Annotated in this window: 107 protein-coding genes, 2 tRNA genes, 3 pseudogenes, 1 riboswitch and 1 other annotated feature (1 of these 114 running past the window's edge); of the genes and pseudogenes, 44 read left to right on the top strand and 68 right to left on the bottom strand. The window is 72.4% G+C overall.

Annotated elements, in window-relative coordinates:
* From C5508_RS01850 to C5508_RS01830, 5 genes are all read left to right on the top strand, one after another.
* Positions 1–351, top strand: the 3' portion of a protein-coding gene (locus C5508_RS01850; RefSeq protein ID WP_104523014.1) for an acyltransferase domain-containing protein. 852 nt of this gene lie to the left of the window's left edge; 351 of the gene's 1,203 nt are visible here — the last part of the coding sequence; the start codon falls outside the window, past its left edge; the stop codon is at positions 349–351.
* A complete protein-coding gene (locus C5508_RS01845; RefSeq protein WP_198597786.1) occupies positions 348–1,316 on the top strand; it encodes a beta-ketoacyl-ACP synthase III in 969 nt (322 codons plus the stop codon). The genes C5508_RS01850 and C5508_RS01845 overlap by 4 nt, the downstream gene beginning before the upstream one ends.
* A 107-nt stretch (positions 1,317–1,423) precedes the next feature.
* A complete protein-coding gene (locus C5508_RS01840; protein WP_104523012.1) occupies positions 1,424–1,666 on the top strand; it encodes an acyl carrier protein in 243 nt (80 codons plus the stop codon).
* Between the two features lie 136 nt (positions 1,667–1,802).
* Positions 1,803–3,044 carry a beta-ketoacyl-[acyl-carrier-protein] synthase family protein gene (locus C5508_RS01835; RefSeq protein WP_104523010.1) on the top strand — a complete coding sequence of 414 codons (1,242 nt, stop codon included), beginning with the start codon at positions 1,803–1,805 and terminating at the stop codon, positions 3,042–3,044.
* Between the two features lie 42 nt (positions 3,045–3,086).
* Positions 3,087–4,499, top strand: coding sequence for an acyl-CoA carboxylase subunit beta (locus tag C5508_RS01830; protein WP_232796846.1), 1,413 nt, complete (start codon positions 3,087–3,089; stop codon positions 4,497–4,499).
* Between the two features lie 258 nt (positions 4,500–4,757).
* Here the strand turns inward: C5508_RS01830 and C5508_RS01825 are convergent, their stop codons facing one another.
* Together C5508_RS01825 and C5508_RS01820 are read right to left on the bottom strand one after the other, a co-directional pair.
* A complete protein-coding gene (locus C5508_RS01825; protein WP_232796851.1) occupies positions 4,758–5,225 on the bottom strand; it encodes a DUF3145 domain-containing protein in 468 nt (155 codons plus the stop codon).
* A gap of 477 nt (positions 5,226–5,702) precedes the next feature.
* Positions 5,703–6,830 (bottom strand): GGDEF domain-containing protein, encoded by a 1,128-nt coding sequence (locus C5508_RS01820; RefSeq protein WP_104523006.1) that lies wholly within the window; start codon positions 6,828–6,830, stop codon positions 5,703–5,705.
* A gap of 141 nt (positions 6,831–6,971) precedes the next feature.
* On the opposite strand from C5508_RS01820, the gene C5508_RS01815 reads away from it, so the two are divergent.
* A complete protein-coding gene (locus C5508_RS01815; RefSeq protein WP_104523004.1) occupies positions 6,972–7,865 on the top strand; it encodes a maleylpyruvate isomerase N-terminal domain-containing protein in 894 nt (297 codons plus the stop codon).
* A 7-nt stretch (positions 7,866–7,872) separates the two neighbouring features.
* On the opposite strand, the gene C5508_RS01810 is transcribed toward C5508_RS01815, so the two are convergent.
* The gene (locus C5508_RS01810) at positions 7,873–8,553 is read right to left on the bottom strand and encodes a TVP38/TMEM64 family protein (RefSeq protein ID WP_198597785.1); all 681 of its coding nucleotides are present in this window, start codon (positions 8,551–8,553) and stop codon (positions 7,873–7,875) included.
* A 30-nt stretch (positions 8,554–8,583) separates the two neighbouring features.
* Positions 8,584–9,777 (bottom strand): peptidoglycan DD-metalloendopeptidase family protein, encoded by a 1,194-nt coding sequence (locus C5508_RS01805; protein WP_232796845.1) that lies wholly within the window; start codon positions 9,775–9,777, stop codon positions 8,584–8,586.
* Positions 9,778–9,785: 8 nt separating this feature from the next.
* A riboswitch (cyclic di-AMP (ydaO/yuaA leader) is annotated at positions 9,786–9,948 on the bottom strand.
* Between the two features lie 149 nt (positions 9,949–10,097).
* Here C5508_RS01805 and C5508_RS01800 point away from each other — a divergent pair.
* Together C5508_RS01800 and C5508_RS01795 are read left to right on the top strand one after the other, a co-directional pair.
* Positions 10,098–10,171: transfer RNA gene (locus C5508_RS01800), tRNA-Ile, on the top strand.
* Positions 10,172–10,604: 433 nt separating this feature from the next.
* Positions 10,605–10,787, top strand: a complete 183-nt coding sequence (locus tag C5508_RS01795) for a hypothetical protein (RefSeq protein WP_157943914.1) — start codon at positions 10,605–10,607, stop codon at positions 10,785–10,787.
* A gap of 242 nt (positions 10,788–11,029) precedes the next feature.
* On the opposite strand, the gene C5508_RS01790 is transcribed toward C5508_RS01795, so the two are convergent.
* From C5508_RS01790 to C5508_RS01775, 4 genes are read right to left on the bottom strand one after another with little or no spacing between them, the layout of a single operon-like run.
* Positions 11,030–11,488, bottom strand: coding sequence for a hypothetical protein (locus C5508_RS01790; protein WP_157943913.1), 459 nt, complete (start codon positions 11,486–11,488; stop codon positions 11,030–11,032).
* Positions 11,489–11,493: 5 nt separating this feature from the next.
* A complete protein-coding gene (locus tag C5508_RS01785; protein WP_104522996.1) occupies positions 11,494–12,885 on the bottom strand; it encodes an esterase/lipase family protein in 1,392 nt (463 codons plus the stop codon).
* Positions 12,875–13,639, bottom strand: coding sequence for a hypothetical protein (locus tag C5508_RS01780; RefSeq protein ID WP_104522994.1), 765 nt, complete (start codon positions 13,637–13,639; stop codon positions 12,875–12,877). Before C5508_RS01780 ends, C5508_RS01785 begins: the two co-directional genes overlap by 11 nt.
* Complete coding sequence (locus C5508_RS01775; protein ID WP_104522992.1) at positions 13,636–14,058, bottom strand: putative T7SS-secreted protein; 423 nt, start codon at positions 14,056–14,058, stop codon at positions 13,636–13,638. The genes C5508_RS01780 and C5508_RS01775 overlap by 4 nt, the downstream gene beginning before the upstream one ends.
* A gap of 114 nt (positions 14,059–14,172) precedes the next feature.
* Here C5508_RS01775 and C5508_RS01770 point away from each other — a divergent pair, with 114 nt between their 5' ends.
* Both C5508_RS01770 and C5508_RS01765 read left to right on the top strand, forming a co-directional pair.
* The gene (locus C5508_RS01770; RefSeq protein WP_104522990.1) at positions 14,173–14,589 is read left to right on the top strand and encodes a PaaI family thioesterase; all 417 of its coding nucleotides are present in this window, start codon (positions 14,173–14,175) and stop codon (positions 14,587–14,589) included.
* Between the two features lie 55 nt (positions 14,590–14,644).
* The gene (locus C5508_RS01765; RefSeq protein WP_157943911.1) at positions 14,645–15,631 is read left to right on the top strand and encodes an MsnO8 family LLM class oxidoreductase; all 987 of its coding nucleotides are present in this window, start codon (positions 14,645–14,647) and stop codon (positions 15,629–15,631) included.
* 6 nt (positions 15,632–15,637) lie between these two features.
* Here the strand turns inward: C5508_RS01765 and C5508_RS01760 are convergent, their stop codons facing one another.
* Entirely contained in the window at positions 15,638–16,927 is a 1,290-nt protein-coding gene (locus C5508_RS01760; protein WP_104522988.1) for a hydroxyacid-oxoacid transhydrogenase, read from the bottom strand.
* A gap of 131 nt (positions 16,928–17,058) precedes the next feature.
* On the opposite strand from C5508_RS01760, the gene C5508_RS01755 reads away from it, so the two are divergent.
* The 5 genes from C5508_RS01755 (at position 17,059) to C5508_RS19750 (ending at position 21,723) form a co-directional block, all read left to right on the top strand.
* Entirely contained in the window at positions 17,059–18,024 is a 966-nt protein-coding gene (locus C5508_RS01755; protein WP_232796844.1) for a cyclase family protein, read from the top strand.
* 4 nt (positions 18,025–18,028) lie between these two features.
* Positions 18,029–19,675, top strand: coding sequence for an AMP-binding protein (locus C5508_RS01750; protein ID WP_104522984.1), 1,647 nt, complete (start codon positions 18,029–18,031; stop codon positions 19,673–19,675).
* Between the two features lie 121 nt (positions 19,676–19,796).
* A complete protein-coding gene (locus tag C5508_RS01745; RefSeq protein WP_104522982.1) occupies positions 19,797–21,005 on the top strand; it encodes a serine/threonine-protein kinase in 1,209 nt (402 codons plus the stop codon).
* A gap of 43 nt (positions 21,006–21,048) precedes the next feature.
* Positions 21,049–21,552 carry a mycothiol transferase gene (locus C5508_RS01740; protein ID WP_104522980.1) on the top strand — a complete coding sequence of 168 codons (504 nt, stop codon included), beginning with the start codon at positions 21,049–21,051 and terminating at the stop codon, positions 21,550–21,552.
* A 33-nt stretch (positions 21,553–21,585) separates the two neighbouring features.
* Positions 21,586–21,723, top strand: a complete 138-nt coding sequence (locus C5508_RS19750) for a hypothetical protein (protein ID WP_198597784.1) — start codon at positions 21,586–21,588, stop codon at positions 21,721–21,723.
* Between the two features lie 10 nt (positions 21,724–21,733).
* Here C5508_RS19750 and C5508_RS01735 read toward each other — a convergent pair whose 3' ends face one another.
* A complete protein-coding gene (locus C5508_RS01735) occupies positions 21,734–22,765 on the bottom strand; it encodes an ion channel (protein WP_104522978.1) in 1,032 nt (343 codons plus the stop codon).
* A 34-nt stretch (positions 22,766–22,799) separates the two neighbouring features.
* On the bottom strand, positions 22,800–23,939 hold the full coding sequence (locus C5508_RS01730; protein WP_198597783.1) for a glycerate kinase: 1,140 nt from the start codon (positions 23,937–23,939) through the stop codon (positions 22,800–22,802).
* A gap of 27 nt (positions 23,940–23,966) precedes the next feature.
* Here C5508_RS01730 and C5508_RS01725 point away from each other — a divergent pair, with 27 nt between their 5' ends.
* Entirely contained in the window at positions 23,967–25,154 is a 1,188-nt protein-coding gene (locus C5508_RS01725; protein ID WP_104522976.1) for an acyl-CoA dehydrogenase family protein, read from the top strand.
* Positions 25,155–25,199: 45 nt separating this feature from the next.
* Here C5508_RS01725 and C5508_RS01720 read toward each other — a convergent pair whose 3' ends face one another.
* Positions 25,200–25,460 (bottom strand): hypothetical protein, encoded by a 261-nt coding sequence (locus C5508_RS01720; protein WP_104522974.1) that lies wholly within the window; start codon positions 25,458–25,460, stop codon positions 25,200–25,202.
* Between the two features lie 172 nt (positions 25,461–25,632).
* On the opposite strand from C5508_RS01720, the gene C5508_RS01715 reads away from it, so the two are divergent.
* Positions 25,633–25,938 carry a hypothetical protein gene (locus tag C5508_RS01715; protein ID WP_104523048.1) on the top strand — a complete coding sequence of 102 codons (306 nt, stop codon included), beginning with the start codon at positions 25,633–25,635 and terminating at the stop codon, positions 25,936–25,938.
* Positions 25,939–25,967: 29 nt separating this feature from the next.
* Positions 25,968–26,741 (top strand): esterase/lipase family protein, encoded by a 774-nt coding sequence (locus tag C5508_RS01710; protein ID WP_198597782.1) that lies wholly within the window; start codon positions 25,968–25,970, stop codon positions 26,739–26,741.
* A gap of 9 nt (positions 26,742–26,750) precedes the next feature.
* Here the strand turns inward: C5508_RS01710 and C5508_RS01705 are convergent, their stop codons facing one another.
* From C5508_RS01705 to C5508_RS19360, 5 genes are all read right to left on the bottom strand, one after another.
* The gene (locus C5508_RS01705; protein ID WP_104522972.1) at positions 26,751–27,011 is read right to left on the bottom strand and encodes a DUF7660 family protein; all 261 of its coding nucleotides are present in this window, start codon (positions 27,009–27,011) and stop codon (positions 26,751–26,753) included.
* 66 nt (positions 27,012–27,077) lie between these two features.
* Complete coding sequence (locus C5508_RS01700) at positions 27,078–27,854, bottom strand: adenosylcobinamide-GDP ribazoletransferase (RefSeq protein ID WP_198597781.1); 777 nt, start codon at positions 27,852–27,854, stop codon at positions 27,078–27,080.
* The gene (locus C5508_RS01695) at positions 27,851–28,396 is read right to left on the bottom strand and encodes a bifunctional adenosylcobinamide kinase/adenosylcobinamide-phosphate guanylyltransferase (RefSeq protein WP_232796843.1); all 546 of its coding nucleotides are present in this window, start codon (positions 28,394–28,396) and stop codon (positions 27,851–27,853) included. The genes C5508_RS01700 and C5508_RS01695 overlap by 4 nt, the downstream gene beginning before the upstream one ends.
* Positions 28,393–30,093, bottom strand: a complete 1,701-nt coding sequence (gene bluB / locus C5508_RS20445) for a 5,6-dimethylbenzimidazole synthase (RefSeq protein WP_104522970.1) — start codon at positions 30,091–30,093, stop codon at positions 28,393–28,395. Before bluB ends, C5508_RS01695 begins: the two co-directional genes overlap by 4 nt.
* Before the next feature lie 74 nt (positions 30,094–30,167).
* Positions 30,168–30,611 carry a MarR family winged helix-turn-helix transcriptional regulator gene (locus C5508_RS19360; protein WP_157943910.1) on the bottom strand — a complete coding sequence of 148 codons (444 nt, stop codon included), beginning with the start codon at positions 30,609–30,611 and terminating at the stop codon, positions 30,168–30,170.
* A 21-nt stretch (positions 30,612–30,632) separates the two neighbouring features.
* On the opposite strand from C5508_RS19360, the gene C5508_RS01685 reads away from it, so the two are divergent.
* The 3 genes from C5508_RS01685 to C5508_RS01675 all read left to right on the top strand — a co-directional run bounded on the left by C5508_RS01685 (position 30,633) and on the right by C5508_RS01675 (position 34,213).
* Positions 30,633–31,676: an ABC transporter substrate-binding protein gene (locus C5508_RS01685; protein ID WP_157943909.1), complete on the top strand. Its 1,044-nt coding sequence runs from the start codon at positions 30,633–30,635 to the stop codon at positions 31,674–31,676.
* An 84-nt stretch (positions 31,677–31,760) separates the two neighbouring features.
* The gene (locus C5508_RS01680; protein ID WP_104522966.1) at positions 31,761–33,191 is read left to right on the top strand and encodes an APC family permease; all 1,431 of its coding nucleotides are present in this window, start codon (positions 31,761–31,763) and stop codon (positions 33,189–33,191) included.
* Positions 33,188–34,213, top strand: a complete 1,026-nt coding sequence (locus C5508_RS01675; RefSeq protein WP_104522964.1) for an acetamidase/formamidase family protein — start codon at positions 33,188–33,190, stop codon at positions 34,211–34,213. The genes C5508_RS01680 and C5508_RS01675 overlap by 4 nt, the downstream gene beginning before the upstream one ends.
* Before the next feature lie 66 nt (positions 34,214–34,279).
* Here C5508_RS01675 and C5508_RS01670 read toward each other — a convergent pair whose 3' ends face one another.
* Positions 34,280–35,089 (bottom strand): discoidin domain-containing protein, encoded by an 810-nt coding sequence (locus C5508_RS01670; protein ID WP_157943908.1) that lies wholly within the window; start codon positions 35,087–35,089, stop codon positions 34,280–34,282.
* A gap of 247 nt (positions 35,090–35,336) precedes the next feature.
* Between C5508_RS01670 and C5508_RS01665 the strand changes: the two genes are divergently transcribed.
* From C5508_RS01665 to C5508_RS01655, 3 genes are read left to right on the top strand one after another with little or no spacing between them, the layout of a single operon-like run.
* Complete coding sequence (locus C5508_RS01665) at positions 35,337–36,188, top strand: alpha/beta fold hydrolase (RefSeq protein WP_104522960.1); 852 nt, start codon at positions 35,337–35,339, stop codon at positions 36,186–36,188.
* Complete coding sequence (locus C5508_RS01660; RefSeq protein ID WP_104522958.1) at positions 36,178–36,954, top strand: hypothetical protein; 777 nt, start codon at positions 36,178–36,180, stop codon at positions 36,952–36,954. The genes C5508_RS01665 and C5508_RS01660 overlap by 11 nt, the downstream gene beginning before the upstream one ends.
* 27 nt (positions 36,955–36,981) lie before the next feature.
* On the top strand, positions 36,982–37,653 hold the full coding sequence (locus C5508_RS01655; RefSeq protein ID WP_198597780.1) for a haloacid dehalogenase type II: 672 nt from the start codon (positions 36,982–36,984) through the stop codon (positions 37,651–37,653).
* Between the two features lie 9 nt (positions 37,654–37,662).
* Here the strand turns inward: C5508_RS01655 and C5508_RS01650 are convergent, their stop codons facing one another.
* Positions 37,663–38,457, bottom strand: coding sequence for a DUF427 domain-containing protein (locus C5508_RS01650; RefSeq protein ID WP_104522956.1), 795 nt, complete (start codon positions 38,455–38,457; stop codon positions 37,663–37,665).
* 109 nt (positions 38,458–38,566) lie between these two features.
* Here C5508_RS01650 and C5508_RS01645 point away from each other — a divergent pair, with 109 nt between their 5' ends.
* On the top strand, positions 38,567–39,943 hold the full coding sequence (locus tag C5508_RS01645) for an FAD-dependent oxidoreductase (protein ID WP_104522954.1): 1,377 nt from the start codon (positions 38,567–38,569) through the stop codon (positions 39,941–39,943).
* Positions 39,944–39,956: 13 nt separating this feature from the next.
* Here the strand turns inward: C5508_RS01645 and C5508_RS01640 are convergent, their stop codons facing one another.
* Positions 39,957–40,622: a TetR/AcrR family transcriptional regulator gene (locus C5508_RS01640; protein ID WP_104523038.1), complete on the bottom strand. Its 666-nt coding sequence runs from the start codon at positions 40,620–40,622 to the stop codon at positions 39,957–39,959.
* A 170-nt stretch (positions 40,623–40,792) separates the two neighbouring features.
* Here C5508_RS01640 and C5508_RS01635 point away from each other — a divergent pair, with 170 nt between their 5' ends.
* From C5508_RS01635 to C5508_RS01620, 4 genes are all read left to right on the top strand, one after another.
* Positions 40,793–41,599 carry an SDR family NAD(P)-dependent oxidoreductase gene (locus C5508_RS01635; protein ID WP_104522952.1) on the top strand — a complete coding sequence of 269 codons (807 nt, stop codon included), beginning with the start codon at positions 40,793–40,795 and terminating at the stop codon, positions 41,597–41,599.
* Between the two features lie 49 nt (positions 41,600–41,648).
* Positions 41,649–42,725 carry an alkene reductase gene (locus C5508_RS01630; RefSeq protein WP_104522950.1) on the top strand — a complete coding sequence of 359 codons (1,077 nt, stop codon included), beginning with the start codon at positions 41,649–41,651 and terminating at the stop codon, positions 42,723–42,725.
* 807 nt (positions 42,726–43,532) lie between these two features.
* The gene (locus C5508_RS01625) at positions 43,533–43,787 is read left to right on the top strand and encodes a hypothetical protein (protein WP_157943907.1); all 255 of its coding nucleotides are present in this window, start codon (positions 43,533–43,535) and stop codon (positions 43,785–43,787) included.
* Positions 43,788–43,930: 143 nt separating this feature from the next.
* Entirely contained in the window at positions 43,931–44,329 is a 399-nt protein-coding gene (locus C5508_RS01620; RefSeq protein WP_104522946.1) for a hypothetical protein, read from the top strand.
* On the opposite strand, the gene C5508_RS01615 is transcribed toward C5508_RS01620, so the two are convergent.
* On the bottom strand, positions 44,289–45,923 hold the full coding sequence (locus tag C5508_RS01615; RefSeq protein WP_232796842.1) for an MFS transporter: 1,635 nt from the start codon (positions 45,921–45,923) through the stop codon (positions 44,289–44,291). The genes C5508_RS01620 and C5508_RS01615 overlap by 41 nt on opposite strands.
* Before the next feature lie 185 nt (positions 45,924–46,108).
* Complete coding sequence (merA, locus tag C5508_RS01610; protein WP_104522944.1) at positions 46,109–47,476, bottom strand: mercury(II) reductase; 1,368 nt, start codon at positions 47,474–47,476, stop codon at positions 46,109–46,111.
* 86 nt (positions 47,477–47,562) lie between these two features.
* Here merA and C5508_RS01605 point away from each other — a divergent pair, with 86 nt between their 5' ends.
* The gene (locus C5508_RS01605) at positions 47,563–47,988 is read left to right on the top strand and encodes a heavy metal-responsive transcriptional regulator (RefSeq protein WP_104522942.1); all 426 of its coding nucleotides are present in this window, start codon (positions 47,563–47,565) and stop codon (positions 47,986–47,988) included.
* 1,086 nt (positions 47,989–49,074) lie between these two features.
* Here C5508_RS01605 and C5508_RS19245 read toward each other — a convergent pair.
* From C5508_RS19245 to C5508_RS01520, 13 genes and pseudogenes are all read right to left on the bottom strand, one after another.
* Positions 49,075–49,251, bottom strand: a complete 177-nt coding sequence (locus C5508_RS19245) for a hypothetical protein (RefSeq protein ID WP_157943906.1) — start codon at positions 49,249–49,251, stop codon at positions 49,075–49,077.
* 46 nt (positions 49,252–49,297) lie between these two features.
* A complete protein-coding gene (locus C5508_RS01590) occupies positions 49,298–50,494 on the bottom strand; it encodes an MFS transporter (protein WP_232796841.1) in 1,197 nt (398 codons plus the stop codon).
* Positions 50,495–50,705: 211 nt separating this feature from the next.
* Positions 50,706–51,446: a respiratory nitrate reductase subunit gamma gene (gene narI / locus C5508_RS01585; RefSeq protein ID WP_104522934.1), complete on the bottom strand. Its 741-nt coding sequence runs from the start codon at positions 51,444–51,446 to the stop codon at positions 50,706–50,708.
* Positions 51,443–52,141, bottom strand: a complete 699-nt coding sequence (gene narJ / locus C5508_RS01580; RefSeq protein WP_104522932.1) for a nitrate reductase molybdenum cofactor assembly chaperone — start codon at positions 52,139–52,141, stop codon at positions 51,443–51,445. The genes narI and narJ overlap by 4 nt, the downstream gene beginning before the upstream one ends.
* On the bottom strand, positions 52,138–53,865 hold the full coding sequence (narH, locus tag C5508_RS01575) for a nitrate reductase subunit beta (protein ID WP_104522930.1): 1,728 nt from the start codon (positions 53,863–53,865) through the stop codon (positions 52,138–52,140). The genes narJ and narH overlap by 4 nt, the downstream gene beginning before the upstream one ends.
* Positions 53,865–57,503: a nitrate reductase subunit alpha gene (locus tag C5508_RS01570; protein ID WP_198597779.1), complete on the bottom strand. Its 3,639-nt coding sequence runs from the start codon at positions 57,501–57,503 to the stop codon at positions 53,865–53,867. Before C5508_RS01570 ends, narH begins: the two co-directional genes overlap by 1 nt.
* A gap of 1,079 nt (positions 57,504–58,582) precedes the next feature.
* Positions 58,583–59,059, bottom strand: a complete 477-nt coding sequence (locus C5508_RS01555) for a pyridoxamine 5'-phosphate oxidase family protein (RefSeq protein WP_104522926.1) — start codon at positions 59,057–59,059, stop codon at positions 58,583–58,585.
* 210 nt (positions 59,060–59,269) lie between these two features.
* Positions 59,270–59,536, bottom strand: coding sequence for an SHOCT domain-containing protein (locus C5508_RS01550; protein WP_104522924.1), 267 nt, complete (start codon positions 59,534–59,536; stop codon positions 59,270–59,272).
* A 305-nt stretch (positions 59,537–59,841) separates the two neighbouring features.
* Positions 59,842–61,102: pseudogene (locus C5508_RS01545) on the bottom strand (IS3 family transposase).
* Positions 60,684–60,815: a sequence feature (AL1L pseudoknot), on the bottom strand. Its footprint overlaps the pseudogene before it by 132 nt.
* An 880-nt stretch (positions 61,103–61,982) precedes the next feature.
* Positions 61,983–62,306 carry a DUF1003 domain-containing protein gene (locus C5508_RS01535; protein WP_198597778.1) on the bottom strand — a complete coding sequence of 108 codons (324 nt, stop codon included), beginning with the start codon at positions 62,304–62,306 and terminating at the stop codon, positions 61,983–61,985.
* A 168-nt stretch (positions 62,307–62,474) separates the two neighbouring features.
* On the bottom strand, positions 62,475–63,239 hold the full coding sequence (locus C5508_RS01530; RefSeq protein WP_198597777.1) for an ABC transporter permease subunit: 765 nt from the start codon (positions 63,237–63,239) through the stop codon (positions 62,475–62,477).
* A gap of 19 nt (positions 63,240–63,258) precedes the next feature.
* Complete coding sequence (locus C5508_RS01525) at positions 63,259–64,173, bottom strand: ABC transporter ATP-binding protein (protein ID WP_104523036.1); 915 nt, start codon at positions 64,171–64,173, stop codon at positions 63,259–63,261.
* Positions 64,174–64,186: 13 nt separating this feature from the next.
* Positions 64,187–65,179: a universal stress protein gene (locus C5508_RS01520; RefSeq protein ID WP_198597775.1), complete on the bottom strand. Its 993-nt coding sequence runs from the start codon at positions 65,177–65,179 to the stop codon at positions 64,187–64,189.
* A 226-nt stretch (positions 65,180–65,405) separates the two neighbouring features.
* Between C5508_RS01520 and C5508_RS01515 the strand changes: the two genes are divergently transcribed.
* From C5508_RS01515 to C5508_RS01505, 3 genes are read left to right on the top strand one after another with little or no spacing between them, the layout of a single operon-like run.
* Positions 65,406–66,086 (top strand): CBS domain-containing protein, encoded by a 681-nt coding sequence (locus C5508_RS01515; protein WP_198597774.1) that lies wholly within the window; start codon positions 65,406–65,408, stop codon positions 66,084–66,086.
* On the top strand, positions 66,083–66,988 hold the full coding sequence (locus tag C5508_RS01510) for a universal stress protein (protein WP_104522918.1): 906 nt from the start codon (positions 66,083–66,085) through the stop codon (positions 66,986–66,988). The genes C5508_RS01515 and C5508_RS01510 overlap by 4 nt, the downstream gene beginning before the upstream one ends.
* Entirely contained in the window at positions 66,985–67,521 is a 537-nt protein-coding gene (locus tag C5508_RS01505) for a flavodoxin domain-containing protein (protein ID WP_104522916.1), read from the top strand. Before C5508_RS01510 ends, C5508_RS01505 begins: the two co-directional genes overlap by 4 nt.
* 50 nt (positions 67,522–67,571) lie before the next feature.
* Here the strand turns inward: C5508_RS01505 and C5508_RS20575 are convergent, their stop codons facing one another.
* Positions 67,572–67,808, bottom strand: coding sequence for a universal stress protein (locus C5508_RS20575; RefSeq protein ID WP_332872176.1), 237 nt, complete (start codon positions 67,806–67,808; stop codon positions 67,572–67,574).
* Positions 67,809–67,996: 188 nt separating this feature from the next.
* On the opposite strand from C5508_RS20575, the gene C5508_RS01495 reads away from it, so the two are divergent.
* The 3 genes from C5508_RS01495 to C5508_RS01485 all read left to right on the top strand — a co-directional run bounded on the left by C5508_RS01495 (position 67,997) and on the right by C5508_RS01485 (position 70,726).
* Positions 67,997–68,575, top strand: coding sequence for a flavodoxin domain-containing protein (locus tag C5508_RS01495; protein ID WP_104522912.1), 579 nt, complete (start codon positions 67,997–67,999; stop codon positions 68,573–68,575).
* A 114-nt stretch (positions 68,576–68,689) separates the two neighbouring features.
* Entirely contained in the window at positions 68,690–69,742 is a 1,053-nt protein-coding gene (locus C5508_RS01490) for an NAD(P)-dependent alcohol dehydrogenase (RefSeq protein WP_104522910.1), read from the top strand.
* Between the two features lie 117 nt (positions 69,743–69,859).
* Complete coding sequence (locus C5508_RS01485) at positions 69,860–70,726, top strand: alpha/beta fold hydrolase (RefSeq protein WP_104522908.1); 867 nt, start codon at positions 69,860–69,862, stop codon at positions 70,724–70,726.
* A gap of 255 nt (positions 70,727–70,981) precedes the next feature.
* Here the strand turns inward: C5508_RS01485 and C5508_RS01480 are convergent, their stop codons facing one another.
* Positions 70,982–71,488, bottom strand: a complete 507-nt coding sequence (locus tag C5508_RS01480) for a flavodoxin domain-containing protein (RefSeq protein ID WP_198597772.1) — start codon at positions 71,486–71,488, stop codon at positions 70,982–70,984.
* Positions 71,489–72,205: 717 nt separating this feature from the next.
* On the opposite strand from C5508_RS01480, the gene C5508_RS01475 reads away from it, so the two are divergent.
* Positions 72,206–72,436: a PLDc N-terminal domain-containing protein gene (locus tag C5508_RS01475; protein ID WP_104522906.1), complete on the top strand. Its 231-nt coding sequence runs from the start codon at positions 72,206–72,208 to the stop codon at positions 72,434–72,436.
* A gap of 25 nt (positions 72,437–72,461) precedes the next feature.
* On the opposite strand, the gene C5508_RS01470 is transcribed toward C5508_RS01475, so the two are convergent.
* The 3 genes from C5508_RS01470 to C5508_RS01460 form a co-directional block, all read right to left on the bottom strand.
* On the bottom strand, positions 72,462–72,872 hold the full coding sequence (locus C5508_RS01470; RefSeq protein ID WP_104522904.1) for a nitroreductase/quinone reductase family protein: 411 nt from the start codon (positions 72,870–72,872) through the stop codon (positions 72,462–72,464).
* Between the two features lie 154 nt (positions 72,873–73,026).
* A complete protein-coding gene (locus C5508_RS01465; protein ID WP_157943903.1) occupies positions 73,027–74,289 on the bottom strand; it encodes an HAD-IC family P-type ATPase in 1,263 nt (420 codons plus the stop codon).
* Between the two features lie 188 nt (positions 74,290–74,477).
* Positions 74,478–76,007, bottom strand: a complete 1,530-nt coding sequence (locus C5508_RS01460) for a BUD32 family EKC/KEOPS complex subunit (RefSeq protein ID WP_157943901.1) — start codon at positions 76,005–76,007, stop codon at positions 74,478–74,480.
* A 351-nt stretch (positions 76,008–76,358) separates the two neighbouring features.
* Here C5508_RS01460 and C5508_RS01455 point away from each other — a divergent pair, with 351 nt between their 5' ends.
* The 3 genes and pseudogenes from C5508_RS01455 to C5508_RS20570 form a co-directional block, all read left to right on the top strand.
* Positions 76,359–78,794: a phosphatase PAP2 family protein gene (locus C5508_RS01455; RefSeq protein ID WP_104522898.1), complete on the top strand. Its 2,436-nt coding sequence runs from the start codon at positions 76,359–76,361 to the stop codon at positions 78,792–78,794.
* A complete protein-coding gene (locus tag C5508_RS01450) occupies positions 78,791–79,876 on the top strand; it encodes a lysylphosphatidylglycerol synthase transmembrane domain-containing protein (RefSeq protein WP_157943900.1) in 1,086 nt (361 codons plus the stop codon). Before C5508_RS01455 ends, C5508_RS01450 begins: the two co-directional genes overlap by 4 nt.
* A pseudogene (locus tag C5508_RS20570) lies at positions 79,873–80,442 on the top strand (phosphatase PAP2 family protein); the annotation flags it as partial. The gene C5508_RS01450 and the pseudogene C5508_RS20570, both read left to right, overlap by 4 nt.
* Positions 80,443–80,532: 90 nt before the next feature.
* Here the strand turns inward: C5508_RS20570 and C5508_RS01440 are convergent.
* The 3 genes from C5508_RS01440 to C5508_RS01425 form a co-directional block, all read right to left on the bottom strand.
* Positions 80,533–83,091: a cation-translocating P-type ATPase gene (locus C5508_RS01440; protein WP_198597771.1), complete on the bottom strand. Its 2,559-nt coding sequence runs from the start codon at positions 83,089–83,091 to the stop codon at positions 80,533–80,535.
* Positions 83,092–83,712: 621 nt separating this feature from the next.
* Complete coding sequence (locus C5508_RS01430) at positions 83,713–84,681, bottom strand: universal stress protein (RefSeq protein ID WP_157943899.1); 969 nt, start codon at positions 84,679–84,681, stop codon at positions 83,713–83,715.
* Positions 84,682–84,819: 138 nt separating this feature from the next.
* Positions 84,820–86,379 (bottom strand): DUF4389 domain-containing protein, encoded by a 1,560-nt coding sequence (locus C5508_RS01425; RefSeq protein WP_104522888.1) that lies wholly within the window; start codon positions 86,377–86,379, stop codon positions 84,820–84,822.
* Between the two features lie 322 nt (positions 86,380–86,701).
* Here C5508_RS01425 and C5508_RS01420 point away from each other — a divergent pair.
* Both C5508_RS01420 and C5508_RS01415 read left to right on the top strand, forming a co-directional pair.
* Positions 86,702–87,004 (top strand): annotated as a pseudogene (locus tag C5508_RS01420) (DUF305 domain-containing protein); the annotation flags it as partial.
* Positions 87,005–87,333: 329 nt separating this feature from the next.
* Positions 87,334–88,287: a hypothetical protein gene (locus C5508_RS01415; protein WP_157943898.1), complete on the top strand. Its 954-nt coding sequence runs from the start codon at positions 87,334–87,336 to the stop codon at positions 88,285–88,287.
* A 717-nt stretch (positions 88,288–89,004) separates the two neighbouring features.
* Here C5508_RS01415 and C5508_RS01405 read toward each other — a convergent pair.
* Positions 89,005–89,077 (bottom strand) — tRNA-Asn (locus C5508_RS01405).
* A 140-nt stretch (positions 89,078–89,217) separates the two neighbouring features.
* Here C5508_RS01405 and C5508_RS01400 point away from each other — a divergent pair.
* Positions 89,218–89,427, top strand: coding sequence for a hypothetical protein (locus C5508_RS01400; RefSeq protein ID WP_104522882.1), 210 nt, complete (start codon positions 89,218–89,220; stop codon positions 89,425–89,427).
* Between the two features lie 6 nt (positions 89,428–89,433).
* Here the strand turns inward: C5508_RS01400 and C5508_RS01395 are convergent, their stop codons facing one another.
* The 14 genes from C5508_RS01395 to era all read right to left on the bottom strand — a co-directional run bounded on the left by C5508_RS01395 (position 89,434) and on the right by era (position 104,672).
* Positions 89,434–89,988, bottom strand: coding sequence for a hypothetical protein (locus C5508_RS01395; protein ID WP_104522880.1), 555 nt, complete (start codon positions 89,986–89,988; stop codon positions 89,434–89,436).
* On the bottom strand, positions 89,985–91,868 hold the full coding sequence (dnaG, locus tag C5508_RS01390; protein ID WP_104522878.1) for a DNA primase: 1,884 nt from the start codon (positions 91,866–91,868) through the stop codon (positions 89,985–89,987). Before dnaG ends, C5508_RS01395 begins: the two co-directional genes overlap by 4 nt.
* Positions 91,868–92,386, bottom strand: a complete 519-nt coding sequence (locus C5508_RS01385) for a hypothetical protein (RefSeq protein ID WP_104522876.1) — start codon at positions 92,384–92,386, stop codon at positions 91,868–91,870. Before C5508_RS01385 ends, dnaG begins: the two co-directional genes overlap by 1 nt.
* 11 nt (positions 92,387–92,397) lie before the next feature.
* A complete protein-coding gene (locus tag C5508_RS01380; RefSeq protein ID WP_104522874.1) occupies positions 92,398–93,021 on the bottom strand; it encodes a YdcF family protein in 624 nt (207 codons plus the stop codon).
* Positions 93,022–93,084: 63 nt separating this feature from the next.
* Complete coding sequence (gene ppdK / locus C5508_RS01375; protein WP_104522872.1) at positions 93,085–95,778, bottom strand: pyruvate, phosphate dikinase; 2,694 nt, start codon at positions 95,776–95,778, stop codon at positions 93,085–93,087.
* A 171-nt stretch (positions 95,779–95,949) separates the two neighbouring features.
* The gene (locus C5508_RS01370; RefSeq protein WP_104522870.1) at positions 95,950–96,396 is read right to left on the bottom strand and encodes a hypothetical protein; all 447 of its coding nucleotides are present in this window, start codon (positions 96,394–96,396) and stop codon (positions 95,950–95,952) included.
* Entirely contained in the window at positions 96,393–97,553 is a 1,161-nt protein-coding gene (gene dusB, locus C5508_RS01365) for a tRNA dihydrouridine synthase DusB (protein ID WP_104522868.1), read from the bottom strand. The genes C5508_RS01370 and dusB overlap by 4 nt, the downstream gene beginning before the upstream one ends.
* Positions 97,554–97,675: 122 nt before the next feature.
* Positions 97,676–99,127, bottom strand: a complete 1,452-nt coding sequence (locus tag C5508_RS01360) for an aldehyde dehydrogenase (protein WP_104522866.1) — start codon at positions 99,125–99,127, stop codon at positions 97,676–97,678.
* Between the two features lie 553 nt (positions 99,128–99,680).
* A complete protein-coding gene (locus C5508_RS01350) occupies positions 99,681–101,078 on the bottom strand; it encodes a glycine--tRNA ligase (RefSeq protein WP_104522862.1) in 1,398 nt (465 codons plus the stop codon).
* Positions 101,079–101,166: 88 nt separating this feature from the next.
* Positions 101,167–101,727 carry a hypothetical protein gene (locus tag C5508_RS01345; protein WP_104522860.1) on the bottom strand — a complete coding sequence of 187 codons (561 nt, stop codon included), beginning with the start codon at positions 101,725–101,727 and terminating at the stop codon, positions 101,167–101,169.
* Positions 101,728–101,786: 59 nt separating this feature from the next.
* Positions 101,787–102,083, bottom strand: coding sequence for an antibiotic biosynthesis monooxygenase family protein (locus C5508_RS01340; protein WP_104522858.1), 297 nt, complete (start codon positions 102,081–102,083; stop codon positions 101,787–101,789).
* An 82-nt stretch (positions 102,084–102,165) separates the two neighbouring features.
* Entirely contained in the window at positions 102,166–102,930 is a 765-nt protein-coding gene (locus C5508_RS01335) for an isoprenyl transferase (RefSeq protein WP_104522856.1), read from the bottom strand.
* On the bottom strand, positions 102,927–103,754 hold the full coding sequence (gene recO, locus C5508_RS01330) for a DNA repair protein RecO (RefSeq protein ID WP_104522854.1): 828 nt from the start codon (positions 103,752–103,754) through the stop codon (positions 102,927–102,929). Before recO ends, C5508_RS01335 begins: the two co-directional genes overlap by 4 nt.
* A complete protein-coding gene (gene era / locus C5508_RS01325) occupies positions 103,755–104,672 on the bottom strand; it encodes a GTPase Era (protein ID WP_104522852.1) in 918 nt (305 codons plus the stop codon).
* Between the two features lie 70 nt (positions 104,673–104,742).
* Here era and C5508_RS01320 point away from each other — a divergent pair, with 70 nt between their 5' ends.
* Positions 104,743–105,330 (top strand): hypothetical protein, encoded by a 588-nt coding sequence (locus C5508_RS01320; protein ID WP_157943897.1) that lies wholly within the window; start codon positions 104,743–104,745, stop codon positions 105,328–105,330.
* Here the strand turns inward: C5508_RS01320 and C5508_RS01315 are convergent.
* The 10 genes from C5508_RS01315 to C5508_RS01270 all read right to left on the bottom strand — a co-directional run bounded on the left by C5508_RS01315 (position 105,327) and on the right by C5508_RS01270 (position 114,943).
* Entirely contained in the window at positions 105,327–105,659 is a 333-nt protein-coding gene (locus tag C5508_RS01315) for a cytidine deaminase (protein ID WP_104523030.1), read from the bottom strand. The two genes, C5508_RS01320 and C5508_RS01315, sit on opposite strands and share 4 nt — an antisense overlap.
* Before the next feature lie 85 nt (positions 105,660–105,744).
* On the bottom strand, positions 105,745–107,100 hold the full coding sequence (locus C5508_RS01310) for a hemolysin family protein (protein WP_198597770.1): 1,356 nt from the start codon (positions 107,098–107,100) through the stop codon (positions 105,745–105,747).
* Between the two features lie 79 nt (positions 107,101–107,179).
* Positions 107,180–107,683 (bottom strand): rRNA maturation RNase YbeY, encoded by a 504-nt coding sequence (ybeY, locus tag C5508_RS01305; protein WP_104522848.1) that lies wholly within the window; start codon positions 107,681–107,683, stop codon positions 107,180–107,182.
* Between the two features lie 2 nt (positions 107,684–107,685).
* Positions 107,686–108,813, bottom strand: a complete 1,128-nt coding sequence (locus C5508_RS01300) for a PhoH family protein (RefSeq protein WP_232796840.1) — start codon at positions 108,811–108,813, stop codon at positions 107,686–107,688.
* A gap of 93 nt (positions 108,814–108,906) precedes the next feature.
* Positions 108,907–109,719 carry an enoyl-CoA hydratase/isomerase family protein gene (locus C5508_RS01295; RefSeq protein ID WP_104522846.1) on the bottom strand — a complete coding sequence of 271 codons (813 nt, stop codon included), beginning with the start codon at positions 109,717–109,719 and terminating at the stop codon, positions 108,907–108,909.
* Positions 109,720–109,752: 33 nt separating this feature from the next.
* On the bottom strand, positions 109,753–110,112 hold the full coding sequence (locus C5508_RS01290) for a histidine triad nucleotide-binding protein (RefSeq protein WP_232796839.1): 360 nt from the start codon (positions 110,110–110,112) through the stop codon (positions 109,753–109,755).
* Between the two features lie 155 nt (positions 110,113–110,267).
* Entirely contained in the window at positions 110,268–110,990 is a 723-nt protein-coding gene (locus C5508_RS01285; protein WP_104522844.1) for an ABC transporter ATP-binding protein, read from the bottom strand.
* The gene (locus C5508_RS01280; protein WP_104522842.1) at positions 110,987–112,816 is read right to left on the bottom strand and encodes a branched-chain amino acid ABC transporter ATP-binding protein/permease; all 1,830 of its coding nucleotides are present in this window, start codon (positions 112,814–112,816) and stop codon (positions 110,987–110,989) included. Before C5508_RS01280 ends, C5508_RS01285 begins: the two co-directional genes overlap by 4 nt.
* A complete protein-coding gene (locus C5508_RS01275; protein WP_104522840.1) occupies positions 112,816–113,691 on the bottom strand; it encodes a branched-chain amino acid ABC transporter permease in 876 nt (291 codons plus the stop codon). The genes C5508_RS01280 and C5508_RS01275 overlap by 1 nt, the downstream gene beginning before the upstream one ends.
* A gap of 73 nt (positions 113,692–113,764) precedes the next feature.
* Positions 113,765–114,943, bottom strand: coding sequence for an ABC transporter substrate-binding protein (locus C5508_RS01270; RefSeq protein ID WP_104522838.1), 1,179 nt, complete (start codon positions 114,941–114,943; stop codon positions 113,765–113,767).
* Positions 114,944–115,343 lie beyond the last annotated feature (400 nt).

Raw genomic sequence — 115,343 nt, 5'->3', positions numbered from 1 at the left:
AAGCGGGAGTGGAAGGGCGCGGGGATCGAGATCCTCGCGATCAGCAGCCCCGCCGACCTCGACCGCGCCCGCGAGCTCATCGACGCCGAGCGCGGCCGGGCCGAGGCCGAGCACTTCCCCGACTGGCGCATGGTCGTCGCCCCAGCCCGCGGGACGGTGAGCCCGGCCCGGATCGACGAGGGCACGCACCTGCCTGCGGGCACCCCGCTCGGCTGCATCCGCGGTCGGCGGGAGGAGGTCAACGTCTCCGCCGCCTACGACGGCGTGCTCGCCGAGTGGCTGGTGCACGACGGCGACCTCGTCGACGCCGGTGACCCGATCGCCCGGCTCTACCCGGAGGTTTCCGCGTGACCCCCATCAAGCCGTCACAGGGTGCTTCCGGCGCCCGCATCCTGGGCATCGGCGCCTACCGGCCCCGCCGCCGGGTCACCAACGACGAGCTCGCCCAGACGATGGACACCAACGACGAGTGGATCCAGGGCCGCGTCGGCATCGCCGAGCGCCGGTGGGCCGCCGAGGACGAGACCCTCGTCGAGATGGCGGTCGCGGCCGGCGGCAAGGCCATCGCCGCCAGCGGTCTGGCCCCGTCCGAGATCGACATGGTCGTCGTCGCCAGCGCAAGCCTCCGGGTGCCGATCCCCGGCATCGGCCCGCAGGTAGGCCACCGGCTGGGCGTCAACCGCCCCGGCGCCTTCGACCTCAACGCCGGGTGCGCCGGGTTCTGCTACGCCCTCGGCGTGGTCGACAACGCGATCCGCACCGGGGCCGCGCGCAACGCCCTGGTCGTCGGCGTCGAGCGGCTCACCGACGTCACCGACCTCACCGACCGCGGCACCGCCGTCATCTTCGCCGACGGTGCCGGCGCGGCCGTCGTCGGCGCGGCCGACGAGCCGGGCATCGGGCCGGTCGCCTGGGGCAGCGACGGCGACCAGCACACCGCCATCGCCATCCCCGAGGGCCTGCCGCACATGACGATGGCCGGCCAGGCCGTCTACCGCTGGGCCACGACCAAGCTCACCGAGACCCTGCAGGCCGCGATGGACCGGGCCGGCGTGACCGCCGCCGACATCGACGTCTTCGCGCCGCACCAGGCCAACCTGCGGATCATCGAGTCGATGGCCAAGAAGCTCGGCTTCGGCGAGAAGACGGTCATCGCCCGCGACATCGTGCAGTCGGGCAACACCTCGGCCGCCTCGATCCCGCTGGCCCTGTCCGCGCTCATCGAGTCCGGCGAGGCGAAATCCGGCGACCTGGCGCTCGTCCTCGGCTACGGCGCCGGGCTGACCTTCGCCGGCCAGGTGCTGCGCCTCCCGTGACGCCGCTCCGGAGCGCCGCTCCCCCCAGACCCCGGGACACCTGGTCCCGGACGACGACGACGTCCCCGTCCGGGGCCGTCGTCCCATCCGAGAGAGAGGACCCCACGTTGGCCAGCACCCAGGAGATCCAGGCCGGGCTCGGCGAGATCCTGGAGGAGGTGGCCGGCGTGACGCCCGCCGACGCCACTCCGGAGAAGTCGTTCACCGACGACCTCGACGTCGACTCCCTGTCGATGGTCGAGATCGCCACCGCCGTCGAGGACAAGTTCGGCGTCGCCATCCCCGACGACCAGCTGGCGAACATCAAGACCGTCGGCGACGCGATCAGCTTCATCGAGAGCAACCAGTAGCAGCACCCCCTGCCCCCGCGCCCGCACGCCCGGCGCGGGACCTGCAGGGCCCCGGGTCCCGCCGGCCGATCGCCGGCGGGACCCCTGGCCCGACCCGACCCGGTCCACCGGCCGGCGCCCCGCACAAGGAGATCCCATGAGCGCGTCCACCTCCGACGTCGTCGTCACCGGCCTCGGTGCCACCACGCCCCTCGGCGGTGACGTGTCCAGCACCTGGGAGGCCCTGCTCGCGGGGCGTTCGGGCGTCAGCCGGATCACCGACGAGTGGGTCAAGGAGTTCCCGGCCCAGCTCGTCGCCCGCCTGGCCGCCGAGCCGACCGAGCAGATCGACCGGGTCCGCGCCCGGCGGCTGGACCGCAGCCAGCAGGTGGCCGTCGTCGCCGCCGAGCAGGCCTGGGCCGAGTCCGGCGCCGCCGACGCGGGCGTCGATCCCGAGCGGATCGCCGTCGTCTTCGGCACCGGCATCGGCGGCGCGCTCACCCTCCTCGGCCAGGACGACGTCCTCGAGGAGAAGGGCCCCAAGCGGGTCTCCCCCTTCACCATCCCGATGCTCATGCCCAACGGGCCCGCCGCCGCCGTCGGTCTGGCCATCGGCGCCCGGGGCGGCGTGCACGCCCCGGTGAGCGCCTGCGCCTCGGGCGCCGAGGCCATCCGCTGGGGCCTGGACCTGCTGCGCCTCGACCGCGCCGACATCGTGCTGGTCGGTGGCGCCGAGGCCTGCGTGCACCCGCTGCCCATGGCCGGCTTCGCCGCGATGCGCGCCATGTCCACCCGCAACGACGAGCCCGAGCGCGCCTCGCGGCCCTTCGACAAGGGGCGCGACGGCTTCGTCCTCGGCGAGGGCGCCGCCGCGCTGGTCCTGGAGCGAGCCGACTCCGCCGCTGCCCGCGGCGCCCGCGTGCACGCCCGACTGGCCGGCGCCGGCGCAACTGCCGACGGCTACGACCTCGTCGCCCCGCACCCCGAGGGCGAGGGCGCCGGCCGCGCGATCCGCGCCGCGCTGCGCGACGCCGGCCTCACCGCTGCCGACATCGGCCACGTCAACGCGCACGCCACCTCCACGCCGGTGGGCGACACCGCGGAGGCCTCGGCCATCCGCAACTCCCTCGGCGAGCACGTTCTGGTCAGTGCCACCAAGAGCCAGACCGGCCACCTCCTCGGCGCCGCCGGAGCCCTGGAGTCGGTGTTCGCCATCCTCGCGCTCCGCGAGCAGATCGTCCCCGCCACCGCGAACCTCGACGACCCCGACGACGACGCCGCCGTCCAGTCGCTCGACATCGTCCGCGACGAGCCGCGCAAGGCCGACCTGCGCGCGGCGGTCAACGACTCCTTCGGTTTCGGCGGCCACAACATCGCTCTGGTCTTCACCACCCCCTGACGACGGCGTCGCCGCCCAGGCCCCGCTTCCCGAGGAGATGCCGTGACCGCTGCCCCGGCCGCACCGACCCTGACCGCCCCCGACCCGCGGGACCCCGAGGACCGCCTCCAGCGGTTCCTCGACCCTGGCTCGATGCAGCCGCTGGCCGCCCGGGACGCCTCCGGGGTGATGGCGGCCCGCGGCACGGTCGACGGCAGCCCGGTCGTCGCCTTCTGCACCGACGCGACCGTCATGGGCGGGGCGATGGGCGTGGACGGCTGCCGGCACATCGTCGACGCCATCGACGCCGCGCTGCGGGAGCGGGTGCCGTCGGTCGGCATCTGGCACTCCGGTGGCGCGCGGCTGGCCGAGGGCGTCACCGCCCTGCACGCCGTCGGCGAGGTCTTCGCGGCCATGGTCCGGGCGTCCGGGCGGATCCCGCAGATCTCGGTGGTCCTCGGTGCGGCGGCCGGCGGCGCCGCCTACGGACCCGCGCTGACCGACCTGGTGATCATGGGCCCGGCCGGCCGCGTCTTCGTCACCGGTCCCGACGTCGTCCGCTCGGTCACCGGTGAGGTCGTCGACCAGGAGCAGCTCGGTGGCCCCGACACCCATGGCCGGCGCTCCGGCGTCGTGCACGTGGTGACCGACTCCGAGCCCGCCGCGCTGGAGACCGCCCGTCTCGCCGTCGACCTGCTGGCCGCCCAGGGCACGTTCACGCCGGCTGCGGACGAGGCCGACGTCGACCTCGCCGCCCTGCTGCCCGAGCAGCGGCAGCGCGCCTACGACGTCAAGCCGCTGATCTCCTCGGTGCTCGACGGTCCCGGCCTGGAGCTGCACCCGCGGTTCGCGCCCAACGTCGTCACCACGCTGGGCCGGCTGGCCGGACGCACCGTGGGCGTCGTGGCCAACAACCCGCTGCGGCTCGGCGGGTGCCTGGACTCGGCATCGGCGGAGAAGGCGGCGCGGTTCGTGCGGATGTGCGACGCGTTCGGCGTCCCGCTCGTGGTGCTCGTCGACGTGCCGGGCTACCTGCCCGGCGTCGGCCAGGAGTGGGACGGCGTGGTGCGCCGGGGGGCAAAGCTGCTGCACGCGTTCGCCGAGGCGGTCGTCCCGCGGGTGACCCTGGTGACGCGGAAGTCCTACGGTGGCGCCTACATCGCCATGAACGCCCGTTCGCTGGGCGCGACCAAGGTGTTCGCGTGGCCGGGGGCGGAGGTCGCCGTCATGGGCGCGAAGGCCGCGGTGGGCATCCTGCACCGCAAGAAGCTGGCCGCCGCCCCTCCCGGCGAGCGCGAGGCGCTGCACGCGCAGCTGGCCGCGGAGCACGAGCGGATCGCCGGCGGTGTGAACCGCGCTCTCCAGATCGGCGTGGTCGACGAGGTCGTGGAGCCGGCGCAGACCCGGCGTCGGCTCGTGCAGGCGCTCGCAGAGGCGCCGCTGGGCCGCGGGGCGCACGGCAACATCCCGCTGTAGCGGCCGCCGTGGTGATCAGCTGGGCTGATCACCACGGCTCCTGGCTCACGATCGACGGTGAGCCAGGACCACCGATGGTGAGCCAGGACGGGGAAAGGCCGTCCCGGCGCCGCTTCCCCGACGGCGCCCGGACGGCCCGCTCCAGGCTACGACGACCCCCCGGCCAGGCCGGGAGTGTCGTAGCGGACTTGTTACCTGCGGCCCCGCTGCAGGAGCCCGCCGCGAGCGTGCGAGTGGTGGAGGGCAGCGGGTCCTTCTTCAGACGACCTGGTGCAGCCAGGTGACGGGGCTGCCGTCACCGGCGTGCCGGTAGACCTCGAGGTCGGCGTCCCAGGCGGCGCCCAGCAGCTCGTCCACACCGTGCCGGAATGCCTCGATGGAGCCGGCCGTGGCGGCCAGGTGCCGCAGCTGCTGCTCGGAGACGACGAGGTCGCCGTTGGCACTCGTCGGCGCGCGGAACACGCCCTTGCCGGGCACGTACGACATGCGCTCGCCGTCGTTGCCGTGACTGGCTTCCTCGGTCACCTCGAAGCGCAGCATCGGCCACGCCCGCAGGGCAGCCACCAGCTTGGCGCCGGTACCGGGCGAACCCGTCCACGCCACTTCGGCACGGTAGGAACCGTGCGCCGCGGGCTGTTCAGCCCACGACAAGGAGACCGGCGCGCCGACCACGCGCTCAAGCGCCCACTCGACATGCTGGCAGAGCGCCTTCGGGCACGCGTGCACGAAGACGACACCCTGGGTTGACCGTCGCTGCACGGGGCACCTCCATCGACTCGATCGGTCTCGTCTTCCCCTACGGACCCATCGATTCGGTGACTGGCTGTGTTCGGCAGTGGCGGAGCAGGGCTTGCACGACAAGTTTGCACGATGCCCCCCCGATCGCGCCAGCCCGGATGCGACTCGTGGGACGAAAGTGGTCGTTGATCTTCCTCGGAGCCCTTTGCTGCTGGTCAGCGGCGCATACCACGCGTCGTCGCGTCCCGTCTACCCGCAGCCGGGACTTCACAGGCCCCTCCCAGGGTGGCGCGGCGAAGGGATCCCGGAAAGCGCGGGTAAGGGGCATTCGACCATGACAGGTATCACTCTGCGTCACGGTTCGTGGCTGGGGTCGTGGCGGGCACCGCTTCCGACCTGCAGAACTACAAGACTGCCTGGTCACTCACGGTCGCGCCAGGTGCACACCGCGTCCCAGAAGCGGGGTCAGGCGTCGAGCGACCGGGCGCGGTCGCCACCGCTGGTCTTCGCCGAGTACATGGCCACGTCGGCGCGGTGCATCAGGTCCTCGACGTCGTCACCCGGCTCGATCTCTGCCAGCCCCACGCTCGCCGTGACGCCGTAACGGGCGCCCGCGATGGCGACGGCCTCGCGGAGGCGCTCGGCCAGCAGGGCGGCGGGCATGCCGGACGTGAGATCGGCCAGGACCCCGAACTCGTCACCGCCGAGCCGGGCCACGGTGTCGGTCTCCCGCACAGCACCCCCCAGCGCGGCGCCCACGGCGGTGAGCAGCGCGTCGCCGGCCGCGTGGCCCTCGGCGTCGTTGACGGCCTTGAAGCCGTCCAGGTCGACGAGCAGGACGACCGCCTGGTGCCCCCACGCCGCGTCTACGGTGCGGGCGACCCGGTCCAGGAACAGCCGCCGGTTCGGGATGCCGGTGAGCGGATCGGTCGAGGCGAGCATCTCCTGGGTGCGGATCAGCAGCACCTGCCGGTCGTAGGCGGCCCAGGAGTTCGCCGACGCCATGGCGCAGATCAGGGTGAAGACGCCCATGACCGTGAGGAAGAAGCCTCCGGTCGAGGTGATGGTCGGCAGCTCCAGGAAGACCAGGTACATGACGGTCATGACCGAGCCCATCGCCACGACGCCCTGCGGCGAGTAGGCCACGGCGGTGTAGGCCAGCGTGAGGAAGAGCAGCGCGTCCATCGGGCTGGAGGACCCACCGTCGAGGCGGGTGACGACGATGATGACCGCGGCGGTCACCACCGACCAGGCGTAGAACAGCGCCGGGCCGCGCCAGTCGTACATGATCGCGCGCAGCGGCAGCAGCAGGATCGTGGGAGTGACGACCATGACCAGCACGGCGAGCACCACGAGAAGCGGGTCGTGGTGCTTCGGCGCATCGGTGAGGAGCACGTAGCAGGCGACGGCGAACGCGGAGATCTCGGTGACCAGGACGCCGATGCGGACGTGCCGCACCCAGTAGGCGGCCCGGTCGTCGTCGGTGGCCAGCGTGCGGAACAGCCCTGCGCGGGCGGCCCGGAGCGTCGTCCGCAGCAGGCCGGACGGCGTCGCACCGCTCGATCGGCGGTCTCGTACGGGGCGCTGGCTCACGCAGAGTCGATCGGCCCGCGGCGGCGGGTGCTTGATCCCGTGGCTCCTCCCAGGGGGGTGAGACGCGGTTCCCCCCGGGCCGCGGATGTGCGCGGAGCGGATCGATGCCTGGCCGGCGAATCCCTCGGGTAGGGCGCTGACGTGGGACGACACCAGGGAATGGCCGACGCCGGGCGGGACGAGATCTCCCGGAGGGCGCTGGGCGCGTGGGACGGCTTCATCGCGCAGGCGGAGACCCTGGACCTCACCCGGAGCTCGCGGCTGCCCGGCTGGCGCGCGCACGAGATCTGCGTCCACCTCGGTTGCTGGGAGGACCACCAGGCGCTGCGCGACCTGGTCACCTCAGCGCGGACCAGTGGACCTGGCACTCCCCCGGACCCGGACGTGGTCAACGCCCGCGTGACGGCGGCGCACCGCACGGCCTCGCGCGAGGAGGTGCTGGACGCTTTGCGCCGCAACCGCGAGGCGACGGCCCGCTACCTGGCCCAGGAGCCGGTCGAGCTGGACACCGCACCCGCGGTCTCCGTGGTCGGGCGCATCCCGCTGCTCAGCGTCGTCCTGGGGCAGGCCTACGAGCTCGCCGTCCACTGGCTGGACCTGGAGTCCTGCGGTGCCGAGCCGCCGTCGGCGGAGGTGCTCCAGTCGGGGCTCGCGGCCCTCACCGACGTCACCGGTGCCCTGGCGGCCGACACCGGCATCACCGGCCGGGTCACTCTCGCGACGCCGGACGGCGGGTGGGGCTTCACGTCCGACGGCGAGGGATGGCAGGTCCGGCAGGTGCCGGCCGGGACCATCGACGGCCCCGCCGTGGAGGGCGCCGCCGACCTGCTGCTCGAGGCGGCATCGGGCCGGATCAACCCGGTGCCCGCCGTCGCCCGGCGCAAGCTCAAGGTGCACGACGTGGGCGGTCTGCTCCAGCTCGCCCCGATCGTGCAGAAGGTGCCCGGCATCCCGGGTGGTCCGATCCTGCAGCTGGCCGCCCGCACCATGGGCGGCGCCGGCGGCGTGCTCGGTCGCTTCTTCGGTCGCGGCTGAGGGCGGTTCAGCCCCGCAGCAGCGGCCGCTCCCCCGCCCGCCGCGTCCGGCGCCGGAACCACCAGAGGCCGGCACCGAGCAGCACGACGGCGGCGACCACCACCGGTACGACCACCAGCGTCGTCAGGTGCTCGACGACGAACGCGGTCGAGGCGCCCACGCCGACCTGGACGATCGTGCTGGGCACCAGGCCGACCGCGGTGGCGGCGGCGTAGGGGCCCAGGCGAACCCCGCTGAGGCCGGCGCCGTAGCTCACGACGACGAACGGCACGACCGGGATCAGGCGGCCGGCCAGCACCGCGACGAAGCCGCGGTCGCTGAACAGCTCGTCGGCGCGGTGCAGCCGCGGCCCGGCCAGCCGGGACACCGCGGGGCGCCCCAGGGCCCGGCTCAGCCCGAAGGCCACCAGACCGGCCAGCAACCCGCCGACGACGGCCACGGCCAGGCCGGCGCCGAAGCCCAGCACCGCCCCGGCCAGCACCGAGACCAGCGAGCGCGGCACCGGCGCCAGGAGCACGAGGGTCAGGCCGCCGACGAGGAGCGCCCATGCGGCGGGCCCGCCGTCGTCGAGCCAGGTCCGCACCTCGCCCGCGTCGGGCAGGTCGATGACGAACGCCGCGACGACGCCGGCAGCGAGCAGGACACCCAGGACGACAGCCCGCAGCCAGATCCCGCCCCCGTCGCGCACGGGGCCATCCTGCGTCACGGCATCAGTCGATCAGCCGCAGCCGCCTCCGAGGGAGATGCCGCGCAGCTGGAGCCACGGCACCGGGTTGGCGCGGTCGGCGTACAGGCCGCCCCGGTGGACCTCGAAGTGCAGGTGCGGGCCGGTGGACTGCCCGCGGTTGCCGACCTCGGCGATCTGCTGACCCGCGCTCACGACCTGACCGGCGCTCACGAAGTGCTGGTTGACGTGGCCGTAGAGGGTGATGGACCCGTCGGGGTGCTGGACGGCGACGGCCAGGCCGAAGCCGCTGGCCGGACCGGCCTGCAGCACGACGCCCGGCTCCGGCGTGTGGACGGGGGTGCCGATGGGCGCGGCGATGTCGAGCCCGTAGTGCATCGCGCCCCAGCGGCTGCCGTAGCAGGAGGTGACACGGCCGACCGTCGGCGGAACGGCACCACCGGCGGCGGTGAGCGCACCGACGGCGTCCTCTGCGGCCTGCAGCTCCCCCCAGGTCGCCTCGGCGTCCTCGTTGCCGTTCAGCTCCAACAGCCGGATCTCGGCGTTCCGCAGCTCCTGGTCCAGCGCCGCCTTCTCGGCCGACAGCGCATCGAAGTCGGCCTGCGCGGCGGCCAGCTGGGTCTCGACGGCGGCCTGCGTCTCGGCCGCCGCCCGCGCGGCGGCGTCCCGGTCGGCGACGGCGGTGCGCGCCTCCTCGTCGAGGCGGGCCTCGCGGACCTCGTCGCGCTCCAGGGTCTCGAGGACCTCGGCGCGCTGCTCCCCCAGCATGTCGAGGGTCGCCGCCTGCTGCAGCAGCTCGGCCGGCCCGTCGGCGTTGAGGACGATCTGCATGGAGCTGCGGGTCTCGTCGGCTCCCATGAAGGCTTCGCGTCCGATGCTCGCGACGTCGTCCTCGCTGCGCTCCACGGCCTCGCGGACGGCGCCGAGCCGGGCCGCCGTCGCCTCCGCGTGCTGCTGGGCGATGGCCAGCTGGGTCTGAGCCTCGTGGGCGGCGCCGCTGGCGGCCTCCGCCTCGATGGTCATGCGCTGGAGGTTCGCCTCGGCCTCGCGGACCCGGGCCTCGATGGCTGCGACCTGGGTGGCGACGTCCTCCTGCTCGGACCGCGCCGCCCCTGGGGCAGCGGAGGCCGGCGATGCGGCGAGGAGCGATGCGGCGATCAGGGTGGTGGCGACGGCGGAGCGTCGCAGGGTGGGGGCAGGGGCGTGCAGGTGGTGCAGGGTCGCCAAAGCGACGGTCTCCGTTCCTCCATCCGCCTACCGGGTCAGCTGACGGGTTCGGGCTGGAAGATGGCCCTACCTGCCTGCCCGTCGTGGCGCAGGCGGGATTCACCCCAGTGGAACGGTGGGTCCCCGGTCCGCTCGGCCCGGAGGCCGGAGGCGGTTCGGCGGGGTCCGGGCGAGCCCCCGGGTTCGGGGGCGAGGTCGTCCGGACCGCGGGCGACAATACAAGCGATCGGCGCAGACGTCACAAGGTCGTAACGACGCCCAGGTCAGAGTGCCGGGCGGCGGGTGCGGACGGTCATCGACGTCTGGCAGGCTGTCAGCTCGGGGCGGTAGCTCAGCCGGTCAGAGCATGGGACTCATAATCCCTGGGTCGTGGGTTCGAGCCCCACCCGCCCCACCGGTCCCGGCCTGGGGATTCGCTGCGCGCCTTCACGCTTGCCCACGTCCACCCCCAGGTCGGGCATGCCCATGTCGGCTGCAGCCGGCGCAGGGGCTTCGCGTCCGCGGGACTCCAGACCTGGGTGGGGCACGACGGAGTGCGTGCGGCGTGCCAACGACACGTTCCGGTGCTGGCTGAACCACCAGGGCCGGTGGGAGCTCCCCACATGCCCGAGAGCGGCTGGCGGGCGAAGCGTCCCCGACAGCGCCTCTCCCGATGCACCGTCTGCAAGGTGTACCGCGTCTCCGGCTGACCCGGCTGCGGGTCGGACAGAGGGCCGCTTCGGGCTACGGATCGGGCGCCCCGGGTAGAACTGTCGTCGTGACCTCCGCGACACCGCACTGGCAAGCCCGGCCCGTCCAGGGCCGGGCGGAGCCGAAAGGTGACCGCGATGAGCAGGACCGACAAGACCGCCCCCTACCGCATCAAGCAGGCCGAGCACCCTGACCAGTGGTGGCGGCCGGAGCTCCGTTGCACGTGCCCGCTCTGCAAGGAGCCGCAGCGTCAGGCCAGTCGTCGCCGGCGTCGCAGGGAGGAGCGGCAGCTGGCGGACTGGGGTGCCGAGTACGAGTGATCGCACCGCCCGCCGGCTCGGCGGAGCCGGCGGGCTCCCTGCCACATCCAACGTGTAGCCGACTTCCGGGGCTTGCGGCAAGGCCCCGGGGGTGCCGGAGACTGGCTCGGCACGGCCGCCACGGGCCCGGACCAGACGGGACAGCACTTCGGGACGGGCATCGAGGGAGCCGCCGACCGGTACGCCGCGATGACCCGGACGACGCAGCAGCTGGCGGCCTCACCAGCCCCTGTCGCCGCCGGTCAGCCAGGGCGCGGGCCGAACCGGTCTTCGACGGCCGCGCGCTCCGCGTCGTCCAGGAGCCGGACGGCGCGGGACAGCCCCTGCATCGGGTCGCTCGGGTTGATCACCTCGACCTGGATGGTGGTCAGCGGCTCGATGTCGCTGAGCCACACCAGCCGCAGGGCCTCGTCGGCGAGCGCAGCGACGTCCGCGCCCGGCTCGATCGTCACGTCCACGGCGACGGTCGAGGGCACGGTGACGTCGTCGCGGTACAGCACCTCGGCGTCGGCCACGTCGTCGCGGTCGGCCAGCTCCCGCTCGATGTCCGCGCGCGTGCCGGCCGTCGGGTCCTCCGGGGTGCTGCTGGCCGACGGCGTACCTCCGGCGGCACCGGACGTGCAGCCTGCCAGGGCCAGGACGCCGAGGGCGAGGGCGAGGGTGCGGACGCCCCGACGTCGAACGCCTCCACTGCTGGTCACCTGGTTCATCTCCGTCCGATCTCGTACACGTGGGCGACCACCGAGGCTTCTTCACCGGGAGCGACGAGGAAGGCGCCCGCACGCTCCCGGAAGGCGGCGATGGACGGGTCGTCGCTGCGGTCCACCGCCTCGGCACCGTACTGGTACGCGTCACCGATGCCGTGGTTGTGGCCGATGCTGCCGTTCTGCCGCTCGAAGATCACCGTGGTGACGTTCGGGTCGTCGTCGTTCTCGCGGGCGTCGAGGTGCGGCACCAGGTCGTGCGCGTTCTCCAGGGCGAGGACCTGCACGGTGGGCGGAACGTCGGCCCGGGCGATCGGCGACCCCGCGGTGACCACGCTCTGCACGTTGAACTGGAAGGCCGGCGTGCCGGCGTCGTGCGCCGCCTGGGCCGCGACCATGCCGCCCTGGCTGTGGCCGACGAGCATCACCGGGTCGGTCCAGGACGCCCCGGCCCGGCGCAGGGCCTCGGCGATCGCCGCCTGCCGGGTGGTGTCGTCGCCGCCCAGCACCCGGATGTTGGTGCCCAGGTCGTGGGTCTGCGGGTTCAGCGCCCCGGGCGCGTTCCAGTCGGCGGTGCCCGGGATGTCGACGATGTAGGACCGCGACCCGTCGGCGCGGGTGAGCACGCGGACGGAGATCTGGTCGTGGTCCTTGCTGGACCGGTCGGCCCGGCGTTCCAGCGCCGTCATCAGGTCGCGGACGTTGCGCGGCGGGGTGACCGCCGAGATCGCGGCGTCGTCCGGCCGGTCGGTGACGACGGGATCGCCGTCGGGCCACAGCTGCCCGAGCCGGCGGGCCGCGGAACGGACGTCGCCACCGCCCAGGAAGAGGCCGGCCCCCGGAACCACCGTGCTGATGAGCGTGGCGAGGCCGGGCAGGGCACCCGCCACCTCGTCGATCACCCCCGGGTGCTCGGTGATCCAGCGTTCGGGGTCGTCCATCAGCGCGGCGAGCTCGCGGGCCGTGCCGGCAGGGTCCCGCCGCAGCTGGTCCAGGCCGCCCAGCGCCAGCCCGGCCACGGTCAAGGGCAGGAAGAAGCCCCTCGCCCAGCGCAGCCCGTCGGCCAGCTCGGCCATCGCGGCGTCGGCGGCCTCGTAGGCGAGGGCCGCCGCCTCCAACGTCGCCGCCCGGGCGGTGAACCGGACGGCCAGCGCGCTCAGGCCGCCCGGACCGTCGAACGCCTCCAGCAGCGCGGCCTCGAAACGGGCCACTCCCACCGGGTCCAGGACGGCCGAGGCCAGCAGGTCCGGGTCGACCAGCATGCCGTGGCACACCACGCTGGTGCGGGCGAGCATCTCGGCGAGGTCGAGGCTGTTGCCCCCGAGCGCGCGCAGGTCCGCGAGCTCCGCCTCGACGCCGCCGGCGCCGCCGACGACCTGGATCTCATCGCTCATCGGGAGCCTCCAGCAGCGCGGCGACCGTCGGTGCCACCCATGTCCCCAGGTCGGCCGGCTCGACCGGCACCAGATCCACCCTGCGCACCGGGGACCCATCCAGCAGCGGTCGCAGCCCCACCCAGCCGGCGTCGGTGGCCAGCCACGAGACCTGTCCCGCGCCGACTGCCGAGCCGACCTGGCCCAGCACGAGGCAGCTCAGCGAACCGGACGTCCGCCGCTCCAGCTCGCCGACCAAGGCCACGTCGTCCTCGGAGGAGCCCGGCGACGGTCGGTCCTCCAGCAGCGCCAGCGGCACCCGACCCGTGATCGGCGCGCCGTCGCGGGGCTCCAGACCGGCCACCTCCACCGCTCCGGGAACGGCGCGGGCCAGTTCGTCGCCGAGCCGGACGGCGGGAGCCAGGGACAGCTCCACTCCCCCACCGGGCAGCGTCAGCACCCCGACGACCACGCCGGAGCCCAGCGCGAACCAGCCCTGCCGCTCCCCCGCTCTGCCGCGGACGTCCAGCCGGACGGTCAGGAGCGGGCGGCTCAGCACGGCGAGGTCCGCCGCCACGGGGGGCACGCGCTCGGCCGACCCGCCGTCCGGTGCCACCACCACGCGCGCCGCCACCAGGGAGGTAACCGCCGCATCCCGATCGGTGGCGGTCAGCGGAACGGGCGCGAACGCCGGCGGCGGATCGGCGAGCCGATCGGTCACGAGCACCGCCCACTCGCTCGCGGTCAGCGTCAGGCGCCGCGGGGCCGCGCTCACATGAACCCCAGCCGGCCGAGCTGCGAGGAGAGCCCCCGCCACGCGTCGGCTCCGGCCTCGGGGAGGTCGCCGAGGAAGTCGCCGACGTCCTCCAGCACCTCTCCGCCACGGGCGGCCTGCTGGGACAACCACGAGCGCACCGCCTCCTCCGCCCGGGCGATGGCCGCCAGCCGCTCCCGCACCTCGTCGGCGTGGCGGCGCAGCAGGTCCGCGGCCCGCTCCATCGCGTCGGCGGCGGCGTCGACGTCTGCGCAGTCCTCCGCCTGCTGCCGCCGGTAGGCCGACGCAGCATCCGACACCCAGCGGGTGCGCGCCCCTTCGCGCCGGTGTTCGTCGCCTGCCGCGCGCACCTCCCGGGCGCGCTGGGAGAGCTCCGATGCCAGCGCATCGAGGGCGGCCGGTTCGCCGTACAAGCCCACCGCCGCCCCTCCCAGTTCCTGAACCAGGGCGGAGCCTATGGGAGCCGCTCGCGACGGGGAGCCTTCCCGGACACCTGTGGAGGCCCGCACGACCTGTTGATGGATGCTGGCCCGATGCCAGCTGAACCCCTGACCGACGCCCGCGTGCAGTCCGTCCTCGACATTCCGCTGCACCGATTCCTCGGCGTCGAGTTGCGCGACGAGCATGATCCGGCGGCAGGCATCCGGTTCCGAGTGGGGACGTCGTCGGAGAACCCGGCGAGACTGCTGCACGGTGGCGTGGTCTACGCCCTGCTCGACGTCGCCTCGTTCCTGGCCCTGCTGCCGTCGCTGGGACCGGACGAGCACGCGGTGACCCACGACGTCGCCGCCTCCCTGCTCCGCCCGGTCAGCAGCGGCGCCACCGTCGACGTCGTCGCCACGGTGCTCCGCCGCGGCCGGGCCGTGGCGTTCATGCGGGCCGAGGCCACCGTCGACGGCGTGCTGGTGGCCAGCGGTCAGGTGACCAAGTCGGTCGTCCCGCTCCGCTGAGGTCGGCCGGAACGTCGGCCGGAACACCGCGGCCCCGGCACACGCTGGCACTGCCGTGATCGAGACGGCGCGGCTCTCCCTGCTGGACCGCTCGCGGACCCGGGCCGGCGAGCCGGACGACGCGGCGCTCACCGGCACCGTCGCCCGCGCCGTCTCCGCGGAGCGGCTCGGGTTCTCCCGCATCTGGGTCGCCGAGCACCACAGCGTGCCCGGGATCGCCGGCGCGGCCCCCGCCGTCCTGCTGGCCGCCGTCGCGACCCGGACGACGTCCATCCGGCTGGGTTCGGCCGGGGTGATGCTGCCGCACCACCAGCCGCTCGTGGTCGCCGAGCAGTTCGCGACGCTGTCGGCCTTCGCGCCCGGCAGGGTCGACCTCGGGCTGGGCCGGTCGCCCGGATTCACGGCACCGGTGCGGCGTGCGCTGCGGGCGACCGAGCGGGACTTCCCGGCCGACCTCGCCGAACTGCGTGCCTACCTGTCCGGCTCGGCCGCCATCACGCTGCACCCGCAGCCGGCCGGCACCGTTCCGCTGCACGTGCTCGCCACAGGCAGCGGGCTGCAGGTGGCGGCCGGGCTCGGCCTGCCGGTGATCGTCGGCGGCCCGATCCTCGGCGTGGGCGGCGATCCGGAGCCGGGTCTGGCGGCCCTTGCGGGCTACCGGCGCGACTTCCGGCCCTCGGACCAGCAGCCCGAGCCGCGGATCTCGATCAGCCTCGACGTGCTCGTCGCCGACACCGCCGCCGAGGCCGCGGACCTCCTGCTGCCCGAGGCGTGGGCCATGGCCCGCTCCCGGACCGAGGGCGCCTTCCCCGCGCTGGAGCCGGTGGCCGTCGTGCGGGCCGCCCAGCGCACTCCCCGACAGCAGCAGCACCTGGATCAGACCGCTGCGGCGGCGATCGCCGGCACCTCGGCCCAGGTGGAGAGCCGGCTGGCCGAGCTGCTGGAGCGCACCCGCGCCGCCGAACTGGTGGCGAGCAGCAGCACCTTCGACCGCGACGCCCTCGCCGCCTCGGACGCCGCCTTGGCCGCGCTGTTCAGCTGAGCCCGGTCACCACAGCTCGACCGAGCGGCGGAAGATCCCGGCGGCATCGTCCTCGGTGACCGCCTTGGGCGAGGTCGCCAGCAGCCGCTGCTGCTTCATCGTGCCGTCGACCAGATCGGGGATGTCGCCCTCGTCGAAGCCGACCGCGCCGATGCCGTTGGGCATGTCGATGTCGCGCATGAGGTCCGCCAGCACGGTGGGGAGGAACTCGGCGAGGTCGTCGGGGCGGTCGGCTCCGGGTGCCAGCAGCTCCGCGGCGCGGACGTGGCGTTCCGGGGACGCGTCGAAGGTGAACCGGAAGGCCTCCGGAGCGGTCAGCGAGACCGACATCCCGTGCGGGACCATCGCCTCGCCGGCCGGGTAGTCCTTGGGGTGGAAGTCCTTCACCTGGCCGGCGATCGGATAGGCGTTGGCGTGCGGGATGTGCACTCCGGCGTTGCCGAAGCCCATGCCGGCGAACGTCGCCGCGATCGCCATGTCGGAGCGGGCCTGGGCGTCCTCGCCGTTGCGGACTGCGGTGCGGAAGGAGCCGGCCAGCAGCGTGAGCGCCTTCTCCGACCACATGTCCGAGATCGGGTTGGAGCCGCAGTAGGGCACCCGCTGCTCCGGCGTCCGGTGGTCGTAGGTCGTGTACCAGCGGGCGGTGTAGCTCTCCAGCGCGTGGCAGAGGATGTCCATGCCCGAGGCGGCGGTGACGCCGGCCGGCTGGGTGAAGGTCAGGTCCGGGTCGATGACCGCCAGCGTCGGGCGCAGCCGGGCATGGCTGATGCCGGTCTTCACCCGGGCCGAGATCACGTCCATCACGCAGATGGTGGTGCTCTCCGAGCCGGTGCCCGTCGTCGTCGGCACCGCGACCAGCGGCTTGAGCTGCTCGGTCGGCGCCTGCCCCTTGCCCACCGGCACGTTGACGTAGTCCATGAGCTCACCGGGGTTGGTGGTCAGCAGGTTGATCGCCTTGGCGGTGTCGATGCTCGACCCGCCGCCGACCGCCACGAACGCGTCCCACGGCCCGGTCGAGCGCGCCTCCTCGATGGCGGCGACCAGGCTGACGTCGGTCGGCTCGACGTGGACGCCGTCGAACACCCGGGCCTCGATGCCGAACTGCGCCATCTGGTCGGCGACCCGCTGGGGGTGCCCGGTGGCGGCGACCCCCGGGTCGGTGACCACCAGGACCCGCTTCACCCCGTACCGGCTGAGGTCGTAGCCGATCTCGTCCGACGCCCCGTTGCCGAACTTCAGCTGCGGTGCGCCGTAGGTGAAGACGGTCTCCGGGCTACCGGGAACGGTGCTGCTCATGGCTTCCCCCAGGGTGGGTCGGACGGCGTCGGCGTGTGACGACGAACCTTCCAGATGCCTGTGATTGACACCACCACGGGGTCGTGGTGATGTCAATCCACCTCATCCACGCAGTCCACTTGGAGGACCCCGTGACCGATGCCCCCGCCGCCCCCTACATCGGCGACCTGCTCAAGGACTCGCCGACCAACTGGGGCAAGTGGGGGCCGGACGACGAGGTCGGCGCGCTGAACTACCTCGGCCCCGAGCAGGTGCTCGCGGCGGTGCGGCTCGTCAGCTCCGGCAAGGTCTTCACCCTCCAGCGGCTGATCGGCGATCCGAAGGGCGACCCGGTGTGGCCCGGCCGCACCCCCGCGGTGCGCACCCAGGTGCTCGACGAGAGCGACTGGGACGAGGGCGGCAAGGGTGCCGCCTTCCCCGGCGGTCTGCACTACGCCGACGACAAGATCGACGCCTACCTCCAGGGCTCCACGCAGTACGACGCACTGGGTCACCTCTGGTACGACGGCAAGATCTGGAACGGCTACGACGCGCGCACCACCGTCGGCGGGCTGGAGAAGGCCAGCGCCGAGCCGATCGCCGAGCGCGGCGTCGTCGGCCGGGCGGTGCTGCTGGACATGGCGCGCTTCCGCGGCAAGGAGACCCTCGACAAGGGCGAGACCTTCACCCACGAGGACCTCGTCGCCTGCGCCGAGGCCCAGGGCACCCCGATCCAGAAGCGCGACATCCTGATCATCCGGACCAACTTCCTCAAGCTCTTCCACGACCAGGGCGAGGCGTTCTACGAGGGTTTCAACGAGCCCGGCCTGGTCTACAGCCCCGAGCTGGTGCAGTGGTTCCAGGACATGGAGATCCCGAACCTGGTCACCGACACGATCGCCAACGAGGTCACCTTCGACCCGAACAACGGCGCCGCCCTGGTGCTGCACAACGCCCTGATGCGCAACCTCGGCGTCACCCTCACCGAGATCGCCGACCTGGAGAAGCTGGCCGCCGACTGCGCCGAGGACGGCCAGTACGCCTTCCTCTACGTCGCCGCCCCGCTCAAGGTCGCCAAGGCCGCCGGCACGCCGGTCAACCCCGTCGTCATCAAGTGACGTCATGAGCGCCTACGACGAGCGCCCCTGGCTGGCGCTCTACGGGGACCAGCCGGCCGACTACGACATCGAGTTCGGCAACGCGCTGGAGATGTTCCGCGCCGGGGTCGCCCGCGACCCCGGCGCGGTGGCGCTGCGCTACTTCGACGGCGTCGTGACCCGCGCCGAGCTCGACGAGCTCAGCGACGGCCTGGCCGCCGGCCTGCTGGCGTCCGGCTTCGCGCCCGGGGACCGGCTGGCGGTCTACCTGCAGAACGTGCCGCAGTTCGTCATCGCGATGGTCGCCGCGTGGAAGGCCGGCGGCGTCATGGTGTCGATCAACCCGATGAGCCGGACCCGCGAGCTGTCCTACCTGCTCGCCGACTCCGGCGCGAAGGTGCTGGTGTCGCTGGAGTCCCTCTACGACTCCGTCGCCCGCGACGTCGTCCCGGGGACCGACGTCTCGCTGGTGCTCACCACCAGCGAGCTGGAGTTCCAGACCCGCTCCGACGAGCGACTGTTCGCCGGGACGACCCGGCAGCGGCACGAGGGGACGACGGACTTCTCGGAGTTCATCGCCCAGCACCGCGGCACCGTGCCGCCACCGGCCGAGCTGGCCGCCGACGACGTCGCCTTCCTGACCTACACCTCCGGGACGACCGGCGTGCCCAAGGGCGCCATGAACACCCACCGGAACGTCGTCTTCACCGCCCAGGTCTACCGCGACTGGGTGCACGCCGGAGCCGACGGCGGGGCGATCTTCGGCGTCGCCCCGCTGTTCCACATCACCGGGCTCATCGGGCACGTCGCGGTGAGCATGCTGGCGCCCGCTCCCCTGGTGCTGGCCTACCGGTTCGAGCCCCAGGTGGTGCTCGACGCCTTCGCCGAGCACCGGCCGACGTTCACCATCGGCGCGATCACCGCCTTCACCGCCCTGCTCAACGCGCCGGGGTTCACGAAGGACCACTTCGCGTCGTTCCGCTCGATCTACTCCGGCGGCGCGGCCATCTCCCCCACCGCGGAGAAGGCGTTCCTGGAGGCGACCGGCATCCAGGTGCACAACGCCTACGGCCTGACCGAGACGACCTCGCCCATGACGGTCACGCCGTTCGGCTCGCCCTCGCCGGTCGACCCCACCTCGGGGGCGCTGTCGGTGGGCGTGCCGGCACCGAACACGATCGTCCGCATCCAGGACGACGCCGGGAACGACCTGCCTCTCGGCGAGGTCGGCGAGATCGTCGCCGACGGCCCGCAGGTGGTGGCTGGCTACTGGGGCAAGCCGGAGGAGACCGCGGCCAACCTGCCGGGCGGAGCGCTGAAGAGCGGCGACGTCGGCTTCATGAACCCCGAGGGCTGGGTGTTCATCGTCGACCGCAAGAAGGACATGATCAACGCCTCGGGCTACAAGGTCTGGCCGCGCGAGGTCGAGGACGTCCTGGCCGAGCACCCGGCGGTCCGCGAGTCGGCCGTCGTCGGGGTGCCCGACGAGAAGCGCGGGGAGACGGTGAAGGCGTTCGTGAGCCTGAAGCCCGGCGCCACGACCACGCCCGAGGAACTCGTCGCGCACTGCAAGGAGCGGATGGCCGCCTACAAGTACCCGCGGATGGTCGAGCTGATCGACGAGCTGCCCAAGACGGTGACCGGGAAGATCCTCCGCCGCGAGCTGCGCTGAGACCGTTCCCGGCCGGGGGAACCCGGCCGGGAACGCCGGCTCAGCGGACGAACTCGAGCCGGCGGCGGTCGACGGCGGGCACCAGGCGTCCGGACCACGGCATTCGGGTAGGAAGGCAACCGTGAGCGCTGATCCTGGACCCCGGACCCGTGTCGTGGGCGGGCGCTACGCGCTCGGCGAGATGCTGGGGCAGGGCGGCATGGGCACCGTCTGGCTGGCCACCGACCTGGTGCTCGAGCGGCAGGTCGCCGTCAAGGAGGTGACGTTCTCGGTGCACGTCACCGAGGAGGAGCGCGCCCTCCTGCGGGAGCGCACGATGCGCGAGGCCCGTGCCGCCGGGCGGCTGGCGCACCCCCATGTCACCACCGTCTACGACGTCGTCGAGGAGGGCGGCAAGCCCTGGCTGGTGATGAAGCACGTGCAGGCCCGCAGCCTCCAGGAGATCGTCGAGGAGCACGGCCCCCTGGCGCCGGCCGCCGTCGCCCGGATCGGGCTGGACGTGCTGGACGCGCTGGAAGCCGCGCACGCGATCGGCATCGTGCACCGCGACGTCAAGCCGGCCAACGTGCTGGTGGGTCCCGACGGTTCGGGTTGCCTCACCGACTTCGGCATCGCGACGACGACCGGGGACTCCAGCCTCACCACCCAGGGCGCGCTCATCGGCTCGCCGTCCTACATGGCCCCGGAGCGGGTCCACGGCGAGGAGCCGCGGCCGGCGGTCGACCTGTGGTCGCTCGGGGCGACCCTCTACGCGGCGGTGGAGGGTCGGCCGCCCTTCGACCGTGGCGAGGCGATGGCCACCCTGCTGAGCGTCGTCTCCGAGGACCCGGCACCGGTCGTGCGCGCCGGCCCCCTCGGTCCGGTGCTGCAGGGCCTGCTCAGCAAGGACCCGGCACGACGCAGCACCGCGGCCACCGCGCGCTCGCAGCTCCGCGAGGTGGCCGAGGGGCGTGCGAGCGCTCCTGCCCCCGCCCCGGCATGGTCGCCGCCACCCGCGACGGCGCCCGGGAGCATCGGGGGGAACTCGATGGAGCGGATCGACGCCGCCGACCTGCTGGCGCTGGCGTCGGCCTCCCGCACGCTGCTGGGCTCCGTGGCCCGGGACGCCCGCGACCAGATCCGGTACCTGTCCGACCGCCATCGCGAGCGCAAGGCCGAGCCGGCGACAGCCGAGCCGGTGCAGCCGAGCCGCTCCGCTGCTCCCCCGCCCCGCCGGCGCTGGCGGTTCAAGCGCCGCTGGGTGCTCGTGCCGGTCCTGACCACGGTGGCCGTGCTCGTCATCCTGGTGATCGGGGCGGCCCTGGCGCTGGGCTCGTTCCTCGACTTCTGATCGGTCGCGCGGCTGGACGGCCGGACACGGGTAGGGCGGCGGCATGCGGACCTCCGATGTGTACGGCTACGCCTACGACCAGATCCACGAGATGTTCCTGAGCAACCTCGACGGCCTCGGCATCGAGGACCTGCACCGGCGGGTGGCGCCGGGGGCGAACCCGATCAGCTGGCTCGCCTGGCACCTGCTGCGGGTGCAGGACGACCACGTCGCCGAGATCACCGGTCGCGAGCAGGTCTGGACCGCACAGGGCTGGGTCGAGCGGTTCGGTCTGCCCTTCGGTCCGGGCGAGACCGGCTACGGCTTCGACCGCGACCAGGTCTCCGCCGTGCGCATCCCCGCCGTCGACTCGCTCACCGGGTACGCCGGGGCGGTCCACGCCCAGTCGGCCGAGTACCTGCGCGGGCTCACCGACGACGACCTCGACCGCGTCCTCGACGACGCCTGGGACCCGCCGGTCACCGTCGGCATGCGGCTGGTGAGCGTGATCGGCGACGATCTCCAGCACCTCGGGCAGATCGGCTACGTCCGTGGCCTCCTCCGGTGAGCGGGCCGTCGTGACGTGGGCCAGGCTGGGGACATGACCGAGACGCCGCAGCCCCGCGACATCGCCATCGAGCAGGAGACGCCGGAGGTCGAGGAGTCCCTGGAGGCGCAGAGCGAGCCGCGCGAGGCGCCGCAGGGCGAGGAAGCCGACGTCGAAGGGCACCCCTCCTAGCAGCCGGAGGTCAGCTCCTGGTGGTGAACTGCCGGGCCGGGATCCGCTCCGAGGCGACGTAGTAGAGCGTCGTCCCTACGGGCACGGGGGTCTCCCACGGCGGGCTGACCCGCAGCCCGTCGGAGCCTCGGAGGGCGAGCACGGTGGCACCGAAGCTCTGGCCGAACCACGTCTGGCACGCACCGAAGGTGCTGTGCGGGAAGCCGGGCGGAACGGTCAGCGAGTAGGTGTTGCCGTGGCCGCCGCTGCTCATCAGATCGTTGTAGACCTGGGTGATGCCGGGGTCGGTCGCCTCCTCCGACAGCAGGAACGGCATGTGCCACTGGACGGCCTGCACGCCGGGGTTGACGTACCGCAGGTTCTCCCGGCGACCCAGGTCCCGGAGCGCGGCGACGAGGTGCACGTCGGGATTGGCGTGGTCGACCGCCACCGCGATCGCCAGCGTCTCGTTGTCGTCGCGGCCGTCGATGACGACGGTCCGGGCGCGGGGGACGCAGGCGCGGGCCATCACGTCCTCCCGGGTCAGGTCGCCACGGACGAAGTGCACCGCGTCCAGGTCGGGCACCGGGTTCTCGGTGACGTCGTCCCATGCGCACAGCGCGACCTGGGTGCGCCCCTCGGCCGTCAGCTCCTGGAGGATCCGCTCGGTGCGACCGGGCCAGTAGCCCAGCAGGACGACGTGGTCGGACAGGTCCAGGGCGATCACACCTCTCAGGCGGCGACCGCGCACGGACTGGAGTGCGGCGGCCAGCTGGGTGAACAGGAGCGTGAGGGTCACGATGCCGCCGACGATCACGTAGGCGCCGACGACCCTGCCGCCCGCCGAGGCGGGGAAGACGTCGCCGTAGCCGACGGTCGCGGCGGTGACCAGGAAGTACCACCAGTACGTGCCGGGCGCGGTGATCGCACTCCCGGCGGGCTCGACCAGCGCCATCAACAGCCAGCTGCTGAGGAACACCAGGACGGCGACGGCCAGCGGCAACCGCCAGCCGCGCAGGCGCAGCCTCACGAAGCGGCCGAAGCTGCGGACGAAGAACGGCACGGGCACTCCAGGACGGCGGGCGGGACGAGGCAAGCTACCGCGCGACGGCCGGGGGCAGTGCAGCCGCGACCGCCCGCGCGGCCAGCTCCGCCAGCAACGGGGCGGCACCGGCGCGACACCGGTCCGGGTCGGGCTCCACCTCGGTCAGCGCGTGCGCGGCGCTGACGCCCGCCGCCGCCAGCCGCTCCGCCGGCACCCGCACCGACCCGGCAAGGACGACGCAGGGCACGCCCGCGGCCCGGGCGCGGCCGGCCACCTCCGCGGGCGCCTTGCCGCGCAGGCTCTGCTCGTCGAACGCCCCCTCTCCGGTGACGACCAGGTCGGCGCCCTCGAGGGCGGCGTCCAGGCCGACGAGCTCGCACACCATCGCCGCGCCCGACACCACCTCCGCGCCCAGCACCGCCATGGCGCCCGCCGCCGTTCCCCCGGCGGCGCCCGCGCCCGGACGTCGTTCGACCCAGGCGCCGACGGCGTGCATCAGCACCGAGGCATAGCGGGAGAGAGCGGCATCCAGCAGGGCCACCTCCTCGGCGGTCGCCCCCTTCTGCGGACCGAAGACCGCCGCCGCGCCGGACGGCCCGGTGAGCGGGTTGTCGACGTCGGTGGCGACGACGATCCGCGTTCCGCGCAGCCGCTGGTCCAGCGGGCTCAGGTCCATGCGCGCGATCCCCGCCAGGCCCGCGCCGCCGGGTCCCACCTCGTTCCCGGCGGCGTCCAGCAGTCGCGCGCCGAGGGCCTGGAGCATCCCCGCGCCGCCGTCGGTCGTCGCGCTGCCGCCCAGGCCCAGCACGATCCGCCGCGCTCCGCCGTCGAGTGCGGCGAGGACGAGCTCCCCCACCCCCCGGGTCGTCGCCGTCATCGGCGCCGGGCGGTCGAGCAGGTCGAGCCCGGCGGCGGCGGCGAGCTCCACCACCGCCGTCGTCCCGTCCACGGCGAAGGCCGCGTCCACCGCCTCGCCGTCGGGGCCGGTCACCCGGGCGGTCCGCAGCCCGGCACCGGCGCGCACCGCCGCGGCGACGGTGCCCTCTCCCCCGTCGGCCACCGGCCGCAGCACCAGGTCCGCGTCCGGCAGCGCCCGGCGCGCCCCGGCGGCGATCGCCGCCGCCGCGTCGTCGGCGGACAGCGTGCCCTTGAAGGAGTCCGGGGCGATGACGATGCGCACGACGGGCAGCATGCCCCGGATCGCCGTACGTTCGGCTGCGTGACCGCCGAGAGCCCTGATTTCTACGCCATCGAGGACCTGCTGGAGCCGGCGGAGATCGAGATCCGCGACCGGGTGCGCGCCTTCGGCGAGAAGGAGGTCGTGCCCCGGATCAACGAGTACTGGGAGCGCGCCGAGTTCCCTCATCTGCTGGTGCCCCTGCTGGCGGAGACCGGGATCGTCGGCGGGACGATCGAGGGCTACGGCTGCCCCGGCATGAGCAACGTCGCCGCGGGGCTCGTCGCCGCCGAACTGGCCCGCGCCGACGGCAGCATCGGCACCTTCAACGGGGTGCACAGCTTCCTGGCCATGCAGTCGATCGCGCTGCTGGGCGATGAGGAGCAGCGCGAACGGTTCCTGCCGCCCATGGCGCGGCTGGAGAAGATCGGCGCCTTCGGCCTCACCGAGCCGCAGCACGGCTCCGACGCCGTCGGGCTGGAGACCTCGGCCCGCCGCGACGGCGACGCCTACGTCCTCAACGGGCAGAAGAAGTGGATCGGCAATGGCTCCATCGCCGACTTCGTGATCATCTGGGCCCGCGGTGAGGACGGCGCGGTCAGCGGCTACATCGTGGAGAAGGGCACTCCCGGGTATGAGGCCACGGTCATGACCGGGAAGACGGCGCTGCGCGCGGTGTGGCAGGCCGAGATCACGCTGACCGACGTCCGGGTGCCGGCGGAGAACAAGCTCGCCAACTGCCACTCGTTCAAGGACGTCTCCCAGGTGCTCGACCGCACCCGGTACACGGTGGCCTGGCGGGCGCTCGGTCTGGCGACGGCGTCCTACGAGCTGGCGCTGGCGCACGCGATGCAGCGGGAGCAGTTCGGTCAGCCGATCGCCGGTTTCCAGCTGGTGCAGGACAAGCTCGCGCGCATGCTCGCCGAGATCACCTCGATGCAGCTGATGTGCTGGCGGCTGTCGAAGCTGGCCGACGAGGGTCGCATGACGGCGGCCATGGCGTCGCTGGCCAAGATGAACCACGCGGCCAAGGCGCGCGCGATCGTCGCCGACGCCCGGGACATCCTCGGTGGCGACGGCATCCTCATCGACCACCACGTGGCGCGGCACTTCGCCGACATGGAGGCGGTCTTCACGTTCGAGGGCACCGACTCGGTGCAGGCGCTGATCGTCGGGCGGGCGATCACCGGGCTGTCGGCGATCAGCGGCCGCAGGCCCGAGAAGCGCTAGCCGGTCGAGGAGCGCTGGGCCGCCCGGCCGGCCCGTACGGGGAGGTCAGCTCGCGCGGGTCAGCCGCTGGCCGGCGGTGGTGATGCGGGCGCACTCCGGGCAACCGGTGCGGCCGATGCCGACCCGCTCCCACTTCTGCGTGCCCCAGACCTGCACGATGGCGCCGCAGACGGCGAGCTCGACCTCGCCGTCCAGCTCGGCCGGCGGGCGGTGGGCCTCGACGGCGTGCCACGGGTAGGTCTGCTGACTCTGCTGACCGCCGGACCAGCGGTCCGGGCGGGCGAACCCCACGGCATAGGTACTCACGTCTCCTCTTTTCCCGCGCCGACCCACGTCCAATCCCCCTGATCGGGCGAAACCGGTCGATCCACTGGAGCATCTCCGGCCACGCTCCGCAGTCGCTCCGCCGCCGTCCCTCCGGCGGAGGGCGCCCAGCGAGCGCTACCGTCGGAGGACTCGGTCGGAAGAGGTGCGCGCGATGGATCCGGTCAGCCTGCTGGTGGGCGCAGCCCTGCTCGCCCTCGGCTTCGGAGCGGGGCGGCTGGGCCGACGCCGGAACCCTGCTCATCCCCCACCGGTGACGCCGCTGTGCGGGTGCGGCCACACGCTCAGCCAGCACGACACCGCGACAAATACCTGTTACGCCGAGCTGCGCCGGGACACCTACGACAAGCGCGGCCGCTGGTCGGGGCACAGCTGGGTGCCGTGCACGTGCCGCCAGTACGTCGGGCCCCGACCGGTCGACGAGGTGTTCGTGCCGCGGATCCTGCCGCCGGGCGACTGATCCCGGCCCGTCCCGGGCATCGGGTGCGGGTGAGCATCCCGTCCGAGCCCGCCCGGGCCGAGCGCGTCGACAACCTGCTGGCCCTCACCGAGCCCGCCCGCGCGGCCGTCAGCGCCGGGGCGCTCGCCGCCGGTTACCCCCTGCTGCGGTTCGCGCCGCGGGGCGAACCGCACCCGGTCGTGGTCCTGCCCGGCTGGCTGGCCTCCGACGTGTCGACCCGCACGCTGCGCCGGTGGCTGGGTCGCCTCGGGTACCCGACCGTGGGCTGGGACCTCGGCCGCAACCGCGGCCCCCGCCCGGAGGTCACCGACGCGATGCGCGCGCTGGTCGAGCGGCTCGCCGACGAGCACGGGACGCCGGTCAGCATCGTGGGCCAGAGCCTCGGCGGGATCTACGGACGGCGCCTGGCCGAGCGCAGCCCGCACCTGGTGCGCTCGGTGGTGTCGCTCGGCTCGCCGTTCGCCGGGGTCGCGCCCCGCAGGAACGCCGCCGCCGGGGTCGGGATGTACCAGGAGTACCGGAAGCTCCGGGCCGTCGAGCGGGTCCGCCCGGCGCCGGCGCTGAGGGTTCCGAGCACGTCGGTGTACTCGCGGTGGGACGGCGTCGTCGACTGGCGCACCTGCCTCCAGGAGGAGGGGCCGGTCAGCGAGAACGTGGCGGTGCACGCCAGTCACCTCGGCATGGGCCTGGACCCCGCGGTGCTCTGGATCGTCGCGGACCGGCTGGCCCAGCCGCGGGGGGCGTGGCGCCCGTTCCAGCGACCGACACGGTTCGGCCTGCGGGCGCTGTTCCCGACCGGCTGAGGGACCGGCCTACTCGTAGCCGGTCGCCGTCACCACCAGGTCGGCCAGCTCCGACCAGGACAGCCGGCCCCGGGGCCCCCGATCCTCGGCGACCGCGGCGAGTGCGGCCAGGAACCGGTCCAGGGTGGCGTTCTCCCACTCGGTCTTGCCGCTGCGGCCGAGGTCCTCGCGCATGTGCGCGACGAGGCGTGCGAAGTCCCCGGCAGACCGCACGGCGGCGACCTGCTCGGGGGTGACGGCGGCGGAACGCCCCGTCGCGAACGGCTCCACGGGCGGGAGGCTAGCGGGGATCGACGCTCCCGGGCGCCGCTTGGCCTCTCCCGGTTCGCGCGCGGCTCAGGTCCAGGTGGTGCCGGCGGCGAGGACGACGAGCGCCGTCGCGGTGCCCACCTCGACCACGGCGCCGAACACGTCGCCGTTGACGCCGCCCAGCCGCCGGGCCGCGTGCGCGGCGAGCCCCGCTCCTGCGGCCAGTGCGACCGCCACCGCGGCGGCCGCCCACGCAGCCTCGGACGGGTCACCGACGAGCAGCGCGAGGCCGGTCGCGAAGCCCAAGAGCACGACGGCCGCCGTCCACCGGACTACCGGCGTTCCCCCACCGGCGACGAGCACGCCCAGCGAGGAGCCGGCCGCGGCCGGGCGCGCGGCCGCGTGCAGCACACCCACGCGCGCGGCCGTCGTCGCCAGGACGACCGCGAGCAGCCCGCCTGCCAGGGAGGATTCGGCGAGCACCGCGCCCAGCGCGGTGACCTGCACCAGTTGCAGTCCGACGAGGACCGCGACGCCGAACGCCCCGACGTCGGGCCGCCGCATGATCGCCAGCGCCTGCTCGGCCGGCCGCCCGCTGCCCAGCCCGTCGGCGAGGTCGGCGGTGCCGTCCAGGTGCAGCCCCCGGGTCAGCAGAGCGAGGGTGCCCACGACGAGCGCGGCGGCCAGCAGCGGCGCTCCGTCGTCCGCACCCCGCCAGACCGCGAGCGCCGGCAGGAACGCCAGCGCGCCGAGGAGTGCCCCGACCAGCGGCAGCCAGCGGAGCACCCCGGGGCCGGGCGTGCGGGCGGAGGCCGGCACCGGCAGCACGCTGAACATGCCGATCGCCGCGAACAGGCCGGTCACCGCAGCCGCTGCGGCAGGCCGGCGGTGAGCAGCCAGACCCGCTGCGAGGCGCCGGCGATCCGTGTGTTGAGGATGCCCAGCTCGTCGCGGTAGCGGCGGCCCGACGCGGTGGCCGGGACGACGCCCGAGCCGACCTCGTTGCTCACTGCGACCACCCGGCGACGGGTCCGCGACCAGGCGTCGACGACGTCGTCGACGGCGCGGGCCAGCCGCTCGTCGGCGCCGTCGGCTTCGGTCCACACGCCGCAGTCGTCCATCACCCGGGCCAGCCACGTCGAGAGGCAGTCGACGAGCACCGGTGGGCCGGGACGCCCGAGCTCCCCGACCAGGTCCACGGTCTCGACGGTGCGCCAGCTGCCCGGACGACGCTCCCGGTGCAGCGCGACCCGGTCGGCCCACTCGGGGTCGCCGTCGTCGGCGGGGAGACCGCAGGCGACGTACTCGACCGTACGGGCCCGGGCCAGCAGCTGCTCGGCGTACCGCGACTTGCCCGAGCGGGCGCCGCCCAGCACCAGCGTTCGGCGCGCGGGGCGGACGATCACGACACCCGTCCGGCGGTGCGCCGGGCCCGCAGTGCCGTGAGCAGGAGCTGGGCGGCGAGCGCGGCTCCCACCCCCTCCCCCGCGCGGAGGCGGAGGTCGAGCAGCGGCTCGAGGCCGAGGTCGGTGAGCACCGCGGCGTGCCCGCGCTCGCGGCTGCGTTGCCCGGCGACGAGCGCCGTCTGCGCGGCGGGTTCCAGGCGCACCGCGAGCGCGGCGGCGACGGAGGTGACCAGCCCGTCCAGCACGACCGGCACGCCCGCCGCGGCGGCGCCGAGCGTGACGCCGGCGAGCACCGCGATCTCGGGCCCGCCGAGCGCGGCCAGCACGGTGAGCGGCTCGGCCAGCGCCGGGCCGTGCTCCGCCCGGGCCCGGTCCAGGGCTCCGCGGACGACGGCCCGCTTCCGCTCGAGCATGGCGGCGTCGGCACCCGCGCCCAGCCCGACCGCGTCGTCGGGGTCGAGGTCGAGCAGCGCGCAGGCCAGCGCGGCGGCGACGGTCGTGTTGCCGATACCGACCTCGCCCAGGCACACCAGCCCGGCGCCGGCGAGCTCGCGCCCCAGGGTGCGGCCCTCCTCCAGCAGCGCGGTGGCGGCGGCGGGCGTGAGCGCGTCGGCGGTGAGCAGGTCGCCCTGGGGGTCGGGCGAGACGGCGGAGTGCGCCCGCACGTGCAGCCCGGCCTGGCGTGCGGTGGCGGCGCCCAGCGACTCCCCGGTCCGGGTCGCGGCCAGCACGTCGGCCGTGACCGACGCCGGGTACGCCGAGACCGCGTGCGCGGCGGCGACCGGGTGGTCCCCCGCGGCCACGACGAGCGTCCCGGTCTCCGGCACCGCGCCCGGAAGGGCCAGCACCCGGTCGACGGCGCGGTCGAGCACGCCCAGCGATCCCGGCACGGCCAGCAGGTCGTCACCGGTGTCCCGGGCGGCCACGACCGCATCGGGCTGCGGCCCGGCGAGGTGGGAGACCGGTGCGGCAGGGGTGTCGTCGGCCGGCCACCGCTCGGACAGGACGACGTCGTCCAGCGGAGCGCGGCTGGACCAGCCGTGGCGCACCAGCCCGGGCTCCGGCGGGCGCTCGTCGGGCCAGCCCAGGCAGAGCCAGCCCAGGGTCTCCACGCCGTCGGGCAGGTGCAGCAGCTCGGCGAGGTCGGCGGGCTGGAAGAGGGTCACCCAGCCCATGCCCAGCCCGGAGGCGCGGGCGGCCAGCCAGATGTTCTGGATGGCGCAGGCGCAGCTCCACAGATCGGCGTCGGGGAAGGTCGCGCGCCCCAGCACCCCGGTGGCCGACGCCCGGCGGTCGCAGGCGACGACGACGCCGACCGGCGCCTCGCGAATGCCCTCCAGCTGCAGGTCCAGCAGCCGGGCCCGCCGGTCGGGGGTCAGCAGCTCGGCCTGCCGGAGCCGCTCCCGGTCGGCCAGCATCGCGGCGCGGTCGCGGGTGGTCTGCTCGGTGACGACGACGAAGCGCCACGGCTGCGAGTGCCCCACCGACGGCGCGCGGTGCCCGGCCTCCAGCACCGTGCGCAGCAGCTCGGCCGGCACCGGGTCCGGGCGGTAGCGGCGGATGTCGCGACGCGCTCCGACGACCGTGTGCAGCGCCTCGACGGTGGCCGGGTCGAACGCCCAGCCCGTCGGGTCGGCGGCCCGCTCGGCGGCGTGGGTCTGGTCACCGATCACCGGGACCGGCCGTGGCCAGGTCATGCCAACTCCTCCATCGGGTCTCCGGGGAACCCTCGCACGAACCCGCGCCCGATCCCCCCGCTGGGGCGGCTGGTTCAGCCTTCCGGAGCGGCCAGCTCGGTCAGGGCGGTGCGCAGCGCGGCGACGCGGTCAGGGCCGAGAGAGGCCGCCAGCGCCGACTCGTGGGCCGCGACCAGCGCCTCCCACCGGCCGAGCCGGTCACGCCCGGGCTCGGAGAGGTGGACGAGAACCTTGCGCCCGTCGTCGGGGTGCGGCAGCCGGTAGGCCAGCGCCTGGTCGACGGCGGCGTCGACGAGCCGGGTGCAGGTGGGCGCGGGCAGGTGCAGTACCGCTCCGAGCTCGCCCATGGTGCGGCCGGCGTCGGCCAGGGCCCGCAGCAGCCGGTAGCCGTCGAGCGTGCCGCCGTCCTCGGCCAGCACCGCGGCCACACCTCCGGCCACCCGCCGCTGGGTGACGGTCAGCAGCTCGACCAGGTCGCCGGCAACGCGCTGGGTGTCGACGCGACCTCCCGGAAACATGGGGGCACCATACTTCTCCGCGTGCCCGGTGCCACGCGTCCGCTGGACCCGTTCGAGCTGCTGCTCACGGGTCCGCGCAGCGACGTCCTCCCCGTGGGTCTGGCGGTGCCCCTGACGGGGCCGCTGGCGCTCACCGCGCCGTCCGCACTGGACCTCGCGGGGCTCGCGGCCGACGAGCTGAACGCCGCCGGCGGGGTCGACGGCCGCGAGGTGCGGCTGGTCCCGGTCGACTCCGGGCGGTCGCCGGAGGTCGTGGCGGCCGAGGCGGCGTCCCTGTTCCAGGCGGGCCTCGTCGACGTGCTCGTCGGCTTCCACACCAGCGACGTGCACCGCGCCCTGGAGCGGGCCCTGCCGCGCGGCGCCCGGTACGTCTTCACCCCGCCGCACGAGGGCGGCCGGCTGCGGCCCGGCGTCGTCCGGACCGGGGTCTCGCCCGCGGAGCAGCACGCGGCGGCCCTGACCTGGCTGGTCGGCTCCCGCCGCGCCCGGCGGTGGGTGCTGCTGGGCACCGACTACGTGTGGCCGCGCGCGGTGCACCGGGCCGCGCACCGCGCACTGGCCGCCGCGGGTGCCGAAGTGGTCGGCGAGGCGCTGGTGCCGTTCGGCCCTCCCGACATGGGCCCTCTGCTGGACCTCGTCCGGCGCACCCGCGCCGACGGCGTGCTGCTCAGCATGGTCGGGCGCGACCTGGTCACGTTCAACCGCGAGTTCGCGCGGGCCGGTCTGGACCGCCGCGTGGTGCGGTTGTCCGGCGCCTTGGAGGAGAACGGGCTCTACGCGTTGGGCGGCGACGGCACCGGCGAGCTGTACGCCTGCATGCCCTCGTTCGCCTCCTCCGGCGACGGGCCCGACGAGACCCAGCTGGACCTGCAGGAGCGGCACGCCCGCCGGTCGGGGCCCTCGGCTCCGGTGGTGTGCGCGTACGCGCGCGGGCTCTACGACGGCGTCCGGGTGGCCGTGTCCACCCCCGGCCGGACCCGGGTCCCTCGCCGAGCCCCGTTCGCACGGCTGGCCCGCGCCGACGGGCTCACCCTGCGCGAGATCCCCGGCCTTCTCACGACCTGAGACGGATACTTCCACCTGGAAGGATTGCGTCCTACCCTGCTGGCGCCCCGGCACCGCACCGGGAGGACACGGAGGAAAGCGCGCATGAGCGAACCCCGCACCACCACCGGCCCCGCGCTCGGCGGCGTCACGCCCGCCGCCAGCGAGCAGGGCGTGGAGTCCTTCGGCTACAAGCAGGAGCTCAAGCGCTCGCTGACCTTCGGCGACCTGCTGGTCTACGGCCTGGTCTTCATGGTCCCGATCGCGCCGTTCGGCATCTTCGGCGGCGTCTTCCAGGCGTCGGGCGGCATGGTCGCGCTGGCCTACGTCGTCGGCGGACTGGCCATGGCGTTCACCGCCGCGTCGTACTCGCAGATGTCGCGGGCCTTCCCGATGGCCGGCTCGGTCTACACCTACGCCGGACGTGGCATCGCCCGTCCGGTGGGGTTCATCGCCGGCTGGATGGTCCTCCTGGACTACCTGCTGATCCCCGGCCTGCTGTACCTGATCTCCGGGTTCGCGATGAACTCGATCCTGCCCGGCATCCCCGTCTGGATCTGGGTCGCCGCCTTCGTCGTGCTGAACACGGTGGTCAACTACTTCGGCATCGAGTTCACCGCGCGGGTGAACAAGATCGTGCTGGTGGCCGAGCTGATCGTGCTGGCGATCTTCCTCGTCGTGGGCGTCATCGCCCTGTCCTCCGGCGAGGGCCGCGGCTGGGACTTCTCCCCCATCTACAACAGCGACACGTTCTCCCTCGAGCTGGTCTTCGGCGCCGTCTCGGTCGCGGTGCTGAGCTTCCTGGGCTTCGACGCCATCTCCACCCTCGCCGAGGAGAACCGGGACTCCGCGCGCTCCATCGGCAAGTCGATGATCGCCGCGCTGGTGCTCGCCGGGACGCTGTTCGTCGTCCAGACCTGGGTCGCCGCCCTGCTCGTGCCGAACCCCGACACCCTGATCGCCGAGGGTGACGCGGCCGGCACCGCCTTCTACGACGCCGCCGAGGTCGCCGGCGGCGCGTGGCTGGGCACGCTCACCGCCGTCGCCACCGCGATCGCGTGGGGTTTCGCCAACTCGCTGGTCGCCCAGGCCGCCACCTCGCGGCTGCTGTTCGCGATGGCCCGGGACCGCCAGCTGCCCTCGTTCCTGGCCACGGTCCACCCGACCCGGCGGGTGCCGGTCAACGCCACGTTCCTGGTCGCGGCCATCTCGTTGGTGCTCGGCATCTACATGAGCACCCGCGACGACGGCATCACGCTGCTGTCCACGCTGGTCAACTTCGGTGCGCTGTCCGCGTTCCTGCTGCTGCACGCCTCGGTGGTCGTCCACTACATCGGCCGCCAGCGCAGCCGGAACTGGTGGCTGCACCTGGTCGTGCCGGTCGTCGGCTTCGCGATCCTGGCCTACGTCGTCTACAACGCGCAGGTCGCCGCCCAGGAGCTCGGCTTCGTCTGGTTCGCGATCGGGATCGTGCTGCTGGTCATCCTCATCGCCACCGGCCGCAAGCCGGAGCTGCGGACCGAGGACGCCCTGTGAGCCTCGAGGTCGTCCAGCTGACCCCCACCCCCGACCAGTACCGGTACACCTTCGGCGGGGCACCCGAGCCGCTGGTGCGAGTGCAGCCGGGCACGGTCGTGGAGCTCACCACCGAGGACTGCTTCGGCGGCCGGGTGACGAAGGCCGAGGACCTGCCCAGCGCCGTCTGCGACTTCTCGCAGCTCAACCCGGTCACCGGACCGATCCACGTCGAGGGCGCCGAGCCCGGCGACACCCTCGCGGTGCACTTCGTGGAGATCGCGCCGGCCCGCGACTGGGCCGTCTCGGCGACGTTCCCGCACTTCGGGGCGCTCACCGCGACGCACAGCACGGCGATGCTGCACGAGCCCCTCGAGGAGGTCGTGTGGGTCTACGAGATCGACCGGGAGCGCGGCACCTGCCTCTTCCGTCCGCGCCGCGGCGGCCCCGAGGTCGAGCTGCCGCTGGACCCGATGCACGGGACGGTCGGGGTCGCCCCGGCCGGCGGTGAGGTGTTCGCGACCATCACCCCCGGCGCGCACGGCGGGAACATGGACACCCCGGAACTGCGCGCAGGGACGACGGCGTACTTCGGGGTGAACGTCGCCGGCGGGCAGCTGGCCATCGGTGACGGCCACTGCCGGCAGGGCGAGGGCGAGGTGTGCGGCACCGCGGTCGAGGCGGCGATGCGCACCGTCGTCGTCGTCGACCTGATCAAGGGCGGCGGCAACCCGTGGCCCCGGCTGGAGACCGACGACTACCTCATGTCGACCGGCTCCACCCGGCCGCTGGAGGACGCCTACCGGGTGAGCCAGCACGACCTCGTCACCTGGGCGGCGCAGCTCACCGGCTGGGACACCCTCGACGCCTACCAGCTGGTCAGCCAGGCCGGGCTGGCGCCGGTGGCCAACGTCGTGGACACGAACTACACGATGGTCGCCAAGCTGGCGAAGGCCTACCTGGGCCGCGAGGGCCTTTCCGTCGCCGACGGCGTGCACGACCGGCTGCGGCGAACCGGCGCGGCCTACCTCGCCCAGCGCTGATCCGCTCCACCTCGGGGCCCGGCCGGATCTCGGCCGGGCCCCGAGCCGACCGGGGAGGGCGGGCCATCACGGCGCCTCGTAGACCTCGATCTCGGCCGCGCCGGTGTTGCCGCCGCTGGTGCGCTCGGCGTCGATCCTCAGGACCTGCCCGGTGAACTCGGCCTCGCTCACGGTGGATGCGGTGCCGGCGCCGAAGGGTCCGTAGGTCTGCCCACCATCGACGGTCACGGTGAAGCTCTCGACGACGGATGTGCCGTCACTCATCGACCGGCTCCGCAGCGCCATTCCGACCACGTCCACCGGTCGCCCCAGGTCGATCGTGATCGACGCATCGTCGCCGTCGCCGTCACTCGACCACTCGGTTGCGAGATCACCGTCGACGGCATTGGCCGCGGTGAAGGCGTCGGAGAACTCGGAGCTGGCGTCCATGACCTCTGCCCCGAGAGCAGCGTTCTCGCCCGGCGTGCCGGCCTCTTCAGCCAACGGGGTCCGGAAGGTCATCAGCTCGCTGCGATAGAGGTTCCCGTCGGTCCCCGACCCCTGCACGCGGTAGAAGTACTCGGTGTCGGGCCGCAGTCCGCTCATGACGGCCTCGTGGTCGGTGTGGGCACCACCGCCCATGTCGGCGTCGGTCGCCATCCCGTCACCGAGGGACTCGTCCTGTCCGAACACGACGGCGCAGGCCATGTCGAGATCTGTGGAGACCCGCAGGGTGGCGAACGTGCCCGAGGCGTCGGGCAGCACGACCGGATCCTCGACGAACACCTGCTCGGCCGCGCGGACCGCTGGGTCAGGCGCGGCGGAATCTGCCGATCCACCGCATCCGGACAGCAGCAGGATGACGCCTGCTGCGGGGACCAGTGAGGATCGGAGCACTCGAGACCTCATGAGCGGCCAACGGTGCGTCGCGCGCCACTGTTCCTGCACGGTCAGTGACATCCGGATCTCGCTGGAAGGTCCTCGGCGAACCGTTCGGTCAGCTTGGGCGGTTCACGGGCACGTCACGGGGCATGGCCCGGAGCAACCGAGCAGAGAAGGACGTCGACATGCGAACGACCACAGCAGGACCGCACCCGGCCGGTCCACCGGCGGCATCCATCCGGCCACGGTCGGGAAGTCGCTCGTGAACGGGCTCGGTGTGCACCTGCACGAGGACCTGCTCGACGGCGAACCGATCCGCTGGCTGGAGCACGGAGAGGGCTCCCCCGTCGTCCTCGTGCACGGCATCCCGACCTCGCCCCGGCTCTGGCGCCACGTCATGCCGCTGGTCAGCGGCCGGTCCCTGGCGTTGGAGATGGTCGGCTACGGCAGCTCCATCCCCGACGGCGAGGGCCGCGACCTGGGCCTGGCTGCCCAGGCCGACCGGCTGCTGCGCTGGCTGGACCTGATCGGCGTCGAGTTCCCGGTGCTGGTGGGGCACGACCTCGGCGGCGGGGTGGCCCAGATCGCCGCGGCCCGGGCGCCCGGTCGGTTCTCCGGGATCGTGCTCACCAACGCGGTCTGCTACGACTCCTGGCCCATCCCCAGCGTCAAGGCGATGCGGAGTGCCGCGCCGGCTCTGCGGTACCTGCCGGAGCTCGTCCTGTATCCCTCGTTCGTCCAGCTCCTCCATCGCGGCCACGACGACCGGGCACGGGCGCTCGAGTCGATCGGCGTGCACTGGCAGCACTACGTCGCCCACGGGGCTGCGCGCAGCCTGATGCGCCAGGTCAGCGCGCTCGACGTGGCGGACACCCTGGCCGTCGCCGACGAGCTGCCCGCCCTCGGCCTCCCCGCCCGGGTCGTGTGGGGTGACGCCGACCGGTTCCAGAAGGTCGAGTACGGCCGGCGCCTGGCCGCCGACCTCGGCACGACCCTGCAGCCGATTCCCGGGGGGAAGCACTTCACCCCGGAGGACCACCCCGAGGTCATCGCCGGCGTCATCGACGAACTGATCTCCGCACGGCCGGAACCGGGGTCCGACCGTGGGCAGTGAGGCGTCCGCCGGCTTCGTCGGCTATCCGATGGTCGAGGAGGCGGCGGCCATCGGCGTGGTCGCCGACGTCTACGCCGGGTTGCTCCAGTCGATGCCTTTCGTCCCCAGCCTGTTCAAGTCCCTCGCGCTGTGCCCCGGCTACCTCGTGCTGGCCGCGGAGCAGGCCGGCGCGGTGCTGCCGGACCCGGCCTACGCCTCGGCAGCGCAGGAGCTGGTCACCTCGGTCCGGGACGCCGGGATGCCGCCGGTGGACGCCGAGGTCCAGCAGGCGCTTGCCGGGTTCGCCGGACCGCTCAGCCGGATGCTGCTGCTGGCTGCCGGTCTCCGTCTGGCGCTCGGCGGGGAGCTCGACGCCCCACCCGCGCCCGGACGCCCACCTGCGGGACAACCCGTCGAGCCGCAGGACCCCGCCCCCTCTCCGGCCGACGCCCCGGCGCCGGAGCTGTACGGCGACATCCGCGTCGCCCTCGACACCCCGATCGTCAACACCGTCTGGCGCTCGCTGGCCGGACGTGGGCTGCTCGAAGCCGCCTGGGACGTCCTCGGCCCCCAGGCCGCCACCACCCGGCCGGCCGCCGACCGCCTCCAGCGGCAGGCGCTCACAGCGGCGCGGCAGCTGCCCTGGCAGGTCGCGGCCGGGCCGTCCGCACTGGAACGCGACGGGCTCGCCGACGCCCGACCGGGCATGGCCGCCGTGCTCGACGCCTACCTCGCCACCCTTCCGCGCGTCCTCGTGCTCGTGGCGTCGAGCACCGACGCCACCTGATCCCGCCCTCTCTCTCCTGGAGCCCTGGTGACCAGCTCGCCGTCCGTGATCGTCTTCGACGTCAACGAGACCTTGTCCGACATGAGCCCGATGGCGCAGCGCTTCACCGACGTGGGTGCACCGGACCACCTGGCGAAGCTGTGGTTCGCCACCCTGTTGCGCGACGGGTTCGCCCTCACCGCCGCCGGCGCCTCCCGCCCCTTCGCCGAGCTCGGCGCCGACGCCCTCCGCACCGTGCTGCACGGCGTGGAGCTCGACCGGGACCTCGATGCGGCCGTGGAGCACGTCATGAGCGGCTTCGGCGAGCTGGCGGTCCACCCCGACGTGCCCGACGGCATCCGGGCCCTGCGGGCCTCGGGGCGGCGCCTGGTCACCCTCACCAACGGCTCCACCCAGGTGTCCGAGCGGCTGCTCACCGACGCCGGCATCCGCGACCAGTTCGAGGTCTTGCTCTCGGTGGAGGACGCCGGGGCGTGGAAGCCGGCCCGCACCGCCTACGAGTACGCCGCCCGGACCTGCGGGACCGACCCCGCGGACATGCTGCTGGTGGCCGTCCATCCCTGGGACATCGACGGCGCCGCCCGCGCCGGCCTGGCCACCGCCTGGATCGACCGGGCCGGCGCGCCGTACCCGCAGTCGTCCACCCCGCCGTCGCTGCGCGTCGGGGCTCTGACCGATCTCGCCGCCACGCTGACCTGATGGCGTCGGTCAGGTGGTGACCTGCACCTCGACGTGCTCGCCGTCGAAGGACCGGTGGCCCGCGGCCGGGAGCGCCTCCAGCAGCGGCTCGCGGTAGCACCATGCCGCGTCGTCGTACCGCCGCCCGTCGACGACGACGTGCTCGTAGGTCGCCACGCCCTTGTACGGGCAGACCGTCGTCGTCGGGCTCTGCTGCAGAACACCGTCGCGGACGTCGGCCTCCGGCACGTACCAGCGCACCGGCAGACCGGTCTCGAACACCGCGACCGGCGACCGCGTCTCGGCGACCACCTGCCCGCCCACGCGGACGACGACCTGCCGGGAGGAGCGCCGGGCGTCCACCCGGTGGAAGGGGTCGCGGGGGTGGCCGAGCATCTGCTCGTCCTCGATCCACCAGGAGTCCAGGCGCTCCAGGTGGAAGGAGACCAGCCCGGCCAGCGGCGGGCAGCCGTCCACCGGCTCCGGATAGGACCAGGCGGCATCCTCGACCCGGTGCCCGTCGACCTCCAGGTGCCAGTAGTGGGCCTCGCCCTTGAACGGGCAGGTGGTGCGCGTGTCGCTGGGCCGCAGCACGCCCGGCGCCACGTCGGCCTCCGGCAGGTACCAGCGCGGCATCAGCCCGGTCTCGTGCAGCAGCACCGCACCGGTGGTCTCCACCACCGTCTGCCCGCCCAGCAGGCCGCGGATGCGCTCCTGCAGTGGATGCGCGAAGAGCGCGTGCGCGGGAGCCACCGACCACAGGTCGGCGTTCAGCTCCCCCGTCGAGGGACGCGCGAGGGGGCCGGTGCCGAGGGTCAGCGACATGACCCGACCGTAGGCGCGGCCACCCCACCTCACCAGCCTGCTCCACCTTCGGCCGGCGAGCCGACGCCCGGTCGGCCGGCGGGCCGGAAGTGGCCTACGGTCAGCCGTCATGGGACGGCGACTGGTGGTGATCGGCGGGGACGCCGCCGGCGGCAGTGCCGCATCTCAGGCCAAGAAGCGGCAGCCTGATCTCGACGTGGTGATGTTCGAGCGCGGCCGGGCGACCTCGTACTCTGCCTGCGGCATCCCGTACTGGATCGGCGGCACGGTCAGCAGTGAGTCCCAGCTCGTCGCGCGCACTCCTGACCAGCATCGCGCGGCTGGTATCGACGTGCGGCTGCGTACCGAGGTGACCGGCATCGACCTGGATCGACGGGTCGTCCTGTGGCGTGAGCTGGCGGGCGGGGGCGAGGGGACCGAACCGTTCGACGAGCTCGTGTACGCCGCGGGCAGCGTGCCGATGCGCCCGCCGGTACCGGGGATCGACGCCGCGGGCGTGTACGGGGTGCAGGTCCTCGACGACGGTGTCGCCCTGCGCACCGAACTCGACAGCGGCCGGGTGCGGACCGTCGTCGTGGTGGGTGGCGGCTACATCGGCCTGGAGATCGCCGAGGCCTGCCGGGTCCGCGGTCTGCAGGTCACGGTGGTCGACCGCTCGGCCACGCCGGTGGGCACCTTCGATCCCGACATCGGGGAGTTCATCGCCGATGCGGTGCGCGGCGTGGGCATCGACCTGTTGCTCTCCGAGGAGGTCGTCGCCGTCGACGTCGGCGGTGACGGGCGGGCCCGAGCGGTGGTGACAGGAAGCGGCCGGGAGCTGCCGGCCGATCTCGTCGTGCTCGGCCTCGGCGTCCGGCCCAACATCCGGCTGGCGCAGGAGGCCGGCATCGCACTCGGCACATCCGGCGGTATCGCGGTGGACGCCCGCATGCGGACCCAGGTCGAGGGCGTGTGGGCGGCCGGGGACTGCGTCGAGTCCCGTCACCGGCTCTCCGGCCAGCGGGTGGTGGTGGCGCTCGGCACGCACGCCAACAAGCAGGGCCGCGTCGCCGGGATCAACATCGGCGGCGGGTACGCCACCTTTCCCGGCGTGATCGGCACCGCGATCACCAAGGTCTGCGACCTCGAGGTCGCCCGCACCGGCCTGTCGAGCGAGGAGGCGCTGGCGGCCGGCTACTCGTTCGTGACCGCCTCGGTCGACTCCACCACCAAGGCCGGCTACTTCCCCGGCTCCCGGCCCATCCGGGTCAAGATGATCGCCGAACGACGGAGCGGGCGGCTGCTCGGTGCGCAGGTGGTCGGCCGCGAGGCGGCTGCCAAGCGCATCGACGCCCTGGCCATCTGCATCTGGAACGAGATGACCGTCGACCAGATCCTGTCCCTGGACCTTGCCTACGCGCCGCCGTTCGCGCCGGTGTGGGACCCGGTGCTCATCGCGGCCCGCAAGGCCTTCGAGGCCGTGGAGGTCGACGTCCGGCGGCTCTGATATCGGTCAGCGATCACGCCGCGCGTTGGCCCGGGGTTGCGGCCCCGGGCGGATCGGCCGGCGCCACGTGCGCAGCGACGCCGTCGAGAGCCAGGTCCAGCGCCGCTTCCAGCGGGAAGGGCGACCCTGTCGCCTGCGCCAGCAGCAGTCCCCCTTGCAACGCCGCGAGCAGACCCGCAGCCAAGGGATCCGGTTCGGCCACGAGCTCACCGCGTTCCTGCATGCGGCGCAGCCCGCCCGCCAGCCGGTGCTCCCAGTCGGCGAAGCCGGCGACCAGTTCGGCCGGCGCGCACCGCTCGGCCTGGGTCAGCTCGGCCGCCAACCGCCCCAGCGGGCAGCCACCGGGGTAGCCGATCTGACAGTTCAGGGCGACGACCCGGTCGCGCCATCTTCGCAGCGCGGCCAGCGAGTCGATCGAGTCGAGCTCCGGTTGCTGGGCACTGAGCACCTGCTGGACCTGCCGCTGGATGACCGCGCCGACGAGCGCCGATTTGTCGGTGAAGTAGTGGTACAGCTGCGACTTGCTGGTGCCGGTGACCGCTCGGACGTCGTCCAGGCTGGTGCCCGCCACGCCGCGTGCGTGCATGAGGTCCGCGGCCGCCGTCACGATCCGCTCGCGGGTGGCTCGTCCCCGCGCGGTGAGCACGGGTTCCGGGATGCCTGACGGTCGTTCACGCATGGCGATCACCGTACCGAGGAATTGGACCTGCGAGTCCACTGTTGACCAGTAATGGACCGCGCAGTCCACTGCGAGCTCTTGCCGGAGCGGCCGGTCGGCTCTCCAGGGGCGGCTCGGACGGCGTCCCGGCGCACGGCCGGCCGGACTCACTGCCTTCACGAAAGGAATCCATGAATCTCACCGACCGCTCCATCCTGCTGACCGGCGCCGGTGGTGGCATCGGCCGCAGCCTGGCTCTCCAGCTGTCGGCCTTCGCCCCGCGGCTGACCCTGGTCGGCCGCCGTGCCGAACCGCTGGAGGAGGTCGCGTCCCTGGTCCGCGACCGCGGCGGGCAGGCGCACGTGGTGGCCGCCGACCTCGGCGCACCGGAAGCCCCCGCCCGGGTCGTGGCGGCCGCCCAGGAGCACTTCGGCGGTATCGACGTGCTGGTCAACAACGCGGGCAACGTGCGGGCCGGGCGGCTGGCGGCGATCGAGGAGTCCGAGGTCGTCGCCCAGATCGCCCTCAACCTCACCGCGCCGATCCTGTTGACCCGGGCCGCTCTGCCCGCGCTGCGCGCCAGCGGGGACGGCCTGGTCGTCAACGTCTCCTCCGGCATCGGGCTGGTGGGCATGCCGTTCTACGCCACCTACGCCGCCACCAAGGCAGGCATCGCCCACTTCGGCGAAGCGCTGCGACGGGAGATGTACGGCGAGGGCGTGCACGTGCTCACCGTCTACCCGGGTGCCACCAGCACCCCCATGATGGCCAGCTCGCAGGCCGGTCCCGAGCACGGGTTCGTCTACGAGACCCCCGACGAGGTCGCCGCGGCGACGGTCGCCGGTATGACCGACGGAAGCCTCTCCGTCGTCCGCGGTGGCGAGCGGCGCCGGCAGATGATCGACCTCAACCGCAACGACCCCGGCGCGCTGGACCGCCAGCTCGCCGAGGGCAAGACGGAGCTGGAGCAGGCCGTCACCGGCCACTCGAGTCTCTGAGCACCGATCCGACTGATCCATACACCGACATCCAGGAGAGAACTGCCTCGTGAGCTCGTCCCTTTTCACCCCGCACACCATCAACGGCATCGAGCTGGCCAACCGGCTGGTGATGGCCCCCATGACCCGGAACCGCGCCGACGCGGACGGTGTCGCCACCGATTCGATGGTCACGTACTACGCCCAGCGGGCCGGGGCCGGCCTGATCGTCACCGAGGGCACCCAGCCCAGCGCCGTCGGCCAGGGCTATCCGAACACCCCCGGCATCCACACCGCAGAGCAGACCGCCGCCTGGCGCCGGGTGACCGACGCGGTCCACGCCCGGGGTGGCCGGATCTTCCTGCAGCTGATGCACGCCGGGCGGATCTCCCACCCGTCGCTGCAACCGGACGGCGGCCTGCCGGTGGCCCCTTCGCCCGTGCGCCCCGCCGGTCAGGTGTTCACCACCGAGGGCCTGCAGGACTTCGTCGAGCCGCGGGCGCTGGAGACCGACGAGGTCGAGCAGACAGTGCGCGACTTCGCCGAGGCCGCGCGGCTCGCGGTGCACGAAGCCGGTTTCGACGGCGTGGAGGTGCACGGGGCCAACGGCTACCTGCCCCACCAGTTCCTCGCCGAGGGCACCAACCAGCGCACCGACCGCTACGGCGGCTCGGTGGAGAACCGGGTCCGCTTCCTGATCGAGGCCACGACCGCGGTCGCCGGGGCCGTCGGGGCCGATCGGGTGGGCGTCCGGGTGTCGCCGGCGAACAGCTTCAACGACATCGTGGAGCACGAGACCGAGGAGACCTACGCGGCGGTGGTCGCCGGCCTCCAGCCGCTGGGCCTGGCCTACCTGCACGTCGTCGAGGGGCCCCCGACGGTCACCGAGAAGATTCGCAGCAACTGGTCGCGGGCGCTGATCGTCAATCCGGCCTTCAGCCTGGAGACGACGGCGGAGAACCTGCAGGCCCTGCTGGACGACGAGCGGGCCGACCTGGTCGCGGTCGGGCGTGCCTTCATCGCCAACCCCGATCTGGTGCGCCGCCTGCAGGAAGGCGCGGAGCTCAACGTGGGCGATCCGTCCAGCTTCTACGGCGGAACCGACGCCGGGTACATCGACTACCCCGCGCTGGAGCAGACCGCCTGATCCCGACGGCCGGCCCGCGGACCCGACCAGGTTCCGTGGGCCGGCCGGCTCCCCTGGGCGGTCCAGCCGTACGGGCGCAGCGACGCCTCCTGCGACGCCCAGAGGATCTCTGCAGGGTTCTCGCTCCTCGCGGCCGCTAGCGCGCCGCCTCCTGCCACTCCCTCAGAACGTTCGCCATGTTGTCCCGGGCCGCTTCCGCCGTCTGCACCAACGGCCACGGCTGCCGCCGGCTTGGTCTGTGCACGAGCGGCTCACTGTGCATGAGCACGGTCGGCGTCGAAGCGTCCGTACAACTGGCGAGGAAGGCTTACATCCAGCGGGTGCTCGGCCGCCAAGGGCGACTCGGAGTCCAACCTACGAAGAGGTCCAGCCCGCCATGCTGGGCTCGTCGGCATGTTCGGCTGCCAGCTCATCCACGTAAGCGACGGCTTGCTGGACAACGGCCTCCAGGTCTGCCGGTAGCTCGTCCCGGTGCCGCCCAAACGCGATGCGCAGTGTTGCACCTCAGCTGCAGTCGCGACTGGACAGAGGCCTGGCACCAGGCGTACTGGATGCGCCGACGGCCGCCGCGCCCGACGAGAGCCGGAGCAAGTCGCATGCGAGACGAGACGGGAGCTGAGCAACGGTCTCGGACCGACCAAGACGCTGGTCGAAACTGTAGGGCTCCCCCGATTGGACTCGAACCAATAACCCTGCGATTTGATCTTGGAGCGTTGGGTGTTGTTGATCTGAGATGACTGCGCAGGTCAGGGCGCGACCGATGCGTTGGTTGCATCGGTTCAGGACGAATGCATGCGGCAGTATTTGATGAGTAAACGCGATCACGGCGGCAGGCTGTCCTGGACGGTCCTCGGCGTCCGGATGGGCTCCACCAGCGAGCAGCCGCAGCGCATCGAGATGCTCGCCGCGCTCGGCCGGATGAGCTGGATGGAGTGTCCACCTCAGCATCTCTGGCTCGACGGCTCGGCCGCCCGTGCGGTCCTCAAGGCCGTCATCTGCCGACGCCCCACCCGCGGCTGTACCGGATCGGGGTGGCCGACCTTGGCGGAGAGCGGCGGCTGATCGGTCTGGGGGCACCGGCGGTGTCGGCAGCTTCCTGCTCGATCGCGGCGTCGAAGTGATTCACGTGCTGACCATCTCCGCGCCCCCTCCCCCGCACCAGCGCCGTCTCCGGCTCATTACTGCGGCGCCGTCGAGGCGACTCGATGAGAGAGAACGTCACCTTCTCGCCGGAGCAAGCCTGCCCCCGTGACGCGCTGGCCACTGGCGCCAACCGGGCGATCATCCGCCGGGCCTGCGACACGGCGATCCTGCCCCATCTGCCGCGGCAGACTGCTTGCCGCGGCATGCTGCAGGCCTTCGTCGACAGCTATGACGGCGCCACCCACCGGCTGCTCACCGAGCTGGTCGACGTCATCGGCGCCAGCATCGCCGACGTCGACCGGCCCACCGTCGAGGCGCTCCTCGATCCGTGCAGCAGTCCCGCATTCGTATCCCTCACCGGACCGCTCCCCCGTCACCCAGCCATGGCGACCGGAGGTATGCATGCGGCTGCGCAGAGGGTCATCGCCGTTCGGTGCTGGTTCCGGTGCCGGACGTGGTGAGTGCACCGTGGTCGGTCGGGACGGCCGCAGGCCTGACCGGGCCGATCACCGGCGTGTTCCCGGATCGTGATCTGAACGGGCCCGGGCGCCGGCGCGGCGCTGGGCACACAGCATGCGTCGGTGCACCCATCGGCGCAGCCGCACCTCGAGCGTCGGTCGTCGGGGGTCTCACCGGAGCGCGCAGGGGAACGACAGCCCTCGCCGCGCCAGGCTTCCAGGCCCTCCTCGACCGCGACGGCAGCGATGACCGGCCCGGCGACCGGGTCGGCCCGTACCTGTCCGCGGTACTGCTCGTGGGGCTGATCCTCAACGCCCCGCTCGGCTGGGGCTTGCCGACCCGGGCCTGACCGTTGCTCAGTCCGGACTTGGGGGGGGCTGCCTCGTGCGAGGGTGCGGGTGTGCGGCTGGCGGCGAAGCCGACGGCGGCGGCCAGCAGCAGCAGGATGCCGCCGAGGTAGTAGACGGCGCGGATGCCCACGGTGTCGGCGAGCAGCCCGCCGACGCCGAGACTGGCCAGGCGCCCGCTCTGCCACAGCAGGTCCATGAGGGCGAAGATCCGCCCGCGCGTGCGGTCGGTGACGTACGACTGCAGCAGGCTGTTGAAGGTGACAGCGCCGGTGGAGGTTCCGACGCCGTACACGGCCAGGGCGGCGGCGGCGAACGGCAGGGAGCGGACAGAGGCGAGCACCAGGTCGACAACGCCCCGCAGCACGTAGGGGCCGAACACGTACAGCGGCCGGCGCGGGTCGGGGATCAGCCGCAGGAGGAGGGTGGGCCCGAGGGCGGCACCGACGCCGATCGCACCGACCAGGATTCCGTAGGCGTCCGCCGGTGCCCGAACGTGCTCGGCGGCCAGCACGACCAGCAGCGCACTGGTCGCGCCGGCCGACAGCGCGGCCAGCAGCTGTCCGATGGCCAGGGCGCGCAGCAGCCGGTCGCGGCAGACCAGGGCCACGCCGTCACGGGCGTCGGCGAGCAGCCGGAGGGGGCCGACCTCGCCCGGCGGCTCGACCAGCCGCAGGTCGCGCAGCGCCAGCGCCGAGACAAGGAAGCTCGCGGCGTTGATACCGAAGGCCCAGCCGGAACCGACCAGGGCGACCAGGCCTCCGGCCAGCGGCGCGAGGACGACCTGTGACAGCACCGCCGCGGTCCAGACCGCGCTGTTGGCGGCCACGGTCTCCCGGTCGGCCACGACCGAGGGCAACACGCTGTTGGCCGCGGGGTTGAAGAACGCCGCCCCGGCGGACAGGCCGAATGCGACCGCATAGATGACCAGCGGGTCGTCGTGCCAGACCACCAGCACGCCGGCCAGGGCGGCGCGGAGCACGTCGGCGGCGACCATCACCTGGATGCGGGGCAGCCGGTCGACGACGACGCCGGCGACCGGGGCGATGAGCAGCACCGGGACGATCTCGGCGACGACGACGCCCGCCACGCCCAGCCCCGAGCCGGTCAGCCGGTAGATCAGGATGGCCAGCGCGACGAAGCTGAAGATGTCGCCCCACTGGCTGACGGTGCGCGCCGCCCACAGCCGCCGGAAGTCCGGCTGGGCCAGCACGGCGCGCATCCCTGGCCGCCGCTGATCCTCCGTCACGCCTTTCCTGCCCCTCCTCCCCGGCGTTCCACTGCCCGACCGTCCGCGGCCAAGCCTCGCTCACCCCTCGCAGGGTTGGCCGTCCTCGTGAACGTCGGCGCCGCCCCGTACTGCCGTCCAGGCACCCCGACGCTGGCGCCTCAGCGAACGCAAGCGACCCGCAGTGCCCAAGCACGATGCTCCGCTCATGCGCAGCAGCTGGTCGGCTTGTCGGTGCGGAACAGTCCGGCGGCAATGCGCAGCGCCTCAGCCATCGTGAGGTACGGCGCCCACGTGTCGGCCAGGTCGTCGACGCTCAGCCCGAACTTGATCGCGTAGGTAGCAGCCAGCATCACGTCGCCGGCGCCGTCGAGTGCGGCGTGCACGCCCAGCACCTGTCCCGTGTCGGCGTCGATGACCAGCTTGAGGGCGCCGCGGGTGTCCCGGTTGGCCAGCGCCCGCGGGATGTCCTGCGCGCCGAGCACTCGACAGTCGCAAGCGTGACCGCGCGCCAGCGCCTGCCGCTCGGTGAGGCCGGCGCTGCCCAGCTGCGGCGTCGTGAAGGTCACCCCGGGCAGTCCGCGGTAGTCCACGGTCGTCGGCGCACCAAGCGCTCCTGCAGCAGCGGCGTGCCCGGTCTGTGCGGCGACGTAGACGTACTGCGGCGCTCGGGACACGTCGCCGGCAGCAAAAATCCGCGGATTCGTGGTGCGCTGATGGGCGTCGACGACGACGAAGCCCCGCTCATCGGTCTTCACCCCCGCCGCCTCCAGGCCCAGGTCGCCGGTGTCGGCGTACCGGCCGGTGGCCACCAGAAGTCGCTGCCCCGTCGCCTCCCGGCCGCCGCTTGTCGTGATCACGACGCCGTCGGCGCTGCCGGCCACGGCCACCCCGCGCTCCTCGACCACGGTGATGCCGTCGTCGGCGAACACCTCGCGCAAGACCGCGGCGATCTCGGGTTCCGTGTGCGGTGCGAACCGGCCCACGACGGTGACCTGCACGCCCAGGTGCGCGAAGAGCTGCGCCTGCTCCAGCCCGACGTAGCCGCCGCCCAGCACGACCAGCGACTCCGGCAGCCGGGTCAGCTCCATCGCCGTGGTGGAGGTCAGGTAGTCGACGCCGGCCAGGCCGGGCAGGTCGGGGATGTGCGGGGCCGCGCCGGTGGCCACCACGTACGCAGGCGCGACCAGTGGCTGCCCGTCGACCTCGAGGGTCTGCTCGTCGACGAACCGGGCGTGCCCGTACCGGACGGGAAAACCGTGCGCCTCGGCGACGTCGGCGTACTTCACCTGCCGCAGCCGGTCGATGAGCTCCTGCTTCTGCTCGGTCAGTGCGGCCATGTCCACGTCGCCGGCGCTGGTCGGTACGGCCCGGAACGGGTTGTCCTGCGCACGGTGCCGCCGGCCGGCGGCGGCGAGCAGGTTCTTGCTCGGTACGCAGCCGATGTTCAGGCAGGTCCCGCCCAGCGGTCCATGCTCGACCAGCACGGCGGACTTGCCGCGCGAGCGCGCCTCGATGCCGGCGGCCATCGCCGCCCCGCCGGTTCCGATAACGACCAGATCGACTGCGTCCACGTGCCGCTCCTCCGCTTGGCTCGATGACCTGGTAGGCGACGCTAGGGCTTCCACTGCGCTGGAACGTCAAGTCGTAGGGTGCGCCGGTGCGTATCGGCCAGCTCGCCGCCCGAACCGGGCTGACGACGAAGACGATCCGGTTCTACGAATCCGTCGGCGTACTTCCCGCACCGGTTCGGTGTCCCTCCGGCTACCGGGACTATGACGAGGGCGCCGTCGACCGGTTGGCATTCGTCAAAGCGGCCCAAGCCGCCGGGCTCAGCTTGGCCGAGATTCGCGAGATCATCACGGTCCGGGCTAGCAGCGGAGCTCCGTGCCAGCACGTCCTCACCCTGCTGGACAGCCACGCCGCCGACCTCGACCGACGCATCGCCGAGCTGACCGCGTTACGCGCGGACGTCGAACGGCTCCGGTCCCGGGCGGGCATCCTGGACCCGGCTACGTGCGACCCCGCTGTCGTCTGCCAGGTGATACCGGCCGACGTCGTTGCGCGGCCCGTGCCCACCACCTGATGCCGGGTCACGCGTCCTGGCGCTAACCACCGCCATCTGGCACGGGACCACATCGGCGCACCAGTCCCACGATCACTGACGCCTACGATCACTAACCCTTGGGATCGGTCATCTGGCCGGCAGGGATGCCGAGAGCGCGGGACACCCGGTTCAGCGCGGGTCAACGCCGAGGGCGGCCGCCGGCCGCGCCACGTACCGCGCCTGCGGTGCACGCGCGTCCCGCTCCCAGTCCCGGATGCGGTCGGCCGAACGCACGCCGGCCCGCTGTGCGAGATCTTCGCGGGTCAGATCCGGCGGCGAGCCGAGCCTGCCGCAGCCGGTCGCCGCAGAGGTGCCCCACCGGCGCATCCTGGCACCGGCCGTGGGTTCAGCACCACTGGATCGTCGCAGTCCTCCACCTCGCTGACGCCGCGCCTGATCGCTCCAGGGCTCCCGGTGGCGGCTTGCCAGTCCTCGACTGCTGCCGGCAGGACCACTGGACTCGCCTCGGCTGCCTCTGGGTCACGGGGCCGGCTCGGCTGCGTCGATCAGAATTCCCCGTCGCCACCGGTCTCGCCGGTGTGGCCGCTGGCCGTTCGGTCATCTTCGTCAGCCGCCTTACCTCGGCGGTATCCATCTCCAGCAGCGCGGCCGCCCGCTCGGCCGAGACATCCTCGGCCAGGACGGCGCGCAGCGTCTCAGCGAGCGTCGTCGTCGCCGCCTGCAGCCCCTGCTCGGCCTCCCGTCGCGCCTGCAGCGCCACCAGTGCCTCGGCCGTCGCCTGCTCGGTCCGACGGTCGTGCTCATCGCGGGCCGCGTCCAGCGCCCGTCGCCGCTCACGCGCCTTCGCCAGCGCCGCCGCCTGCCGACTCACCGTTCTGACCACCGCTTCCTCCGCTCGTTCAGCCGACCGACCGCCGGATCGTCACACGCCCTGATGACACGGCTCCCGGCCCGAGCGTCACCCCAGCAGCAGACCGGCACCCGGACCCCGCGTCACCCACCCCTCCGACCTGACACACCTCCTGCAGGCTGGCCCGGTTCGGTCAGTCGCGGGACGGGCAACGTGGACCAGCGGCGTGCTCGCCCTCGAGTACAGTGACGTGCTCAGTCAGCTCCGGCTCCCGAACCAGCATCGGGAAGAGCGCCCTCTTCTTTGGCGACGTGCGGGCCCAGAACGACGAGGACCTCGTCGAAGTGCGCTCGTGCCGCGTCGTCGTCACCGGCGGCGAGGTGGCTGCGAATGTGGCCGGAAAGTTCGCGCAGCCGATCGTGTTCGTTCATCAGCTTGGCGATGGGCTGAGGTCGCGGCAGCCGCAGTGGTCGCACATCAGTCGTTCGTGACTCCGCTGGTGGCCCGGCCTGCAGACCGCATGGCCCAGGCGGTGTAGACGGCGGCGATCAGAGCCGTCACTGCGAGAAGCCACAGACCGGGTTTGTAGTTTCCCTGCCAGCCGTAGATCGCCCCCATGATCAGCGGGGGGACGAAGCCGCCCAGGCCACCGGCGGCGCCGACGATCCCGGTCACGGCACCTACCTTGCCCGCCGGCGAGGCGATCGCGACCAGCGCGAACACGGCACCCGACGCCGCCCCGAGGGCGGCTGCCATGGCCAGGAAGGCGACGGTGCCGGTCCACTCCAGGGGCGCTTCGAACGCTGACACGGCGGCGAAAATCGCGACGACGGCGAAGCAACCGACGAGCACGGGCACCGGGTGGAAGCGGTCGGACAGAATGCCCCCGATCGGGCGCATGACCACGGCGAGCACCACGAAGCCGGCGGTGCGCATGGCCGCGTCGCCCGCGTCCAGAGCGAAGGCGTCCTTCAGGTAAGTGGGCAGGTAGACGCTGAACGCCACGAACCCGCCGAAGCCGACTGCGTAGAGGAACGACAGCTGCAGCGTGACCGGCAGCTTGAATGTGTCCCACGTCCGGCGAAGGAAGCCGCCACCGGCGGGGGCCGGCCGGTTCGGTGCGTCGCGTAGCACCATCCACGAGACGACGGCGTAGACCGCCAGCAGGACGGCGACCAGTGTGAAGGGGAACTCCAGGCCGATGGATCGACGCAGCTGGACGGTGCTGAAGGCGGAGATGGCGGTGCCACCCATGCCGGCGCCGAAGATGCCCAACGCCGTCCCCCGCTTGGCCGGCGGGAACCACGCGTTGACGAGTGGGACGCCGATGGCGAATGTCGTCCCACCCAGACCGAGCACGAAGCCGCCGAGCAGCATGAGCGCGTAGGAGTCGCTCGCCACGTACCCGACGAACAGCACTGGCAGGATCGTCAGTGCGCTGACCAGCGGGAACATGACCCGCGCGCCGAACCGGTCGGTGAGTGCACCCACCGGGATGCGCCCGAGGGAACCGACCACGACTGGGACGGCGACGAGCAGCGACTTCTGGACAGCGCTGAGTCCCAAGCTGTCGGTGAAGAAGGCGCCGAGCGGGCTGATCAGCGCCCACGCCCAGAAGTTGATCGCAAAACCGATGGTGGCGACCGCCAGCATCGTCCATGCCTGACGCGGCACCGCTGTCCCAGCGCCCCGAGGCGCACCACCGGTTGCGGTCGCAGGGGCTGAAGACATCGCCGTGCTCGCTTCCCTCAGAGGCTCACGGCCGGCTCATCGCGGGGAGGCCGGAGCGGATTTCTATCCGTCACTTTCTTTCTACGCTCGGTAGCTGCACCTGTCCGGGGTCCGACGTCATCGCTCGAGACCCGAAAGGCCCTGTCTGCCGCACTCATCGCCGGCCTCCGCCCACGCGGTCCCAGCCTCGGGGCGTCGCGCGATTGCCCAGGTGGGGAGCCCGGCTCCGATAGACGATGTAGGGCCGAGTGAAGTAGCCCAGGGGCGCGCTGAACACGTGCACCAGCCGGGTGAACGGCCAGATCGCGAACAACAGCAGGGCCGACAGCGCGTGCAGCTGGAAGCCGAGCCCGGCCTCGGTCATCAGTTCCGGCTGCGGCTGGAAGTAGAAGATGCTGCGGAACCACGGGGACACCGTGTCGCGATAGTCGACCCCTTCGTGCCCGAGCGCGCCGAGAACAGTGTTGCTCAGCCCGAACAGGATCGTCGCGGTCAGGACTACGTACATGAACTTGTCGTTCCTGGTCGTCGCCGAGAACACCGGCCCCACGGTGCGCCGCCGGTAGATCAGGATGGCCAAGCCGGCCAGGGTGCAGAAGCCGGCGATGGCACCGGTGACGAGCGCCACGGCGTGGTAGGCCTCTTCGGAGATTCCAACCGCACTCGTCCACGACTTCGGTATCCCCAGCCCGCCCACGTGGCCCAGCAGCACGAACAGGATGCCGAAGTGGAACAGGGGGCTGCCCCAGCGCAGCAGCCGGCGCTCGTAGAGCTGGCTCGAGCGCGTCGTCCAGCCGAACTTGTCGTACTTGTACCGCCAGTAGTGTCCGACGACGAAGATCGCCAGGCTGATGTACGGGACCACGACCCAGAGCAGGATGTCGAGGGTGCTCATGCTGGGGCTCCTGCGGACGCTCCGGATGCGGGCTGAGGTATGAATTCCGGTGGCGCGAACGGCAGCGCGCCGTAGGGGTCGAGGCCGACGTCTTCACCAGGGGGGCCCTGCTGGGCCAGCCGCACCACCGCCTCGCGGTCGGCGGCCTCGACCGGCGGCAGGGTCGCGGACACCGCCTGCAGCACCGAGGCGTACGGCGACTCCCGCTCCTCCAAGGCCAGCCGGATCAGCTCCAGCCCCGAGCGGTACTCCGTCAGCAGCCGCTCGCCTCGCGCAGCATCGCCGGTCGCGGTGAACTCCAGCACGACGGCGAGGTGGTCGGGTAGCTCCTCGTCCGACAGCGTCATCCCGGCACGGGAGTACAGGTGCTTGAACTGCACCAGCGCCATGCCGCGCTTGCGGGTGTCCCCGTGCGTGAAGTAGGTCAGGTAGAGGCAGCAGCGCCGTCGCAGGTCGAACGTCTCCACGTAGTCGGCCTGCTGCTGCCCCAACGGCGTGGTCTCCACGTGGTCGAGGAATCGGCCCAGCGGCCCGGCGAACTCCACGGGCAGGGGGGCGACCGCGGCCCGGACCAGCGGCAGCCGGGCGAGCAGCTGCTCGTCCGGGTAGCCGAGCAGCAGGGACGCCGCCTGCCGGGCGGTGGCCAGCTGGTCGGCGGCCGCTGCCGACCGACGGGACAGGAGTCGGCCGCTCATGGCTTGGGATCCGTGACCGCGGGCGAGTCGGCGCTCACGCCTCCGCCGTCGGGCCCGTGCAGGGCAGCGGACTCCTCCGGGCGGGCAGGGAACATCCCCTCGGGCGCGCCCTTGCCGTCCCAGTTCAGCAGGTTGACCCGCTGACCCTTGTCCCCCGGGGCCGCCATGGTGTCGCTGGTCTGCCGTGCCGCCAACATGTGGAAGTTCTCCACCGCGATCGGGGTCGTGCCGCCCGAGGTCTCCCCGAACGGACCCCAGCCGCCCATGCCCGGCCCATCGTCGTAGTCCAGCGAGCAGCCGGTGTCGAGCTCCTCCTGGCCGGGGCCCTGCTCGGCGTGCGCGAGTGGAATCACGTACCGCTCGTCGTACTTCGCGATGGCCAGCAACCGGTGCATGTCCTCGATGTCCCGGCCGGTCATGCCGACGGCGGTCGCGATCGACTCGTCCGCCGGCCGCCCCAGGTTCAGGTCGCGCATGTAGGAGCGCATCGCGCCGAGCTTCTTCAGCACACCGGTGACCAGGTTCGTGTCGCCTGCGGCGAACAGTTCGGCCAGGTACTCCACCGGGATCCGCAGCGACTCGATGGCGCCGAAGATGTTGCCGGCGTCCTCCCCGTCGTGCCCCGTCTCGGTCAGCGCGTCGACCACCGGCGACAGCGGCGGGATGTACCAGACCATCGGCATCGTCCGGTACTCCGGATGCAGCGGGAGGGCGACCTCGAACCGGTTGATCAGCGCGTAGATCGGCGAGCGCTGCGCGGAATCGATCCAGTCACGGGAGATACCGGCCTGCTCGGCGGCTCGGATGACCTCTGGGTCGTGCGGGTCCAGCAGGATCGAACGCTGGGCCTTGTAGAGGTCCTGATCATCCGGCGTGGACGCGGCCTCGAGCACCTTGTCAGCGTCGTAGAGCACGATGCCGATGTAGCGCAGCCGGCCGACGCACGTCTCCGAGCAGACGGTCGGGATACCCACCTCCACCCGCGGGAAGCAGAAGGTGCACTTCTCCGCCTTGCCGGTGCGGTGGTTGAAGTAGACCTTCTTGTACGGGCACCCGGTGACGCACTGCCGCCAGCCGCGGCAGCGGTCCTGGTCGACCAGGACGATGCCGTCCTCTTCGCGCTTGTAGATTGCCCCCGACGGGCAGGAGGCCGCGCACGACGGGTTGATGCAGTGCTCGCAGATTCGCGGCAGGTAGAACATGTAGGTCTGCTCGAACTTTTCCTTGATCTCCGCCGAGATCTTCTTCAGGACCGGGTCGTCCCTGGTGAGCTCAGGGGCTCCGCCGAGGTTGTCGTCCCAGTTGGCGCTCCACTCGATGTTCATCGGCTTGTTCGTCAGCAGCGAGCGCGGGCGTGCGACCGGGGTGTGCTCCTGGACGGGAGCGCTGGTCAGCGTCTCGTAGTCGTAGGTCCAGGGCTCGTAGTAGTCGTTGATGGACGGCTGGACGGGGCTGGAGAAGATCGTGAGCAGCCGCTTGAGTCGGCTGCCCGTGCGCAACTGCAGCCTGCCGTTGCGGCCGACCTCCCAGCCGCCCCGCCACTTCTCCTGGTCCTCGTACGTGCGGGGGTACCCCTGCCCGGGCCGGGTCTCCACGTTGTTGAACCACACGTACTCGACGCCGCTGCGGTTGGTCCACGCCTGCTTGCATGTGACCGAGCAGGTGTGGCACCCGATGCACTTGTCGAGGTTCATCACCATGCCCATCTGAGCCATGACGCGCATCAGTACTGAACCTCCTGGTTGTGCCGGCGGCGGATGACGGTCACTTCGTCGCGCTGGTTGCCGGTGGGCCCGAGGTAGTTGAAGGCGAAGGACAGCTGCGCATAACCACCGATCAGGTGCGTGGGCTTGAGGAACAGCCGGGTCAGCGAGTTGTGGATGCCACCGCGCCTGCCGTTGGTCTCGGTGAGCGGTACATCGATGAGCCGGTCCTGCGCGTGATACATGTAGACCGTCCCCTCGGGCATCCGGGAGGACACGATGGCCCGGGCGGCCACGACCCCGTTGCGGTTGACCGCCTCGATCCAGTCGTTGTCGCGCACCCCGACCTTGGCGGCGTCCTGGGTGCTCATCCAGACGGTCTGCCCGCCCCGGGACAGCGACAGCATGAACAGGTTGTCCTGGTACTCCGAGTGGATCGACCACTTGTTGTGCGGGGTCAGGTACCGGACGGTGATGCCCAGCTCACCCTGGTCACCGACCTGCGGCTCGCCGAACAGGGTGTGCATGTCCAGCGGTGGCCGGAACACCGGCAAGTTCTCCCCCGCCTCGGTCATCCAGTCGTGGTCGAGGAAGAATTGCATCCGCCCGGTCAGGGTGTGCCACGGCTTGAGCCGCTCCACGTTGATGGTGAACGGCGAGTACCGCCGGCCACCGTGCTCGCTGCCCGACCACTCCGGTGACGTGATGACGGGCGTCGGCGCCGCCTGGGTGTCGGCGAAGGTGACCAGCTTGCCCTCGTGCTCGGCGGCCAGGTCGGCCATCTGCATGCCGGTGCGCTCCTCGGAGAACCGAAAGCCCTGCGTCGCGAGCCGCCCGTTGGTCGTCCCGGACAGCGCCAGGATGGCCTCGCACCAGTGCACGTCCCGGGCCAGGGCCGGCTGGCCCGCCGCGACGCCGTCCCGGATGACACCGTTCTTGTGCCGGAGGTACTCGACCTCCTTGTCCGGCTTGGTGGTCACTCCCTTGACCTGCAGGCCGAGCTTCTCCACCAGCGGCCCGAGCGCCTGCCACTTCTGCGCGACGGCCGCGTAGTCCCGCTCCTGGACGACGAACTTCGGCATCGTCTTCCCCGGGACCGGGTCGCACTCCCCGGCCTTCCAGTCCCGCACCACCCCCCGCGGATTGGCCATCTCGTCGGGGGTGTCGTGCAGCAGCGGCAGCGCCATCAGGTCCTTGCGGACGCCGAGGTGCTTGGCGGCCAGCCGACTGAACGCCTTGGCGATCTTGCCGAAGGCGTCGAAGTCGGTGCGCGTCTCCCACGGCGGCGAGATGGCCGGGTTGAACGAGTGCACGTAGGGGTGCATGTCGGTGGTGTTGAGGTCGTGCTTCTCGTACCAGGTGGCGGCCGGCAGCGTGATGTCGGAGTAGATCGTCGTGCTGGTCATCCGGAAGTCCAGCGCGAGCAGCAGGTCCAACTTGCCGGTGGGCGCCTCCTCCCGCCAGACCAGGTCCTTCGGCCTGGCCTCGGGCGGCGCTTCCTCCGCGCGGACGGCGTTGTCGGTACCGAGCAGGTGCTTGAGGAAGTACTCGTTGCCCTTGGCCGACGAGCCGAGCAGGTTGGCCCGCCAGATCGTCAACACCCGAGGAAAGTTCTCTGGCGCGTCGGGGTCCTCGGCGGCGAACCGCAGGCTGCCGTCGCGCAACCCGTCGAGCACGTGCTCGCCAGGTTCCTTCCCGGCGGCGGCCGCCTCGTCGGCCAGGTCGAGCGGATTGCGGTTGAACGTCGGGTACGACGGCATCCACCCCATGCGCGCCGACTGCGCGAGGACGTCGGCCGGCGTCTTGCCGTTGAAGCGCCCCTCCCCCAGCGGGGAGGCAAAACCGTCCAGCGTCGTCTGGTCGTAACGCCACTGGTCGGTGTGCAGGTACCAGTAGGCGGTCTGGATCATCTGCCGCGGCGGGCGGGCCCAGTCCAGCGCGGAGGCCAGGGTCATCCAGCCGGTGACCGGCCGGCACTTCTCCTGGCCGACGTAGTGCGCCCACCCGCCGCCGTTCACTCCCTGGCAGCCGGTCAGCGTGGTGAGGGTGAGGAACGCGCGGTAGATCGTGTCGGAGTGGAACCAGTGGTTGGTGCCCGCACCCATGATGATCATGGACCGGCCCTTGGACTCGTCGGCGTTCTGCGCGAACTCCCGGCCGATGCGCGCCGCGGCGGCCGCGGACACACCGGTGAACTGCTCCTGCCAGGCCGGGGTGTAGGGCTGCGAGGGGTCGTCCAGGCCCGCCGGCCACTCCCCCGGCAGCCCCGTCCGGCCCACGCCGAACTGCGCCAGCAACAGGTCGTAGACGGTCGTCACCAGATGCTTGCCGAACCGGCGGACCGGAACGCCGCGGCGCATCGTCGCGCCCTCGCCGCGGGGGGTGTCGAACCGGGCCAGGTCGACCGTCACCGACTCGGCACCACCGTCGTAGAGGCTCAGCAGCGGGTTCACCTCGCCGAGGTCGAGATTCCACTTGCCCTTGCCGGCCTCGGCGAAGCGGAAGCCCAGCGACCCGTTCGGGACATGGGGCTCGTTGGTGGCCGAGTCGACGAGCACGGTCTTGAACTCCGCGCCCTCCTCGAGGTCGCCCAGGTCGGCCGCGGTGAGGAACTTGCCGGGCACGTAGCCGTCCCCGCGCGAGGTCAGGGTGAGCAGGAACGGGAGGTCGCTGTACTTCTTCACATACTCCTGGAAGCGGGGCACCTGCCGGTCGACGAAGAACTCCTTGAGCACCACGTGGCCCATGGCCATCGCCAGCGCGCCGTCGGTGCCGGGGTGCGGAGCCAGCCAGTCGTCGGCGAACTTCGTCGCGTCGGAGTAGTCCGGGCTCATCACGACGACCTTCTGGCCCCGGTAGCGGGCCTCGGTCATCCAGTGCGCGTCGGGCGTACGGGTGACCGGGACGTTGGAACCCCACAGGATCAGGTAGGCGGCGTCCCACCAGTCACCGGACTCCGGAACGTCGGTCTGGTCACCGAACACCTGTGGGGAGGCCACCGGCAGGTCGGCATACCAGTCGTAGAACGAAAGCATCGGCGCACCGATGAGCGACATGAACCGCGCCCCGGCCGCGTGCGACACCATCGACATCGCGGGGATCGGGGAGAAGCCGGCGACGCGGTCCGGCCCGTACTTCTTGATCGTGTGCACGTGCGCGGCGGCGATCATCTCCGTCGCCTCGTCCCACGACGCCCGCACCAGCCCGCCCTTGCCGCGCTGCGACTTGTAGGTGCGCGCCTTCTCCGGGTCGTCCACGATGTCGGCCCACGCCAGCACCGCGTCGCCGAGTCGGGCCTTCGCCTCGCGGTACATCGTCAGCAGGGAGCCACGCACGTACGGATAGCGCACCCGCGTGGGCGAATAGGTGTACCAGGAGAAGGCGGCGCCACGGGGACAGCCGCGGGGCTCGTACTCGGGGCGGTCGGCACCGGTCGACGGGTAGTCGGTCTGCTGGGCCTCCCAGGTGATGATCCCGTCCTTGACGTAGACCTTCCACGAGCACGAACCCGTGCAGTTCACCCCGTGCGTGGACCGGACCACCTTGTCGTGCGACCAGCGGTCCCGGTAGAAGCTGTCGGCGTCCCGCCCGCCGATCTGGTGCAGTGAGCGCAGGTCGGCGCTCACGTCCCCCTTCCGGAAGAACCGGGAGGTCTTCACGAGAGCTTCGGAGATTCCGCTGTCGAAGCCAGAGTTTCCGTCGGTCGTCCCGGCGCCGCCGGCTCGTGAGCGAGTCACATCTCTCCTCGTCGGTCGATGTTGCCTGCGTCACTCGGACCACGGCAGACACGTGAATCTCATCACACCCAATGCGGCCCGGCGCCGCATCACGACACTCAGGCGAGAAGGAATCCAGATGGGACTTTGTACGGCAGTGGCGGGTCACCGAGTCAGGGACCGAGGTCCTGAGTGGGCCGCCAGGGGTCCGACCTGACCGGAGCGAGCTGACCCGGAGGACAGTCGTGGCGACGCGTCGCACAGTGACGTGACCGATCTGCACGCCCTTGCCGACGAGCTGCTTCAACGCGCTCGCACCGAGCACGCCGACCGGCGGGGCGCACGTTGCCTCATCCTGTCGACGGGCTGCGTCAGACGGTGATAGCGCTGACGAGCGGATCCGAGCTCAGTGAGCACGAGAGTCCCGGCGCCGCCAGTCTCCTGGTGCTTCGGGGCCACGTGCGGCTACTGACCGGCGATCAGGGCGCCGAGCTGGGGGTACAGCAGATCAGCCCCATCCCAAACTGTCGCCACAGTCTGCACGCCGATGAGGACAGCGTCGTCCTGCTCAGTGTCTCCGTTCCTCAGCGAGCGACGCACGACGGCTGAGGGCCGTCCGACGACCCGGGACGTCGCTCTCAGGCGGACCGCTCCGGCGACCGCAGTCGGCTCCAGCTGTGCCGGGGACAGTAGATGGCCGTCGAGCAGCACCGTGGGCGTGCCGCGGACGCCGTCCTCGCTGGCCCGATCAGTGACCGTCCGGGTCCACTCCTCGAAGGCCAGGCCACGGATGCCGCACTCCACGTCCGGGCCAGTGGCCCCCGCCTGCCCCGCCAGCTCGGTGAGCTCGTCGTCGGTGAGGCCCGGTCGTGCCGGTACACCGCTGATTCAGGCACGGGCGAGCCGACGTTCGGGCAGCTCCCGGGCGCCGGCAGCCGGCATGGGCAGGTGGTACATCGGTACGGGGTTCCCCGCAGCTGGACGGAGCCCGTCGACGACCCAGCTGAACAAGCCAGGCACTGCTACTTTGCTCCGCCGCACGGGACGGCGGCAAGAACGGCCTCGGTGCCTTCGGCGACGGCAGACGCGGCGATGACGCGTCGGCCGCGGACGATGGCGATCTGCACAGCTACGTAGCACGCCGCGTCCGGGGGCGCCCAGGCCTGCGCGCCGAGCTCGTCCAACGCGTGCACTCCGTCCGGGTCGCTGATCACCCGGGACGGCCCGATGACGGTGACGTTCCATCCGGTGCGCAGCGCGGCGTCGTACTCGTCGACCTCGAAGGCCACGACGGCTCCGCGGCTGGCGGCCGCGACCTTGCTCCCCACTCGGGTGGGGATGATGACCTGGCCGTCGAAGACCGTGAAGTGCACGGGCTGAATGGACGGGAGGGCGCCCTCGGTGTAGCCAAGCCGGCCGATCACGGCGATTGCCAGCAGACGCCGGCACTCGGTCTCGTCGAAAACCTCGAGGCGCCGGTGAACATCAGTGCTGGACAAAGGTCCCCCTCCTCCGTACGTGGTCCGGGCGGTGCGTGATGCGGTGGGTAGAGGACGCGGAGCGTCGGATGTCCAGCCACCGTGCGCTGTTGGGATGACCGCCGCCGGTGGGTACTCCGCCCGACCCTGGTCTCCATCACGGCTCGTTCAGGATGCAGCCGTCTCCGATGCCGTCGTGCGGGACAGCGATCGTCCGAGGCGCAGGTGCCCTCAAGGCGTCGGTGGCTCCTGCCCCGAGCGCGTCAGCGTCGCCAGTCGACGCCGATACTCTCCCTCGTCGATCTCCCCGCGAGCGAACCGTTCCGCGAGCAACCGGTCCGGCGTCGCCGTTGTCGCGTGCCCGTGCCGGGCCGGGCGGGTCGGCTCCCGTACCAGCACCCCGGTCAGCGTGATCAGCAGCGCCCAGAACAGGAGCATCGACACCGTCATCGTCAGCCAGTCCCACGCCGTGGGACTGTGATCCGTCCAGAACATCATCGGAGGTCCACTCCTCGGTCGACCGACGCTCGGTCGCGACCCGGCCGTGTGCACTCGAGTGCCACCTTCTGCGACGCATCGACCGCCGCACGAGGTGCGGAGGTCCCGACGACAGAGGTCTTAGGGCTGGATGAGCCGCGGGGTCTTGCCCGGGTAGGGGCTCGTTCTCGGACTGCCGCCGCTCGAGCCGACCGGGGCGAACAGACGCGGAGCACGGGGCGCGCCGGGCGGCCCCTGAGCCGGGCTACGCGGTCTGGGCCGGAGTCGGGAGCGCCCACCGTCCGGGACTCTGTCCCGCCCCGGGTTCAGTGGAGACTCGGAACTGACGCGGCGACGGTAGTCGCCGCGGTGTTGTGCCGGTAGAAGTCCTCCTCGTGCTCGGCCAGTGGAACAAGGCCGATCTCGCCGTGTAGGCGTCGGTGGTCGAACCAGTCCACGTACTCGGCGACGGCGATCTCGAGGTCGTCGATGCCCTTCAACAGGCCCCTGTTGCGGACCGGCTCGGCCTTGAACAGCGAGTTGAACGCCTCGGCCAGCGCGTTGTCATACGCGTCCCCGGTCGAGCCGACGGAGGCGACCGGCCGGCGTCGGCGAGCCGCTGGGTGTAGCCCACGGCGACGTACTGAACGCCCTTGTCCGAGTGGTGAATCAGTCCGCCGAGGTCCCGGCCGGCCCGGCGGCGGGTCCAGATGCCCATCTCCAGCACGTCGAGGGCCAGCTCAGTGCGCAGCGAGCGCGACAGCTGCCGGCCGACCACCCGGCGGAAGTAGACGTCGACGACGAACGCGGCATAGACCCAGCCGGCGAAGGTGCGGCAGTAGGTGATGTCGGCAACCCACAGCCGGTCCGGGCCGGTGGCGGTGAAGGCCCGATCGACCAGGTCCGGGCGGGTGTCCGGGCCGGTGCCGGGCACCGTGGTCCGCGGACCCTTCGCCCCGGTAATGCCGCGCAGCCCGGCCGTGCGCATCAGCCGCTCGACAGTGCAGCGGGCCACCCGGTGGCCCTGCCGGTGCAGCTGGGCGTGCATCTTGCGGGCGCCGTAGACGCCGAAGTTCTCGGCGTGCACCTGCTCGATCACCGCGGTGGTCGCCGCGTCGGTGACCGACCGTGCCGAGGGCGGCCGGATCTTGGCCGCGTAGTAGGTGCTCGGGGCGATCTGCACGCCGGTGTCCCTCAACACCGCGCAGACCGGCTCGACCCCGAAGCGCCCCCTGTGCTCGTCGATGTACTCGACGAGCACTTCAGTCGGCGGTCGAGCTCCGCCTGGGCGAAAAACGCCGACGCCGTCTTGAGGATCTCGTTGGCCCGGCGCAGCTCCCGGTTCTCCCGCTCCAGCTCAGCGATTCGAGCCGCCTCGTCAGTGGTCGTCCCGGGCCGGTGCCCTGCGTCGATCTCGGCCTGCGTCACCCAATTCCGCAGGGTCTCCGGGTTGATGCCCAGCTGCTTCCCGACCCGGGCCAGCGCCCCCGGCCGGGTGGCCGGGTCGCGCCGAGCCTCGACCGCCAGCCGGATCGCTCGCTCCCGCAGCTCGTCGGGGTACTTCCTCGGTGCCGCGATAACTCTCATCCTCACGTGGATCGAGAGCCTCCATCAGACCCGGGGCGGGACACTCGACGGGCTCGACCCATTCAACCGTCCCTCCACGCGCTGAACCGCCCCTAGGTGAACGCGGAGACCCAGCCAGAAGCTGTTCGGCACGGCGTCGGATGCCCCGCAGCATCCGGCGGTCCATCACGAACCCCACGGCGTCCACGATGCGCCACATGAACCGCTGCGACGGCGGGAAGAGGAGTCGCTGCCGGACGACGAGGCGGGTCCGCCGTCCGCCGTCTCGCGATTGCAGGGACCACTGCCAGGTGCCGGCGGTCCCGTTCTGGACCGCGCCGGCGGCGTGCGGCGGCCGGACGTCCGCGCCGATCAGGACGAGGGTTCGCTGCGGCTCGACGTCGGCGACCCGGAAACAGGGATAACCCTCGCGGCCGAGCCGCACCAGGTCTCCGGTCTGCACCTGCTGATAGCGCGGCAGCACGCGGTCGACGCTGTGGATGTCGCATCCCACCAGGTTCTCCAGCGCGTCGTAGCTGTACAGGCCGCCCCGCCCCTGACCCATCTGAGCCACCCAGGGCCAGACGTACTCGACCGGGGTCCCGATGGTTATCGCCCGGGTGTAGCCGAGCACCGGGGAGGGGATCAGGTCGTCACCGGGCAGAGCGGCCGCTACCTCCTCGGGCCGCGCCCCCCAGCGGGCGTACCAGCGTCGTGCCAGTGGCGCCGCCGCCACTGCGGCGAGCACCTGGCAGCCGCCGATGAGGACCTCCTCCGCCAGGGCCCGAGCGGCACGCCGCAGTCCCGAGGAAGAAGCTGAGAAAGCCGTCCCTCCGGGCCTCTGGCACCGATTCACATGTCCACGCTCCCGCGCCGCACCGATACCGGGCACGGTCAGACGTCAGTGATCGGAAGGACCTTCGAACCGGGCAGCGTCACCCGAGGCCTCCCTGTAGCCGGCGGCGTCGGGACTCGGCGCACCTACCTGCCGGTGCACGCAGCGCAAGAGCGCGCGAACCTCCTTGATCGTCTGGTCGCTCTCCAGATCGGCGGCGTAGTCATGCGCGGCGAGCTCGGAGGAGATCTGATCGGCCCGTCTCGCCGCGATGAGCAGGATCGCGCCTTGGAACGCCGCCAGGCAGCTGAGGATGAGATTCAGCAGGATGAACGGATACGGGTCGAATCCGTCTCCACCGTTGCCGACCATCCAGCCGGCCAGGAACACGAGCCAGCAAGACGAACGTCCACGAGCCCATGCCGTTGCGCAGCCGGTCGGCCGCGCGCTCACCGATCGTGAGCTGTTCACCGGTCCGTATGGCGGGGTGACGCCGCCGGGAGGCAGGGAGGATGCGGCCGCCACGGGGAGGAGACGACATGCGCCGACGGTAGGACGTCAGCCCGCCACGTCCCGTCGTCGGAATGCGACGACGGCGCCCGCGGCGAGGACCAGGACAGTGGCGACCGCGACTGCCACCCCTGCCAGGGAGACTCCGTTCACCAGTGGCGTGTGTCCCGAGTACTGATAGAACGGCGAGAACTTCCGCAGCGGGGCCAGCCAGCCGACGAGCGGAGCGAGACCGTTGAGCAGATAGGCCATGAGAGCGACCACGCCGGGAACCGCCCGGCTGATGATCACGTGCCCTGTCGCCGCGCCGAGGGCGGCGGCGAGTGTGCCGAACACGATGCCGAGCAACCACAGGTGCAGCATGGCCGCGGCCACGTTGCCTACGGGCAGGTCGAGCCCCGCCAGGACGCCTGCAGCCAGGAGTGCGAGCCCGACCGCCGAGACCAGCACGAGGGTGGAGACGATCATCGCGGCGACCTTCTCCAGAAGCACGCGCGTACGACTGACCGGGTTGGCCAGCAGCAGGTCAATCCGGCGCCGGTCCTCCTCGCCGGCGATCCCGGAGGCCCCCATCACGACGGAGAAGAGAATCACCAGCAGCGGGGCGGTCAGGCCCAGCAGCTCGGTCTGCACGTAGCCGACGGGGGTCGACATGTCGGCGGCGGCCAGGAGCGAGCGCAACACCTCCGGCATCTGATCCATCAGTTCCGTCACCGAGGGCTGGTCGCGGATGCTCGGCCACAGCGAGGCGTACAACGCCACCAGGAGGATCACTGCCGTGACCCAGGTGGTCAGGCTCCGCCGCTGCAGCACCAGTGTCTGGCGCAGGACTTCAGGCAGCATCGGACGGCTCTCCTCCGTAGTAGGCGAGGAAGGTCTCCTCGAGGTCGGCTTCCGTGCACTCCAGGTCGGCCAGCCGATGTTCGGCCATGCGGCGGCACAGAGCGTCGAGAGCCGAGGCGGGCGCGCTGCAGGTCAGCGTGGACGCAGTCACCGTGAGATCGCGGAGGCCCGGCAGGCGCGCGAAGTCGGCGGGAGTGACGGGGTCGTCGAAGCGCGCCCGCACGCGGTGCAGGGACCGCTCCCGCAGCACGGCCATCTCCTCCACGGCGATCAGCCGGCCGGCGCGCAGCACGCCGATGCGGTCGGCCGTGCGCTGCACCTCACCGAGAACGTGCGACGAGAGGAGCGCGCTGCCTCCGGCGGCCGTGTGCTCGCGGAGCAGTGCCTGGAACTCCTGCTGCACGAGCGGGTCGAATCCGCTCGTCGGCTCATCGAGGACCAGGAGCTGCGGATCGGACATCAGGGCGAGCACCAGGGCCAGCTTCTGCCGATTCCCCTTCGACAGCGTCCGCGCCGGCCGGTCGAGGTCGAGGTCCAGCCGCTCCGCGATCGCGACCGCTCGCTTGTCGTCCCGCTGAGCCCGTAGCCGAGACGTGAACCGGACGTGGTCGCGGCCGGTCAGGCGGTCGTGCAGGGACGGCTCCCCCGGCAGGTAGCCGATCTGCCGATGGACGTGGTGCGCCTCCCGCCAGGTGTCGCGGCCGTGGATCCGCGCCGAGCCTCCCGTCGGGCGGATGAAGCCCATCAAGAGGCGCAGGGTCGTCGTCTTCCCCGCGCCGTTGGGCCCGAGATAGCCGAGAACCTCCCCCCGGCGCACCTCCAGGTGAACGTCCCGGAGGGCCGCCCTGCGGCCGAAGCGCTTGGTCAGCCCGTCGGTCCGGACGACGACGTCGGAGTCGGGCATCACGCCAGCAGTCTCAGGGCTGCGCATGGTCGGCAGCCTCCTGGGTCTTCGCCGGCCCGCTCCGCTGCGGGTGGACGACCATCACCGCGCCCGGCGCGTGCATGGCGCAGTGCAGCGCGACCGAGCCCAGAAGCAGGGCGCGAACGGCACCCCGACCGCGGCTCCCGACCACCAGGAGGTCCGCTCCGCGGGCACGCTCGACCAGGACGTCCGATGCCGCTCCTTCGACGGCCTCGATCCGTACGACAGGAGCGGCCGAGCCCATCGGCCGCTCCTGCAGGACCGAGGTCACCTGCTCCTCGGCGGCGCGCCGGGCGTCGGACCGAATCTCGTCGACCGAGGGGATGACCACCGAGTACAGGTCGGTCCAGTAGTCCACAACCGCGTAGGTCGCCACCACATCGAGCTCCGAATTGCGCTGCACCGCCTCGTCGATGGCCGCGGCAAACGCAGCGCGCGCGGCATCCGAGCCGTCGACGCCGACCACGACCCGGGGCGTGCCCCCCGGCTCGCCGACCGTCGGGTGTACCACCACGACCGGGCAGGGGGCGTGGGTGACGCAGTGGAGGGCCACCGAGCCGAGCAGGGCGCTGCGGACCGCACCCCGCCCCCGGCTCCCCACCACCAGGAGGTCGCCGTCGCGTGACCGTCGCAGCAACTCGGCGGCGGGGGGCTCCGGTGACAGGATGAGGTTCGTCCGGAACGGTGGGGTGTCCGTCCCCGGCGGCATCTCCACGTCGGACCGGACGTCCCCGATCATGTCCAGAACACGCTTCTCGATGTCGTCCCGGACAGACCCCATGTCCGGGATCGCGACCGGCGCGCCGCCCATCCAGTAGAGGTCCGGGGCGTAGCTCGAGACCACGTCGAGGTCGGCACCGCGTTGGACGGCGGCACGCATGGCATAGCCGAGCGCAGAACGTGAACCAGCGGATCCGTCCACCCCGACGACGACCCGCGGCCGGCTGGCGAGCTCGTCGGACGGTCGGGTGTCGTTGGCGTCCATGGTGATGCTCCTCCTCCGGTACCCGGCACGCCGCCGGGTGTCGTCCCTGACGATGACGATCACCGTGGTGCTCGTACCGAGGCCGTGGGTCCCGCCGTGCAGGGACCTGCGTCCCTCCGATGGCCGGCAGGGACGGAGGTCCCGCCCGGGTGCGCCCGGAGACCCTGGGGAAAGCCCCGACGACTGCCTAACGTCCGGCGCGGCAACCGCTCCTGGAGGAGGAACCGTGCAGGCCAGAGACGTCATGACCTGTGAGGTCGTCACCGTTGGACCGGATACTTCCGCCAAGTACGCAGCCGAAGTCATGGCCGAGCGTGGGTTCGCGGCGCTGCCGGTGATCGACGGCGAGGACCGATTGGTGGGCATAGTCGCGGAGGCCGACGTCCTGCGCGACCGAATTCCCCGAGACCCCCGACTGCACTTGCGTCGGGACGGCGATGCTGACGGCGATGCGCCGTCCCTGCTGGTGAGCGGCGTGATGACCGGTGAGGTGCGGTCGGTGGAAGCCACGGCGGACCTCGCCGACATCGCCCGGCTCTTCCTCGATGACCGGCTGCGCAGCGTCCCCGTGGCGGACGGCAGCCGGGTCGTGGGGATCGTGAGCCGACGAGACGTGCTGCGCACGCTGATCCGCCCCGACGAGGAGATTCGACACGAACTCCACCGCCTGGTGGAGAGCTACACCGGGGAGTTGGACGCCTGGGGCGTCGAGGTCACCGAGGGCGTGGCGACCTTGCAGCGCCGCCGGGGAACCCCGCAGCCCTCAGTCGCCGTCGAGGAGGGAGCGGTGATCGCCCTGGCCCGCACGGTCGGTGGCGTCGTCGCAGCCCACGTCCTTCCGCCCGCGTGGGAGCAGGCGCCCGCGACAGCAGACCACCGCTCAGTACTCACTCCTGAGGAAGCATGATGACCCACCAACGTGAACCCCGGCCCGTGGTCGTCGGGATGGACGGCTCCGAGGCGTCCCGGCGAGCCGCGGAGTTCGCCACCGCCGAGGCCGGACGACGGGACGTGCCCCTACTGATCCTTCATGCGCTGACTTTCCCGTCCGGTGGCATCGCCGACCTCCCCACCGAGGGGGGCGACGTGGGAACACTCGTCCACCAGGGGGCGGAGACGATCCTGCGAGCCACCGCCGACCACGCCACCGAGACCCTGGGCGCCGACCGGGTCAGCTGGGCGATGGTCGACGAGAACCCGGTCGTCGCCCTGCGGACGGCGTCCGAAGAGGCCCAGCTCCTGGTGGTGGGCAGCCGGGGTGTGGGCGGTGTGGCAGGTCTCCTCCTCGGCTCGACCGCCAACGGGGTGGTCACCGACGCCTCCTGCCCCGTCGTGGTGCTCCCCGACGAGACGTCCGTGGTCGTTCGCGAGCGCGCGTCGGTCGTCGTGGGGGTGGAGGGCCGCGCGGGAGACGAGGACGTCCTGGCGTTCGCATTCGCCGAGGCGGCCGCGCGCCGCGCCGATCTCGTCGCGGTTCACGCCTGGCAGGACGCCACGCTGGAGACGGCGTTCCAGTCGGTGGGGCCGCTCGTCGACTGGGCCGGAGTTCTCTCCGACGAGGAGCGGGCGCTGTCAGAAGCGCTGGCCGGCTGGAGGGACAAGGAACCCGACGTGCGAGTGCGGGAAGTGGTGGTCCGCGAACGGACCGCCCGTGCGCTCGTGGCCGTCGGACTCACCGCCGAACTGCTCGTCGTCGGGCATCGGCACCGCCGGGCCTTCGCGCGGCTGGGCGCGACGACGCACGGCGTGCTGCACCGGACAGGCTGCCCGGTGGCCGTCGTCCCGATCCCCGCCGAGGAGTCCAGATGAGCGGCGGTCCCCGTGTCCTGGTGACCGCGGCCAGCAAGCACGGATCCACTCACGAGATCGCCGCGGAGCTTGCGCGCTGCCTGCCTGAGACGGAGGCCGGCAGTCGGCTCGGCCTGACTGCCGCTGCCATCCCGGTCGAGAACCGTCCCGACCCGGCGTCGTTCGACGCCGTGGTGCTCGGCAGCGCCGTCTACGTCGGGCGATGGCTGGAGCCGGCCCGGAGTTTCGCCTTCGCGCACACCGAGGTACTGCGCGGACGACCGGTGTGGTTGCTTTCCAGCGGGCCTGTCGGCGAGCCCCCGTTCCCGCCGGACGAGCCGCACGACGCGCAGCCGATCGGGTCGATCCTGGGCGCCCGCGGGCACCGGGTCCTCCCCGGACGGCTGGACAAGAGTCTGCTGACCTTCGGCGAGCGCGCGATGGTGACCGCCATGCGCGCCCCCGTGGGTGACTTCCGCGACTGGGAAGTACTCCGCGCCTGGGCCGAGGAGATCGCCGCCGACGTCGCCCGGGTCCCGAACCGGTCGCGCTGAAGCATCCGGCCCGCCGCACCGGGCGACGCCTGGTGGGGCGGGCCCATGCCTCAACGGTTCGCCGGAAGGGCGGCCGTCCCCTCTTGCCACGCCGGAGTGGCCTGGACGCCGGTCCTGACGACGGTGACCGGGCATGGTGCGTGGCGGACGCACTGGTCGCTGACGGACGCCAGCACCAGACCGGCGAAACCATCTATGCCACGGGCGCCGACGACCAGGAGGTGGGCGCCGGCTGCCGACTGGAGCAGCGCACGGCCGGCGGGCTGGTGGGTGGCGTGGCAGGTCACCTCGAGCCCTGACGGCAGTCCCGCGGAGTCGACATGGGCGCGCACCGGAGTGGTGCCGAAGGTCCCGGCTGATGAGGGACCGGTGACCAGCTGCGGACCCACGTCCTGCGGGACGACGACGTGCGACCTACACAGGACGGGTCCTCGGCCCCTGCCGGGTGTCCGCGGTTTCCGACCATCGTGGTCGTATGACCGAGAGCTTCCGTGTTCTGGTGGGCTACGCCACCGCAGCCGGTTCCACGCAGGAGATTGCCGAACGGATCGCCGGGCGGCTCGAGAGAGCGGCCGACGAGGTCGTCGTGCGCCCGGTCGGGCCGGACCTCGATCCCGCTCGGTTCAACGCCCTGGTCCTGGGCAGCGCCGTCCACGGGATGAGCTGGCTGCCGCCTGCCCTCGACTTCCTGCGGCGTGCGGCGAGCACGACGGGCCACTGCCCGACCTGGTGCTTCAGCGTGGGCGGGCTCGCGCCTGGCCCGGGGCGCGCCGGCCGCCTGAGTGGGCAGGAACTACGTCGCATCGAACAAGGCTTCCCGACCGGCTTTCGCCCCCTGGAGCACCGCATCTTCGGCGGTGTGGTGCAGACGGCGGGCGTGCCCTGGTACGGCCGCCTCTTCTGGCGTGCCGCCGGCGGGCAACCCGGCGACCAGCGGGACTGGCCGGCCATCGAGGCGTGGGCCGACACGATCGCCGCCGAGCTGGAGAGCCGCAGAACCGCGCCCTCATCGAGGGCCGACCGGTCCCTCATCTCCGACGCAGAGGGCCGCTGACCCATCCGCCCGGGCGCCCGCCGCGCCACGCTTCGACCACGACCGGGACCCCGTCGGCACGACGCCGGTCCCACCTGACGGCGTCAGGAAGACGCCGCGACGGAGGAGGGCACCGTGCTCGCGTTGCAAATGACCGGTTGGCGACAGGACGCGCTACTGCGCGAGGTCCCCGTGCCGCGACCCGGTCCCGGAGAGGTCCTCGTCCGGATCGGCGCGGCTGGTGTCTGCCATTCCGACATCCACGTCCTGACGGAGTTCCCCGAGGGAGCCATGCCGTGGCAGCTGCCCTTCACCCTCGGGCACGAGAACGCGGGCTGGGTCGAGGAGATCGGCGGCGGCGGGATGCTCTCGCTGGAGCCGGGACAGCCGGTGGCCCTCTACGGGCCCTGGGGGTGTGGGGTCTGCACGGCCTGCTCCACCGGAGCTGAGAACTACTGCCGCCGAGCCGCCTCCGGAGCACCCGTCCCCGGCCTGGGCCGTGACGGAGGCATGGCCGAGTTCCTCCTGGTTCCGGCCGCACGGCACGTCTTTCCCCTGCCCGACGGGCTCACCCCGCTCCAGGCAGCGCCTCTCACGGACGCGGGTCTCACCCCGTACCACGCCGTGGAGCGCGTGCGGGACCTGCTCGCCCCGGGGACGACCACGGTCGTCATCGGCGCTGGAGGGCTGGGCCACCTCGCCGTCCAAGTGTTGCGGGCTACGACCGCCTCCAGGGTCGTCGTCGTCGATCGGCGACCGGAGGCCCGCGCGCTGGCCACGAAGGTGGGTGCCGACGTGGCGCTTGACGCGACGGAGACCACGGCGGCAGAGATCCGTGACCTGACGGACGGGCAGGGCGCCGACGCCGTCCTGGACATCGTGGGAACCGACGGCACCCTGACTCTCGCCGCCTCGGTGATCGGTTCGGACGGGCACATCGTCCTCGTCGGAATCGGCGGCGGATCACTGCCGGTGTCCTTCCTCGGGCTACCGTTCGGGGTCCGGGTCTCGACGACGTACTGGGGGACCCGCCCCGAACTGCACCGGGTCCTGGCCCTGGCCGCGCGTGGCGACCTGGTCGCCGAGACGACGGCATGGCCGCTAAGCCGGGCGCCGGAGGCCTACGCTGCCGTGCGTGCCGGGACCGTCAACGGCCGTGCCGTCGTCGTGCCCGACCCACAGGGCTGACGGCACCCGAGAACCTCCGCATGGCCCCGCCGAGCCCAGGGCGAGAGGTCCGGAGCGCCCGGCCGCACGGCCTCTGCGCCGCGGCCGGAGAGGGACGCCCACCGCTAAGGTCACTGAATGGGTGAATGCGAGGTCGTCATCGAGGGGCGCGCAATCAGCGTCCGCGAGGCGGGCGACCCGAAGGGGTCGCCGGTCCTCTACTTCCACGGCACACCAGGTTCCCGGCTCGACCTCGACTTCGGCGACCAGGCGGCCGGAGATCTGGGCGTGCGTCTGATCAGCTTCGATCGCCCCGGTTACGGCCGTTCCGACCCGGCTCCCTTCGGCCTGAGGAGCGTTGCTGAGGACGGCCGCGAGATTGCCGACAGGCTGGGACTGGACCGGCTCGCCGCCTTCGGCTGGTCGGGAGGTGGGCCCTTCGCGCTAGCCGCGGCGGCAGTCATGGGCGAACGGGTCTCGGCTGTCGGCGTGGCCTCTGGCCCCGGCCCATTCCAACAAGTTCCCGGGGCGATGGAGAAGCTCGAGGAGAGCGACCGGGTGGCGCTCTCGTTCCTTCCCGACGAGCCGGCCCGTGCTGCTGAGCAGTTCTGCGTGGGCGCGGAGATGATGGTCGCCTTTCGGGACGACGAGCAGACGTTCATGTCGGGAATGGATGCTCTCTTCGGCGACACCGACGCCGACGTCCTCGCGGATCCGTCCCTGCGCCACCACCTGTTCGCAATGGTGAGCGAGGGACTACGGCAAGGAGCCGGAGGTGGCGGCTGGGACAACGTCGCCTGGCTGGGTCCGTGGGACGTCGACCTTGCAGTTGTTCGCTGTCCCGTCCGCCTCTGGTACGGCGAGCGCGACTCGACCGTGCCGGTGTCCCACGGCGAGTGGCTGGCCGACCACCTGTCCGACGCGCATCTGGTCGTCTACAGCGGGGAAGGGCACATGGGCCCGATGCGACACCTGCCTCAGATGCTCACGTCGCTGACCCGGTAGCGGGCGCGGCTTCAGCACGTTCAGCGGCCACCCGGATCCGCACATCCACAGCGAAGACGCCTTGCGGACCCCAGCACCAGCGGGTTGATGTCGATCTCCATCACCTCCGGCACGGCATCCGCGAGCCATGCGTCCCGGCGCAAGCAGTGGGTGACGCCGACACGGTCGAGGAACTGCCGGGTGCTCGGTGCCAAACAGGCCGGTCGCAGTGAGCATGTCCCCGGTATCGACGTCGCTCCCTGACGGCGGTCCCGGTCACTCCGCCGCGCCGGACAGCTCGTCGGCGAGCTCTCCGGCGATCCCCGCGCCCCATTCCCCGACGACTGCGAGGTCGCGGAAGTCTCCCTCGGGCGCGCGGAGTGCCGTCACCATGGCGCGCTCCCGCAGTCCGAGAAGTGATCGGTCCAGGCGCCCCGGGAAGACCCGGTGCTCGCGGCAGCGGGTATGCACGAGCATCTCCTCGATCGCGAGCAGCTCCTCCGGCGGCCGGGGCGGAATCCCGAGCGGGCCGCTGGAGAAGGCCCAGACCGGCCGGTTCCACAGGTCGATGGCGCAGCGGAGGACGAAGCTCTGCGCCTGCTCCAGCCAGTGGCCGAAGTAGACGGCACTGCCGACGACCACGGCGTCGTAGCCCCGGACATCGGCCACGTCGCCGGCGTCACGGACGTCCACGGTCCACGTGTCCTCGGATGCCCCGGCCATCCCCGCCGCGATGGCGTCGGCGATCTCCCTGGTCGCACCGTGCCGGGTGGCGACCGCCACCAGCACCCGAAGCCTGACTGCTTCCCCGGGTGTGCTCATCGATCGCAGGGGGTCGACCGTGACTGGCATGACCCCACACTGACCTGCGCCGACCCAGAACGGGCAGGGACCATGGTCCTGTAGGGGACGGACTCCCGACACAGTGTTCAGCCGACCCGAGCCGCCCCGGACGACCCGGTGACGCATGGCCCAGCAAGACAGGACCAACGGCCCTGCGACGACAAAGTTGGCACATGGTCGTCTCTGTGCACGGAGTGACTTCCGACGGCAATGGGAACGGCCGGCAGCGGCCCGGCCGTTCCGCCGTCCCTTCATCGACGACGCCCGTACGTGTCCGTCCGGACCGGTGCCCGCAGGGTGGGCGCGTTCTTCGCGGCCTGCGCCGTGGGGAACCCGTCGGGACGCTGCCGCACGCCACTCAGGTAGTCGAGTGGTTCCGGGACAGCGCCTGGCTGCCGCCCCACCGCGTGCTCCTCGGCCGGCTGGTGCCCGTGGCCGGACCGGTCGTCGGCGCGACCGTCGCCTTCGAGGCGGTGGTCGCCGCGCTGCTCTTCAGTAGCCGGCACCAGGGGGCAGGACTGTCGCTGGCTACCGTCTGGGTGCTGGGCATCAGCCCCGCGGTGGCCTATCCGTACTGGTTGGCCAACGTGCCGCAGGCTCTCCTGTACGCGGGCCTGGCCCCCCGGGTGGAGCCGTCTATCGAACGGAGGAACTCACATGACTCGACGGAAATGGCGAGACCTGACGTCGCGACAGCAGGCGGCCGTCCTCACGCTGGCATCCGTCCAGCTCTCCCTGGCGGCGACGGCGTGGGCCGACCTCGCCGTCCGCCCGTCGGCTGCCGTCAACGGGCGCAAGGCGGTATGGGGGGCGGTCATCGCGGTCAACTTCGTGGGGCCGGTCGCCTACTTCCGCTGGGGCCGGCGTTCGGTCCCGGACACCGAGTGACGGCACCGACGGCGGCCGACCCCGATCAGCGCCCCGGTGCCGGCGATTGGATCGCCTCGAGCAGGATGACCGGGGTGCCGGCCGCCACCTCGACCCGCGGAAAGGCACGGCGGTATGCCTCCACGGCCGCCCCGTAGCCGACGTCACCCTCTTGGAGTCGTCGAGCGGCACCCACCGACCGACGCCCGCCACGTCGCAGCGTCACCTCCTGCGGAACGGTGCCGAAGTTGCGCCACCATGTCTTCCCCTCCCCCTTCCCGGCCACCACGACGAGGCCGTCGCCGAACGGCGCCGACATGACGGGCAGCTCGTGGCGGCGGCCGGTGCGGCGGCCGGTGTAGGCCAGCACCAGGAGCCGGCCACCCAGCAGCCGATGCCCTGGTGTCCGAGCCATCGCCCGGACGACCGGGTTGACCAGGTGGTTACGCACCCACACGAGCACTCCTCGCGACGTCGACGAACAACACGCTTGCGCGGATCATCCGAGCAGCGATTCCAGTGCGGTTGCCGAGAGCAGGCGGGGCCACCACGGACGGCGCGGGCCCGGGACCGGGGTGGCGGGACGAGCGCGTCGGCGCAACCAGCCGGGTTCAGCGGGCCGCACTGCCATCACGCCGCCCTTCATGTTGCCCCAGCCCCCGGGCCCCATGGTCACGGCCGCCTTCGCGGCGCTGGGGCGAGCCGCAAGCCGTCTCGCGATCATGAGACCCCGACCACCAGTTCTGCGGTGGCGATGACCCTGGTGAAGTCCACGACCGGATGCCAGCGGACCCGGCCATCCCGGACCACGAACGCCCCCATCGGGCGATTGCCCCGACATCTGCGCGTGGAAGCCACGCCGTGACGGTGACGACGTTGGCGCCGTCCTTCTCGTAGGGAGAAGCGAAGGCGACGGTCTGACCAGCCCCGGTGAACGGGAAAGGGGTGTCGGACATGTGAACCTCCACGGTCGGGGACGTCGCCGCCCTCGAGGGTGGCCGGCTGGTGGTCGGCGGGTCGGAGTCGGCGTCCAGGAGGACGAGTCGGTGGAACCGGATGTCGCCGTAAGTGAGGGTGCCCGTCTTGTCCAGACAGACGACGTCCACGCGGGCCAGGCCCTCGACGGCGGGCAGCTCCTGGACCAGCACCTGCCTGCGGGCCAGCGTCAGCGTCGCCACCATGAAGGCCAGCGTCGTCAGCAGGACCAAGCCCTCCGGGATCATGCCGACCATCGCCGCCACCGTGCCGGTCACCGCTTCTCGCCAGCCCTCGTTCTCCGACGTGCGGAACTGGCTCCAGAGAACGGCGGGGCCGACGACCAGCAGCATGATCGCGATCCAGCGCAGCACTCGGTTGGTGCTCGCGACCAGCTCCGAATACGTGACGGTGAACCGGCGTACCTCTGCGGCCAGGCCAGCCGCATACGACGACTCCCCCACCGCGACGGCCTGGACCCGCGCTTGCCCCGAGACCACGATCGCGCCGGACCACACGGCGTCCCCCGGACGCTTGGCGACCGCATCTGCCTCGCCGGTGAGCAGTGACTCGTCGACGGCGAGCCCACTCGACGTCAGCACGAGGCCGTCGGCAGGCACCTGGTCCCCCGCGGTGACCAGCAGCAGGTCGTCGAGGACCACGGCGGCGACCGGCACATCACACTCGACCCCGTCCCGGAGGACCCGGGCCCGGGGAGCGTTCAGCACGGCGAGCCGGTCCAGGGTTCGCTTCGCGCGCATCTCCTGGACGATGCCGATCGCGGCGTTGGCGACAACGACGCCGCCGAAGACCGCGTTCTGCCACCGACCGGTCATCACCGCGATCACGCACAGGCCGGCGAGGAGGGTGTTGAAGAAGGTGAAGACGTTGGCGCGCACGATGTCCGGGAGCGTCCGGCTCGTCCGCATCGAGGTGGCGTTGGTCTGGCCCGCTGCGACCCGCTCGGCGACTGCGGGCGCACTCAGCCCGTTCTCCGGGACTTGGGGCCGGCGTGGGATGTCCATCCTCGACGCGGCGGCCGGTCCGGCGCGGGGCGCTCTACCGGCACGCATCCTCTCCGTCGCCGTCACAGCAGACCGCCGGCCCGCAGGTTCAGCCCCACGAGCAGGATGGTGAGTAGTGCACCGGCCAGCGCCGCCAGGGCCAGCAACACCCGCACGAGGCTCCACCGCTGCACCCTGATGGGGGGCCTGGCAGGCAGCAGACGACGGAACTCGGTCACCAGGTCGCGGCCGTCGGCGTCGAGCAGTCGCCTGAGCTGGCGCGGAACGGTCAGGGAACTGGTCGCCGCGAAGGCCTCTGCCACCTCGTCATGCGAGAAGAACCGTGCCGACCGTTCGAGTACCCGCTCGGCGCCAGATGCGAGCGAGAGGATGAGCATCATGTTCGCCAGGTCGACGGCCTGCCGCCACCGCGAGGGTCTCAACTCCCCGAAGGACACGTCGATCAGGACGACGCGGCAGCCCTGCACCAGGACATTGGACGGCTTGATGTCCCGGTGCGCGGCCCCGGCCTGCCACAGGCGGAAGACCTGCAGCAGCGCGTCATCGATCACCTCATCGGAAACGCCCGACTCGAGGATCTCCACGGCACCCGGGACGAGTTCTGTGACCAGCAGGTACTCGCGGCCCGGTATCACCTCGACCACTCCCCCGGGCTCAGGCACCTGCACGCCCCCGTCGCGCAGCAGCCGGAGCATGTAGTCCTCGTGCTCGACCAGCCGGCGCACCGACGAGAACGGCGCCTCGTCCTCCAGGCGGCCGTAGCGCAGCACGCGGAGATACTTGTACCAGCGGTCCGACCGCAGATGCGTCGTGGCGTACAGCTTGCCGAACAGCAGGTCGGGCGGACCGTCCGCGACGACCAGGCGGCACGGCGTGGAACCGGCCGATCCGTCGAGACGGTAGGGGGCGAGGCCGGTGAGCGGGATACCCAACTGAGCCCGGACCGCGGCGATGATCCGGGCCTTGCGGGTGTCGTCGAGGCGCAGGTGCGCCTTCACCTCTCGCCGGTAGTGCACGGGGAACTCGCGGTCCGGGGCGAACACGACGAAGGCGAGAGCCGCGGCACTCCAGCCCAGGGGTGCACTGGCCATCGTGGCGAAGGCGCTGTCCAGCCCCAGGCTCACCCGGGCCGCGGCCATGGTCGCCACGGCGACGATCCCCGCCACAGCACCCCACCGGCGCGCACGGCCCGACGGGAACAGAACGAGCACCGTCGCCCCGACCACCGCAGCCAGCACGATCACCGGCCAGGCCGGCACGACCACGGCATCGGCGGAACCCGTGACACCGCGCCGCACGACCTCGGCAAAATGGGCGTCTCCCGCCACGACCTGGGTTGCGGCGGCGACGACCGACACCGTGCCCAGGTAGACGATCAGGTGCCGCCAGCGTACGAACCAGGTCAGGACCACCGCGACGGGCAGCCAGAGCAGTCGGTAACCGGCAGCGGTGGCGGCGGCGTCGAGATGCTCCGCCACGCCACGGGCCGGCCAGCCGCTGAGTACGTCGCGGATCGCCCGATCGACCGACTGAACGGGACCCGCCTGCTCGGTGACGAGGCGCAAGAGGACCAACGCCGTGAGTGACGTCACCAGCACGACGGCCCAGGTCCGGATTCGGCCCGGGTCGCGCAGGTGGGTGACACGTTCCTGCCCCGACGGACGGCGCCGCGCGGTGGCGGCCGGCCACGATGGCCGCCGCACGTCAGCGACGCGGGCCAGCCTACCGCGGGGCGGGGTGTCCACGTCGTCCTCCTGATGGTGGGCGCCCGATGCGCGCGAACCACCCGCGATACTGCCGCTAGGGAGCCGTGCGGTCGCGGGACGACCGTCCCCGATCGCCCGGGACCAACGTCCGCTCCCTGCCGAGGGAGGACCGCGGGCCTGCTGCAACGGGCCGCAAGACCCTGCCCACCGGAACCGGTCACGGTATGAAGTGACGGGATGACGATCCCGGTCATGACGACGCCACCCGCCCGCCGCACCGAGGGCGGGGACCATGCCCGCCGCAGGAAGGTGCAGCGGAATCAGGTCGACCTCGTGCGGGCGGCTCTCGGCCTGGCGGTGTTCGGGATCGGCTTCCTGATCGCGCAGCGAGGCGAGCTCCCGGTGTTGGAGCACGATCTCTTCCGGATCGTCAACGACCTGCCGGAGAACGTCTTTCCGATGGTCTGGGCGGTCATGCAACTCGGGAACATGGTCGCCGTACCGGCCGTTGCGGCGGTCGCCGCGCTGACCGGCCGCTTTCGGATGGCCCGCGACATGCTGACCTCGGGACTCCTGGCCTACGTCGCCGCCGACCTGGTGAAGAGCGTCGTCGGGCGGGAGCGACCGGCCGGTCTCGTCGACGCGAATCTGCTCGACGGGGACGTGAGCGGCATCGGCTTCGTCTCCGGGCACGCCGCCGTAGCCGCGGCCCTCGCCACCGCGGCGGTCCCGTACCTCTCCCGCAGAGGACGGCGGGTGGCATGGGCACTGGCCCTCACGGTTGCCATGGCCCGGGTCTACGTCGGCGCGCACCTCCCCCTGGACGTCCTGTGCGGTGCGGCGGTGGGCTGGGCGATCGGCGCGCTCGTGCACTACCTGTTCGGCGTCCCGCGGTGGGAGCCGGCGACAGCCCAGATCGCCGGCATGCTTCAACGGTGTGGCCTGCCCGTCCACCAGCTGCGTCCGGCGGGCGTCCATGCGCGCAGCTCCCACCCCTTCACGGCCGTGGACGAGGCGGGTCGTCGCCTGTACGTGAAGGTCCTGGACCCGGACCGCTTCGAGCGGGACTGGCTCTACCGCCTCTATCGCCTCATCGCCGTGCGCGACATCAAGGATGCCGACGCGGTGGCGCCGCTGGGTCAGCAGGCGGAGCACGAGGCGGTGGCGGCGATGACGGCCCGGGAACGAGGCGTCCGGACCCCGCCGGTCGTCCTCGCCCGGGGCAGCGACCGTGGCGCTGTCGTCGTGCAGGAGTTCATCGCCGGTCGGACGCTCGAGGAGCTGCGGCCGGACGACCTCACGCCCGACCTCCTGGCCCGGGTCTGGCAGCAGGTGGCACGGCTACGGGCGGCGAGGGTGGCTCACCACGACCTGGTGGCCTCCAGCGTGCTGGTCGACGGGGGCGGCGAGCCGTGGCTCGTGGACTTCGGCAACGCGCTGACGGGGGCGGACGATCGGGCGCTCGACGGAGATGTGGCCGAGCTGATGGCGTCCCTCTCCCTCCGGATCGACCCGGCCCTCGTCGTCGACTCCGCGCTGGGCACCCTCGGTCCCGACGTCGTCAGCGCGGCACTCCCCGGCCTCCGGCCGCTGACTCTCTCCGCGGCGACACGGGAGGGTGAGCGGGGACAGCCCGGACGGCTCAGCGGACTGCGGCGCGAGCTCCGCCGCCAACTGAACCTGCCCGATCCGACTCGTCCCCAGTTCGGCCCCGCAAGCGTCGCCGCCCGCGCGGCCGTAGGGGCGGGCGTCGCCCTGATCCTGGCCGGCGTGCCGTTCCTCGGCGGGGCGACGGATGTCATCGAGTCGGTGGAGGTCGGCGGATGGCGGTGGCTGGGCGGCGCCCTGGCCCTCGTGATCCTGGCGCGCGCCGCCATGGCGGCCGCCGCGTTGTTGACAGTCGACCGACGAATCGCTCTTGCCCGGACCTTCGGCGCCGCCATGGTGGCGGAGGGAGCGACTCTGCTCCACGGCCGCACCGGCTGGCGCCGCTCCACCGCCCGCTATCTCGAGCGGGCCGGCGTCCTCGAGGAGCCGGCCCGGCGGGCGACCGACCGGTTCCTCGCTGGGGCGATCGGGGCGGCGGCCGTGGTGGCGATCGGCACGTTCGTGCTGGCGATGGTGGAGGGCCGGCTCACGGGGTGGCGTACGCCGGAATCGCTTGTCCCGGCCGGCCTATTGGGCATCGCAGCGTGGGCGTTGGTGCTGGTGGGCCAATGGCTGGCTCACCGGCACGGATCGGCCACCCGGCCGGCGGGCGCCGGGGACCCGCAACGGCACGTGGCCCTGACCTTGCGCGAGGCCCTGACCTGGCGGCGGCACCGCAGCGCCCCGGGCGGCTGGAAGTGGTGGCCGCAGCTCGGCTGGGCATCACTCGGTGTGGCCCTCGAGGCCGCCGCACTCGCAGCCGCGGTGCATGCCGTGGGCGCTGACGTGCCACTGCTGGCCACGGTGGCGGTCTACGGCGCCCTGCACCTGCTCTGGTCGGTCCTGCCGGCGACGGGCCTGCCGGGCGCCGCCGACGTGGGCCTCCTCCTGACGCTCACCTCGCTGGGCGCCCCACTGGCCAGCGCCTGCGCCGGCGTCCTCGCCTTCCGGCTCCTCACGTACTGGGTGCCGGCTGGACTCGGCTCACTGCTGGCGGCGCGGTTCGAGCACCGCTTCGTGACGTGACCATCGCCCAGCCGCAACCCCGCAGGGGCGCCGGGCTGCGACGGGTGGCCTCCGGTCCGGCCGTGCGCCTCGGGCTCACCATCGGCGTGGTGGTCGCAGTCTTCGCCGGCGTGCTGCCGCAGATCGCCGACTACGGACTGGCCTGGCGCCTCGTGCGCTCGCTGTCAGGACCGGAGGCGGTGCTCGTCGCGGTCCTCGGCGCAGTGAATCTGATGTCCTACGCCCCCCTCTGGATGGCAGCCGTTCCGGGACTGACGTGGTGGCGCGCCCTGATGGCCGATCAGGCCTCGACGGCGATCTCGAACACGGTGCCGGCCGGGTTCGCGTTCGGCGTGGGGACCACGGCGGCGATGTACCACTCCTTCGGGTTCACGAGCGCGATCATCACGCGCGCGGTGGCGCTGACCGGCATCTGGAACAACCTCGTCAAATCGGCCATGCCCGCGGCGGCGCTGGGCGGGCTGGTCCTGGTGAGTGACGCGACAGCAGGGCTGACCGTCGCTGCCGTGCTCGGCAGCGTCGTCCTGTTCGCCGCCGTAGCCGCGCTGCTGGTCACCCTCACCAACCGCCGGGCCGGCGCGGCGCTGGCCGGCACCGCCGAGCGGCTCGCGACCCGGATCGCACTCCGGCGGGGCCGCACGGGTCCGTCGGAGTGGGTGGAGCGGACCGACCGGTTCCGGACCGACTCCCTCGAGCTGCTGAGACATCGCTGGTTGAATCTCACTGCAGCCGCCATCGCGAGCCACGCGGCGCTGTTCTGCCTGCTCCTGGCCTGCCTGCGGACCGTCGACGGCGAGGGCGCCGACGTCCACTGGATCGTCGTCCTGGCGGTGTTCTCCGTGACCCGGCTCGTCACCATCGTGCCCCTCACGCCAGGCGCGCTCGGGGTGGCCGAGCTCAGCTACGTCGCCGGCCTGACCGCCGTCGGGGTGGCCTCCACAGGGGCAGCGGGCGCGGTGCTGCTGTTCCGGTTGCTGACCTGGTTCCTGCCGATCCCGCTGGGGCTGGGCGCCTGGCTGCTGTGGCGACGTGGCGCCGGGCGAGTGCCGTCCCGACCCGAGCAGCGACGGACCCTCGCATGAGCCGGGCCTTCCGGCGCCGAACGGCCGACGCGGGCACCGCGCTCGCCGCAGCCGCCGTCACGGGGCTGTGCGCCTGGGCGGTGTCGCCGGGGACCGTCGGGAACCCCGAAAGACAGGTCTTCGCCTTCGTGAACCGGTGGCCAGATGTTTTGGAGCGGCCGCTGTGGGTCTTCCAGACCCTCGGCGTGCTCGGGATGCCACTGCTCGTGGCGTCCGCCGCGCTGGCGCTGCGGCGGTGGCGGCTGGCGCTGGGGCTTGGGCTGCTCGTGCCGGTCAAATTGGGCGTCGAGCGTGGGCTGCTCAAGGAGTTCGTGCACCGCGAGCGCCCCGGCACCACGATCCCCGGCGCGGTCCTGCGGGACGTCCCCTCGGCGGGGCTGTCCTTCCCGTCGGGCCACGCGATCATCGCGTTCGGGATCGTGGTCGTCCTGGCCCCGTACCTGCGCCGCCGTTGGCTGGTCGTCGTAGTCGCGCTGGCGGTCCTGAACGCCGTGGCGCGCGTGTACCTCGGCGGGCACGCCCCTCTCGACGTGGTCGGCGGAGGAACTGCCGGGGTCACAGCGGGCGCTCTGCTCAACCTGCTGGTCGGCGTCCCTGTCCGCGGCCCTGGTAATCGGGGTCGCGCCGCGAGCCCGGCTCGGATGTCCTGGCATCACTCAACGGGCCAGGTCCGCCCGGGTGTGCCGGCCGACGAGGCGCACGAGCAAGAGGACGGCCGCGGGCAGGAACCCTGCCCCGGCGGCGACAGCGAACTCGGCGCCGGCGAGCGGCTCCGTGCGCAGCACATCCGACAGACCCGGCAGGTACACCCCGGCAACCAGGAGCAGCCCGTTGGTGACGACGGCGACCGGTAGCCAGAGGGCACCCGTTCCGCCGCGCCAGGCGCCGCCCGGCCGCAGGACCAGCGCCAGGGCCAGCTGCGCCACGGTCAGGACCACGAACAACTGCGTCTGCCAGGGCCCACCACCGGCCCGCGACCAGGTGGCCACCGCGAGGCAGACGGCGGCGATGGCGACGGCGAGCCCGATCGTGCGCAGCGTCAACGAGCGGTCGAACACTCCGCTCGACGGATCGCGGGGTGGCCGACGCAGGACGTCGGGGGCAGCAGGCTCGGCTCCCATCGCCACACCGACGGGCCCGTGCGTGAGCAGGTTGACCCAGAGGATCTGGGCCGGCAGGAGGGGCAGTGCCAGTCCGAAGAACGGGCCCAGGAGCATGACCAGGACCTCGCTCGCGCCCCCGGCGATGCCATAGCCGACGAACCGCCGCACGTTGTCGTACACGCGCCGGCCCTCGGCGATGGCCGCGGTCACCGTGGCCAGGCTGTCATCGGCCAAGACGAGGTCAGCGGCCTCCTTGGCCACTTCGGTGCCGCGCTGTCCCATCGCCACGCCGATGTCGGCCGCGCGCAGGGCCGGCGCGTCGTTGACACCGTCCCCGGTCATCGCGACGACGTGCCCCGCGGCCTGCCACCCGGTGATGTACCGCAGCTTGCCCTCAGGTTCCACCCGGGCCAGCACGTGCCCCTCGGCGGGGTGCGCGTCGTCCACCAGGCCGACGGCTCGCGCCACGGCCTCGGCCGTACCGGCGTGGTCGCCGGTGACGAGCACCGGCCGGATCCCGGCACGGTGGCAAGACGCGATGGCTTCCGCCGCCTCCGGGCGGACCGGGTCATCGAGCGCGACCAAACCCAGGAGGCGACCGTCGCGGGCCACGGCGAGCACCCGCCGACCCTCCCTTGCCCAGCGCTCGGCGACCGGCACGGCGTCCCCGGCACCGGCCAGCCCGGGCAAGATCACCTCCGGCGCACCCTTGGTGATCGTGCTGGACCCGGAACCCGGCTCCCGATGCTCCGTGGTCATTCTGCGGGTGACCGCGTCGAAGGGCTCCTCGTGCACACGCGGGTATGCGGAGCGCAGCGCCGCGACGTCGATACCGGCGTCGCGGGCTGCCCGTACGAGTGAGGTCTCCGTGTCGGCCGATCCCGCGGTCCCGGCCTCGCCCGCCCCCGTCGGGTCCGCGTCGTTGCACAGCGCTGCCGCTTCCAGCAGAGACCGGGTGCCAGCAGGGACCGCTCCGTCGAGCGGGCGGTCTCCGTCCGCCGGGGTCCACGAGCGGTCGGCGACCATGGCGCCGCGGGTCAGCGTGCCGGTCTTGTCCGTGGCAAGCAGGGTCACCGACCCCAGCGTCTCGACCGCCGGCAAGGAGCGGACGACGGCGCCCCGCCTGCTCATCCGGGAGGCCCCCCCTGCCAGTGCAAGCGTGACGACGGCCGGCAGGGAGTCCGGCACCGCCGCCACGGCCAGCGCCACGGCGGCAACGGCCGTGATCTCCCACGGTTGTCCGCGCAGCAGCCCGAGCAGGAGGAAGACCAGGCACGCGAACACGACTGCGACCGAGATCTGCCGTCCCAGCCGGTCGAGCCGCCGCTGCAGCGGCGTGCGGGGTGACTCTCCCTCCTGCACCAGCGCGGCCACCCGACCGATGGCGCTGGCCATGCCGGTGGCGACGACGACGGCCTCTCCGGTACCGCGGACCACAGACGTACCCGCGTGCACCATGCCGCTTCGATCCGCCACCGGCCCGTCTTCGGGTGCGATCGCCTCGGCGGATCGGTCGACCGGGAGTGCCTCGCCCGTCAGCAGCGACTCGTCCACCTGTAGGCGGGTGCTGCGCACCAGGCGCGCATCGGCGCCGACGATGTCCCCGGCGCTCAGTCGCAGGACGTCGCCGCGAACCAGGCCTCGCGTCGGGACCCAGACGTCCCGTCCGCCACGGACCACCCGGGCGTTCGGCGCCACGAGGGTCGTCAGGGCGCGGACGGCGCGGATCGCCCTCCGTTCCTGGACGACGCCGAGGGTGGTGTTGACCGTGATGACCAGCAGGATCACTGCACAGTCGACGAAGTCCCCTGTTATGGCGGTGAGCACAGCGGCCCCGATCAGCACCAGGATCAGCGGGTCGGTGAGCTGGGCGAGGATCGACCGCAGGAGCGACAGCGGCCGTCGGGTCGCTATCTCGTTCGGACCGTCGGCAGCCAGCCGGGCTCTCGCTACGGGGTCGTCCAGACCGGTGCGCGGGTCGGCCTCCAGATCCCGGGCGACCTCTGTGGCGGGCCGCGACCACGGCGCCGCCCCCCCGACCTGATCGAGGCCGGTCAGAACTGGCTCACCGGATACGGCGTCAGAGCAGGCCGAGAACGCGCGGGGTTCCACCTCAGTAGCCTCGTGTCCGCGCGTCGACGCGTCCCAGGGGAAGACGTCCCGCACGACCGTGACTCAGGACCCGCGGCCGGACCCCACCGGTGACCCCTGACACCGAGCTGCGCAAGCGGCACTCCCCACCGGAGAGGCTCGCCAGGATTCGAACGGCGAGGTGAGCGCTGCCGCCGAAGCCGTAGATTCCGAGGCGACCGCGGGTGCCCCATCGGCGCAGCGCAGTGCCCGGTAACGGGCGATTCCGGCGCACAGCAGCGGGCGGCCTGTTCGTCGTCCGGGCTGTCGGGCAGCCGGTAGGCGAAGCTCTCAGCGACCAGGTAGGCGTCGGCGCAGCCCCGGGGGACGTCTCAGCCGGTGAACGCCGGACCAATGCAGAGCTTCTCGGCGCCCCGCCGGCAGTACCGGCAGCTGGCGTCGCTTCCACCCAGCCACACGGCCCTGATGCGCTCCCGTACCGAGAACGCAAGGTGCAGGTCGGTGCGGCAGGCCCCGCAGCCGGTGACGCCCAGCCCCGGACCTGTCCCGGGCCGGCTCGGCAGCTCGCGCTGCAGCCCGCCGCAGCAAACCGCGTCGATCGCTGCCGGAACGTCGACTACCCACGCCTGCACCGGGAGGACCTCAGCCCACCGTGAGCCCGGCCCCCGCGGTCGCCTGCACCGTCGACTCGGGGGACCGGTCCGCCGGCTCGGGGACGACCAGCACCGGGCACGGGGCGTGCATCACGCAGTGCAGCGCCACGGTCCCTAGGACGACACCCTCCAGCTGGTTGCGGCTGCGGCTGCCGACCACGAGCAGCCGGGCACCCTCGGCCTCTCGCACCAGCACCTGGCCGGGGTGACCCTCGACGGCGACGACCCGGACGGCGCCCCGTTCGAGTGCCTCTGCCCCGACCACCTCGGCGACGATCGATTCGCTGCGGGCGCGGGCGTGCGGCTGGGTCTCACCGATCGGTGGCGGCATGACCGCGTACAGGTCGATCCAGTAATTCGGGGCCTCATAGGCGACGACAGCATCGACGCGTGCTCCGAGGGGCGCGGCCATCTCCACTGCCGCCGCGAGGGCGGCGCGGGCGGGCTGGGAGTCGTCGAGGCCGACCACTACCCGCGCCGGCTCCTCCGCCGGCGCCGTCGTCGGATGCACGACCACGACCGGGCACTTCGCGTGCGCCGAGCAGTGCAGGGCGACCGAGCCGGCGACCGTGCTACGCAGACCACCGCGTCCCCGGCTGCCGACCACGAGCAGCGCGGCGTCCTCGGAGCGCTGCACCAGGTGCGCGGCGGGCGCGCCGCCGACAACCAGGATCTGGACGTCGACAGCGGCCGCTCCGGCCAGCGCGACGATGGCCGGGTCCTGCCGTACCTCGTCGAGCATCGCCTGGGCACGGATCTCGGTCTGCGAGCGAATGGCGTCGATCCGGCCGCTGTCCAGGAGGTAGGGGTCGACCCAGTAGAAGTCGACCGGAAAGGCGGAGAGGACCTCGAGGTCCGCACCCCGCTGCGCCGCTTGCGTCAGCGCCCAGGTCAGCGCCCCGCGTGCTCCTTCCGAGCCGTCGATGCCGACGACGATCCGCTGCCTCACTTCGCTCACGGGGTCTCCTCCAGAGCATGTCCCGGTTCCTTCCCGGATCTTCCCCACGTCATCGTCCGGGTCGTGCCGCGTCCGCGGCCCGACGTCCCCGGCTTCCGGGACGTAGGTCCCGGAAGCCGGCGAGGGCCCGCGGACGGCTCAGCGGTTGGCGATGGTCTCGGGAGTGAGCGCCGGCTCGGTCGATCCCGGGCTCCGCGGCGCGGGTGGTCCCGCGTACGCCGACACGTCGCTGTGCGGTGTCGTCCCGGTGCGGCGCGCCGCAACAGCGACGAGCAGTGCGCCGATCCCCAGGAGCAACGCGCCGATGGCGGTCAGTCCGGTGGCGATCCAGGGCAGTCCGGGCGCCGTCGCTCCGGCGCGTACGCCTGCGGTCACACCGGCACCACCGTCGGAGCGCATCACGACGACCGTCCAGTCGCCGTCCGCGGGCCGCCAGGTCAGGGCCTGTGTGCCTGTTCCACCGGCCTCGGCCACCCAGATGTCTGCCTCGCCGGGGGGCTGACCCGGTGCGCCGCCGGTGCGTTCGGTGGTCCGCGTGGCTGCGATCCGCCCGCCGTCCCAGCCGAAGCTCGCGTCATCGAGCTGGGAGTACCCGACGCCCCGCAGGTAGCCGGCAGCGTCGGAGGTTCGGGCTATCCCGACGAACATGTCGGTCTCCCCGTCGGCCGACGTGACCTCGATCCGCGCCCGCCCGAGCACCTCGTCGACCGCCCAGTCCAGCCCCGCACCCTCGAGCCGGAAGCTGTCGCTGATGACCGCGTAGCGGTCGGTGCTGAGCTCGGCGGTCGGAGTCCACAGGTAGCCGCCGTCACGCTGCGTGCGGTCGACCCAAAGCAGGTCCGCACCGCCGAGCAGGGTGCCCGCGGCGGTGAACAGCAGCACGACGCCGATGACCAGGGCTACGACCCGGCCGGCGGTCCAGCTGTGCGGCGCCGGTCCGGCCACCGGAGCGGGGGCCGGTGGCCCGGCCACGGGCGAGCCGGATGGTGGCGGCGGCGTCGGCCCAGCCGGCACGGAACCGGCGTCGGGACCGCCCAGGTCCAAGCGGAACGGGGGGTACTCGTCGGTCATCAGCCCGGCGTAGGCGGCCACGCGGAGAGCCCACCGGTTCATGCCGAGCACGAAGTCGTAGAGGGAACGCGGATAGCGGCCCGTGAACAGCAGCACCAGGCCGGCGACGAGCACCAGGAGCGCGACGAGCCCGCCGGCACCCCAACCGGTGTCCAAGAAGCCCTCGCCGTCACCGCCCCGGGTGCCCAACCAGACGCCTCCACCGACGAACACCGCCAGGATCAGGTAGTGCGGGATGACCAGGAGCCACCACTTCACCAGCACCAGGCCGCGTGACAGCCGCTGCGGGTAGGGGACGTGGAGGTGTGCCGGGTAGTCGGGGACGTCGGCGAGGGTGAACGGCGGATAGCGGTCGGTGCCCAGGGCGCCGTAGCCGTAGTAGTGCACCCGCCACGTCCAGCGCAGCACGCCCACGTTGAAGTCGAATAGGCCGAGCGGATACCGCCCGGTGAACAGGATCGCGAAGAAGGCGATCACGCTCACCACGCTGAACCCAATCCAGAGGAACGCCAGGGCGACGTAGTGCGGGATCAGCAACAGCCACTTGACCAGCCACAGTCCGCGGGAGACTGACGGTTCCACCGCCGCGTCGACACGTACCGGGTACGGCCTCCGGTTCTCGGTCACGCGCGGCCTCCTTCTCCGGCGGCGCAGGAGGGCGGTCGCCCGATGCCGGCCGGTCACCGTCCACCCTCGCTGCGAACGAGCGGGACCGACACAGCCCTTCGTCGCCGATGCACCACCGACCTTCGTCCGCACCGCATGGGACGCGACCGCGGCGCCCCCACACAGTGGGGACGTTCGTCGTCGCCGGAGCGGAGGCCCGACCCGGGCACACGGCGGCGTCCCCGACCATCGCTGGGGGCCTCCCGCCCGGCGGAGGAGCCGTTGATGTCGTCATCGACGCCGCCCTCCGGCCACCGGCGCAGGATCAGGCACCCAGCAGCCACAGATCGACACGCTCACAGGCTGGCTGAAGGAGTGGGGCGTCGAGCACGGCGGCATGGACCACGACGGCGGAATGATGTCCGAGGAGGACATGCACGCCCTGACGTCCGCCACCGGTGCGGACTTCGACCGGCTGTTCCTGGAGCAGACGATCGAGCACCACACCGGCTCCGTCGAGATGGCCGAAACCGAGATCGCCGACGGTCAGAACGCCGACGCGATCGCGATGGCCGAGAACATCCGCGACACCCAGACCGCCGAGATCGACGAGAGGGAGCAGTTGCTGACCGAACTGGGCGGCTGAAGCACCGGCCCGGGCGGTCGGTGGTCACTCCTGCCGCCCGCCGGGCTCCGGCAGCGGTCACTCAGGCTGGCGATCAGATCGCGGCTGGCCTGCTCGCCCCGCGCACTTCAGGCCGCTCCAGATGGTGCGTCCCTACTCCGGCCAACCAGCCCGAACAGACGAGCGCCCGTAGCCCCGTTCGGGCAGCCGCCGCTCACTGTCGAAGAGCCTCGTCCATTCACCTGGGCCGACGGAGGGCGGGTCTTTGGTCCCCCATCGCCAGGACCCGTGGCCGGTGCCGTGCCCGCACGTGGACGCGAAGCTGGGCTCATCGAGCCCCAGGAGGAACGATGAGCGCGATCAGCGCCCCCCGAGGACGCCGCACGGATGCACCGGGCGGGCGCACTCGACAGCGCTCGGCAGTCGACCCGGTGGACGAGGCCGCGGCGCGGTGGCTGGCAACCGCGACAGCGGTGCTGGCCGCCGACATCGTCGTCGTCGCGCTGCTCGGGCCACTGGTCACCGGGGTCATCGACTACCGGGTGTCGCCGCTGCTCGCACACCAGCTCATGGGAGCCGATGCGGTGTCCCTGGCAGTCATCACGCCGCTGACCCTCCTGGCAGCCTGGCTGTTCCGACGGCGGTCGCCGCACGGTCCTCTGCTGGCGCTCGGTACGGCACTCGCCGCCTGGTACTTCGCGGCCGAGCTCGTGTTGGGCCCGGACCGCTTGGGGCGACCCGGCAATGACGAGGCGTTCTTCCCCCTCTTCCTTTCTGTGCTCCTCCTCTCGGCGGCCGTAGCCATCGGCGCGTGGCGTGCACTTCCCACGACGGCAGTTAGCCTCGGTCGTCGTTCCCGCGCGGTGATCGGCAGCCTGCTGCTGATCATCGTGGCCCTTTTCGTGCTCGGCCGATACCTCCCTGCGTGGTTGTCGATCGTCGACGGCACGCCCTCGGCCGACTACGTAGCCGGCCCCAGTGTCTGGTGGACCGTCGCCTTCGAGGATCTCGCCTTGCTGCTGCCCGCCGCGGCGGCTGCCGGCATCGGCCTCCTCCGTAGAGCACGGTGGGCGGGTATCGCGGCCTTCGCTGTCAGCGGATGTCTCGCGCTTATCGGAGTGGCCGTAGCCGCGATGGCTTGGTCGAACAACTGGCACGGCGACCCGGGCTCGACCCCCGGCACGGCGATGGCCATGACGTTCATCGGCGTCTTGACCGCAGTGCCCGCGATCGTCTGCTGGACCGCCATCGCCGGGGGCGTGACGTCGGGCCCCCTGGGCTCATCGGCCGCCGAGAGAGGTTGAACCGCCTAGCCGAACGGGTTTACAGGCCGAGCCGGTCTGGTTCCGCCACTCCCTATGCGCACAGTCGCTGACGGTAAGGCGCGGCTGCGCTGTTCAGAGACGAAGCCGGCGCGCCATCGACAGAGGTGACGTCCAGCGCTGCAGCCAGCCGGGGTAGAAAGCGAGGCTGCGGACGCTCGCGCCCTGTCTCCCAGACCCGCACGCGCCGCCGGGCTTGAGAGCTCCAGCCTCGTGGCCAGGTCTTCCCTGGTCAGCCCTTCGGCCTCGCGGGCAGCCTGCAGGCGATCGCCTCGAAGCAGCAACCGCGCCACGGCAGCCCCCCATCAGGCGTTCGGTGGACACCCGGTCCCGGCCATGAACGCTAGCCCCAGCGCCCACCCGCTCCGCCAGCGTCTCGCCGCCGAATGCGGCACGAATTGGCAGCTGGAGAAGTACCGGAGGAGAACCGGAGGACGTCCGTCGTCCCATGCCCAGGGTGGTCCTCAGGTGGAGGGTTTTCGGCGACAGGAGCTCGACACAGCCCACGCGCGGAGGCACCTGTCGACTCGCGCTCTACGTGTCTGAGGTGACCCGACTACGGCTCGCAGCGCGCCGCTCCCCGCCTCAACTCTTCGCCGGCCGGGACGTCCACACCCGACTGCCCGCGGCCGAAATCAGGGCTTCTCATGGTTTGCTCAGAGAGAAATCGCTTCCGCAAGCGGCTGAGCTGCGGTTCTGCTCCCCCGATTGGACTCGAACCAATAACCCTGCGATTAACAGTCGCATGCTCTGCCAATTGAGCTACGGGGGATCAGCGGGGGCGAACCCGCTGGCCCGACGAGAGTACCCCAGGGCCTGGAAGGCTTCGCGCAGGGCTCACCGGCGGCGAAGCGTTGTGCGCCACAGGTAGCGTGATCGTCGTTTCCCGCACGTCCACCCAGGAGGACCTCCATGTCCAAGCTGTCGTTCCTCGCCGGATTCGGTGCTGGTTACGTGCTCGGATCACGGGCGGGGCGTGAGCGCTACGAGCAGATCCGCCGCGGCTGGGAGCAGGCGAAGGACGACCCGCGTCTGCAGAGCCTGGCGGGCATGGCGCAGGCTCGCGCCGACGACGCCGTCTCCGCGCTCAAGGCCCGCATGGGCGGCGAGCCCCCGCGCTGAACCGGCTCAGGTGGGCTGCTCGGCGGCCAGCGCCTCGCTGAGCTTCTGCCGCGCTGCCTCCCGCGCTTCCGGGTCGTGCCGGTCGGCGTCCTCGTCGAAGACGACGGTCCATTCCCGCTCGGCCTGACCGGGCACCCGGCGGGCCACCAGCAGCACCCTTCCCCTGCCGGGCAGCGCCGTGCGGCGGCTGGTGAGCACCGTCTGATCCACCCGCTTGCGCACCACGGCCGGCAGGTCGCCGGCGTCGCTCAGCACGTAGCGGACGGCGGGCTCCCGGGCCTGCACCCCCGGCTCCACCTCGGTCAGCGCCGTGACGGTGAAGCTGCCGCCGCCGTCGTTCGTGCCCGTCCACCGCGCGGAGCCGACCCGGTGCCACGGCAGTACGTCGGTCGCTCCGTCGGCGTCGATCGTGCGCAGCCCGCGGGACGTGGCCACCAGCCACCCGCCGTCGCGGACGATCGGCCCCCAGGCCAGCGCCCGCTCGTCCGGGTCGGCGAGGACCGCCCGCACCGGCTCCGGCGGGCCGGCGAACCGCCGCCGGATCGACTCGAGCAGGCTCACCCCAGACCACCCACCGCACGCTTGCGCAGCGAGATCGCCAGCTGCTCCAGGTCCATGAGTTGCTTGAACGCCTTCATGTAGTCGTCGCCGGCCTCGATCGGGTTCATCCGCTGCAGCCGGCCCTTGAGCGCGGTGATCTCGCGGACGGTGGCCATCTCCTGCAGGCGGGCGACGACGGCGTTCACGTAGCCGGCGTCGCCTTCGCCCACCGCCCGCAGCGGCTCCACGGCCAGCGCCGTGAGCATCGCGCGGGCGCTCTCGCGCTCGCAGTGCGCGGCCACCTCGTCCAGCCACGCCGGCCCGGTGACCGCCGTGTTGGCCGCCCCTCCGGCACCCGCCACCGCCGCGGCGACGGCGGCGTAGTCCGGGTCGGTGTAGGCGGCCGGTGGCACCGCGTCGAACGCCGGTCCCGCGTACTCCGGCACCTGCAGCGCGGCCTTCACCGCCTCGCGCTCGACGGCGAGGGCGGCGTCGTCCGGCGTCCGCTGGGGAGCGCGCGGGCGTCCACGAGCAGGCGTTCCTCCCCCGTCGTTGCTGAGCCGGCGCATCCGCTCCAGCACCTGGGACTCGTCGATGTTGCCGATCATCCCGGCCAGCTCGCGGGCGTACGCCGGGCGCAGCGCGTGGTCCTTGATCTGGGCCACCAGCGGCACCGTCTTCTCCAGCGCCGCCACGCGGCCCTCGACGGTGTCGAGGTCGTAGCCGGCCAGCGTCGTCTTCAGCACGAACGCGATCAGCGGGGTGCGCCGGGCGACGAGGTCACGCACGGCGGCGTCACCGTGCTCCTGGCGCAGCTCGCACGGGTCGCGCCCCTCGGACTCCACCGCGACGAAGGTCTGCCCGACGAAGCGCTGGTCCTCCGCGAAGGTCTTCATGGCCGCCGCCTGGCCCGCCGCGTCGCCGTCGAAGGTGTAGACCACCTCGCCGCGGAACTCGTCCTGGTCCATGAGCAGCCGGCGCAGCACGCCGATGTGCTCGGCGCCGAAGGCGGTGCCGCAGGACGCCACGGCCGTGGTGACGCCGGCCAGGTGGCAGGCCATCACGTCGGTGTAGCCCTCGACGACGACGGCCTGGTGCCGCTTGGCGATGTCCCGCTTGGCCCGGTCGATGCCGTAGAGCACCGAGCTCTTCTTGTAGAGCGGCGTCTCCGGGGTGTTGAGGTACTTCGGGCCCGGGTCGTCGTCCATGAGCTTGCGGGCGCCGAAGCCGATGACGTCGCCGGTGATGTCGCGGATGGGCCACAGCAGCCGGCGGTGGAACCGGTCGATCAGCGTGCCCCGGGAGGACTCCTTCGCCAGCCCGCCGGTGACCAGCTCCGCCTGGGTGAAGCCCTTCGCGCGCAGGTGCCGGGTGAGCGCGTCCCAGCCACCGGGTGCGTAGCCGCAGCCGAAGTCGAGCGCGGCCTGTCGGTCGAAGGCGCGGTCGGCGAGGAACTGGCGGGCGGGCGCCGCCTCGGGGGTGGCGAGCTGCTCGGCGTAGAACGCGGCGGCCGCGGTGTTGGCCGCGACCAGCCGGGCGCGCTGGCCGACCGAGGCGCGGTCGGGCCCGGCGGTCGGTCGCCCGCCGTCGTCCTCGTACTTCAGCTCAACGTTCGCCCGGTTCGCCAGCAGCTCGACGGCCTCGGAGAAGGACAGGTGGTCGATCTGCTGGACGAAGGAGATGACGTCGCCGCCCATCCCGCAACCGAAGCAGTGCCAGAGCCCGCGACTGGGAGTCACCTGGAACGACGGCGACTTCTCGTCGTGGAACGGGCACAGCCCCTTGAGGCTGCCGCCACCCGCGCGCTTGAGCTGCAGGTGCTCGCCGACGATCTCGTCGATCTTGCTCCGCTCGCGGACCAGCGCGATGTCCGCAGCCCGGATGCGACCTCGTCCGGCCATCAGTCCCCGCCTCTCCCGCCGCCGTCGCAGCTGCCGCCGTCGCCGATCGCGACACCGCCGTCGCCCGTGGGCCGCAGCACGGTCTCCAGCCAGAGGAGGAACACCTGGTGGTGCACGGGCAGGTCCGGCTCGGCGGTCAGCGTGGGCCGCGGGGTCCAGCCGCCGGTGCTGCCGGTCTCGGCGATGACCCGGCCGCCGGTCAGGTACCGGTGGGTGCCCGTCCACAGCGAGACCTTCTCGACCTCGACCGGGGTGCCCTCCAGCTCCACCGTCCAGGCCGACCTCCACACCGACGTCCGGCAGGCCCGCAGCCGCGCGGTGCCGTCGGACTCACCGGCCAGGCGGGCGGTCAGCTCGCCCTTCGACTGCTCCAGCACGCAGGTCTGCGCCCCGATGGTGGCGGTGCCCGGCTGCTTGCTCGCCCGGCCGTGCAGCGCGGCGATCACCGTCCCGTCGCGCAGAACCGGGACCACGCCCGCGCCGGTCCCGGCGGAGTCGGCCTTGCCCAGTTCGAGCACTGTGTCCTTCCTCAGCCGATGCCGGGTGCGCCGGCGACGCTCTCGCCGGTCACGCGGTAGAGCAGGTAGGCAGCAGTCTCCCGCAGGATGTAGCGGAACTGGGTATCGCGGGTCTGCACGGCCGGGCCCTGCCGGGTCGGCGAGCTCTCGGCTTCCATGCCGGAGTCCTCGGCCATGCGCACGGCGCGCATCGCGTGCCACGGGTCGGTGACCACGACCGCGTGCGACCAGCCGCGCTCGGCGAAGGCGGCACCGACCACCCGCATGCTCTCCAGGGTGTCCACACCCTCGGGGACCGCCAGCAGCGCCTCGGCCGGCACGCCGGACTCCGCCAGGTAGTCGCGGCCGGCCTCGGCCTCGGCGAACTGGTCACCCTCCGCCCTGCCGCCGACGGTCACGATGACCGGCGCGACGCCGGCCTCGTAGAGCTCACGGGCGTGCTCGAGCCGGGCCTCGAAGATCGACGAAGGGACGCCGTTGTACTGCGCCGACCCCAGGACCACGATCGCGTCGGACTGCGGGCGGGAATCCTGCCGGGCGATCCACCAGATGCCCAGCGCCGTGGAGAGCACGAGGAGGACGGCGGCCAGCACGGCCGCTCCCACGACCCGCGTCGTCAGTCTCCACACGAACACCCGTCATGGGTACCACGCGGGACTGACGACGTGCTCCCGGAAGGGACGGCGAGCAGGTGCAGGTCAGCCGAGCGCGGCGCGACCCGCCTCGAGCCGGGCCACCGGCACCCGGAACGGCGAGCAGGAGACGTAGTCCAGACCGACCTCGTGGAAGAAGTGCACGGACTCGGGGTCGCCACCGTGCTCGCCGCAGACACCGAGCTTGAGGTCGGGGCGGGCGGCCCGTCCGGCCTCGACGCCGATCCGCACGAGCCGGCCCACGCCGTCGCGGTCCAGGGCCTCGAACGGCGAGATGCCGAAGATCCCCTTGTCCAGGTACTGGTGGAAGAACGCGGCCTCGACGTCGTCGCGTGAGAAACCCCAGGTCATCTGGGTCAGGTCGTTGGTGCCGAAGGAGAAGAAGTCGGCGTGCTCGGCGATCTCGCCGGCGGTCAGCGCCGCCCGCGGCACCTCGATCATCGTGCCGATGAGCGGTGCGACGTCGATACCGCATGCCTGGCACACCTCGGCCAGCACCCGCTCGGACTCCTCGCGGATGGCCTCCAGCTCCTGCACCGCCCCGACCAGGGGGATCATGATCTCCGGCCGCGGGTCACCGCCGGCCTTCTTCCGCTCGCACGCGGCCTCGGCGATCGCGCGCACCTGCATGTCGAACAGGCCCGGGACGACGAGGCCCAGGCGCACGCCGCGCAGACCCAGCATCGGGTTGGACTCGTGCATGCCGCGGACGGCTGCCAGCAGCCGCAGGTTGCCCTCGTCGGGCTCGCCGCGCTCCTCGGCGAGCGCGACGCGCACCGACAGCTCCGTCAGGTCGGGCAGGAACTCGTGCAGCGGCGGGTCGAGCAGCCGCACGGTCACCGGCAGCCCGTCCATCTCCTCGAAGATCTCCAGGAAGTCCTGCTTCTGCAGCGGCTCGAGCGCGTCCAGCGCCGCCTGCCGCTCCTCGTCCCCATCGGCCAGGATCAGCTTCTCCACCAGCTTGCGGCGGTCGCTGCCGAGGAACATGTGCTCGGTCCGGCACAGCCCGATCCCCTGGGCGCCGAAGCGCCGGGCGCGGGCGGAGTCCTCGGGGGTGTCGGCGTTGGTCCGCACGTCGAGGCGCCGCACCTGGTCGGCGTGGGTGAGGATCCGGTGCACGCTCTTCACGAGGTCGTCGGCGTCGTCGGACCCCGGATCGATCTCGCCCTCGAAGTAGCGGACCACCGCGGACGGCTCGACCGGCACCTCGCCGAGCCACACCTTGCCGGTGGAGCCGTCGATGGAGATGACGTCGCCCTCGGTCACGACGGTGCCGTCGGGCGCGGTGAACTTCTTCGCCTTGGTGTCGACCCGCAGCTCCTCCGCGCCGCAGACGCAGGTCTTGCCCATGCCGCGGGCGACGACGGCCGCGTGCGAGGTCTTGCCGCCCCGGCTGGTCAGCACGCCCTCGGCGGCGATCATCCCGGACAGGTCGTCGGGGTTGGTCTCCCGTCGGACCAGGACCACCTTCTCCCCGCGGTCGGCCCACGTCACGGCCTCCTCGGAGGAGAAGACCGCGCGGCCGACAGCGGCACCCGGCGAGGCGTTCATGCCCTGGGTCAGCTGGGTGGCGTTCCCGCCGGAGACGAACCGCGGGAACATCAGCTGTGCGAGCTGGTCGCCGCTGACCCGCCGCACGGCCTCGTCCATGTCGATGAGGCCCTCGTCGACCAGCTGGGTGGCGATGCGGAAGGCCGCGCCCGCGGTCCGCTTGCCGACGCGGGTCTGCAGCATCCAGAGCTTGTTGCGCTCGACGGTGAACTCGATGTCGCACAGGTCGCGGTAGTGCGACTCCAGCCGCGACATGATGCCCATGAGCTCGTCGTAGGCGGGCTTGTCGATCTGCTCGAGGTCGACCAGCGGCACGGTGTTGCGGATGCCGGCGACGACGTCCTCGCCCTGGGCGTTCTGCAGGTAGTCGCCGTACACGCCCTGCTCGCCGCTGCCCGGGTCGCGGGTGAAGGCGACACCGGTACCGGAGTCCATGCCGAGGTTGCCGAACACCATGGAGCAGACGTTGACGGCGGTGCCGGCGTCGCTGGGGATGCGCTCGCGGCGGCGGTAGATGATCGCCCGGTCGGAGTTCCAGGAGTCGAAGACGGCGTTGATCGCCAGGTCCATCTGCTCGCGGGGGTCCTGCGGGAAGTCCTTGCCGGTGTGCTCCTTGACGATCGCCTTGAACCGGCCGACGACGTCCTCGAGGTGGGCGGCGTCCAGGTCGAGGTCCAGATCGGTGCCCTGCTCGCGCTTGACCTCGTCGAGGGCGTCGTCGAACAGCTCGCCGTCGATCCCGAGCACCGTCTTGCCGAACATCTGGAGAAGCCGGCGGTAGGAGTCCCACGCGAAGCGCTCGCTGCCGGACTGGGCGGCCAGGCCGCGCACCGACTCGTCGTTGAGGCCGACGTTGAGGACGGTCTCCATCATCCCCGGCATGGAGGCCGCGGCACCGGACCGCACCGACACCAGCAGCGGGTCCGAGGGATCGCCCAGGGACTTGCCCATGGCCTTCTCCAGCGCCGTGAGGTGCTCGCTGACCTGCGCGTCGAGCTCCGGCGGGGTGCCGCCGTGCTCCAGGTAGAAGCGGCAGGCGTCGGTGGTGATGGTGAAGCCCGGGGGCACGGGCAGACCCAGGTTCGTCATCTCGGCGAGGTTGGCCCCCTTGCCGCCGAGCAGGTCCTTCTGGTCCTTGTTGCCCTCGCTGAAGTCATAGACCCACTTGGCCGACGCATCGCTCGACATCCCCGTACCTCCACGCTCGTCGGCCCCCGCGGGCGCGTTCCTCGCGGAGGAGATGCCGCGCGGAGCAGACGTCCTAAACGTCCACCCCACCGGCGTCCGTCGATGGTGTCGGATCCGCGCGCTCGACGCGAGCCGTGGTCCGTGTGAGCCGGGCCATCCACCCCCGAAGAGTCAGCCGGCGATGCCGCAGATCCGGGGCCCGTCCTCGTTCAGGACGCGCAGATCCGTCGTCGTCCCGTCGGCCCAGCGGACGGCGACGACCTGCACCGCGGCGCCCTCGACGGCGTCGTCGCGCACCGGGCCGACCTCGCCGGCGCCGGTGCCGAGATACTCGCCCGCCACCTCGTCGGGCTGCAGCCGGTCGCGCTCCTCCGTGCACAGCATCTGGTGAGCGGTCTCGGTGTCGCCGTCGGAGATCGAGGCCACGAAGACCTCGGCGGCCTGGGTCGCCTGCTCCTGCGGGGACCCCTTCAGCAGGTACAGGAAGCCCACCATCGCCCCGGCCAGCAGCGTGATGCCCAGGATGCCGGCGACGATCCAGCCCCTCGCGCTGCGGGGGGTGCCGGTGTGCAGCGGCGCGGGGCCGTCGTCGTAGAGGAAGGGGCCGTTGGTCGTCATCCGCCGCTGGTCTCCAGTTCGGCGCCCACGGGGGGCCGCGGGTCGTCGCGGTCGGCCAGCCAGCCCTCGGGCAGCGACACCGGGCGCGGCGGGCTGGTCCGGCCGCGCGGGGCACCGAGGACCGCGGTCGGATACGGCTGGTCAGGGATGCCTGCCAGCAGCCCGGCCAGCTCGTCCAGGCCGCTCACCATCGCCAGCGACCGGCGGACGTCGCCGCCCACGCTGAAGCCCTTGAGGTACCAGGCGACGTGCTTGCGGAAGTCGCTGCACCCGTGCAGCTCGCCCTGCTCCTCGCTCAGCAGCTCGGCGTGCCGGTACATGATCGCGGCGACCTCGCGGAAGGTCGGCAGCGCGCGCCGGGGCTCCCCCGCGAAGGCCGCGGCCAGATCGCCGAACAACCACGGCCGGCCCAGGCAGCCCCGCCCGATGACGACGCCGGCGCACCCGGTCTCGGCGACCATGCGCAGCGCGTCGTCGGCCTCCCAGATGTCACCGTTGCCCAGCACCGGGATGTCGACGGCCTCGACCAGCCGGGCGATCGGCGACCAGTCGGCGGTGCCGCTGTAGAGCTGGTCGGCGGTACGGCCGTGCAGGGTGATCGCGGCGGCGCCCTCGTCCTGGGCGATCCGGCCGGCGTCGAGGTAGGTGACGTGGTCGGCGTCGATGCCGATGCGGGTCTTGATGGTCACCGGCACGTCCTTCGCTGCGCGCACGGCCTCGCGGACGATGTTCCGCAGGAGGACGCGGTGCCACGGCAGCGCGGAGCCGCCGCCCTTGCGGGTCACCTTGGGCACCGGGCAGCCGAAGTTGAGGTCGATGTGCGCGGGACGGGTGCCCGCGACGCCCTCGTCCACGAGCATCTCCACGGCGCGGCCGACGGTCGCCGGGTCCACGCCGTAGAGCTGGACGGAGAAGGCGTCCTTCTCGTCGGGTGTCGCGCGCACCATCTGCAGCGTCTTGGTGCTGCGCTGCACCAGCGCCCGCGTGGTGATCATCTCGCAGACGTAGAGGCCCGCCCCGAACTCGCGGCACAGCGTGCGGAACGCCGGGTTGGTGATGCCGGCCATCGGCGCGAGCACCACCGCGGGGTCGACCCTCAGGCCGCCGAGGCGCAGCGGCGGCAGCGCCGTCGTCGTCGGCTCCAGGGTGGCGGTCACGGCACCCAGAGTAGGTGGCGACGCCGGTCACCCTCGCCGCCCGGCCGAGTGAGCACTCGTCGTCGTGCGACACGCCGGATGCCGGCGGGTCGGACGACGGCAAGTGCTCACTCGGGGTTTGCTCAGAAGGGGTAGACGCGGGGCTCCACCTGCATGCTGATCCACCGCAGCTCGGTGAAGGCGTCGATGCCGGCCTGGCCGCCGAACCGCCCGTACCCGCTGTCCTTCACACCGCCGAAGGGCATCTGCGCCTCGTCGTGCACGGTGGGCGCGTTGATGTGGCAGATGCCGGACTCGATCCGCCGGGCCACCTGGAACCCACGAGCGGCGTCCCGGGTGAAGACGGCGGCGGACAAGCCGTACGCGCTGTCGTTGGCCGCGGCGATGGCCTCCTCCTGGCTGCTCACCCGGGTGATGGTGACGGCGGGGCCGAAGATCTCCTCGGAGAAGATCTCCATCTCCGACGTCACGTGGTCCAGCACGACGCCGGGCATGATCGTGCCCTTCGGCTCGCCCGAGGTCAGCACCTTCGCGCCCTTGGCGACGGCGTCGTCGACCAGCCGGCCGATGTGGTCCACGGTGCTCTGCCCGATGACCGAGCCGAGGACGACGTCGCCCTCTCGCGGGTCACCGATGGGCAGCGACTCCACCCGGGCCACGAGCTTGGCCACGAACTCGTCGGCGATCGACTCGTCGACGATGATCTTGTCGGTCGACATGCAGACGTGGCCCTGGTTCACGAAGCCGCCGAAGGTCGCGCCCTGGACGGCGGCGTCGATGTCGGCGTCGTCCAGCACGAGCAGCGGGTTCTTCCCGCCGAGCTCGAGGACCGCGGGCACGAGATGCCGTGCGCAGACCTCGCCGATGATGCGGCCGACCCGGGTCGAGCCGGTGAAGTTGAGCCGGCGCACCGCCGAGTGGGCCACCATCGCCTCGGTGACGTCGGCGGCGTCCTCGGGGGCGACGGTGATGACGTTGACGACGCCCGCGGGGAAGCCGGCCTCCAGCAGGATCTCGCCGAGCAGCATGTGCGTCGCCGGGGACAGCTCGGAGCACTTGAGGACGACGGTGTTGCCCGCTGCCAGCGGGAAGGCCACGGCGCGGGTCGAGAGGATGACCGGCGCGTTCCACGGCGCCATGCCGATGACGACGCCGGCGGGCTGGCGGATGCCCATGCTCAGGCTGCCCGGGACGTCGGAGGGGATGACCTGCCCGCCGACGGAGGTGGTGAGGCCGGCTGCCTCGCGGAGGATGCCCGCGGCCAGGTGCACGTTGAAGTGGCCCCAGCCGGCGGTGGCGCCGCACTCGGCGGCCATCCGCTCGACGAAGCGGTCGCCGGCGGCCTCGAGCAGGTCGGCGGCCTTCAGCAGCAGCATGCGCCGCGTGCTGGGGGTGGCGGCGGCCCACGACTCGAACGCCGCGGCGGCGGCATCGACGGCGCGGACCGCGTCCTCGACGCCGGCGGCAGGCGACACCGTCACCACATCGCCGGAGACCGGGTTGGCGCGGGTGAAGGTCCGCCCACCGGCGGCGGACGACGGCTGACTGCCGATGAGCAGGCTGGTCTCGAACACGGTCGCTCCTGGAACTGGATCGGTACGGGGTGGGTCGTTCGGCGGTCGAAGGGATCAGGCGGTCGGGACGGTGCCCGTGTTCATCGCGGCGAGGATCTCGTGCTGGCGCAGCGTCTCCCCCGACAGCTCGGCGCACACCCGGCCGTGGTGCCGCGCCGATGTCGACCCCGCGGGTGGGGTCGTCGAGCAGCAGCACCGAGGGGTGGGTCTGCAGCCACTTCATCAGCACGACCTTCTGCTGGTTGCCGCCGGACAGCAGCCCCGCGCTCTTCTCCAGCGAGAGCTGCCCAGGTTGACCCGCGAGGCGTGCTCGCCGGCCCGCGCGCGCAGCGACCGCTTCCGGACCAGCAGGCCGTCGCGGGCGAGGGCGACCGAGCGGACCTGCCCGGCGTTGTCCCAGATCGGCTTGTCCAGCATCAGCCCCAGCCGCCGGCGGTCGCCGGTCACCAGCGCGACGCCGCGTGCGATGGCGGCCCGCAGGCCCCGGGGTGCCGGCTCGCCGTCGGGCAGGGCACCCGTGGTGGCGAGCCGGGCGTCGGTGGGTGCCGGTCGGTCAGCACCCCACCAGGCGCGCGCCGAGGTAGGACTCGACCTGGCTCAGGCCGACGCGCTCCTGGCTCATCGAGTCGCGCTCGCGGATGGTCACCGCGTCGTCGGAGAGGGTGTCGAAGTCGACGGTGAGGCAGAACGGCGTCCCGACCTCGTCCTGGCGGCGGTAGCGGCGGCCGATGGCGCCGGCGTCGTCGAAGTCCACGTTCCAGTTCCGCCGCAGGGTGGCGGCCAGGTCGCGGGCCTTGGGCGAGAGGTCGGCGTTGCGCGACAGCGGCAGGACGGCGGCCTTGACCGGTGCCAGCCGCGGGTCGAGCTTCAGCACGGTGCGGACGTCGACGCCGCCCTTGGCGTTGGGCGCCTCGTCCTCGGTGTAGGCCTCGATGAGGAAGGCCATCAGCGAGCGGGTGAGACCGGCTGCGGGCTCGATCACGTACGGCGTCCAGCGGGTGTTGGTCGCCTGGTCGAAGTAGGACAGGTCCGTGCCCGAGTGCTCCGAGTGCGTGGACAGGTCGAAGTCGGTGCGGTTGGCGATGCCCTCCAACTCGCCCCACTCCGAGCCCTGGAAGCCGAAGCGGTACTCGATGTCGACGGTGCGCTTGGAGTAGTGCGACAGCTTCTCCTTCGCGTGCTCGTAGTGCCGCAGGTTCTCCGGGTCGATGCCGAGGTCGGTGTACCAGCGGGTGCGCTCGTCGATCCAGTACTGGTGCCACTCCTCGTCGCTGCCCGGCTCGACGAAGAACTCCATCTCCATCTGCTCGAACTCACGGGTGCGGAAGATGAAGTTGCCCGGCGTGATCTCGTTGCGGAAGGACTTGCCGATCTGGCCGATGCCGAAGGGCGGCTTCTTGCGCGCAGCCCCCATGACGTTGGCGAAGTTGACGAAGATGCCCTGGGCGGTCTCGGGCCGCAGGTAGTGCAGGCCCGACTCGTCCTCGATCGGGCCGAGGTAGGTCTTGAGCATCATGTTGAAGTCGCGCGGCTCGGTCCAGGCGCCCTTGGTGCCGCAGTTCGGGCACGAGATGTCGGCCAGGCCGTTCTCCGGCGCCCGACCCTTCTTCTCCTCGTAGCCCTCCTCCAGGTGGTCGGCCCGGAAGCGCTTGTGACAGCTCTGGCACTCGGTCAGCGGGTCGGTGAAGACGCCGACGTGGCCCGAGGCGATCCAGGTCTGGCGCGGCAGGATCACCGAGGAGTCCAGCCCGACGATGTCGTCCCGGCTCTGGACGACGGTGCGCCACCACTGCTTCTTGATGTTCTCCTTGAGCTCGACGCCCAGTGGCCCGTAGTCCCAGGCGGACCGGGTGCCGCCGTAGATCTCACCGGCCGGGAAGACGAACCCCCGGCGCTTGCAGAGGTTGACGACCTTGTCGAGGCGGGCGGCGTCGTGCTTGGCGGTGCTCACGAAGGAGTAGCTCCATCCGGCTGGCGGTCGGCGGGTGACTCCCTGACGTTAGTCGCCCGGCAGGGCCGCCCTCGGTCCGGTGCCCGGCTCAGACGTCGCCGAGCAGGAGCATCCAGGCGATCGCCGCGCCCACGATCACGAGGATCGGCAGCAGGGTGAGCACCACCCAGGGCCACCGCCGCGAGGTCCGTCCCACCTGCACCTGCTCGACCGGCCGGTTGCGCATCTCGGGCGAGCTGAACGACAGGGTGCGCTCCCGGCGCTGGGCGGCCGGGGGCTGGACCAGTTCGTCGGTGCGCTGCGAGGCCAGCATCCGTGCCTCGATGCGGGCGACCGCCTCCTCCTGCGTCACCTGCGGCCGCGCCGCATCGACGGCGGAGGGCTCGGCGACGGGCGCGGCGGTGGTCGGGGCCGGCTCGGCGACGGGCGCGGCGGTGGTCGGGGCCGGCTCGGCGACGGGCGCTGCCAGGCCGGCGGTGGCCGGAGGAACGGGAGCCGGGCCTGGAACCGCCGTCGTCGGCTGGTCCACCGCCGACAGCGCCTGCCACTCCTTGGGCAGCGCCGGGGCCGGCCGGTCGGGCAGCGGCGGGAGGGTGATGTCCCGGGTGCGGTCGTCGGGAAGGGGCGGATCGTGCGGCTGCCCGGTCATGCGGGTGTCCTCCCAGGGAAGCGGCTGCGTCCCGCCTGGGGTGCCCGCCCGGGCCCGGCTTACGCCTGGGTTCCCAGGTCGGCCGCGGTGAGATACACCCCGGGTTCGTCGACAGCGTGCACCCACACCGGTCCCCCGGCGAGCTTCACCTCGTACGCCGAGAGCGCCCGGCGGTAGGAGCCGACGCCGTCCCAGCGGGTGACCAGGGCCCACAGACCGGGCTCGTCGGGCGCCGTGCCGACCTCGCCGTCGACGAATCCCGGCCGCGCGGCCAGGGCGTCGAGCAGCACGCGCACCTGCTCGGCCAGCACGGGCTCGTCGCCCGAGCCCACGCGCAGTCGCGTCACGGCGAACATCAGGCGGGCCCGCTCTGGGCGTGATTCCGCGCCACGATCCGCTCCTCGCTCGTTCCTCGCTGCGATGCTCCCGCGGCTGTCATCACGCGGACCCGAAGCGCCGCTGGCGCGCGGCGAACTCCTCGCAGGCAGCCCACAGGTGCCGGCGGTCGAAGTCCGGCCAGAGCGTGTCGAGGAAGACGAACTCGGCGTAGGCCGACTGCCACAGCAGGAAGTTGCTGGTGCGGTTCTCCCCCGAGCTGCGGACGAAGAGGTCGACGTCCTCCATGTCCGGCTCGTCGAGGAACCGGGCCACGGTGGACTCGTCGATCTTGTCGGGGTTGAGCCGGCCGGCCGCCACCTCGCGGCCGATGGCCGCGGCGGCGTCGGCGATCTCCGCCCGGCCTCCGTAGTTCACGCACATGGTGAGAGTCAGGACGTCGTTGTCCTGCGTGAGCTCCTCGGCGACCTCGAGCTCTTTGATCACGCTGCGCCAGAGCCGTGGACGCCGCCCCGCCCAGCGCACGCGCACCCCGAGCTCGTGCATCTCGTCGCGCCGGCGGCGGATGACGTCGCGGTTGAAGCCCATGAGGAAGCGGACCTCCTCGGGGCTGCGCCGCCAGTTCTCCGTGGAGAACGCATAGGCGCTGATCGCCTTGACGCCCAGCTCGATGGCGCCCTCGACGCAGTCGAACAGCGAGGACTCCCCCGCCTCGTGCCCCGCGGTGCGCGGCAGCCCGCGAGACTTCGCCCAGCGGCCGTTGCCGTCCATGACCAGGGCGACGTGCCGGGGCACCTTGTCCTTGGGCAGCTCCGGCGGGCGGGCGCCGGACGGGTGCGGGTCGGGGGCCTTCACCTCGCGCTTCACGGCCGCACGCTCGCGGGGACGATCGCCAGGTCGGGCATCTCGGGGACCGGCCGCCGACGGGGATCGGTGGCGGGGTCGGAGCGGTCGACCAGCGGCAGCGACCGCAGTCCTCGCTCCAGGTGCCACTGCAGCAGGGCGGCGACCAGACCGCTCCCCTCCCGGCGGTTGATGCCCTGGCTGGCCTCGGCCCGGACCCAGTCGCCGGTGAGCAGCGAGTCGAGCAGCTCGAGGGTGACCGGGCTGGGCATCGCCGATCCGGTCGGCCGGCACGCCGGGCAGACCGTGCCACCGGCGGGCACCGAGAAGTGCCGGTGCGGGCCGGCCTCGCCGCAGCGGGCGCACTCCGAGAGCGCGGGCTCCCAGCCCGCCACCGACATCGCGCGCAGCAGGAACGCGTCGAGGACCAGCCCGGCGGGATGGGTCTTCTCCCCCAGGGCCCGGAGCGCGCCGACGACGAGCAGGAACAAGCGCAGCGACGGTTCCTTCTCCTCGGCGGTGAGCCGGTCGGCGGTCTCCAGGACCGCGGTGCCGGCGGTGTAGGCCGGGTAGTCGGCGACGATCTCCTGGCCGTAGGACCGGATGGACTCCGCCTGGCTGACGATGTCGAGGTTGCGGCCGGTGTAGAGCTGCAGGTCGACGTGGGTGAACGGCTCGAGCCGGGCGCCGAACTTGCTCTTGGTGCGGCGCACGCCCTTGGCCACCGCGCGGACCTTGCCGGTGCGCCGGGTCAGCACGGTGACGATCCGGTCGGCCTCACCCAGCTTCTGGGTGCGCAGCACGATGCCCTCGTCCCGGTAGAGCGCCTTCGGGGTGTGCGCGGACATTCAGTACCCCAGCCGGTTGAGCTTCTTCGGGTCGTCCTGCCACTCCCCGAGGACGGTGACGTGCAGCTCCAGGTGCACCCGGGCGTCGAGCAGCGTCTCCATGCCCACCCGGGCCTCGCTGCCGATGGCCTTGATGATCGACCCGCCCTTGCCCAGCAGCATCGGCTTCTGGCTCTGCCGCTCGCAGTGCAGCAGCGCGTGCACCTCGACCAGCTCGCGTCCGGCACGCTTCGGATCGGGGCGGCGGTTCAGCTCCTCGATGGTCACCGCGAGCGAGTGCGGCACCTCCTGGAAGACCTTCTCCAGCGCCGCCTCGCGGACCAGCTCGGCCAGCTGCCGCTCGACGTCCTCGTCGGTGGTCTGCTCGTCGGGGTACAGCGGCGGCCCCTCGGGCAGCAGCTTGATCAGCAGGTCCTCCAGCAGCTCGACCTGGTCGCCCTGCACGGCGCTGACCGGCACGATCTCGGCGGCCTCGACGAGCTGGCTGGCCGCGATGAGCTGCTCGGTGATCTGCTTCTTGCCGGCGGCGTCGGTCTTGGTGACGACGACGACCACCGGCGCCTTGACCTCGCGCAGCTGGCGGGCGATGAACCGGTCGCCGTTGCCCACGGGCTGGTCGGCCGGGATGCAGAAGACGATCACGTCGACGTCGGACAGCGTGTCGCGGACGACGTCGTTGAGTCGCTTGCCCAGCAGGCTCTTGGGCTTGTGCAGACCCGGGGTGTCGACGAGGACGATCTGCCCGCCCGGCCGGTGGACGACGCCGCGGATGGCGTGCCGCGTGGTCTGCGGCCGGTTGCTGACGATGCCGACCTTCTCGCCGACCAGTGCGTTGGTCAGCGTGGTCTTGCCGGCGTTGGGGCGGCCCACCAGGGCGACGAAGCCGCTGCGGTGCGGCGTCTGGTCAGGGCTGCTCACAGCTCCAGTCTCCCACCTGGGGACGACGGGACCGGACGGCGCCGGGAGACGACCTGAAATCATGGCCGGCGTGGCAGAGCGCGAACGCGACCGGGCGCGGCCGCCCCAGGCAGCCCTGGACCGTGCTCGGCGGCTGCACGTCGAGCAGGTGCGGGGGCACCGCTTCGTGGCCGGCTGGGGGACGAAGCGGTCGGCGACCGTCGTCCCCGCCCCGCTGCGGTACTGGCAGTACCGCGCCCCGGGCCTGCTGGCGGCCGCCCTCGCGCTGGTCGTGGTCGCGGTGTGGCTGGGCTTGTTCGCCTGGCGCGGCGGTGAGTACGCCGTCCGGGACGAGCTGCCGGTGGCCCTGGCGGCGGGGCTGGCGATCTACGTCGTCAACGTCGGCCGGCTCACCGTCTCCGACTCCGGGCTCTCGTTCACCACCCTCGGCACGCGCCTCGACGCCGCGGCCGTCGTCCCGTCGACGACGGTGCGGTCGGTCCGCGTCGGCCGGGCGCCCGCGGACTGGCCGGCCGCCGACAATCGCGGCGGCTGGTGGCCCGGGCGGACGCGCGTCGCCGTCCGGCACCTGGCCGACGACGGGGAGCGGGCGTTCACCGTCTGGATCCGGGACCCCGACGCGTTCGCCGAGGCGCTCGGCGTACGGCTGACGCGCTAGGCGCTGGCGCGCACGACCCCGTCGGGACCGGCGAGGTGCACCGGCGCGCCGGCGGTGAGGTCGCGCACGGCCGCCAGCCCGTTCGGCTCCACGGCCTCGGCGGCCGAGACGACGACGGCCGCCTCCAGCCCCTCGACCCCGCTGGACACCGCGGCGGCGACGGCGGCCTGCAGCGCGGTGAGGGTCAGCGAGGGCAGCGCCACGCTGGCCGCGACGTAGGTCCGGCCGTCGGTGTCGCGCACCGCCGCTCCCTCAGTCGCTCCGGTGCGGGCGCGCGCCGAGCGGGCGAGGGTGACGAGCTTCGCGTCCTCGGGGTGCAGGTCAGCCATGGAGTCAGTCTCCATCCCCGCGGTCCGGCCCTTCCGCAGGGGCCCGACGCGAGCCGTCGAGGGGCGGGGGTCGGAGGGTCCTTCCTCAGCCCTCCACGCCGGCCTGGAGCTCGGCCCCGGCGGCCCCGGCGGGCTGCCGCTCGCCGTCGTCCCCGCCGTCCTCGGACGGCTCGGGCACCCGGGAGACGAGCATCGTGTCGATCCGGTTGCGCCGCCCACCGGTGCTCTCGGCGACCAGCACCAGGCCGCCCACCTCGGCGGACGCGCCCTCGATCGGCACCCGGCCGAGCTCGCGGGCCAGCAGCCCTCCGACGGTCTCGACGTCGTCGTCCTCGGTCAGCTCGACGCCGGGGAACAGCTCCACGAGGTCCTGCACCGGCAATCGGGCGGTCACCCGCACCGATCCGCCCTCGAGGTGCTCGATCTCGGGCCGCTGGAACCTGTCGTGCTCGTCGGCGATCTCGCCGACGATCTCCTCGAGGATGTCCTCGATGGTGACCAGGCCGGCGAAGCCGCCGTACTCGTCGACGACGATCGCGATGTGGATGCGCTGCGCCTGCATGTCGCGCAGCAGTTCGTCGACCGGCTTGGACTCCGGGACGAACGTCGGCGTCCTCATCAGCTCCTCGACCTTGGGGCCGCGCTGGTCACCGGCGTTCTGCGACCGGCGGACGAGGTCCTTGAGGTAGACCACGCCGACGACGTCGTCGACGTTCTCCCCGATCACCGGGATGCGGCTGAACCCGCTGCGCAGGGCGAGGGCGAGGGTCTGCCGGACCGTCTTGTGGCGCTCGATGTAGACGACGTCGGTGCGCGGCACCATGACCTCGCGGGCGATCGTGTCGCCCAGCTCGAACACCGAATGGATCATGTTCCGCTCGCCGGACTCGACCACGCCGCGCTCCTCGGCCATGTCGACCAGCTCGCGCAGCTCCACCTCGGAGGAGAACGGGCCGTCGCGGAAGCCGCGACCTGGGGTGATCGCGTTGCCGACGAGGATCAGCAGGGTGGCGACCGGCCCGAGGAGCCGGCCGAGCACGCGCACGATGCCCGCGGTGGCCAGCGCCGTGCCGTAGGCGTGCTGGCGCCCGAGCGTGCGCGGGCCGACGCCGACGAGCACGTAGCTGACCACGGTCATCACGCCGGCCGCGGTGAGGAAGGTGCGCCAGCCGCCGCCCCACAGGTCGTAGAGGAGGACCGTGACCAGGACGACGGCCACCATCTCGCAGGCGATGCGGAGCAGCAGCAGGAGCGAGACGTGGCGCGCGCGCTCGGCGACGACCTCCTCCAGCGCCGCGGCGCGCTTCACGCCCTCGCGGCGCATCTCCTCGACGCGGGCCTTGGACACCCGCTGGAGAGCGGCGTCCATGGCGCCGAACACACCGGCGAGCGGGACCAGGCAGCAGGCGACGACGAGCATGGTGATCGAAGTCGAGTTCACTGCTCGGCTCCGGACCCGTTCCGCTCCTCGCTCGCCGGCGCTCGCTGCGATGCTCGCTCGCCCGTCGCCCTCGCGGCGGTCATCGGGAGCCGGACTCCTGACCCGTGGCGGCCCCCGTCACCGGCTCGCGGGGCGCCGCGCGCCAGGACTCGATGAGCTGCGACTGGAGACCGAACATCTCCTTCTCCTCGTCGGGCTCCATGTGGTCGTAGCCGAGCAGGTGCAGCACGCCGTGGGTGGCCAGCAGCACGAGCTCGTCGTCCATCGAGTGACCGGCGGCGCGGGCCTGTCGGACGGCGACGGCCGGGCAGAGCACGATGTCGCCGAGCAGCGCCGGGCCCGGGTCGGGGTCGTCGGGACGGCCGGTGTCGAACTCGTCCATCGGGAAGGCGAGCACGTCGGTGGGGCCCTTCTCGCCCATCCACCGCTCGTGCAGGCTGCTCATGTAGTCGACGTCGACGCACAGCACCGACAGCTCGGCCAGCGGGTTGATCTTCATCTCGCCCAGCACGAACCGGCAGATGCCGGCCAGCTCCGCCTCGTCGACGGCGATCTCGGACTCGTTGGACACCTCGACGGGCACGGTCAGCTCCCCTGCCGGCGCGGTTGGGACGTCCGGACGGGCGCGCCGGCAGCCGGTCGGGAAGGAGCGGGCTGCCGGCTCGCGTCGAAGCGCTCGTAGGCGTCGACGATGTCACCGACCAGGCGGTGGCGGACGACGTCGGTGCTGGTCAGGTTGGCGAAGTGCACGTCCTCGATACCGTCGAGGATCTCCCGCACGATCTTCAGGCCGCTCTGCGCGCCACCGGGCAGGTCGACCTGCGTCACGTCACCGGTGACGACGATCTTCGAGCCGAAGCCGAGCCGGGTGAGGAACATCTTCATCTGCTCGGCGGTGGTGTTCTGCGCCTCGTCGAGGATGACGAATGCGTCATTGAGAGTTCGGCCGCGCATGTAGGCCAGCGGGGCGACCTCGATCGTGCCCGAGGCCATCAGCTTCGGGATCGACTCCGGGTCGACCATGTCGTGCAGCGCGTCGTAGAGCGGCCGCAGGTAGGGGTCGATCTTCTCGCTGAGCGTGCCGGGCAGGTAGCCCAGGCGCTCGCCGGCCTCGACGGCCGGGCGGGTCAGGATGATCCGGTTGACCTGCTTGGTCGTCAGCGCCTGCACCGCCTTGGCCATGGCGAGGTAGGTCTTGCCGGTGCCGGCGGGGCCGATGCCGAAGACGATGGTGTTCTCGTCGATGGCGTCGACGTAGCGCTTCTGGTTCAGCGTCTTGGGCCGGATGGTGCGTCCGCGGCGGCTGATGATGTCCAGGCTGAGGACGTCGGCCGGGCGCTCGGAGCCCCCGGTCCGCAGCATGGCGATGACCCGGCGCACCGAGTCGGGACGCAGCTGCTGACCGGTGCCGATCAGCGCGATCAGCTCGTCGAAGACGCGGACGGCGAAGGCGTTGTCGGCTGGCTGCCCGGTCACGGCGATCTCGTTGCCGCGCACGTGGACGTCGGCCTCGAGCTCGGTCTCGACCAGGCGGAGCAGCTCGTCGGCGGAGCCGAGCAGCGCCACCATGGGCACGGTGTCGGGAACGGTGATCGCGGTTCGGACGGCCGTGGGCGACGGGGCCGCGACGTCGTCGGCGGCAGCGGCCTGCGCCGATGCCTCACGCGACGAAGGGGCACCCGGCACGGGGACGTTCGAGGAGGTGTCGGGCAAGAACCCTCGACCCTGCCTTCCTGCTACGGCGATGGCGGACCGCTCGACTCTACCCGCGTACGCGCCGCTGAAGCGCCGGTCGCCCGAAGGGGGTCAGCGGCCGGTGTAGGTGGCCTTGCCCGGCCCCTCGCTGAGGAAGGAGGCGACGGCGCCGCGCAGGTCGTCGGTGGCGAACAGCGGGCCGGAGATCTCCGGGACGCGGGCGTCCGCGGCCCGGGCGCCCTCGCGGACGGCGATGCTCGCCAACTGCTTGGTCGCCGCGTGCGCCACGGTGGGGCCGGCCGCGACCTTGTGGGCGTAGGCGCGGGCGGCCTCGGCGAACCCCTCGTCGGGTAGCACACGGTTCACCACGTTCCAGCGCTCGAGGACCGCGGCCGGATAGCGCTCGCCGGTGTAGATCAGCTCCTTGGCGCGCGCCGGCCCGGCCCGCTCCGCCAGCCGCTGCGGCCCACCCATCGAGGGGGTGAGGCCCACGACGATCTCGACCAGCCCGAACGACGCCTTCTCCGCCGCCAGCAGGATGTCGCACGACAGCGCCAGCTCGAAGGCGGCGGTCAGGCAGAGTCCGTGCGCGGCGAACACCGTCGGCACCGGCAGGTCCTCGAAGGTGTTGGCCACCTCCAGGAGGCGCGCCCACAGCTCGCCGCCGCGCTGCGCCGGCTCGGGGCCCTCGGCGATGTCGCGGAAGTAGGTGACGTCGACGCCGCCGGAGACCACCCTGCCCCGGGCCTCGACCAGCACCGCCCGCGCGCGGCCGGGGTCGGCCGGGTCGGTCAACGCGACGAGCTCGCGCGCCACCCGCTCCATCGCGTCGAACGTCGCCGCGTCGAAGAGGTTCAGCGGCGGGTTGTCCAGGACGACGACGGCGACGTCGCCGTCGCGCTCGATGCGCAGGGGCTCGCTCATGTCCCCCACCCTCTCAGGCGCGGCCGACCGGGGTCACCCCGGCGGCCAGCCCAGCCCGCGACCGCCCAGCACGTGCAGGTGGACGTGGTGCACCGTCTGGCCGGCGTCGGGGCCGGTGTTGGCGACCAGCCGGTACCCGGGCTCGGCGCCGTCGCCGGTGACCAGCCCCTGTTGGCGGGCGACCGCGTGCGCCGCGGCGACGACGTCGCCGAGCAGCGCCGGGTCGGCCTCGGCCAGAGCGCCCACGGTGGCGTGGTGGTCGGTCGGGATGACCAGCACGTGCGTGGGCGCTTGAGGGTTGATGTCGCGGAAGGCCAGCACCCGGTCGGTGCGGTGGACGACGTCGGCGGGGATCTCACCGGCGACCATGCGGCAGAACAGGCAGTCGGTCACGACCGTGACCCTAAGAGGACCCCCGTGCCCCCCACCACTCGCTGCGCTCGCGGCGGGACCCTGCACGAGGGCCGTTCCAGCACGTCACCCGCCCCCCACCACTCGCTGCGCTCGCGGCGGGACCCTGCACGAGGGCCGTTCCAGCACCCCGACCGTCAGGTCGCGCCGTCGACCCCCAGGTAGGCCTGCACGATCCGCTCGTCGGCGAGCAGCTGGTGGGCCGGGCCCGAGTGCACGACCTCACCGCTCTGCAGCACGTAGCCGTGGTCGGCGGCGCGCAGCGCGCGGCGGGCGTTCTGCTCCACCAGCACGACCGTGGTGCCCGACGCCCGGATCTCCTCGATGACCCGGAACACCTCGTCGACGATCTTGGGAGCCAGGCCCATCGACGGCTCGTCCATGAGCACGACCTTCGGTGCGGCCACCAGCGCGCGGGCGATGGCCAGCATCTGCTGCTCGCCGCCCGACAGCGACCCCGCCGGCAACGCCCGCCGCTCGGCGAGCACCGGGAACCGGTCGTACATGTCCCCGATCGAGCGCCGGGTGCCGGGACCGGTGTGCCACGACCCCATCTGCAGGTTCTCCTCGATGGTGAGCGTGGCGAGGATCTGCCGACCCTCCGGCACCTGCACCAGCCCGCGACCGACCAGCTTGTGCGCCGGTGTGCGGGTGATGTCCTGCCCCTCGAAGGTGATCCGCCCCCCCGCCGGCCGGACCAGCCCGGACACCGCGTTGATGATCGAGGACTTGCCGGCCCCGTTGGCGCCGACGAGCGTGACCAGGGACCCGGGCGCCGCCTCGAACGAGACGCCGCGGACCGCCTCCCCCCGGCCGTAGCCGACCCGCAGGTCGGCCACCCTGAGGATCGGCTCGCTCATGTCGCATCCCTCGAGGTGGTGTCCGGTGGTTCCAGCGTGCCGGCGGCCCCCGGCCGCACGTTGAGCACGGCGTCCGGCGAGGCCGCGTCCGGGCCGCTCGCGGTCGGGTCCACGGCGGTGCCCTCGGCGATCGAGGCCTCGGCCGGGCCCGTGGCCCGGTCCTCCTCCGCGGCTCCCAGGTACGCCTCGATCACCACCGGGTCGGCGGCGATCTCCTCCGGGGACCCGCTGGCGATCACCTCGCCGAAGTTGAGGACGACGACGCGGGTGCAGGTGCGCAGGACCATGCCGACGTTGTGCTCGATGAACAGGATGGTCAGGCCGTCGGCGGCCAGCGACGTGATCAGCTCCGACAGCCGGGTGGCCTCGACGTGGTTCATGCCGGCGGCCGGCTCGTCGAGGATCAGCAGCGACGGGTCCGAGGCCAGCGACCGGGCGATCTCCAGCCGGCGCTGGTCCCCGTAGGACAGCGCCGAGGCGCGGGTCGCGGCGACGTCGGCCAGGCCGACCCGCCGGAGGCACCTGGCCGCTTGCTGGTGCGCAGCCCGCTCGTCGCGCCGGGCCGAGGGCAGCCACAGCAGCCGCCTCAGGAACGTCGGGCGGCTGACCAGGTGGGCGCCCACCAGCACGTTGTCCAGCGCTGACAGCCGGTCGAAGAGCTTCGAGTGCTGGAAGGTCCGGCTGACACCGGCCGCGGCGATCCGGTGCACCGGGGTGCGGCCGACCGTCGTCCCGAGCACGGTGGCCGTGCCCGAGCTCGGCGGCACCAGGCCGCTGATCATGTTCACCAGCGTCGTCTTGCCGGCGCCGTTCGGGCCGATGAGGCCCACGACCTCCCCGGCGCGGACCTCGAGGTCGACGCCGCGGACGGCGTGCACCCCGCCGTACTCCTTCCCCAGCCCGGCCAGGGTCACGACCGTGTCACCGGCCGCGGGGTGCCGGCGCCCGGCCAGATCCTTCCCGCCGTCGTCCGCGGCCGCGGGCATGCGGACCCGGCGCGGGATCAGGCTGGTCAGGCCGCCGGGCAGGAAGAGGATGACGACCAGGAGCAGCAGGCTGGCCAGGAACGGCCGGATCCAGCCGGCCTCGATGCCCACCGCGCGCTGCAGCTCGGGGATCATCGTCTGGAACCCGCTGCCCAGGATCGGCCCGAGGAACATGGTCGAGCCGCCCAGCACGGCGGTGACCAGGCCCTCGACCGCGGCGGTGAAGTCGAAGTCGCTGGGCGCGATGAGCCGCACGTAGTAGGCGAAGAGCACACCGTAGAGGCCGGCCACGGCGCCGGAGGTCACGAAGGCGGCCAGCCGGTGCCGGCCGACGTCGATGCCCATCGCACGGGCCGCGAGCTCGTCCTCGCGGATGGCCTCGAGCGCCCGGCCGTACCGGGAGCCTCCCATCCGCCAGAACCAGTAGGCGACGACGGCCAGCGCGGTCCACGCCATGCCGACGGTGAGGACGCGGGGCACGCCCAGGCCCTGCGCCCCGCCGGTCCACTCGGCGTTGAGCAGCACGACCCGCACGGCCTCGGCGAACCCGAGGGTCGCGATCGCGAGGAAGACGCCCCGCAGGTGCATCGTCGGCAGCCCGAGGACGATGGAGGCGGCGGCGCCGACGCCCATGCCGATGACGATCGCGGTGAGCAGCGCGGGGACGTCCCCGACGTCGGCGGCGCTCGGCGCGAGGGCGACGGCGGAGAAGGCGGCCAGCGAGGCGAACCCCGCCTGGCCCAGGCTCAACTGCCCGGCGATGAGAACCGCGTAGAACGAGTAGGCGAAGATCGCCCCGAGGGCGATGAAGGTCAGCGTGGTGGCGTACTCGTCGAGCATCAGACCTCCCGCACCTTCCGCGCACCCAGCAGACCCTGCGGGCGCAGCAGGAGGATGACGAACAGCAGGCCGAAGGCGATGACGTCCCGCCACGACGAGCCGATGTGCTGAACCGCGAACACCTCGGCCATGCCCAGCACCAGGCCGCCGATCAGCGCGCCGGGCAGCGAGCCCATCCCGCCGACGATGATGACCGCCAGGCCCTTGAGCTCGATGGCCGCGCCCATGCCGAGCTGCGCGGTGTTCACGTTGATGGCGAAGAGCACGCCGGCGACCGCGCCGAGGGCCGAGGAGATGGCGAAGACGACGGCGGTGACCCGGTCGACGTTCACGCCCAGGACTCTTGCGGCCGTCGGGTTCTCAGCGACCGCGCGCATCCCGCGGCCCAGCCGGGTCCGCGTGACCATGTAGGTGAGCCCCACCATGAGCGCCAGGGAGACGGCCAGGATGACGATCTGCACCAGCGTCACCTGCGCGCCGGCCACCTCGTAGCGGGAGTCGGGGAACGAGCCGGCCGGGAAGCGCCGGGTGTCGGGCCCGTAGCGCCACTGCAGCAGCGCGATGAGCATCCCGGCGAGGGCGATCGAGGAGATCAACCCGGCGAAGTGGGCGTCGGCACGGTTCTTCAGCGGTCGGAACGCCAGCCGCTCGATGACGAGCCCGAGCAGAGCGCCGACGGCGAACACCACGGGCAGCGCCGTCCACAACGACATCCCGCCGCGGGCGACCAGCTCGATACCGACGAAGGCGGAGGCGGCGAACACCGCGGGGTGGGCCAGGTTGAGCCGGTCGAGGATGCCGAAGACCAGGGTGAAGCCGATCGCGAAGAGCGCGTAGATCGACCCGATGAAGATGCCGTTGAGGAGCTGCTGCACAGCGGTCCCGTTCTCGTCGTGGATGGGGATGGCGAGGTGCCCCCGGCCGGGCCGGCCGGGGGCACCGGACCGATCACTCCAGGACGGCGAACTTCCCGTCCTGCACGACCTGCACGACGGCCGGGTGGACGGCGTCGCGGTTCTCGTCGATGGAGAACTCGCCGAGCACCGTCGGCACGTTCTCCAGCTCGCCCAGCGCCGTCTTGAGGCTCTCGCGGTCGGCGGCGCACCCGGAGCGCACGGCCTCGTCGACGAGCATCAGGCCGGTGTAGGCCTGGGCGGCGAACTGGTCGGGAGCGGCGTCGTACTCGGCCTGGTACGCCTCGAGGAACGCCTGGTTCTCCGGGTTGTCGGACGCGGAGTTCCACGCGGCGCCGACGACGACGCCCTCGGCGGCCTCGCCCGCGTCGGCCATGAGCCGCGGGTTGTTGAACCCGTTGCCGCCGATGATCGGGACGTCGATGCCGAGCTCGCGGGCCTGGGTGACCAGCGGGATGGCGGCCTCGATCAGCCCGGAGACGACGAGCGCGTCGGGCTCCAGGCTCTGCGCCTCGGTGAGCAGCGCGCGGAAGTCGGTGTCGGCCTTGGAGAAGGTCAGGGTGTCGGCGATCTCCACGCCCTCGTCCTCGAGCGCCGCCTCGAATGCCTCGAAGCCGGACTCGGTGAAGGCGTCGTCGTTGCTGTACATGACGACCACGTTCTCCAGGCCGAACTCCTCCGTCGCCTTCGCGACCGTCTGCGGGATGACGGCCTGCTCGGTCAGCGAGTTGCGGAAGATGTAGTCACCGATGTCGGTGATGCCGGCCGCGGTGTTGGAGATGCCCAGCACCGGCACGCCGGCGTCCTGGGCGATGGGGTCGGACTGCACGGCCGCGTTGGACAGCGTCGGGCCGATGATCAGGCTGACGTCGTCGTTCACGAACTGGTCGAAGAGCGTGATGCCCTGGCGAGGGTCGGTCTGGTCGTCCTCGATGGTGAGGTCGTAGGTGACCCCGCCCTTCTCGGCCAGCTCCTTGGCGGCCAGCTCGAGGCCGCGCTGCTGGGACTCGCCGTAGCTGGCGGCGGCGCCGGTCAGGCTGAGGACGGCGCCCAGGGGCACCTCGGCGTCGATGGTGCAGGAGTCGCCGGTGCCCTCGCCGGAGAGCTCGCCGGAGGCCTCGGACCCGCCGCTGCCGCCGTCCGACGAGCAGGACGCGAGGACGAAGACCGCGGCGGTGGCCGCGGCGACGGTGTGGAGCGTGGTGCTGCGCATGGATCTCCCCTGTTCGTGCACGACGACCCTGCCGGGCCGGGTGGTCGTGCAGCTCTCGCGTCGGTCCCGGTCCACCCGGGCGTGATGTCCGCGGGCGCCGTGCGGGGCCGGTTACGGGCGTCACAGTAGGCAGGGGTGCGGCCTGCCCGGGAGAAGGGGTGGACGACCGTGCCCAGAACGTGACTGCCCGCCGCCGGCGCCCCGCCGCCACCGGCGCGACGGTGCCACCGGCGCGACGGTGCCCGGCGGCCGGGAGAGGATGGGGTGCCGTTTCCCGCCCAACCGGAGGTCTCCGTGCCCGTTCCCCTGCCCCCCACGAGGACCTGTCGCTTATACACATATAAAACTGTCGCCGACGAGAAGATCATAGATCTCGACGCTCGCAGGACTATTCAACAAA

The sequence above is a fragment of the Blastococcus atacamensis genome (genome assembly GCF_002938425.1).
GTDB lineage: Bacteria > Actinomycetota > Actinomycetes > Mycobacteriales > Geodermatophilaceae > Blastococcus > Blastococcus atacamensis.
Note: the sequence above shows the minus strand (reverse complement) of the source record. Positions and strands in the feature narration are given on the sequence as shown.

Excerpts from the sequence above, each read along its gene's own strand:
- C5508_RS01475 (WP_104522906.1), top strand. The coding sequence starts at position 72,206 with ATGACTCGACGGAAATGGCGAGACCTGACGTCGCGACAGCAGGCGGCC.
- C5508_RS01715 (WP_104523048.1), top strand. The coding sequence starts at position 25,633 with ATGGATCCGGTCAGCCTGCTGGTGGGCGCAGCCCTGCTCGCCCTCGGC.
- narH (WP_104522930.1), bottom strand. The coding sequence starts at position 53,865 with ATGCGCGTCATGGCTCAGATGGGCATGGTGATGAACCTCGACAAGTGC.
- C5508_RS01495 (WP_104522912.1), top strand. The coding sequence starts at position 67,997 with ATGACCGAGAGCTTCCGTGTTCTGGTGGGCTACGCCACCGCAGCCGGT.
- dnaG (WP_104522878.1), bottom strand. The coding sequence starts at position 91,868 with ATGGCCGGACGAGGTCGCATCCGGGCTGCGGACATCGCGCTGGTCCGC.
- C5508_RS01520 (WP_198597775.1), bottom strand. The coding sequence starts at position 65,179 with ATGGACGCCAACGACACCCGACCGTCCGACGAGCTCGCCAGCCGGCCG.
- C5508_RS01645 (WP_104522954.1), top strand. The coding sequence starts at position 38,567 with ATGGGACGGCGACTGGTGGTGATCGGCGGGGACGCCGCCGGCGGCAGT.
- ppdK (WP_104522872.1), bottom strand. The coding sequence starts at position 95,778 with ATGTCGAGCGATGCGTCGGCCAAGTGGGTCTATGACTTCAGCGAGGGC.
- C5508_RS01680 (WP_104522966.1), top strand. The coding sequence starts at position 31,761 with ATGAGCGAACCCCGCACCACCACCGGCCCCGCGCTCGGCGGCGTCACG.
- C5508_RS01620 (WP_104522946.1), top strand. The coding sequence starts at position 43,931 with ATGAGAGAGAACGTCACCTTCTCGCCGGAGCAAGCCTGCCCCCGTGAC.
- C5508_RS01625 (WP_157943907.1), top strand. The coding sequence starts at position 43,533 with ATGAGTAAACGCGATCACGGCGGCAGGCTGTCCTGGACGGTCCTCGGC.
- C5508_RS01740 (WP_104522980.1), top strand. The coding sequence starts at position 21,049 with ATGCGGACCTCCGATGTGTACGGCTACGCCTACGACCAGATCCACGAG.
- C5508_RS01770 (WP_104522990.1), top strand. The coding sequence starts at position 14,173 with ATGCCAGCTGAACCCCTGACCGACGCCCGCGTGCAGTCCGTCCTCGAC.
- C5508_RS01795 (WP_157943914.1), top strand. The coding sequence starts at position 10,605 with ATGAGCAGGACCGACAAGACCGCCCCCTACCGCATCAAGCAGGCCGAG.
- C5508_RS01525 (WP_104523036.1), bottom strand. The coding sequence starts at position 64,173 with ATGCCCGACTCCGACGTCGTCGTCCGGACCGACGGGCTGACCAAGCGC.
- C5508_RS19360 (WP_157943910.1), bottom strand. The coding sequence starts at position 30,611 with ATGTTTCCGGGAGGTCGCGTCGACACCCAGCGCGTTGCCGGCGACCTG.
- C5508_RS01505 (WP_104522916.1), top strand. The coding sequence starts at position 66,985 with ATGAGCGGCGGTCCCCGTGTCCTGGTGACCGCGGCCAGCAAGCACGGA.
- recO (WP_104522854.1), bottom strand. The coding sequence starts at position 103,754 with ATGTCCGCGCACACCCCGAAGGCGCTCTACCGGGACGAGGGCATCGTG.
- C5508_RS01280 (WP_104522842.1), bottom strand. The coding sequence starts at position 112,816 with ATGCTCGACGAGTACGCCACCACGCTGACCTTCATCGCCCTCGGGGCG.
- C5508_RS01340 (WP_104522858.1), bottom strand. The coding sequence starts at position 102,083 with ATGTTCGCCGTGACGCGACTGCGCGTGGGCTCGGGCGACGAGCCCGTG.
- C5508_RS01485 (WP_104522908.1), top strand. The coding sequence starts at position 69,860 with ATGGGTGAATGCGAGGTCGTCATCGAGGGGCGCGCAATCAGCGTCCGC.
- C5508_RS01285 (WP_104522844.1), bottom strand. The coding sequence starts at position 110,990 with ATGAGCGAGCCGATCCTCAGGGTGGCCGACCTGCGGGTCGGCTACGGC.
- C5508_RS01415 (WP_157943898.1), top strand. The coding sequence starts at position 87,334 with ATGAGCGCGATCAGCGCCCCCCGAGGACGCCGCACGGATGCACCGGGC.
- C5508_RS01730 (WP_198597783.1), bottom strand. The coding sequence starts at position 23,939 with ATGCTGCCCGTCGTGCGCATCGTCATCGCCCCGGACTCCTTCAAGGGC.
- C5508_RS01370 (WP_104522870.1), bottom strand. The coding sequence starts at position 96,396 with ATGACGACCAACGGCCCCTTCCTCTACGACGACGGCCCCGCGCCGCTG.
- C5508_RS01835 (WP_104523010.1), top strand. The coding sequence starts at position 1,803 with ATGAGCGCGTCCACCTCCGACGTCGTCGTCACCGGCCTCGGTGCCACC.
- C5508_RS01345 (WP_104522860.1), bottom strand. The coding sequence starts at position 101,727 with ATGACCGGGCAGCCGCACGATCCGCCCCTTCCCGACGACCGCACCCGG.
- C5508_RS01400 (WP_104522882.1), top strand. The coding sequence starts at position 89,218 with ATGTCCAAGCTGTCGTTCCTCGCCGGATTCGGTGCTGGTTACGTGCTC.
- C5508_RS01650 (WP_104522956.1), bottom strand. The coding sequence starts at position 38,457 with ATGTCGCTGACCCTCGGCACCGGCCCCCTCGCGCGTCCCTCGACGGGG.
- C5508_RS01455 (WP_104522898.1), top strand. The coding sequence starts at position 76,359 with ATGACGATCCCGGTCATGACGACGCCACCCGCCCGCCGCACCGAGGGC.
- bluB (WP_104522970.1), bottom strand. The coding sequence starts at position 30,093 with ATGACCTGGCCACGGCCGGTCCCGGTGATCGGTGACCAGACCCACGCC.
- C5508_RS01295 (WP_104522846.1), bottom strand. The coding sequence starts at position 109,719 with ATGAGCGAGCCCCTGCGCATCGAGCGCGACGGCGACGTCGCCGTCGTC.
- C5508_RS01550 (WP_104522924.1), bottom strand. The coding sequence starts at position 59,536 with ATGATGTTCTGGACGGATCACAGTCCCACGGCGTGGGACTGGCTGACG.
- C5508_RS01640 (WP_104523038.1), bottom strand. The coding sequence starts at position 40,622 with ATGCGTGAACGACCGTCAGGCATCCCGGAACCCGTGCTCACCGCGCGG.
- C5508_RS01270 (WP_104522838.1), bottom strand. The coding sequence starts at position 114,943 with ATGCGCAGCACCACGCTCCACACCGTCGCCGCGGCCACCGCCGCGGTC.
- narJ (WP_104522932.1), bottom strand. The coding sequence starts at position 52,141 with ATGAGCGGCCGACTCCTGTCCCGTCGGTCGGCAGCGGCCGCCGACCAG.
- C5508_RS01785 (WP_104522996.1), bottom strand. The coding sequence starts at position 12,885 with ATGAGCGATGAGATCCAGGTCGTCGGCGGCGCCGGCGGCGTCGAGGCG.
- C5508_RS01510 (WP_104522918.1), top strand. The coding sequence starts at position 66,083 with ATGATGACCCACCAACGTGAACCCCGGCCCGTGGTCGTCGGGATGGAC.
- C5508_RS19750 (WP_198597784.1), top strand. The coding sequence starts at position 21,586 with ATGACCGAGACGCCGCAGCCCCGCGACATCGCCATCGAGCAGGAGACG.
- C5508_RS01750 (WP_104522984.1), top strand. The coding sequence starts at position 18,029 with ATGAGCGCCTACGACGAGCGCCCCTGGCTGGCGCTCTACGGGGACCAG.
- C5508_RS19245 (WP_157943906.1), bottom strand. The coding sequence starts at position 49,251 with ATGAACGAACACGATCGGCTGCGCGAACTTTCCGGCCACATTCGCAGC.
- C5508_RS01315 (WP_104523030.1), bottom strand. The coding sequence starts at position 105,659 with ATGGCTGACCTGCACCCCGAGGACGCGAAGCTCGTCACCCTCGCCCGC.
- C5508_RS01760 (WP_104522988.1), bottom strand. The coding sequence starts at position 16,927 with ATGAGCAGCACCGTTCCCGGTAGCCCGGAGACCGTCTTCACCTACGGC.
- C5508_RS01635 (WP_104522952.1), top strand. The coding sequence starts at position 40,793 with ATGAATCTCACCGACCGCTCCATCCTGCTGACCGGCGCCGGTGGTGGC.
- narI (WP_104522934.1), bottom strand. The coding sequence starts at position 51,446 with ATGAGCACCCTCGACATCCTGCTCTGGGTCGTGGTCCCGTACATCAGC.